This is a genomic window from Pseudomonas sp. LAM2023, from assembly GCF_016620375.1.
GTDB lineage: Bacteria > Pseudomonadota > Gammaproteobacteria > Pseudomonadales > Pseudomonadaceae > Aquipseudomonas > Aquipseudomonas anuradhapurensis.
Genome location: NZ_JAENHV010000026.1, coordinates 513,501 through 624,150 on the forward strand (window position 1 = coordinate 513,501; position 110,650 = coordinate 624,150).

113 protein-coding genes, 2 pseudogenes and 1 riboswitch (2 of these 116 only partly in view) are annotated in these 110,650 nt (G+C 64.0%); of the genes and pseudogenes, 26 read left to right on the top strand and 89 right to left on the bottom strand.

All coding sequences use genetic code 11. The features are described 5' to 3' along the window. The 12 genes and pseudogenes from JKP78_RS17295 to cobO all read right to left on the bottom strand — a co-directional run. Positions 1-62, bottom strand: partial view of a MarR family winged helix-turn-helix transcriptional regulator gene (locus tag JKP78_RS17295; protein WP_170028735.1) — the 5' portion only. It extends 343 nt beyond the left edge of the window; 62 of the gene's 405 nt are visible here — the first part of the coding sequence; the start codon lies at positions 60-62; its stop codon lies beyond the left edge, outside the window. Positions 63-124: 62 nt separating this feature from the next. Further along, positions 125-1,239, bottom strand: a pseudogene (locus JKP78_RS17300) (glycoside hydrolase family 5 protein). Between the two features lie 198 nt (positions 1,240-1,437). Then, positions 1,438-2,160 carry an adenosylcobinamide-GDP ribazoletransferase gene (locus JKP78_RS17305; protein ID WP_186689601.1) on the bottom strand — a complete coding sequence of 241 codons (723 nt, stop codon included), beginning with the start codon at positions 2,158-2,160 and terminating at the stop codon, positions 1,438-1,440. Between the two features lies 1 nt (position 2,161). After that, the gene (gene cobC / locus JKP78_RS17310) at positions 2,162-2,728 is read right to left on the bottom strand and encodes an alpha-ribazole phosphatase family protein (RefSeq protein ID WP_200627064.1); all 567 of its coding nucleotides are present in this window, start codon (positions 2,726-2,728) and stop codon (positions 2,162-2,164) included. Then, complete coding sequence (gene cobT, locus JKP78_RS17315) at positions 2,725-3,780, bottom strand: nicotinate-nucleotide--dimethylbenzimidazole phosphoribosyltransferase (RefSeq protein ID WP_200627065.1); 1,056 nt, start codon at positions 3,778-3,780, stop codon at positions 2,725-2,727. Before cobT ends, cobC begins: the two co-directional genes overlap by 4 nt. Beyond that, positions 3,777-4,298, bottom strand: a complete 522-nt coding sequence (gene cobU / locus JKP78_RS17320) for a bifunctional adenosylcobinamide kinase/adenosylcobinamide-phosphate guanylyltransferase (RefSeq protein WP_186689603.1) — start codon at positions 4,296-4,298, stop codon at positions 3,777-3,779. Before cobU ends, cobT begins: the two co-directional genes overlap by 4 nt. 1 nt (position 4,299) lies before the next feature. After that, positions 4,300-5,754: a cobyric acid synthase gene (locus JKP78_RS17325; protein WP_200627066.1), complete on the bottom strand. Its 1,455-nt coding sequence runs from the start codon at positions 5,752-5,754 to the stop codon at positions 4,300-4,302. Beyond that, on the bottom strand, positions 5,751-6,743 hold the full coding sequence (cobD, locus tag JKP78_RS17330; RefSeq protein WP_200627067.1) for a threonine-phosphate decarboxylase CobD: 993 nt from the start codon (positions 6,741-6,743) through the stop codon (positions 5,751-5,753). Before cobD ends, JKP78_RS17325 begins: the two co-directional genes overlap by 4 nt. After that, positions 6,736-7,644, bottom strand: coding sequence for an adenosylcobinamide-phosphate synthase CbiB (gene cbiB, locus JKP78_RS17335; protein WP_200627068.1), 909 nt, complete (start codon positions 7,642-7,644; stop codon positions 6,736-6,738). The genes cobD and cbiB overlap by 8 nt, the downstream gene beginning before the upstream one ends. Beyond that, on the bottom strand, positions 7,641-8,291 hold the full coding sequence (gene bluB / locus JKP78_RS17340; RefSeq protein WP_186689611.1) for a 5,6-dimethylbenzimidazole synthase: 651 nt from the start codon (positions 8,289-8,291) through the stop codon (positions 7,641-7,643). The genes cbiB and bluB overlap by 4 nt, the downstream gene beginning before the upstream one ends. Continuing rightward, positions 8,288-9,583, bottom strand: coding sequence for a cobyrinate a,c-diamide synthase (locus JKP78_RS17345; RefSeq protein WP_186689613.1), 1,296 nt, complete (start codon positions 9,581-9,583; stop codon positions 8,288-8,290). The genes bluB and JKP78_RS17345 overlap by 4 nt, the downstream gene beginning before the upstream one ends. Continuing rightward, entirely contained in the window at positions 9,580-10,191 is a 612-nt protein-coding gene (gene cobO / locus JKP78_RS17350) for a cob(I)yrinic acid a,c-diamide adenosyltransferase (RefSeq protein ID WP_200627069.1), read from the bottom strand. The genes JKP78_RS17345 and cobO overlap by 4 nt, the downstream gene beginning before the upstream one ends. Before the next feature lie 120 nt (positions 10,192-10,311). Beyond that, positions 10,312-10,531, bottom strand: a riboswitch (cobalamin riboswitch). Positions 10,532-10,698: 167 nt separating this feature from the next. On the opposite strand from cobO, the gene JKP78_RS17355 reads away from it, so the two are divergent. Further along, positions 10,699-11,277 (top strand): hypothetical protein, encoded by a 579-nt coding sequence (locus tag JKP78_RS17355; protein ID WP_170028724.1) that lies wholly within the window; start codon positions 10,699-10,701, stop codon positions 11,275-11,277. A gap of 113 nt (positions 11,278-11,390) precedes the next feature. On the opposite strand, the gene JKP78_RS17360 is transcribed toward JKP78_RS17355, so the two are convergent. Continuing rightward, a complete protein-coding gene (locus JKP78_RS17360; RefSeq protein WP_200627070.1) occupies positions 11,391-11,594 on the bottom strand; it encodes a hypothetical protein in 204 nt (67 codons plus the stop codon). 593 nt (positions 11,595-12,187) lie between these two features. Next, a complete protein-coding gene (locus tag JKP78_RS25145; protein WP_234454638.1) occupies positions 12,188-12,418 on the bottom strand; it encodes a hypothetical protein in 231 nt (76 codons plus the stop codon). Positions 12,419-12,508: 90 nt separating this feature from the next. Between JKP78_RS25145 and JKP78_RS17370 the strand changes: the two genes are divergently transcribed. Further along, positions 12,509-13,816: a PQQ-dependent sugar dehydrogenase gene (locus JKP78_RS17370; protein WP_186689757.1), complete on the top strand. Its 1,308-nt coding sequence runs from the start codon at positions 12,509-12,511 to the stop codon at positions 13,814-13,816. Positions 13,817-13,883: 67 nt separating this feature from the next. Here JKP78_RS17370 and JKP78_RS17375 read toward each other — a convergent pair whose 3' ends face one another. The 5 genes from JKP78_RS17375 to JKP78_RS17395 all read right to left on the bottom strand — a co-directional run bounded on the left by JKP78_RS17375 (position 13,884) and on the right by JKP78_RS17395 (position 18,359). Beyond that, positions 13,884-14,417, bottom strand: a complete 534-nt coding sequence (locus JKP78_RS17375) for a C40 family peptidase (protein ID WP_170028721.1) — start codon at positions 14,415-14,417, stop codon at positions 13,884-13,886. Between the two features lie 139 nt (positions 14,418-14,556). Then, positions 14,557-15,207: a C40 family peptidase gene (locus JKP78_RS17380; RefSeq protein WP_186689759.1), complete on the bottom strand. Its 651-nt coding sequence runs from the start codon at positions 15,205-15,207 to the stop codon at positions 14,557-14,559. Positions 15,208-15,333: 126 nt separating this feature from the next. Beyond that, positions 15,334-16,041, bottom strand: a complete 708-nt coding sequence (gene hda / locus JKP78_RS17385; protein WP_003252443.1) for a DnaA regulatory inactivator Hda — start codon at positions 16,039-16,041, stop codon at positions 15,334-15,336. 161 nt (positions 16,042-16,202) lie between these two features. Then, complete coding sequence (locus JKP78_RS17390; RefSeq protein WP_186689764.1) at positions 16,203-17,276, bottom strand: AI-2E family transporter; 1,074 nt, start codon at positions 17,274-17,276, stop codon at positions 16,203-16,205. 15 nt (positions 17,277-17,291) lie between these two features. Further along, positions 17,292-18,359, bottom strand: coding sequence for a DUF2066 domain-containing protein (locus JKP78_RS17395; RefSeq protein WP_186689766.1), 1,068 nt, complete (start codon positions 18,357-18,359; stop codon positions 17,292-17,294). 321 nt (positions 18,360-18,680) lie between these two features. Here JKP78_RS17395 and purM point away from each other — a divergent pair, with 321 nt between their 5' ends. The 4 genes from purM to JKP78_RS17415 all read left to right on the top strand — a co-directional run bounded on the left by purM (position 18,681) and on the right by JKP78_RS17415 (position 21,603). Then, positions 18,681-19,739, top strand: a complete 1,059-nt coding sequence (gene purM / locus JKP78_RS17400; protein ID WP_186689768.1) for a phosphoribosylformylglycinamidine cyclo-ligase — start codon at positions 18,681-18,683, stop codon at positions 19,737-19,739. Then, positions 19,739-20,392 (top strand): phosphoribosylglycinamide formyltransferase, encoded by a 654-nt coding sequence (gene purN, locus JKP78_RS17405; protein ID WP_200627071.1) that lies wholly within the window; start codon positions 19,739-19,741, stop codon positions 20,390-20,392. Before purM ends, purN begins: the two co-directional genes overlap by 1 nt. Before the next feature lie 8 nt (positions 20,393-20,400). Beyond that, complete coding sequence (locus JKP78_RS17410) at positions 20,401-21,111, top strand: DUF3108 domain-containing protein (protein WP_170028715.1); 711 nt, start codon at positions 20,401-20,403, stop codon at positions 21,109-21,111. A gap of 309 nt (positions 21,112-21,420) precedes the next feature. Next, positions 21,421-21,603: a hypothetical protein gene (locus JKP78_RS17415; protein WP_170028714.1), complete on the top strand. Its 183-nt coding sequence runs from the start codon at positions 21,421-21,423 to the stop codon at positions 21,601-21,603. Positions 21,604-21,648: 45 nt separating this feature from the next. Here JKP78_RS17415 and JKP78_RS17420 read toward each other — a convergent pair whose 3' ends face one another. From JKP78_RS17420 to JKP78_RS17450, 7 genes are all read right to left on the bottom strand, one after another. Then, positions 21,649-22,188: a DUF2058 domain-containing protein gene (locus JKP78_RS17420; RefSeq protein ID WP_170028713.1), complete on the bottom strand. Its 540-nt coding sequence runs from the start codon at positions 22,186-22,188 to the stop codon at positions 21,649-21,651. Between the two features lie 26 nt (positions 22,189-22,214). Then, complete coding sequence (gene mazG, locus JKP78_RS17425) at positions 22,215-23,048, bottom strand: nucleoside triphosphate pyrophosphohydrolase (protein ID WP_186689770.1); 834 nt, start codon at positions 23,046-23,048, stop codon at positions 22,215-22,217. 67 nt (positions 23,049-23,115) lie between these two features. Further along, on the bottom strand, positions 23,116-25,356 hold the full coding sequence (gene relA, locus JKP78_RS17430; protein ID WP_085626475.1) for a GTP diphosphokinase: 2,241 nt from the start codon (positions 25,354-25,356) through the stop codon (positions 23,116-23,118). A 96-nt stretch (positions 25,357-25,452) separates the two neighbouring features. Beyond that, positions 25,453-26,811 carry a 23S rRNA (uracil(1939)-C(5))-methyltransferase RlmD gene (gene rlmD / locus JKP78_RS17435; RefSeq protein ID WP_200627072.1) on the bottom strand — a complete coding sequence of 453 codons (1,359 nt, stop codon included), beginning with the start codon at positions 26,809-26,811 and terminating at the stop codon, positions 25,453-25,455. After that, positions 26,812-27,711, bottom strand: a complete 900-nt coding sequence (gene cysM, locus JKP78_RS17440; protein WP_170028710.1) for a cysteine synthase CysM — start codon at positions 27,709-27,711, stop codon at positions 26,812-26,814. 223 nt (positions 27,712-27,934) lie between these two features. Continuing rightward, complete coding sequence (locus JKP78_RS17445; protein WP_200627073.1) at positions 27,935-29,308, bottom strand: sensor histidine kinase; 1,374 nt, start codon at positions 29,306-29,308, stop codon at positions 27,935-27,937. 3 nt (positions 29,309-29,311) lie between these two features. Then, entirely contained in the window at positions 29,312-30,031 is a 720-nt protein-coding gene (locus JKP78_RS17450; RefSeq protein ID WP_200627074.1) for a response regulator transcription factor, read from the bottom strand. 193 nt (positions 30,032-30,224) lie between these two features. Between JKP78_RS17450 and JKP78_RS17455 the strand changes: the two genes are divergently transcribed. The 4 genes from JKP78_RS17455 to JKP78_RS17470 all read left to right on the top strand — a co-directional run bounded on the left by JKP78_RS17455 (position 30,225) and on the right by JKP78_RS17470 (position 35,158). Beyond that, positions 30,225-32,981, top strand: coding sequence for a response regulator (locus JKP78_RS17455; RefSeq protein ID WP_170028707.1), 2,757 nt, complete (start codon positions 30,225-30,227; stop codon positions 32,979-32,981). A 317-nt stretch (positions 32,982-33,298) separates the two neighbouring features. Next, a complete protein-coding gene (locus tag JKP78_RS17460; RefSeq protein ID WP_170028706.1) occupies positions 33,299-34,288 on the top strand; it encodes a 2-hydroxyacid dehydrogenase in 990 nt (329 codons plus the stop codon). 31 nt (positions 34,289-34,319) lie between these two features. Beyond that, complete coding sequence (locus JKP78_RS17465; protein WP_013971353.1) at positions 34,320-34,757, top strand: hypothetical protein; 438 nt, start codon at positions 34,320-34,322, stop codon at positions 34,755-34,757. After that, positions 34,754-35,158, top strand: a complete 405-nt coding sequence (locus JKP78_RS17470) for an META domain-containing protein (RefSeq protein WP_170028704.1) — start codon at positions 34,754-34,756, stop codon at positions 35,156-35,158. The genes JKP78_RS17465 and JKP78_RS17470 overlap by 4 nt, the downstream gene beginning before the upstream one ends. A gap of 174 nt (positions 35,159-35,332) precedes the next feature. Here JKP78_RS17470 and JKP78_RS17475 read toward each other — a convergent pair whose 3' ends face one another. Together JKP78_RS17475 and JKP78_RS17480 are read right to left on the bottom strand one after the other, a co-directional pair. Continuing rightward, a complete protein-coding gene (locus JKP78_RS17475; RefSeq protein WP_170028703.1) occupies positions 35,333-35,797 on the bottom strand; it encodes a TlpA disulfide reductase family protein in 465 nt (154 codons plus the stop codon). A 157-nt stretch (positions 35,798-35,954) separates the two neighbouring features. Then, a complete protein-coding gene (locus tag JKP78_RS17480) occupies positions 35,955-36,419 on the bottom strand; it encodes a TlpA disulfide reductase family protein (RefSeq protein WP_170028703.1) in 465 nt (154 codons plus the stop codon). A gap of 85 nt (positions 36,420-36,504) precedes the next feature. Here JKP78_RS17480 and arsC point away from each other — a divergent pair, with 85 nt between their 5' ends. The 3 genes from arsC to JKP78_RS17495 are packed head-to-tail and all read left to right on the top strand — an operon-like array spanning position 36,505 to position 37,866. Further along, the gene (gene arsC, locus JKP78_RS17485; protein ID WP_186689783.1) at positions 36,505-36,858 is read left to right on the top strand and encodes an arsenate reductase (glutaredoxin); all 354 of its coding nucleotides are present in this window, start codon (positions 36,505-36,507) and stop codon (positions 36,856-36,858) included. Next, the gene (gene wrbA, locus JKP78_RS17490; protein WP_186689785.1) at positions 36,855-37,460 is read left to right on the top strand and encodes an NAD(P)H:quinone oxidoreductase; all 606 of its coding nucleotides are present in this window, start codon (positions 36,855-36,857) and stop codon (positions 37,458-37,460) included. Before arsC ends, wrbA begins: the two co-directional genes overlap by 4 nt. Then, a complete protein-coding gene (locus tag JKP78_RS17495; RefSeq protein WP_200627075.1) occupies positions 37,453-37,866 on the top strand; it encodes a DUF2069 domain-containing protein in 414 nt (137 codons plus the stop codon). Before wrbA ends, JKP78_RS17495 begins: the two co-directional genes overlap by 8 nt. Positions 37,867-37,979: 113 nt before the next feature. Here the strand turns inward: JKP78_RS17495 and JKP78_RS17500 are convergent, their stop codons facing one another. Continuing rightward, positions 37,980-38,651, bottom strand: coding sequence for a DNA-3-methyladenine glycosylase I (locus JKP78_RS17500; protein ID WP_186689789.1), 672 nt, complete (start codon positions 38,649-38,651; stop codon positions 37,980-37,982). Between the two features lie 4 nt (positions 38,652-38,655). Continuing rightward, positions 38,656-39,480, bottom strand: coding sequence for a tRNA 2-thiocytidine(32) synthetase TtcA (ttcA, locus tag JKP78_RS17505; protein ID WP_170028698.1), 825 nt, complete (start codon positions 39,478-39,480; stop codon positions 38,656-38,658). A 262-nt stretch (positions 39,481-39,742) separates the two neighbouring features. On the opposite strand from ttcA, the gene JKP78_RS17510 reads away from it, so the two are divergent. Both JKP78_RS17510 and JKP78_RS17515 read left to right on the top strand, forming a co-directional pair. After that, positions 39,743-40,342, top strand: a complete 600-nt coding sequence (locus JKP78_RS17510; protein WP_003252385.1) for a Yip1 family protein — start codon at positions 39,743-39,745, stop codon at positions 40,340-40,342. 126 nt (positions 40,343-40,468) lie between these two features. Next, complete coding sequence (locus JKP78_RS17515; protein WP_170028697.1) at positions 40,469-40,963, top strand: SprT family zinc-dependent metalloprotease; 495 nt, start codon at positions 40,469-40,471, stop codon at positions 40,961-40,963. An 87-nt stretch (positions 40,964-41,050) separates the two neighbouring features. On the opposite strand, the gene fpr is transcribed toward JKP78_RS17515, so the two are convergent. After that, complete coding sequence (gene fpr / locus JKP78_RS17520; RefSeq protein ID WP_023381933.1) at positions 41,051-41,830, bottom strand: ferredoxin-NADP reductase; 780 nt, start codon at positions 41,828-41,830, stop codon at positions 41,051-41,053. 120 nt (positions 41,831-41,950) lie between these two features. On the opposite strand from fpr, the gene finR reads away from it, so the two are divergent. Then, positions 41,951-42,877, top strand: a complete 927-nt coding sequence (gene finR / locus JKP78_RS17525; RefSeq protein ID WP_170028696.1) for a LysR family transcriptional regulator FinR — start codon at positions 41,951-41,953, stop codon at positions 42,875-42,877. On the opposite strand, the gene JKP78_RS17530 is transcribed toward finR, so the two are convergent. The 3 genes from JKP78_RS17530 to JKP78_RS17540 form a co-directional block, all read right to left on the bottom strand. Continuing rightward, positions 42,874-43,239 carry a diacylglycerol kinase gene (locus JKP78_RS17530; RefSeq protein ID WP_004375479.1) on the bottom strand — a complete coding sequence of 122 codons (366 nt, stop codon included), beginning with the start codon at positions 43,237-43,239 and terminating at the stop codon, positions 42,874-42,876. The genes finR and JKP78_RS17530 overlap by 4 nt on opposite strands. 73 nt (positions 43,240-43,312) lie before the next feature. Continuing rightward, complete coding sequence (erdR, locus tag JKP78_RS17535; RefSeq protein ID WP_016715442.1) at positions 43,313-43,963, bottom strand: response regulator transcription factor ErdR; 651 nt, start codon at positions 43,961-43,963, stop codon at positions 43,313-43,315. A 77-nt stretch (positions 43,964-44,040) separates the two neighbouring features. Continuing rightward, positions 44,041-44,751: a tRNA-uridine aminocarboxypropyltransferase gene (locus JKP78_RS17540; RefSeq protein ID WP_186689791.1), complete on the bottom strand. Its 711-nt coding sequence runs from the start codon at positions 44,749-44,751 to the stop codon at positions 44,041-44,043. 219 nt (positions 44,752-44,970) lie between these two features. Here JKP78_RS17540 and JKP78_RS17545 point away from each other — a divergent pair, with 219 nt between their 5' ends. Beyond that, on the top strand, positions 44,971-45,390 hold the full coding sequence (locus JKP78_RS17545; RefSeq protein WP_186679130.1) for a quorum-sensing-regulated virulence factor family protein: 420 nt from the start codon (positions 44,971-44,973) through the stop codon (positions 45,388-45,390). A 16-nt stretch (positions 45,391-45,406) separates the two neighbouring features. Here JKP78_RS17545 and JKP78_RS17550 read toward each other — a convergent pair whose 3' ends face one another. Next, positions 45,407-45,616: a hypothetical protein gene (locus tag JKP78_RS17550; protein ID WP_186689793.1), complete on the bottom strand. Its 210-nt coding sequence runs from the start codon at positions 45,614-45,616 to the stop codon at positions 45,407-45,409. A gap of 160 nt (positions 45,617-45,776) precedes the next feature. On the opposite strand from JKP78_RS17550, the gene JKP78_RS17555 reads away from it, so the two are divergent. Then, complete coding sequence (locus tag JKP78_RS17555) at positions 45,777-46,895, top strand: LOG family protein (RefSeq protein ID WP_170028692.1); 1,119 nt, start codon at positions 45,777-45,779, stop codon at positions 46,893-46,895. A gap of 120 nt (positions 46,896-47,015) precedes the next feature. Here JKP78_RS17555 and recX read toward each other — a convergent pair whose 3' ends face one another. From recX to JKP78_RS17660, 22 genes and pseudogenes are all read right to left on the bottom strand, one after another. After that, complete coding sequence (recX, locus tag JKP78_RS17560; RefSeq protein WP_200627076.1) at positions 47,016-47,486, bottom strand: recombination regulator RecX; 471 nt, start codon at positions 47,484-47,486, stop codon at positions 47,016-47,018. An 18-nt stretch (positions 47,487-47,504) separates the two neighbouring features. Continuing rightward, positions 47,505-48,572, bottom strand: a complete 1,068-nt coding sequence (recA, locus tag JKP78_RS17565; protein ID WP_170028690.1) for a recombinase RecA — start codon at positions 48,570-48,572, stop codon at positions 47,505-47,507. Between the two features lie 103 nt (positions 48,573-48,675). Next, positions 48,676-49,158 carry a CinA family protein gene (locus tag JKP78_RS17570; RefSeq protein WP_170028689.1) on the bottom strand — a complete coding sequence of 161 codons (483 nt, stop codon included), beginning with the start codon at positions 49,156-49,158 and terminating at the stop codon, positions 48,676-48,678. A 91-nt stretch (positions 49,159-49,249) separates the two neighbouring features. Continuing rightward, positions 49,250-49,738 (bottom strand): lysis system i-spanin subunit Rz, encoded by a 489-nt coding sequence (locus JKP78_RS17575; RefSeq protein ID WP_325166811.1) that lies wholly within the window; start codon positions 49,736-49,738, stop codon positions 49,250-49,252. Beyond that, positions 49,732-50,280, bottom strand: a complete 549-nt coding sequence (locus tag JKP78_RS17580; protein WP_170028688.1) for a glycoside hydrolase family 19 protein — start codon at positions 50,278-50,280, stop codon at positions 49,732-49,734. Before JKP78_RS17580 ends, JKP78_RS17575 begins: the two co-directional genes overlap by 7 nt. A 27-nt stretch (positions 50,281-50,307) precedes the next feature. Next, complete coding sequence (locus tag JKP78_RS17585) at positions 50,308-51,342, bottom strand: phage late control D family protein (RefSeq protein ID WP_200627077.1); 1,035 nt, start codon at positions 51,340-51,342, stop codon at positions 50,308-50,310. Between the two features lie 4 nt (positions 51,343-51,346). Then, entirely contained in the window at positions 51,347-51,553 is a 207-nt protein-coding gene (locus JKP78_RS17590; RefSeq protein WP_170028686.1) for a tail protein X, read from the bottom strand. Then, entirely contained in the window at positions 51,528-52,373 is an 846-nt protein-coding gene (locus JKP78_RS17595) for a phage tail protein (protein WP_200627078.1), read from the bottom strand. The genes JKP78_RS17590 and JKP78_RS17595 overlap by 26 nt, the downstream gene beginning before the upstream one ends. Positions 52,374-52,382: 9 nt before the next feature. Next, positions 52,383-54,461: a hypothetical protein gene (locus tag JKP78_RS17600; protein ID WP_200627079.1), complete on the bottom strand. Its 2,079-nt coding sequence runs from the start codon at positions 54,459-54,461 to the stop codon at positions 52,383-52,385. Positions 54,462-54,586: 125 nt separating this feature from the next. Then, positions 54,587-54,889 carry a phage tail assembly protein gene (locus tag JKP78_RS17605; protein ID WP_170028683.1) on the bottom strand — a complete coding sequence of 101 codons (303 nt, stop codon included), beginning with the start codon at positions 54,887-54,889 and terminating at the stop codon, positions 54,587-54,589. A gap of 10 nt (positions 54,890-54,899) precedes the next feature. Beyond that, positions 54,900-55,409 (bottom strand): phage major tail tube protein, encoded by a 510-nt coding sequence (locus JKP78_RS17610; RefSeq protein ID WP_200627080.1) that lies wholly within the window; start codon positions 55,407-55,409, stop codon positions 54,900-54,902. 13 nt (positions 55,410-55,422) lie between these two features. Then, on the bottom strand, positions 55,423-56,589 hold the full coding sequence (locus JKP78_RS17615; RefSeq protein WP_200627081.1) for a phage tail sheath subtilisin-like domain-containing protein: 1,167 nt from the start codon (positions 56,587-56,589) through the stop codon (positions 55,423-55,425). Positions 56,590-56,671: 82 nt separating this feature from the next. Beyond that, positions 56,672-57,103 carry a phage tail assembly chaperone gene (locus JKP78_RS17620; RefSeq protein WP_200627082.1) on the bottom strand — a complete coding sequence of 144 codons (432 nt, stop codon included), beginning with the start codon at positions 57,101-57,103 and terminating at the stop codon, positions 56,672-56,674. A 66-nt stretch (positions 57,104-57,169) separates the two neighbouring features. Beyond that, a complete protein-coding gene (locus JKP78_RS25495) occupies positions 57,170-57,778 on the bottom strand; it encodes a gp53-like domain-containing protein (RefSeq protein ID WP_442794008.1) in 609 nt (202 codons plus the stop codon). Between the two features lie 573 nt (positions 57,779-58,351). After that, positions 58,352-59,545: pseudogene (locus tag JKP78_RS25150) on the bottom strand (phage tail protein); the annotation flags it as partial. After that, a complete protein-coding gene (locus tag JKP78_RS17630; RefSeq protein ID WP_186689807.1) occupies positions 59,538-60,146 on the bottom strand; it encodes a phage tail protein I in 609 nt (202 codons plus the stop codon). The pseudogene JKP78_RS25150 and the gene JKP78_RS17630, both read right to left, overlap by 8 nt. A 1-nt stretch (position 60,147) precedes the next feature. Next, on the bottom strand, positions 60,148-61,029 hold the full coding sequence (locus tag JKP78_RS17635; RefSeq protein ID WP_200627083.1) for a baseplate assembly protein: 882 nt from the start codon (positions 61,027-61,029) through the stop codon (positions 60,148-60,150). Beyond that, positions 61,026-61,352 carry a GPW/gp25 family protein gene (locus JKP78_RS17640; protein WP_170028676.1) on the bottom strand — a complete coding sequence of 109 codons (327 nt, stop codon included), beginning with the start codon at positions 61,350-61,352 and terminating at the stop codon, positions 61,026-61,028. The genes JKP78_RS17635 and JKP78_RS17640 overlap by 4 nt, the downstream gene beginning before the upstream one ends. Before the next feature lie 72 nt (positions 61,353-61,424). Beyond that, positions 61,425-61,985 (bottom strand): phage baseplate assembly protein V, encoded by a 561-nt coding sequence (locus JKP78_RS17645; RefSeq protein ID WP_170028675.1) that lies wholly within the window; start codon positions 61,983-61,985, stop codon positions 61,425-61,427. Continuing rightward, positions 61,982-62,479, bottom strand: coding sequence for a hypothetical protein (locus tag JKP78_RS17650; RefSeq protein ID WP_186679167.1), 498 nt, complete (start codon positions 62,477-62,479; stop codon positions 61,982-61,984). The genes JKP78_RS17645 and JKP78_RS17650 overlap by 4 nt, the downstream gene beginning before the upstream one ends. A 12-nt stretch (positions 62,480-62,491) precedes the next feature. After that, complete coding sequence (locus tag JKP78_RS17655; RefSeq protein WP_170028673.1) at positions 62,492-62,830, bottom strand: phage holin family protein; 339 nt, start codon at positions 62,828-62,830, stop codon at positions 62,492-62,494. 475 nt (positions 62,831-63,305) lie between these two features. Then, complete coding sequence (locus tag JKP78_RS17660; protein ID WP_170028672.1) at positions 63,306-64,052, bottom strand: LexA family transcriptional regulator; 747 nt, start codon at positions 64,050-64,052, stop codon at positions 63,306-63,308. A 140-nt stretch (positions 64,053-64,192) separates the two neighbouring features. On the opposite strand from JKP78_RS17660, the gene mutS reads away from it, so the two are divergent. Beyond that, on the top strand, positions 64,193-66,766 hold the full coding sequence (gene mutS, locus JKP78_RS17665) for a DNA mismatch repair protein MutS (protein WP_200627084.1): 2,574 nt from the start codon (positions 64,193-64,195) through the stop codon (positions 66,764-66,766). 140 nt (positions 66,767-66,906) lie between these two features. Beyond that, positions 66,907-67,230: a ferredoxin FdxA gene (gene fdxA / locus JKP78_RS17670; RefSeq protein WP_085626452.1), complete on the top strand. Its 324-nt coding sequence runs from the start codon at positions 66,907-66,909 to the stop codon at positions 67,228-67,230. A gap of 515 nt (positions 67,231-67,745) precedes the next feature. Here the strand turns inward: fdxA and rpoS are convergent. The 8 genes from rpoS to JKP78_RS17710 all read right to left on the bottom strand — a co-directional run bounded on the left by rpoS (position 67,746) and on the right by JKP78_RS17710 (position 75,007). Further along, on the bottom strand, positions 67,746-68,753 hold the full coding sequence (gene rpoS / locus JKP78_RS17675) for an RNA polymerase sigma factor RpoS (protein WP_170028669.1): 1,008 nt from the start codon (positions 68,751-68,753) through the stop codon (positions 67,746-67,748). Between the two features lie 108 nt (positions 68,754-68,861). Beyond that, on the bottom strand, positions 68,862-69,719 hold the full coding sequence (locus JKP78_RS17680) for a peptidoglycan DD-metalloendopeptidase family protein (protein WP_170034072.1): 858 nt from the start codon (positions 69,717-69,719) through the stop codon (positions 68,862-68,864). Between the two features lie 219 nt (positions 69,720-69,938). Then, complete coding sequence (locus JKP78_RS17685) at positions 69,939-70,577, bottom strand: protein-L-isoaspartate(D-aspartate) O-methyltransferase (RefSeq protein ID WP_170034070.1); 639 nt, start codon at positions 70,575-70,577, stop codon at positions 69,939-69,941. A gap of 35 nt (positions 70,578-70,612) precedes the next feature. Continuing rightward, complete coding sequence (gene surE, locus JKP78_RS17690; RefSeq protein ID WP_200627085.1) at positions 70,613-71,362, bottom strand: 5'/3'-nucleotidase SurE; 750 nt, start codon at positions 71,360-71,362, stop codon at positions 70,613-70,615. Beyond that, positions 71,350-72,408 (bottom strand): tRNA pseudouridine(13) synthase TruD, encoded by a 1,059-nt coding sequence (truD, locus tag JKP78_RS17695; RefSeq protein ID WP_200627086.1) that lies wholly within the window; start codon positions 72,406-72,408, stop codon positions 71,350-71,352. The genes surE and truD overlap by 13 nt, the downstream gene beginning before the upstream one ends. Continuing rightward, positions 72,405-72,878 (bottom strand): 2-C-methyl-D-erythritol 2,4-cyclodiphosphate synthase, encoded by a 474-nt coding sequence (gene ispF, locus JKP78_RS17700; RefSeq protein ID WP_170028666.1) that lies wholly within the window; start codon positions 72,876-72,878, stop codon positions 72,405-72,407. The genes truD and ispF overlap by 4 nt, the downstream gene beginning before the upstream one ends. 153 nt (positions 72,879-73,031) lie before the next feature. Beyond that, positions 73,032-73,886 carry an S-formylglutathione hydrolase gene (gene fghA, locus JKP78_RS17705; protein WP_186689819.1) on the bottom strand — a complete coding sequence of 285 codons (855 nt, stop codon included), beginning with the start codon at positions 73,884-73,886 and terminating at the stop codon, positions 73,032-73,034. A gap of 8 nt (positions 73,887-73,894) precedes the next feature. Continuing rightward, positions 73,895-75,007, bottom strand: a complete 1,113-nt coding sequence (locus tag JKP78_RS17710; protein ID WP_016712915.1) for an S-(hydroxymethyl)glutathione dehydrogenase/class III alcohol dehydrogenase — start codon at positions 75,005-75,007, stop codon at positions 73,895-73,897. 107 nt (positions 75,008-75,114) lie between these two features. Between JKP78_RS17710 and JKP78_RS17715 the strand changes: the two genes are divergently transcribed. Further along, the gene (locus JKP78_RS17715; protein ID WP_170028664.1) at positions 75,115-76,011 is read left to right on the top strand and encodes a LysR substrate-binding domain-containing protein; all 897 of its coding nucleotides are present in this window, start codon (positions 75,115-75,117) and stop codon (positions 76,009-76,011) included. A gap of 131 nt (positions 76,012-76,142) precedes the next feature. Here the strand turns inward: JKP78_RS17715 and ispD are convergent, their stop codons facing one another. The 23 genes from ispD to rpsB all read right to left on the bottom strand — a co-directional run bounded on the left by ispD (position 76,143) and on the right by rpsB (position 102,537). After that, complete coding sequence (ispD, locus tag JKP78_RS17720; RefSeq protein WP_200627087.1) at positions 76,143-76,850, bottom strand: 2-C-methyl-D-erythritol 4-phosphate cytidylyltransferase; 708 nt, start codon at positions 76,848-76,850, stop codon at positions 76,143-76,145. Further along, the gene (gene ftsB, locus JKP78_RS17725; RefSeq protein ID WP_004375443.1) at positions 76,847-77,128 is read right to left on the bottom strand and encodes a cell division protein FtsB; all 282 of its coding nucleotides are present in this window, start codon (positions 77,126-77,128) and stop codon (positions 76,847-76,849) included. Before ftsB ends, ispD begins: the two co-directional genes overlap by 4 nt. Positions 77,129-77,296: 168 nt before the next feature. Next, a complete protein-coding gene (gene eno, locus JKP78_RS17730; protein ID WP_200627088.1) occupies positions 77,297-78,586 on the bottom strand; it encodes a phosphopyruvate hydratase in 1,290 nt (429 codons plus the stop codon). 152 nt (positions 78,587-78,738) lie between these two features. Then, positions 78,739-79,584: a 3-deoxy-8-phosphooctulonate synthase gene (kdsA, locus tag JKP78_RS17735; protein ID WP_170028661.1), complete on the bottom strand. Its 846-nt coding sequence runs from the start codon at positions 79,582-79,584 to the stop codon at positions 78,739-78,741. Positions 79,585-79,587: 3 nt separating this feature from the next. Then, complete coding sequence (locus JKP78_RS17740; RefSeq protein WP_170028660.1) at positions 79,588-81,216, bottom strand: CTP synthase; 1,629 nt, start codon at positions 81,214-81,216, stop codon at positions 79,588-79,590. Positions 81,217-81,485: 269 nt separating this feature from the next. Further along, entirely contained in the window at positions 81,486-82,769 is a 1,284-nt protein-coding gene (gene tilS, locus JKP78_RS17745) for a tRNA lysidine(34) synthetase TilS (RefSeq protein WP_200627089.1), read from the bottom strand. A gap of 148 nt (positions 82,770-82,917) precedes the next feature. Further along, entirely contained in the window at positions 82,918-83,865 is a 948-nt protein-coding gene (locus JKP78_RS17750) for an acetyl-CoA carboxylase carboxyl transferase subunit alpha (protein WP_170028658.1), read from the bottom strand. 107 nt (positions 83,866-83,972) lie between these two features. Continuing rightward, a complete protein-coding gene (gene dnaE / locus JKP78_RS17755) occupies positions 83,973-87,497 on the bottom strand; it encodes a DNA polymerase III subunit alpha (RefSeq protein ID WP_200627090.1) in 3,525 nt (1,174 codons plus the stop codon). 454 nt (positions 87,498-87,951) lie between these two features. Then, positions 87,952-88,575, bottom strand: a complete 624-nt coding sequence (rnhB, locus tag JKP78_RS17760; RefSeq protein WP_170028656.1) for a ribonuclease HII — start codon at positions 88,573-88,575, stop codon at positions 87,952-87,954. A gap of 1 nt (position 88,576) precedes the next feature. Next, entirely contained in the window at positions 88,577-89,704 is a 1,128-nt protein-coding gene (gene lpxB, locus JKP78_RS17765; RefSeq protein ID WP_200627091.1) for a lipid-A-disaccharide synthase, read from the bottom strand. A 1-nt stretch (position 89,705) separates the two neighbouring features. Further along, positions 89,706-90,482: an acyl-ACP--UDP-N-acetylglucosamine O-acyltransferase gene (gene lpxA / locus JKP78_RS17770; protein ID WP_170028654.1), complete on the bottom strand. Its 777-nt coding sequence runs from the start codon at positions 90,480-90,482 to the stop codon at positions 89,706-89,708. Beyond that, complete coding sequence (gene fabZ, locus JKP78_RS17775) at positions 90,479-90,919, bottom strand: 3-hydroxyacyl-ACP dehydratase FabZ (protein ID WP_028634990.1); 441 nt, start codon at positions 90,917-90,919, stop codon at positions 90,479-90,481. Before fabZ ends, lpxA begins: the two co-directional genes overlap by 4 nt. 114 nt (positions 90,920-91,033) lie before the next feature. Further along, positions 91,034-92,089, bottom strand: a complete 1,056-nt coding sequence (gene lpxD / locus JKP78_RS17780) for a UDP-3-O-(3-hydroxymyristoyl)glucosamine N-acyltransferase (RefSeq protein WP_200627092.1) — start codon at positions 92,087-92,089, stop codon at positions 91,034-91,036. 1 nt (position 92,090) lies between these two features. Then, complete coding sequence (locus JKP78_RS17785) at positions 92,091-92,594, bottom strand: OmpH family outer membrane protein (protein WP_015269197.1); 504 nt, start codon at positions 92,592-92,594, stop codon at positions 92,091-92,093. Between the two features lie 44 nt (positions 92,595-92,638). Beyond that, the gene (bamA, locus tag JKP78_RS17790) at positions 92,639-94,999 is read right to left on the bottom strand and encodes an outer membrane protein assembly factor BamA (RefSeq protein ID WP_200627093.1); all 2,361 of its coding nucleotides are present in this window, start codon (positions 94,997-94,999) and stop codon (positions 92,639-92,641) included. Between the two features lie 73 nt (positions 95,000-95,072). After that, complete coding sequence (gene rseP, locus JKP78_RS17795) at positions 95,073-96,425, bottom strand: RIP metalloprotease RseP (protein WP_200627094.1); 1,353 nt, start codon at positions 96,423-96,425, stop codon at positions 95,073-95,075. 71 nt (positions 96,426-96,496) lie between these two features. Continuing rightward, positions 96,497-97,687, bottom strand: a complete 1,191-nt coding sequence (ispC, locus tag JKP78_RS17800; protein ID WP_170028650.1) for a 1-deoxy-D-xylulose-5-phosphate reductoisomerase — start codon at positions 97,685-97,687, stop codon at positions 96,497-96,499. Beyond that, positions 97,684-98,499, bottom strand: coding sequence for a phosphatidate cytidylyltransferase (locus JKP78_RS17805; RefSeq protein ID WP_170028649.1), 816 nt, complete (start codon positions 98,497-98,499; stop codon positions 97,684-97,686). Before JKP78_RS17805 ends, ispC begins: the two co-directional genes overlap by 4 nt. Further along, entirely contained in the window at positions 98,499-99,254 is a 756-nt protein-coding gene (uppS, locus tag JKP78_RS17810) for a polyprenyl diphosphate synthase (RefSeq protein WP_170028648.1), read from the bottom strand. The genes JKP78_RS17805 and uppS overlap by 1 nt, the downstream gene beginning before the upstream one ends. A 15-nt stretch (positions 99,255-99,269) precedes the next feature. Further along, entirely contained in the window at positions 99,270-99,827 is a 558-nt protein-coding gene (gene frr / locus JKP78_RS17815; RefSeq protein WP_170028647.1) for a ribosome recycling factor, read from the bottom strand. After that, entirely contained in the window at positions 99,824-100,567 is a 744-nt protein-coding gene (gene pyrH / locus JKP78_RS17820) for a UMP kinase (protein WP_003252294.1), read from the bottom strand. The genes frr and pyrH overlap by 4 nt, the downstream gene beginning before the upstream one ends. A gap of 181 nt (positions 100,568-100,748) precedes the next feature. Continuing rightward, positions 100,749-101,612, bottom strand: a complete 864-nt coding sequence (gene tsf, locus JKP78_RS17825) for a translation elongation factor Ts (protein ID WP_170028646.1) — start codon at positions 101,610-101,612, stop codon at positions 100,749-100,751. 187 nt (positions 101,613-101,799) lie between these two features. Then, entirely contained in the window at positions 101,800-102,537 is a 738-nt protein-coding gene (rpsB, locus tag JKP78_RS17830) for a 30S ribosomal protein S2 (protein WP_046616139.1), read from the bottom strand. 415 nt (positions 102,538-102,952) lie between these two features. On the opposite strand from rpsB, the gene map reads away from it, so the two are divergent. Genes map through dapC form a run of 3 tightly spaced genes read left to right on the top strand, consistent with a single transcriptional unit; the run spans position 102,953 to position 107,708 of the window. Further along, a complete protein-coding gene (gene map / locus JKP78_RS17835; RefSeq protein WP_170028645.1) occupies positions 102,953-103,735 on the top strand; it encodes a type I methionyl aminopeptidase in 783 nt (260 codons plus the stop codon). Between the two features lie 43 nt (positions 103,736-103,778). After that, on the top strand, positions 103,779-106,481 hold the full coding sequence (locus JKP78_RS17840) for a [protein-PII] uridylyltransferase (RefSeq protein ID WP_170028644.1): 2,703 nt from the start codon (positions 103,779-103,781) through the stop codon (positions 106,479-106,481). Between the two features lie 30 nt (positions 106,482-106,511). Continuing rightward, positions 106,512-107,708 (top strand): succinyldiaminopimelate transaminase, encoded by a 1,197-nt coding sequence (gene dapC / locus JKP78_RS17845; protein WP_200627095.1) that lies wholly within the window; start codon positions 106,512-106,514, stop codon positions 107,706-107,708. 150 nt (positions 107,709-107,858) lie between these two features. On the opposite strand, the gene JKP78_RS17850 is transcribed toward dapC, so the two are convergent. Further along, complete coding sequence (locus tag JKP78_RS17850; RefSeq protein ID WP_186689834.1) at positions 107,859-109,505, bottom strand: Na+/H+ antiporter; 1,647 nt, start codon at positions 109,503-109,505, stop codon at positions 107,859-107,861. A gap of 268 nt (positions 109,506-109,773) precedes the next feature. Here JKP78_RS17850 and JKP78_RS17855 point away from each other — a divergent pair, with 268 nt between their 5' ends. After that, on the top strand, positions 109,774-110,121 hold the full coding sequence (locus JKP78_RS17855) for an ArsC family reductase (protein WP_170028639.1): 348 nt from the start codon (positions 109,774-109,776) through the stop codon (positions 110,119-110,121). Between the two features lie 31 nt (positions 110,122-110,152). Next, on the top strand, positions 110,153-110,650 hold the start of the coding sequence (dapD, locus tag JKP78_RS17860; protein ID WP_186689835.1) for a 2,3,4,5-tetrahydropyridine-2,6-dicarboxylate N-succinyltransferase. It continues 537 nt past the right edge of the window; the window shows 498 of its 1,035 coding nt (coding positions 1-498); it begins with the start codon at positions 110,153-110,155; its stop codon lies off the right edge, out of view.

A 110,650-nucleotide genomic window follows, 5' to 3' on the forward strand; every position in this document is an offset into this window, starting at 1 on the left:
TGCCGGCTCACCCCACGGGCGGCACGACGCAGATGGGTACAGATGCATTCACTGGTCAGCATGGATAGGTGTATATACCCGCATAATGAGCGTTGCAAGATATTTCGTAGTTTGCCGATGACCCTCACTCCGGGTTCAAGCGTTTGCGGATCGGTTCGAATTCCGCGCTGGCCTTGCGCGACAACGGGTCCGGAGCCCCCTGTTCGATCGCCTGCCAGTACCGCCATGGGACCTTGCCGAGCCCAGTTCGTAGTCCATGCCATCCCAGCTGTCTTCGCGAAAACTGTAGAACGCCCAGTGCAAGCGGTTGTGCTCCAGCACGCCGAGCACGTCTTCCAGGTATCGCCGGCACCCCGGCAGCCTGCGCATGCAGCCAAACTCAGCCACCACCAGGCGCTCGCGTGGCACCTTCATGGTTTCGGCCCAATCGAGCGGTTGCCCCAGGTACTGGGCCACCCGTTGGCCATCCCACTGCTGTATCTGCCCTGCGAACGGTGCCGGGCCGGGGTAAGCGATGGGGCGCTTGCGCTTCATGTTCGACGCACTGGTGACCGTGTAGGGCTCGTACATGTGCACGCTGTACAGCACCCGCTGGTCGTCCAAGGGGGCTGGCCAGTAATCAAAGGCGTCGGCGGCCGCATACCAACCAGCATCGACCATGACCGGTGTCACGGCATCTTGCTCACGAATGGCCGCTATCAGTTATTGATACAGCGCCGGCAGATCACGCGCGCTACCCCGCGCTTGCGCGTACCACTGCTGCATCTGCCTGGCGTCGGCATGCTCGGCCAGGCCGCCGTGTTTCTCCGGCGCGGGTTCATTGATCAGGTTGTAGGCCGCGATGGCCGGATGAGCCTTTAGCTCACGGGCCATATCGCGCCAGAATGCGGCAGCCTGCACCCAGTAGCGTTTGTCCTGCCACAGGCGGTCGTCGAACCGGCCCTGGTTGTTTTGCGACCAGCGCATGCCGGGCAGCGAGAGCGGTGCGATAACTACCTTGAGCCCCGCCTGGTGGGCTCGGTCGAGTGCGGTACGCAGGGTGGCCAGGTCGGCTGCGGGCAGGCCCTGATAGGCATCGGCATCGCCAAGCAGGAAGTCACGTCCTGCCGGCTGCCATTTGTCGTAGGACAGCCGCACCCAAGTCGCGCCATAACCACGCAAGGCATCGAAGTAGGCTTGATCGGGAGGCAGCCGGTTGAAGCTGTTGCCACCGTGGCGAGGGGTGTCCCAGAACGCAATGAGATCCGCAGCGGCTACAACAGGCCCGACGACCAGCAATACAACCCCAAGAATGACGTGACGCATGCGTCCCCTCCTCGCACGTTAGCGGAAGGTCGAGCATACGCCAGTGAGCGATAGCACCTTCTGCCAAGCTTTTTCAGGAGGTTACCGGCACGTTCAGCTCGGAAAGCGCCTACAGAAACGTCTTGGGCGCTACTACAGGCCCAACGCCAATCCCAGCACAACGCCCAGTTCGAGCAACTCCAGCAACGCGCCAGCGGTATCTCCGGTGGTGCCACCGAGGCGCCGACACATCAGCTGCCGCAGCCAACCGAATATGGCCAGCGCCAGCACCACGATCCACCCGCTCAGGACCAGGCAGAAGAGCGCACAACCCAGCAGCACCCAAGCGGCCGCCGCCCGGGGCAGATGCTCGGCCAGCGCTTGTCCCAGACCGCCCGGGCGCACGTAGGGCGTACTCAGGAACAACCCGAGCATCGCCGCCCGCCCGATCAGCGGTGCCAGCAGCAACTGCACCCCGCTACCCTGCTCGACCAGTACCCACAGGGCACAGAACTTCAGCAATAGCACCAAGACCAGGGTGACCACGGCAATCGGCCCGCTGCGCGGGTCTTTCATGATCTGCAGGGTACGCTCGCGGTCGCCGAAACCGCCCAGCCAGGCATCGGCGCTGTCAGCCAGCCCATCCAGGTGCAAGGCACCGCTGAGCAGCACCCACAATGTCAGCAGCAAAGCTGCATGCAGCGGTGCCGGGGCCGCCTGCAGCAGGTGGCTGGCCAGCCACAGCAACAGGCCGAACAGCAACCCTACCAGCGGGTAGCACAACAACGAACGCCCCACTTCACGCGGTGCCGGCATGCCCGGCAGGCGCACCGGCAAGCTGCTGAGAAACTGCAAGGCAATCCAGAACGGCAACATCTCAGCGCCCTTCGATCCAGTGGCCGTCATCACCCGGCAGCAGCCGCATCAATGCAGCGTGGCCGACCTCTACCTGCAGCAGCTGGGCCCTTGGCAAGCCACGGGCACGGGCCAGCAACAGCCGCATCACGCCGCCATGGGTGATCAGCAACACACGCTTGCCGGCATGCTCATGGCGCAGCCGCTCGACAGCCGCCAATACACGCTCGGCAAACACCGCGACCGGCTCACCATTGGGCGGGGTAAACCCGTATGGGTCTGCCCAGAAGCGCCCCAGTGCATCCGCCTGGTGTTCCATGATCTGCGCCGCGCTGCGGCCTTCCCAGTCACCGAAATGCAGCTCCTGCAGGGCCGGCTCAAGCTGCACCGGCAGGTTCAAGCGGGCACCCAGTTCATCGGCAAAACGCGCACAACGCTGCAGCGGCGAACTGACCAGCACCTGCCACGGGCCAGCTTCAGCCACCGCATTGCGCATCTGCGCCCAACCCTTGTCGGTCAGGACATCGTCAAGGCTGCCACGCAGGCCGCCATGCTCTGTCTCACCATGGCGCAACAGGTCGAGAATCATGCCGGGCGGTCCGCCACTGCTGCTTCGGCAAAGGTCGCCATCTGCCCATGCAGGGCACAGGCCAGGCGCAACAACGGCACAGCCAGGGCAGCACCACTGCCCTCGCCCAGGCGCAGGCCCAAAGCCAGCAACGGTTCGGCCTGCAATGCGGCCAGCACCGTCTTGTGCCCAGGTTCTGCGCCCTGGTGGGCGAACAGCAGCCAGGCCCGGCACTGCGGGTTGAGGCGCACCGCCAGCAGCGCGGCAACGCTGCAGATGAAGCCGTCCACCAGCACCGCGATACCCGCCTGCGCGCAGCCCAGGTAGGCACCCGCCAACGCAGCGATCTCGAAACCACCCACGCAGCCCAGTGCCTGCAATGGCGCTTCGGCGCGCAGGTCATGCAGGCGCAGTGCCCGCTCGATGACCTCCGCCTTGTGCCGCACACCGGCGTCATCCAGGCCGGTGCCCGGGCCGCTCAGCTCGACAGCCGGGCAGCCCAGCAGCACGCTGGCCAGGGCTGCGGCGGCGGTGGTGTTGCCAATGCCCATCTCGCCGCCAATGAACAACTGCGCGCCCTGTTCGGCAGCGCGCAGCGCGCTGTCGCGGCCGGCCTGCAGAGCCGCCTGCAACTGGCCCTCGGTCATCGCGGGCTGGCGGGCGAAGTTGGCCGTGCCGGCGCCCAGGCGCAGATGGCGTACGCCAGGCAGCTGCAGATGCGGGTCGATGGTACCCAGGTCGATCACTTCCAGGCTGGCCTGCAGCTGGCGCGCCAGCACGCTGATTGCCGCGCCGCCGCCGACGAAGTTGCGCAGCATCTGCCCGGTCACCGCTTGCGGATAGGCCGAGATACCCTCTTCGACCACGCCGTGATCACCGGCAAAAAGGCTGATGGCAAGCTGCTCCAGGCTTGGCCGTTCACGCCCTTGCAGGCCCGCCAGCTGAATGGCCAGGCCTTCCAGCTGGCCGAGTGAACCGGCAGGCTTGGTCAGCTGCTGCTGGCGGGCGCGGGCCTGGTCCATGGCGGCGGTGTCGAGGGGTTGGCAGGCGTCACGCCACCAGGCTTGAGTCATAGTGCAGGTCCTTTGAGCATTAGGGGCAGGCCAGCCACGGTGAGCACCACGCGCTGGCAGCGTTCGGCCACGGCCTGGTGCAGCCAGCCGGCCAGGTCGACATAGCGCCGGGTCAGCTCGCCCATGGGCACGACGCCCAGGCCGGTTTCGTTACTGACCAGGATGACAGTGCCCGGCAGTTGCTCCAGGCAGGCCAGTAGCGCATCACGTTCCTCGGCCAGGCGCTGGTCGTCTTCGAGCATCAGCAGGTTGGTCAGCCACAGGGTCAGGCAATCCACCAGCAGGCAGCGCCCTTCGGCCGCTTCGGCGCGCAGCACGGCGGCCAGGGCCAGGGGCTCTTCGATCAGGCCCCAGTCTGCCGGGCGCCGCTGGCGGTGCAACTGCACACGGGTATTCATTTCACCGTCCAGCGGCTGGCTGGTGGCGATGTAGGTCACTGGCTGGCCGCTGCTGTTGGCCAGTTGTTCGGCCAGGCGGCTCTTGCCGGAGCGGGCACCGCCGAGGATCAGGTTACGCATGTCAGGCCACTCCACACAGCTGGCGCAGGCGCGCGGTGTCCAGATGGTTTTCCACCAGGTCGGCCAGGCGCTCGATATCGCGTTCGCGCAGGGCCTGGTAATCGACGCGCTGCACGTCCTCCAGGCCAGCCCAGCGCAGCAGCGCCGCGCACGACTGGCTGCCTTCGAACAGGCCGTGCAGGTAAGTGGCCAGCACCTGGCCATCGGCACTGACAGCACCATCGCAACGGCCATCGGCAAGCTGCACGGCAGGCCGCTCCAGGGCAGGCCCGCGGGTGACGCCAGCGTGAATTTCATAACCGGCAACCGGGGCTGCTTCAAGGCTCAGCGTACCGGCAACGTTGCGCAGTTGCTTGTCGGCTTCGAGCACCGTGGCGTAATCGAACAGGCCAAGCCCGGGGCTCGAGCCGGCAGCGCCTTCGAGGCCGAGCGGGTCATGCACTTCGCGGCCAAGCATCTGCAGGCCACCGCAGATTCCGATCAGCTTGCCGCCATAGCGCAGGTGCCGCTCGATGGCCTTGTCCCAACCGCGTTCGCGCAGTTGCGCCAGGTCGCCGCGCACGCTTTTCGAGCCCGGCAGGATGATCAGGTCGGCAGCCGGGATCGGCTGGCCCGGGCCAATGAACTGCAGGTCCACCTGCGGGTGCAGGCGCAGCGGGTCGAAGTCGGTGTGGTTGCTGATACGTGGCAGCACCGGGACGATTACCTTGAGCACGCGCCCGGCCTTGGCTCCCTGGCGAGCATCGATGCCGTCCTCGGCTTCCAGGTGCAGGTCGCTGACATACGGCAGCACACCCAGCACCGGTTTGCCGGTGCGCTGTTCCAGCCAGTCCAGCCCCGGCTGCAGCAAGCCGATGTCGCCGCGGAAACGGTTGATGACGAAGCCCTTGACCCGCGCCTGTTCGCTGGCTGACAGCAACTCCAGCGTGCCCACCAGGTGGGCGAACACGCCGCCGCGGTTGATGTCGGCGACCAGGATCACCGGGCAGTCCACCGCTTCGGCAAAGCCCATGTTGGCAATGTCGCCGGCACGCAGGTTGATTTCCGCTGGCGAACCCGCACCCTCGACCATGACCACCGGCCAGCCAGCGCTCAGGCGCTGGTGCGAGGCCAGCACCGCCTGCATGGCGATGGCCTTGTAGTCGTGATAGGCCACCGCGTTCATGCTGGCGACGGCACGACCATGAATGATGACCTGGGCGCCGGTGTCGCTGTTGGGTTTGAGCAGCACCGGGTTCATGTCGGTGTGCGGTTCCAGCCGGCAGGCCTGGGCCTGCACTGCCTGGGCCCGGCCGATTTCACCGCCGTCGGCAGTCACTGCGCTGTTCAGCGCCATGTTCTGCGGCTTGAACGGCACCACGCCGACCCCCTGGCGCAACAGCCAGCGGCACAGTGCGGTCACCAGCGTGCTCTTGCCCGCGTCGGAGGTGGTGCCTTGCACCATGAGGGTGGTCATGCCGTTTCCTTCTGATAGGCCGCCAGGGCCTGGGCCAGGCGCAGTTCATCTGCTTCACAGGCAGGCAGCCCCAGGCGTAGTGCCGGCGGCTGTTCGAACAGGCGTACCAGGATGCCACGGCGAGCGAGAAAATCATGCAATTGCGCAGCGTGCTCGCAGCGCACGTACTGGAACAGATCGCAACCGCCGCTGGGCGTCAGGCCGGCGCGGTCCAGCATCACGGCCAGCCGCTGGCTGGCGGCGGCGCAGCGTTCAACCTGCAGGCGCTGGCGGGCGTGGTCAGCCAGGCTGGCCTGGGCCAGTACCCGGGTCGGGCCGTTGACGGTCCACGGGCCGAGCAACTCGGCCAGGCGCAGCAACAGGCTGCGTTCGGCGGCGACAAAGCCCAGGCGCACGCCCGCCAGGCCGAAGAACTTGCCGAATGAGCGCAGCACTATCAGGCCCGGGCGATCGGCATGGCCAATCACGCTGTCGGCCGGGGTGTTGTCCATGAACGCTTCGTCGACCAGCAGCCAGCCATTGCGGGCAGACAGGCGCGCGTGCCATTCCAGCAGACGTTCAGGTGGCACCCGGTGGCCGGTTGGGTTGTTCGGGTTGACCAGCACCAGCACGTCGAGGTTGTCGAGCATCGCCTCGACCTTGGCTTCGTCCAGCTCCAGCAACTGGTGCCCCGCCCGCTGCCAGGCGTACGGGTGCTCGGCATAGCACGGTGCGAGCACGCCCACACGACACGCTGTGCGGAGCAACGGCAGGGCCTGGATCGCGGCCTGCGAACCGGCTACCGGCAGCAATTGGCGGGCGCCGTAGTACGCGCGTGCGGCCTGCTCCAGGCCGTCCTCGGTTTCTGGCAGACGAGCCCAGGCCTCCAGCGGAATCGGCGGGATCGGAAAAGACCACGGCGCAATGCCACTGGACAAGTCCAGCCAGTGTTCCCGGGCGATGCCATATTGCCGCACCGCACGCAGCAGGCGGCCACCATGTTCAAGCATTGATGTAAGCCCCCAGGCAGATAACCAGCAGCCACAGCCACACCCCGCGCTGCACCAGCCCCCAGCCACGCTCGATGGCCTCGGCATCGGCCACTGGCCCGTCACCCAGGCGCGGTCGCTCGTGCAGCTCACCGTGGTACACCGCCGGCCCACCCAGTTCCACGCCCAGCGCGCCCGCACCGGCGGCCATCACCGGCCCGGCGTTGGGGCTGTCCCACAGCGGGCCCTGCTGGCGCCAGCAGGCCAGGGCCAGGCGGGTCTTGCCCAGCAGTGCATAGGTCAGCGCCACCAGCCTGGCGGGGATATAGTTGAGCACGTCGTCGACACGCGCTGCGCACCAGCCGAAGCGTTCGAAACGTTCGTTGCGGTAGCCCCACATGGCGTCGAGCGTGTTGCTCAGGCGATACAGCACCACCCCCGGCGCGCCGGCCACGACGAACCAGAACAGTGCGGCGAACACTGCATCACTGCCGTTTTCCAGCACCGACTCGGTGGCCGCCCGGGCCACGGCGGGCTCGTCCAGCTCGCGGGTTTCGCGGCTGACCAGGAAGCCCACGCGGCGCCGCGCTTCCTCCAGGTCGCCCTGGCGCAAGGCATTGGCGACCGGCAGCACGTGCTCGCCCAGGCTGCGCAGGCCAACGGCGCAGTACAGCGCCAGCATGTCGACCAGCCAGCCGATATACGGCAACCAGGACAGGACCAGGGCCACCAGGGTCAATGGGACCACCGCCAGGAACCACGCGCTCACCCCGTGGCTGCGCCAGCCGCGCCCGCCGGTATTCAGGCGCCGCTCGAGGTTGCTGGCCATGTTGCCAAAAGCCACCAGCGGGTGACGCCGCTGCGGTTCGCCCAGCAAGGCATCCAGGGCCACCCCGGCCACGGTCAGCAAGGCCACGCTCATTGGCGCTCTCCCCATTGGTTCTCGAACAGCATTTCGCTCAAGGGCCGTTCCTCGGCCCAGTTTTCCAGCACCAGCATCGGTGCCGGGTAGAACTCGGTCACCGGGCCCAGGCACAGTACCGCGACCGGCTTGGCTCCGGCCGGCATGCCCAGCAGCGCAGCCAAGGCCTGCGGGTCGAACAGCGACACCCAGCCCATGCCCAGCCCTTCACCACGGGCCGCCAGCCACAGGTTCTGGATAGCGCAGGCCAGCGAGGCCAGGTCCATTTCCGGCAGGGTGCGGCGGCCGAAGATATGGGGTTCGCGGTTGTCCATCAGCGCGGCCACCAGCAATTCGGCGCAGTCGTTGATACCTTCCACCTTCAGTTTCATGAAGGCGTCGGAGCGTTCGCCCAGGGCCTCGGCAGTCCGCACCCGTTCGGCTTCCACCAGCGCCTGGATCTGTGCGCGCAGGTCACGCCGGCTGATACGGATGAATCGCCAGGGTTGCATCAGGCCTACGCTGGGCGCCTGGTGCGCAGCGGCAAGCAGGCGGCCGAGCAGCTCCGGAGCCACCTCGCCAGCGGCGAAGTGGCGCATGTCCCGGCGCTCGCCGATGGCGCGGTAGATCGCGGCACGCTCGGCGTCGCTGTATGCGTGTTCGCTCATGGTCGCAACAGCGCCGCCACCGCATCCGGATTGGAGGGAAAGTAGAAGTGCACGTAGGAAGCCGTCAGCCGCCCCAGGCGGTACACCGCTTCATTGCCACGCCCACCGTTGGGGCTCAGGCCACGGGCGATCGGTTCCAGCGCGGTACGGGTCAGCGAATGGTGATAGGTGTGCCCGCGCAAGGTGCCTTCGGGGAGTTCCACCGCCTGCAGCGCCAGGGCCGCCAGGCGCTTCTGCATGGTCGCTTCGCCGGGCAGCAGGCCGAGCAACTCGGCACGCTCGCCAGCCACATCGGTCAGGGCATCGAGCAGGTACAGCATGCCGCCGCACTCGGCCAGCAACGGTTTGCCCTGGGCGTGATGAGCCCGGATCGCCGCGTTCATCGGCGCATTGGCGGCAAGGGCGTGATGGTGCAGCTCGGGATAACCACCCGGCAGGTACAGGCTGTCCACCGTCGGCAGTTCGCGATCATGCAACGGCGAGAAGAACTCGAGTTGGGCACCGAGTTTGCGCAGCAAATCGAGATTGGCGCCATAGATGAAGGCAAAGGCTTCGTCCCGCGCCACGCCGATACGCACCCCAGCCAGCGAGGCGTTGCAGCTGTATGGTACGGGTTCGGCGAACGCCACCGGCGGTGGCAAGGCAGCGTCGCAGCTAGCGCCGAGCGCTTCGGCAGCGGCGTCCAGACGGGCATCCAGGTCATTCAGTTCACTGGCCTGGACCAGCCCCAGGTGGCGGCTGGGCAGTTCGATGCCGCGCTCGCGGGACAAACCGCCATACCAGCGCAAGCCTTCGGTCAGGCTACCTTCGAGCAATTGTGCGTGGCGCAGGCTGCCCACCCGGTTGGCCAGCACACCCGCGAATGGCAGATCGGCCTGGTAGCGTGCCAGGCCCAGGGCCAGGGCACCGAAGGTCTGGGCCATGGCCGTGCCGTCGATCACCGCCAGCACCGGGACACCGAAGTGACGGGCCAGGTCGGCGCTGGACGGGGTACCGTCGAACAGCCCCATCACCCCTTCGATGAGAATCAGGTCGGCCTCGGCGGCTGCCTCCCACAACAAACGGCGACTTTCCTCGGCACCGATCATCCACAGATCCAGCTGGTAGACCGGCGCACCGCTGGCCCGTTCGAGGATCATCGGGTCGAGGAAATCGGGCCCGCACTTGAACACCCGCACCTTGCGCCCGAGGTTGCGGTGCAGGCGGGCTAGGGCGGCGGTGACGGTGGTCTTGCCCTGGCCGGAGGCCGGTGCCGCGATCAATACGGCGGGGCAATGACGGGGCTGGCTCACAGTTCGACGCCCTTCTGTGCGCGGATACCGGCCTGGAACGCGTGCTTGAGCATGCCCATCTCGGTCACGGTGTCGGCCAGTTCGATCATTTCCGGTTTGGCGGCGCGGCCAGTCACGATCACATGCTGCATCGGCGGGCGCGCCTGGATGTCGGCCAGCACCTGGTCAAGGTCGAGGTAGCCATGCTTGAGGGCGATGTTCAGCTCATCCAGCACCACGAACTGTACGCCCGGGTCCTGCAGCAACTGACGCGACACGGCCCAGGCTGCTTCGGCGGCGGCAATGTCGCGTTGGCGGTCCTGGGTTTCCCAGGTAAAGCCCTCGCCCATCACGTGGTAACGCACCTGCTCCGGAAAGCGCCGGAAGAACAGCTCTTCGCCGGTGCTGTTGCGGCCCTTGATGAACTGCACCACACCGCACTGCATGCCATGGCCCAGGGCGCGCGCGAGCATGCCGAAGGCCGAGCTGCTCTTGCCCTTGCCATTGCCGGTCAGCACCAGCAGCAGGCCGCATTCGTTGGGGGAATTGGCGATACGTTCGTCGATGATCGCTTTCTTGCGCTGCATGCGCGCCAGGTGGCGTTCGTCGCGTCCGGTGGTCTCGCTCATCAGGGTTCTCCGCTGGCTGGCACCCCGGCAACGCGCGGCGACAGGTAATAGGCGGGCAAACGGAGAACGCGCAGGAGCCATGGCCGTCAGCCACGGTGCACCGCGCATCACCCTCCGTGATGCCGTTGGCAGTATCAGGCCGGTCTCCGGGCTTGTGAGCGGGCCTCGGCCCAGGCCAGCGCGCCTTCCCGGATGCTGGCACCCAGTGGCCCTGCGCGGCCGCGTCTCACCTACCGTTGCGGGGGCAGCGCCGGACTCGCACCTTGCTGGCGCCCACCGGCTTCCCAGTTTCACCCTGCCCAGACAGCGCTGGCAGGACACCTGAAACACGCGCGAAGGTTAGTGGGTTGTATCAGGAGCGTCAATCGAAGCGGGCTGCTTTGCAGGCGAACAGGTACCGCCCCGGTAATGGCCAATTCATCGGGTTGTGCTGTACTGCACACAGTGATATCACATAGCCATCATTTGTAGCCAAATGCGATTACAACAACAACAGGAGAGTGCCGCATGCGAGGCCAGATCATCAGAAACCCGCGCCTTGAGTTTCTAAGCCCTGTGCTGGAGCGCTGGGTTGACTGCATTGACCGTTTCAACCAGTTTGCCGGTGATGCCGAAGCGCCGCACTGGCATGGCGCAGCGGCAAATGCCGGGTTGTTGGCCGCGGCGGCTTGGCAGGCCGAGCTGGCGGCGCTGCAGCAGTTTGCGGGGAAGAAGCAGCGTGATGAAGGGGAATTCGAAGGGCGCTGCGACCTGTTGATCCGCGGTGCCGACGAAGCGTTGTACCTCAGTGTCAGCCAGCGCTGGCCAAAAATTGCCCGGCTGGACATGGCGGGGCCCCTGCAGCAGACCGCCGCTGTTGCCCACCAGGTAGCCGGCCCCAGTCAGTTGAGGGCTGGGGCGCTCTTCGTCAGCCCATGGAAGGCTGGCCAGCATGCCAGCCCGGAGGAACTGCAGGACTTGGTCGACGACTTGCAGAAACACACCGCTTGCGCGATTGCCTGGTACTTCCCGTATGCCTTGCGCAAGCTGCATAACGATCTGGGGCAGTATTTTCCGGGTGTAGCGCTGCTGATCAAGCAGGTTTGATCTGTACTGATCTCAGCCGGAAAGCAGCATTCGGCCCAACGCAGGGAGTGGAGCTGCGTCCGGTAACCGAGTTCTGTGGGTACGCCCTGCGCCACGAGGTGCCTGTCAGCCGTTCAGCTCAGAGACATACTCTCGCTCTTGCTCTTGCTCTTGCTCTTGCTCTTGCTCTTGCTCTTGCTCTTGCTCTTGCTCTTGATCTTGATCTTGATCTTGATCTTGATCTTGATCTTGATCTTGCTCTTGCTCTTGATCTTGATCTTGATCTTCGCGACTTCAGGAGGCCGAACGCAGGCCTTGCGGAGGGAGGTGACGGGCATGGATGCCCGTCAAGCGCTGAGGCCCCATGGATGGGGCCTGCAGCGCGTCCTCCCGGGAGCGAGGCCGGAGTGAGGGAACCCCGGAGCGCAGCGTAGGGGCCGGATGATAGGAGCGCAGCGTTTTTTGGTTACTTTTTGCCGCGTTTGGCAAAAAGTGACTCGCCGTAAGGGCGAAAAGGTGAGTCAGCGTCGCCATCGCCAATGGACTTTGCGCGCGATAAAAACCAGCGCTATCCCGCTTTTCGCTTTTCGCTTTTCGCTTTTCGCTTTTCGCTTTTCGCTTTCAGGCGTAGGCTTCAACAACAAGGTCAACATTCATTTTCAAAGGCGGCACTTAGTCACCTTGCCGCCCTTACGGCGGGTTACTTTTTGTCTTGGCAAAAAGTAACCAAAAACCGCCCGCTCCCATCATCCGGCCCCTACGCTGCGCTCCGGGGTCCCCTCGCTACGGGCTTGCTCCCGGGAGGACGCGCTGCAGGCCCCATCCATGGGGCCTCAGCGCTTGACGGGCATCCATGCCCGTCACCTCCCTCCGCAAGCCCTTCGCTCGGCCTCCTGAAGTCGCAATCGGCGGCGCCTGAACTATCGCGCGCTTAAAAGCAACAGCAACAGCCGAGCAACAGCAACAGCAACAGCAACAGCAACAGCAACAGCAACAGCAACAGCAACAGCAACAGCAACAGCAACAGCAACAGCAACAGCAACAGCAACAGCAACAGCAACAGCAACAGCAACAGCAACAGCAACAGCAACAGCAACAGCAACAGCATCAGCAACAGCATCAGCAACAGCAACAGCATCAGCAACAGCAACAGCATCAGCATCAGCATCAACATTAGTTGAATGGTTGCCGGAACCCGAGGCACTTCGCCGATTTCTCAGTTCCATAGGCCTTCTCCGGAGAATTGCCGTCCATGAAACACTTGATGCCTTGGCTGTTCGTCGCCAGCCTGACCGCCTGCGGCGAAACCGCCCTGCTGGATGTACACGATGGCAGTGGCCCTACCCCTCAACTGCCTGCTCCAACCAAAACGATCCTGCCCACCGTAAACATCGCCCCAGCAGTGGGATGGCCCAACGATGTCAAGCCTGAAGCAGCACCAGGCACTCAGGTGAAAGCGTTCGCCAGCGGTTTGGACCACCCCCGCTGGCTTTATCTACTGCCCAACGGCGACGTCCTGGTAGCCGAAACCAACGCTCCTCCCAAACCCGAAGACGCCAAGGGTCTGCGTGGTTGGGTGATGCAGAAGGTGATGAAACGCGCAGGCGCAGGCGTGCCCAGCGCCAACCGCATTACCCTGCTGCGTGATGCCAATCATGACGGTATCGCAGAGATCCGCAGTACTTTCATCGAAGGCCTGAATTCACCGTTCGGCATGGCATTGGTGAACAAGGACTTCTACGTAGCCGATACCGACAAGTTGCTACGTTTCCATTATGAGCCAGGGGCAATGCAGATCACCGGCGAGGGTCATGTGGTGACGGAGTTGCCCGGCGGCCCGCTGAACCATCACTGGACCAAGAATGTGATCGCCAGCCCCGACGGCAAGAAGCTCTATGTCACGGTGGGCTCCAACAGCAACGTAGGTGAAAACGGCCTGGACAAGGAGCAAGACCGTGCCGCGATCTGGGAAGTAGACCCTGCCAGTGGCCAGCACCGCCTGTTCGCCACCGGCCTGCGCAACCCCAACGGGTTGGCCTGGGAGCCACACAGCGGCGTTCTGTGGACGGCGGTCAATGAGCGCGACGAGATCGGCAGCGACCTGGTACCGGACTACATCACTTCGGTGAAGGAAGGTGGCTTCTACGGCTGGCCCTATAGCTATTACGGCCAGCACATTGACGAGCGTGTGCAACCACCTGACCCCGACAAGGTGGCCCAGGCGCTGGTACCAGACTATGCCGTGGGTCCACACACGGCATCGCTGGGGCTGGCGTTCGCCGAGCCAGGTGGGCTACCAGCCCCCTTCGAACAGGGCGCATTCGTTGGTCAGCACGGCTCGTGGAACCGCAAGCCACACAGCGGCTACAAGGTGATTTTCGTGCCGTTCGACGCATCGGGAACACCCTCGGGCCAGCCCGTGGACCTGCTCACCGGGTTTCTCAACGCCCGTGGCGAGGCCATGGGGCGCCCGGTGGGCGTGATCAATGACGGGCGCGGCGGAGTGCTGGTAGCCGATGATGTCGGCAATGTGATCTGGCGGGTGAGCAAGGCCCGATGAGCCCTGCCGGGGGCGAACCAGCGCCGGCACCTGGCGCGCCCCTACAAGGACCGCGCCAGGCTGGCATTCACGGATTCTGCGCCAGGTGGCCCGAAGGGATCACCCGCTTGGCCTGCAGGTAGGCCTTGGCCCAGTAGCTGTTGGACAGGTAGTCCAGGCGCACCGTGCCGCCTGTGGAAGGTGCATGCACGAAGCGCCCCTCCCCGACATAGATGCCGGCATGACTGACCTGCGAACCTCCGCCGGTGGCAAAGAACACCAGGTCACCGGACTGCAGCGACCCGGCATCGACTGTCGGCGCACGCATGACAATCATCTCTCGCGTCGAACGCGGCAAGCTGATGCCAGCCGCATCCCGGTAGACATACTTGATCAAGCCACTGCAGTCGAAGCCGGAATCCGGGGTATTGCCGCCCCAGCGATAAGGCGTGCCCACCAGGCCGATGGCACGTATCAACACGTCGTCGGCGATTGGCGATGGGCTGGGCTGACTGTAGGTGACCTGTGGCTGTACCACAGGGGCCGGCGCAGGCGCGCGGCTGGAGCAGGCAGCCAGCAAGGCCGCCAGGGAGATCAATGCGAAGCGCGCCATTTTTACCATGGCCAGAACATCCTGTCTGAGGTCGCGGGGCCGCAGCCGAAAAGAGTTGAGAATTTAGATTAGACGCTTTCTATAAATGCGCACGGCGGCGAGCTTTTTTCAAAGCATCGCCGCCGCGGCAGGGTACATCATTTTGCTATCAGTTGCGCGCGATATTGGTCGGCGCCATGGCCAAGGCACGCTTGGCTTCGATGAAGGTCTTGCTCCAGTAGCGGTCACCGAGGCTGTCGATGCGCACGCCACCGCTGCGGCGGCTGCTGGAGTGGATGAACTGGTTGTCACCCAGGTAGATGCCGGCATGGCTGACGCGGCCGCGGCCGTTGGTGCTGAAGAACAGCAGGTCGCCTGGCTTGAGCTTGTTGCGCGCCACTTTCGGGGCATCGACGTTGATCATTTCCCGCGTCGAACGCGGCAGGGTCACGCCCGCCTCTTCGCGGAACAGGTAGCCGATGAAACCACTGCAGTCGAAGCCGGATTTCTCCGAGGTGCCGCCGAAGCGGTAGCGGGTGCCGATCAGCGACATGCCACGCTCGAGAATGCTGTCAGCCAAGACTGGCAACTGGTAAGGCTTGCTGCTGGAGAACGCCTCCAGGTCATCTTCGGTGGCCAGCTCTTCCGGCTCGCCGAATACCGACGAGGACGAGGCTTTGGCCTTGAACGCCGATTCTGCGGCGATCGGGGTGTGATCCTGGGGCTGCTGCTCGGAATGAGAAGCCGGGCCATGGGCCGCACAGCCAAAAAGCAGGGTCACGAGTGCGAGTGGCACGAGGGGTGCGAAGCGCTTCAGCATGGGCACGACCGTGTCTGTAATCCTTTAGAAGGGTGAAACTATGCCCTCTATCATGGCCATTTGCAAATTTTATCGAAAAAGATGTGACTTTTTTGTTTTGCCGCTCTGGCCCAGCGTTTTCGGCACTTACCAGCCCAGGGTTTCCTTGAGGAACGGGATGGTCAGCTTGCGTTGCGCCTGCAACGAGGCCTGGTCGAGGCGTTCGAGCAGGTCGAACAGGGCACTCATGCTGCGTGCGCCACGGGTAAGGATGAAGTGGCCGACTTCGTCGGTAAGGTGCAGACCGCGGCGCGAAGCACGCAATTGCAGGGCGCGCAGCTTGTCTTCGTCGGACAGGCCACGCATCTGGAATACCAGGGCCAGGGTCAGCCGCGACTTCAGGTCGGGCAGCTTGATCGGCAGCTCGCGCGGCGACGCCGAGGCCGCCAGCAGCAGCCGTCGACCGCTGTCACGCAGGCGGTTGAACAGGTGGAACATGGCCTCTTCCCAGTCAGCCTTGCCGGCGATTACATGCAAGTCGTCGATGCACACCAGTTCGTACTGGGCCAGGTAGTCGAGCAACTCGACGCCGCGGTCGAGCAATTGTGCCAGGGGCAGGTACACGGCAGGCTCGCCGCGTTGCTGGAAGCGGTGGGTGGCAGCCTGCAGCAGGTGGCTACGGCCAACACCCTGCTTGCCCCACAGGTAGATAAGGCTCTCGGTCCAGCCGGCGTCGGCTTCGCATAGCCGCTCGACGTAACCCAATGCCGCAGCATTGGCGCCCGGATAGTAGTTGATGAAGGTGGCGTCATCGCGCAGGCGCACACCCAGGGGCAACTGGATCGGTGGTTTCATGCTCGCGGGCGGTCGCAGGACCGCAGGGGGCCTTTGGTGAACAATCTGCAAAGTCTATACCCGCAACGCGGGGTGCACAATCGCGGCAACCGATAGCACAAGCTAAATCAAGGAGTTGCGTGCCAAATAGGGTCTGCGCGCCGTGTAGGAGCGGCCTGGCCTCAAAGCTCCGGGTCAACGCCCCCGGCATACATCTCCGATTCCTTGTACAGGTCGTGCACATGCCGCAGCAACACCATGATCACCGCCGCCACCGGCAGCGCCAGCAGCACGCCGGTGAAGCCGAACAGTTCACCGCCGGCCAGGATGGCGAAGATCACCGCCACCGGGTGCAGGCCGATGCGGTCACCCACCAGCAACGGCGTCAGCACCATGCCTTCCAGCGCCTGGCCGACCATGAACACCGCAACGATGCCCAGCATCGGATACAAGTCGCCAGCGAACTGGAACAGTCCCGCCACCAGGGCCGCGCCGATGCCGATGACGAAGCCCATGTACGGCACGATGGCCGCCAGCCCGGCGAGCATGCCGATCAGCAGCCCCAGCTCCAGCCCCACCAGCATCAGCCCGGCCGAATAGATGACCCCCAGGGCCAGCATCACCATCAATTGCCCACGCACGAACGCCCCCAGCACTTCATGGCATTCGCCCGCCAGGCCCATCACTTGCGGCTCGCGCTGGCGCGGTAGCAGGCCACGCAGCTTGGCCATCATCCGGTCCCAGTCGCGCAGCAAATAGAAGCCCACTACCGGGATCAGCACCATGTTGGCCAGCCAGGCCATCAGCGCCAGGCCTGAAGCTGTGGCATGCGACAGCAGCATGCCGACCATGTCGGTAGTCTGGCCCATGTGGCTGCCGATGGCAGCCTTGATCCGGTCGAATTTCCAAAAACCGTCAGCCAGGCCCAGGCGGCTCTGCACCCAGGGCAGGGCCACGTGTTCGAGCCAGTCGAGCATCTGTGGCGCCAGCTCGTAGAGGCGCACCAGCTGCTTGGCCAGCAGCGGCACCAGCACCAGCAGCAAGGCCAGCAACAGTAGTGTGAACAAGCCGAACACCACGATCACGCCCCAGGTGCGCGACAGCCCCAGGCGTTCAAGGCGGTCGACCAGAGGGTCGGCCAGGTAAGCCAGCAGGATACCGATCAGGAATGGGGTGAGGATGTTGTGCAGGCTATAAAGCAGCACGGCAACCAGCAAGGCAACGCCCAGCCAGATCCAACGGCGTACGTCGGTCATGGTATGTGCATCCCCTTACCAGCGAAAACGCAGGCCGTCGAACGGCGCCAGCGCAGGCTGGGCCGGCGCGGCGGGTGGCACGCCCGCCCCAGCAGCCGCAGCTGGCGGGGTTGGCAACGCCGGTGCCTGTTCGGCCGGTAGCTCCTGCAGCCTGGCCAGGCCAAGCTGGGCCCGCAGCTGTTCGCGGTTGGCCGTCACCGCATAGGTCAGGGTGCTGCCCTCGGCCATCTGCAGGCGTGGGCCGTAGGGTTCGAGCACACGTGCCAGCTCGGCGTAGCGCTGCAAATTCATCCCCTGCACCTGCACCTGCAACTGGCTGCTGGCGCCGGGGCGCGTGACGTAGCGCGGCGCCAGGCGGACGCTGACCGCCTGCATCACGGCGTCGGCCAAGGCTGCCGGGTCGGCGCCCTCGGCGGTGCCTTGCTCGCGTTGGTCGCCCAACCATAACTGCCATTTGCCTTGCCACTTGCCGTCGGCTTCGCGAGCATGCACCGCCAGCAGGGCATCGGCGCCGTAGCGCTCGGATGCTTCGCGCAGCGGTGCCGGGTCGCCGCCCTCGATATGCTCGGCGTTGGCCACCAGTTGCTCCTGCAGGTCGGCCAGCGGCAGGCGCAGCGGCAAGCCACGGTGCTGGGCGGCGCGGCGCAGCGGTTCGGCGCTGGCCTGGCCGTCGCCAACCAGGCTGCTGCCTTCGGCACTGTCGTTCAGCCACCAGCCAAGGATCGATGGCCGGTTGCTGCCCCACAAGGCCAGGCCGGCCTTGCGCAGGGCCCGCTCGGTACTGCCGGGGTCGAACTCGACCAGCACCGACTCGGGTGGCCCGGCTTCGCTGGCGACCTGGTTGATGATTTGCTGCGGGTCCTTGCGCAGCTCGGCCAGTGCCGGGTTCTGTGCCGCCTTGGGGTCGCCGGTCAGGCGCAGCACCAGGGTGTCGAGCGCCTTGGCGGTAGCCGCTGCGCGGGCTTCGGCGCCCGGCCCGGTGACCGGTTCGCGTACCTGGTAAAGGCCAGCGACATTTTCAGCCTGGACGGTGGCCGAGATCAGGGCCAGGCAACCGGCTGCCAGAATATTGAACAAACGCATGGAGGATTCCTGTCCAGTCGAGCATCAGGCCGCAAGCCTGACGCTGCAAGAAAAAGCAGGCCGAGCGCCAGGCTGGCGTGTCGCGCAGCGTGAAGCCCGTTGCTTGCAGCTTATACATATGCAACCGCATCAACCACCCTCAGGCTTTTTTCAACAATTACCGCCCTGCCCGTCGGCCTGAGGATGGCCGCTGCCCGGCAACCCTGATAAAATCGCGCGCCTTCACAGACCACTGACGTTTCAGGCAGCCGCCGCCTACCAGCCGGCCTTGGCCGTCATGGTCGTTTTTTTAGAATCCCTCCCTCCTAAAGGCCTGGATCAATGAGCAAGCAACCCTCCCTGAGCTACAAGGACGCCGGTGTAGACATCGACGCCGGCGAAGCACTGGTCGAACGCATCAAGGGCGTGGCAAAACGCACCGCACGCCCTGAAGTCATGGGTGGCCTGGGCGGCTTCGGCGCCCTCTGCGAGATCCCGGCCGGCTACAAGCAACCGGTGCTGGTCTCCGGCACCGATGGTGTCGGCACCAAGCTGCGCCTGGCGCTGAACCTGAACAAGCACGACAGCATCGGCCAGGACCTGGTCGCCATGTGCGTCAACGACCTGGTGGTGTGCGGTGCCGAGCCGCTGTTCTTCCTCGACTACTATGCCACCGGCAAGCTCAACGTCGATGTGGCCGCCACCGTGGTCACCGGCATTGGCGCCGGTTGCGAACTGGCTGGCTGCTCGCTGGTCGGCGGTGAAACCGCCGAGATGCCGGGCATGTACGAAGGCGAAGACTACGACCTGGCCGGCTTCTGCGTCGGCGTGGTGGAAAAGGCCGAGATCATCGACGGTTCCAAGGTCGCCACCGGCGACGCGCTGATCGCCCTGCCCTCCTCGGGCCCGCACTCCAACGGCTATTCGCTGATCCGCAAGATCCTTGAAGTGTCCGCCACCGACATCGAGAACACCCAGCTGGACGGCAAGCCGCTGGCCGACCTGCTGATGGCGCCGACCCGCATCTACGTCAAGCCGCTGCTGCAGCTGATCAAGAACACCGGCGCGGTCAAGGCCATGGCCCACATCACCGGTGGTGGCCTGCTGGACAACATCCCGCGCGTACTGCCGGCCAACGCCCAGGCGGTCATCGACGTGGCCAGCTGGCAGCGCCCGGCGGTGTTCGACTTCCTGCAGGAAAAAGGCAACGTCGACGAGCATGAAATGCACCGCGTGCTGAACTGCGGCGTCGGCATGGTCATCTGTGTCGCCCAGGACCAGGTAGAAGCTGCACTGAACGAACTGCGCGCCGCCGGTGAGCAGCCATGGGTGATCGGCCACATCGCCGAAGCCGCCGAGGGCGCTGCCCAGGTCGAGCTGCAGAACCTCAAGGCACACTGATGCCAAGCAAGACCTGCAATGTAGTGGTACTGCTGTCGGGCTCCGGCAGCAACCTGCAAGCGTTGATCGACAGCTGCCAAGGCCAGGACAGCCCGGTATGCATCCGCGCGGTGGTTTCCAACCGCGCCGACGCCTACGGCCTGCAACGCGCCGCGGCAGCCGGCATCGACAGTGTCGTGCTCGAGCACACCCAGTTCGACAGCCGTGAAGCCTTCGATGCCGCGCTGATGGCGCGCATCGACGGTTTTGCCCCGGACCTGGTGGTGCTGGCCGGTTTCATGCGCATCCTCAGTGGTGACTTCGTGCGTCACTACCAAGGCCGCCTGCTCAATATCCACCCGTCGTTGCTGCCCAAGTACAAGGGCCTGCATACCCATCGGCGGGCGCTGGAGGCAGGCGACGCCGAACACGGCTGCAGCGTACACTTCGTGACTGAGGAACTCGATGGCGGCCCATTGGTCGTACAGGCTGTAGTACCGGTGGTGCCTGACGACACCGCCGAAAGCCTGGCCCAGCGGGTACACCGCCAGGAACATCTGATCTACCCGCTGGCGGTGCGCTGGTACGCTGAAGGGCGCTTGCGTCTTGGCGAACACGGCGCATTACTGGATGGCCAACCCCTGGCGGCCAGCGGTCACCTGATTCGATCCTAGGAGAATTTATGCGTCGCGCCCTGCTCTTGGCTCTCGCCGTGCTCGCCCTGCCCCTCCAGGCAGCTGATCTGAAGCCTTTCTCGGCCAGCTACACCGCCGACTGGAAGCAACTGCCCATGAGCGGCACCGCCGAACGCAGCCTGGTCAAGAATGCCAACGGTACCTGGGACCTTAACTTCAAGGCTTCCATGATGATCGCCAGCCTGACCGAGCAAAGCACCCTGCGCATGGACAACGATACCCTGCTGCCGCAGCAGTATCACTTCGAGCGCGGCGGCCTGGGCAAGGCCAAGAAGGTCGACTTGAACTTCGACTGGAACGCCAAGAAGGTCACCGGCAGCGATCGTGGCGACGCCATCAACCTGCCGCTGAACCGTGGTGTGCTGGACAAGTCGTCCTACCAGCTGGCCCTGCAGCATGACGTGGCCGCTGGCAAGAAAAGCATGACCTACCAGGTGGTTGACGGTGACGAGATCGACACCTACGACTTCCGCGTCCTGGGCACCGAAAAGGTCACCACCAAGACCGGCCAGGTCGATGCGGTCAAGGTCGAGCGTGTACGTGACCCGAGCCAGAGCAAGCGCATCACCGAGCTGTGGTTCGCCAAGAACTGGGATTACCTGCTGGTGCAGCTGCGCCAGGTGGAAACCGATGGCAAGGAGTACGTGATCGTGCTGCAGGATGGCACGGTCGATGGCAAACCGGTCAAGGGCAACTGAGCCGCACTGCCTTAAGCACCCGAAGCCCTGCCTTGAGCGGGGCTTTTTTCTGCCTGCCTTGCACCGACGGCCTTGTGCCGCGATGGGCCGCAGAGCGGCCCCGGCAATCTTGCGTCAAGGCAAAGATCCTGGGGCCGCTGCGCGCCCCATCGCGACACAAGGCCGCTCCTACAAAAGCGCACCAACAGGCCCAGGGGCTGTTGATGAAACTTGTTTCATGGCTGTTTTATTTACTTAGCCTGCTAACAAACTCTATAAAGAGGACGTGCGACAGCTTGTCGCAGCCAACTCAAGCAGTGGAGTTTACCGATGACAGTCCAAGTAACCGAACGCGACGAATCGAAAATGTCCCACGAAGGCCTGGCCGCAGGTGTGCGGATCTGGGATGTGCACCAACAAGGCCAACTGGTGGGCATGTTCCACAACGAGCACGAAGCGCACCAGTACCGGGCCGAGCTGGAAAACCTGGAAAACCAGCGCACCACGCAGTGACCCCGCTACCCATGAAAAACCCCGCCAAGGCGGGGTTTTTGCTGTTTACCACATCAGGTCGTCCGGGATCTTGTAGGCCGCATACGGGTCGTCCTCGTCCGCTTCCTCGACATGGGTGTTGAGCAGCAGGATACGGCTGGGGTCACGCTCCTGGATCTTCACCGCCGCTTCGCGGGGAATGACCTCGTAACCACCGCCAAACGACACCACGGCCAGCGCACCGTTGCTCAGCTTGGTGCGCATCAGGGCGTTGACGGCAATACGCTTGACCTTCTTGTCGTCGACGAAGTTGTAGTAGTCCTCGGTGTTCAGTTTGGGCAGGCGGGTGGCTTCGATCAGTTGCTTGATCTGCGCCGCCCGGGCCTTCTGCTCGGCTTTTTCCTGCTGCTGGCGGTTCAGCTCCTGGTCCCGCTTGGCCTTCTCGGCCATGGCTTCCTTGGCCAAGCGCTGCTGGCTGTCGTCCACCTCGACCTGGCCTTTATGCTCCAGGCGTTTCTGTTTCTTCTCGGCCTTGTTGGCCTGGGAAACCTGTTTCTGGTTGACCAGACCGGCTTTGAGCAATTGGTCGCGAAGGGAAAGGCTCATGAATGTTCACTCACTTATGCAACAGCTCAGCCGCAGCTGGGCAGGTTCTTTTCCTGACGCTTGGCTTCACCCCAGAGGGTGTCCAGCTCGTCAAGGCTACAATCTTCGATGGGGCGCCCACTGTCGCGCAACACCTGTTCGATGAAGCGAAAACGCCGTTCGAACTTGCGGTTGGCGCGGCGCAGGGCATGTTCAGGGTCGTGCTTGAGGTGGCGGGCCAGGTTGACGCTGGCGAACAGCAGGTCGCCGATTTCATCTTCGAGCGCATCGGCGTCGCCGTCGGCCATGGCCTGCAGCACTTCGTCCAGTTCCTCGCGGACCTTGTCCAGCACCGGCAATGCCTCAGGCCAGTCGAAACCGACGGTGGCCGCGCGCTTTTGCAGTTTGGCGGCACGCGACAACGCCGGCAATGCCGCGGGTACATCGTCGAGCAGCGACAACTGTTCGGGCTGGCTCTTTTCCGCACGCTCTTCGGCCTTGATTTCTTCCCAGCGTGACTTGACCTGGGCCTCGCTCAAGCTGGGGGTGTCCACCGGCGCATACAGCTCACCGGTGGGGAACACATGCGGGTGGCGGCGGATGAGCTTGCGGGTGATGCTGTCGACCACGCCAGCGAACTCGAAGCGCCCTTCTTCGCGGGCCAGCTGGCTGTAGTACACCACCTGGAACAGCAGGTCACCCAGTTCACCTTGCAGGTGCTCGAAATCGCCGCGCTCGATGGTGTCGGCGACCTCGTAGGCCTCTTCGATGGTGTGCGCGACGATACTCGCGTAGTTCTGCTGCAGGTCCCATGGGCAGCCGTACTGCGGGTCGCGCAGGCGGGCCATGAGGTGCAGCAGGTCGTCAAGGGTGTAGGTCATCTAAGCAGGTCCTTCGGTGGTGGCTGCTTCGCGGATCAACCCGCCCCGCGAAGCAGGCGCCGCAGTCTCAAGGCGTACGATTACGCCGCGTCTCGATGATGTTCGGCAACTGCGAGATCCGCCCCAACAGGCGCCCCAGCGCGTCCAGGCCGGGAATCTCGATGGTCAGCGACATCAATGCGGTGTTATCTTCCTTGTTCGAGCGGGTATTCACCGCCAGCACGTTGATCTTCTCGTTCAGCAGCACTTGCGACACGTCGCGCAGCAGGCCCGGGCGGTCGTAGGCTCGTATCACGATATCCACCGGGTAGGTCTGCACCGGGATCGGCCCCCAGCTGACCTGGATCATGCGCTCGGGCTCCTTGCCCGCCAGCTGCAGCACCGAGGCGCAGTCCTGGCGGTGGATGCTCACGCCACGGCCCTGGGTAATGTAGCCGACGATGGCGTCGCCCGGCAGCGGCTGGCAGCAGCCGGCCATCTGCGTCAACAGGTTGCCGACCCCCTGGATCTGGATGTCGCCACGCTTGCCGGTGCGCGGCCCGGTAGGCTTGCGCGGCACCAGTTCGATCTGCTCGATGCGCTCAGGCTCAAGCAACTGCTGGGCCGCGTTGACCAGGTGGGCCAGGCGCAGGTCGCCGGCGCCGAGCGAGGCGAACATGTCTTCGGCGGTCTTGACGTTGGTCTTCTCGGCCAGGCGCTCGAAGTCCACTTGCGGCAGGCCCAGGCGGCTGAGTTCACGCTCGAGCAGGGTCTTGCCGGCAGCAACGTTCTGGTCGCGTGCCTGCAGCTTGAACCAGTGCACGATCTTGGCCCGCGCACGCGAGGTGGTGACGTAGCCCAGGTTGGAGTTCAACCAGTCACGGCTGGGGTTGCCGTGCTTGCTGGTGATGATCTCGACCTGTTCGCCGGTCTGCAAGCTGTAGTTGAGCGGCACGATGCGCCCGTTGATCTTGGCGCCGCGGCAGTTGTGACCGATTTCGGTGTGCACGCGGTAGGCGAAGTCCAGCGGGGTGGCGCCCTTGGGCAGGTCGATGGCATGGCCGTCAGGGGTAAACACGTAGACCCGGTCCGGCTCGATATCGACCCGCAACTGCTCGGCCAGGCCACCGATGTCGCCCAGTTCTTCGTGCCATTCCAGCACCTGGCGCAGCCAGGAGATCTTCTCTTCGTAATGGTTGGAGCTGGACTTGACGTCGGTACCCTTGTAGCGCCAGTGGGCGCAAACCCCGAGCTCGGCTTCCTCGTGCATGCCGTGGGTACGGATCTGCACTTCCAGCACCTTGCCCTCGGGGCCGATCACCGCGGTGTGCAGCGAGCGGTAGCCGTTTTCCTTGGGGTTGGCGATGTAGTCGTCGAACTCCTTGGGAATGTGCCGCCACAGCGTGTGCACGATACCCAGTGCGGTGTAGCAATCGCGGATTTCCGGCACCAGCACGCGCACTGCGCGCACGTCGTAGATCTGGCTGAACTCCAGGCCCTTGCGCTGCATCTTGCGCCAGATCGAATAGATATGTTTTGCCCGCCCGCTGATGTCGGCCTTCACGCCGGTGGCCAACAGCTCGTTCTGCAGCTGGTTCATCACGTCGCTGATGAAACGCTCGCGGTCCAGCCGCCGCTCGTGCAGCAGCTTGGCAATCTGCTTGTACTGGTCGGGCTCGAGGTAGCGGAAGGACAGGTCTTCCAGCTCCCACTTGATGTGGCCGATGCCCAGGCGGTGCGCCAGCGGTGCATAAATGTCGAACACCTCGCGAGCAACACGCAGGCGTTTCTCGTCGTCGGCGGCCTTGACCGCACGGATCGCGCAGGTGCGCTCGGCCAGCTTGATCAGCGCCACGCGCACATCATCGACCATGGCCACGAGCATCTTGCGCAGGTTCTCGACCTGCGCCTGCGAACCCAGCACCAGCGACTGCCGCGGGCTGAGGCTGGCGCTGATGGCCGCCATGCGCAGCACGCCGTCGATCAGCTTGGACACTACCGGGCCGAAACGCTGGCTGACCTCGGCCAGGGTCACCTTGCCCTCGCGCACCGAGCGGTAGATGACCGCCGCTACCAGGGAATCCTGGTCGAGCTTGAGGTCGGCGAGGATTTCGGCGATTTCCAGGCCTGCCTGGAAGCTGGACGTCCCGTCCGCCCAGGAATGCTTGGCCGGATTGCCTTTTTTCTCGACTTCATGGGCGAACTCGCAGGCCTCTTTCAGCGCTGCGCGATCCAGTGCCGAATCGACGCTCACCACATGGTCCAACCATGCTTCGAGATTGATACTGCCGTCAGTGTTGACCGGCTGGTGCACTCTCACCTGTACCATCTTTGTTTTACCTTTCCATACAGCGCACCACGCGGGCGCGCTGGCGATCACCGTGCGGCTGCCATTCCCTGAAAGCCGCACCAAGGGGCCAGTCAGCTAGCCCGCTTCGAATAACGCCATGGCCTCGACATGCGCCGTTTGAGGAAACATGTCGAGAATCCCGGCCCTTTTTAACCGGTACCCCTGGCCGACCAGCACCTGGGCGTCTCGCGCCAGCGTGGCCGGATTGCACGATACGTAGACCAGCCTTCTGGCCTTGAGGCGGGCGATGCCTTGCACCACCTCGAAAGCACCGTCGCGCGGTGGATCCAAGAGTACCGCAGAAAAGCCCTCGGCGGCCCATCCGGTGCCTGCCAAAGGCTGCGATAAATCGGCCTGAAAAAACCGTGCGTTATGCACATTGTTGTTCCGGGCATTGGCTGCGGCCCGATCGACCATGGCCTGCACGCCTTCCACTGCCACCACCTCGCGCGCCTGGCGCGCCAGCGGCAAGGCGAAGTTGCCCAGGCCGCAGAACAGGTCCAGCACACGCTCGTCGGCCTGCGGTGCAAGCCAGGCCAGGGCCTGCTCGATCATTGCCGTGTTGACCTGGGCATTCACCTGCACGAAGTCACCCGGGCGCCAGGCCAGTTCCAGCTGCCATGGTGCCAGGGCGAAGCCCAGTTGCGCAGCCGGCTGCAGCGGTGCCGGCTCACCTTCGCCTTGCAGCCACAGTTGCGCCTTGGCCTGCTCGCAGAACGCTTGCAGCCTGGCCAGGTCTTCTGCTGGCAACGGCGCGACATGGCGCACCAGCAGCGCCTCGGCAGTGCCGCTGAACAATTCGACATGGCCCAGCGCCTGCGGCTTGCTCAAGGAACGCAGCACAGTCGGCAAATGGCGCAGAATCGACTGCAAGGGCTGTACCAGCACCGCGCAATCGTCGATGGCAATGATGTCCTGGCTGGCTTCGGCGCGAAAGCCCACCTGCAGTTGGCGTGCCTTGGCATCCCAGCGCACCGCCACGCGGGCGCGGCGACGGTAGCCGAATTCCGGCCCGCTCAGCGGCGGCGCCCACTCTTCGGGTTGCACGCCGGCGACCCGCTGCAGTTGCTCGGCCAGGGTGCGCTGCTTGAGCGCCAGTTGCGCCTCGTGCGGCAGGTGCTGCAGGTTGCAGCCACCACAACGATCGTAATACCGGCAAGGCGACTCACGGCGCTCCGGGCTGGCCTGCAGCAGCCGCTCCAGGCGGGCCTCGACCACTTTGCCGCGGGCATTGAGCACCCGCGCCTCCACGGCTTCGCCGGCCAGGGCGCCGCTGACGAACCAGATGCGCCCCTCGAAGAAGGCGATACCCCGGCCGTCACCGGCCAGGCGCTCGATGTCCAGCCGCTGCTTCTTGCCCACGGGTACCTGGGGGGTACGGTTGCCGCCGGCCGGCTGGAAGCGCAGGCCGCTGTTGCTTTTTTTCTTGGACATTTAGCTCAGGTCGAACAGGCCGGTGGACAGGTAACGGTCGCCACGGTCGCAGATGATCGCGACCATCGTGGCGTTTTCCACCTCGCGGGACAGGCGCAGCATGGCCGCGACCGCACCACCGGAAGACACGCCGCAGAAAATGCCCTCTTCACGGGCAAGGCGGCGGGTGGTGTCTTCGGCTTCCTGCTGCGACATGTCGACCACACGGTCGACGCGGGTGGCGTCGAAGATCTTCGGCAGGTACTCCTCGGGCCAGCGGCGGATACCCGGGATGGCCGAACCTTCCATCGGCTGCAGGCCGATGATCTGCACCGCCGGGTTCTGTTCCTTGAGGTACTGCGAGCAGCCCATGATGGTCCCGGTGGTGCCCATGGAGCTGATGAAATGGGTGATGCTGCCCTGGGTCTGCTGCCAGATCTCCGGGCCGGTGCTGGTGTAGTGGGCGATCGGGTTGTCGCCGTTGGCGAACTGGTCCAGCACCAGGCCACGGCCTTCGGCCTGCAGCTTCTCGGCCAGGTCACGGGCGCCTTCCATGCCCTCTTCCTTGGTCACCAGGATCAGCTCGGCGCCGTAGGCGGTCATGGCGGCCTTGCGCTCGGCGGTGGAGTTGTCAGGCATGATCAGGATCATCTTGTAGCCCTTGATCGCCGCCGCCATCGCCAGGGCGATGCCGGTGTTGCCGGAGGTGGCTTCGATCAGGGTGTCGCCGGGCTTGATCTGGCCGCGCAGTTCGGCGCGGGTGATCATCGACAGTGCCGGGCGGTCCTTCACCGAGCCGGCAGGATTGTTACCTTCGAGCTTGAGCAGGAGGGTATTGCTGGTTTCGCCAGCGATGCGCTGCAGGCGAACCAGAGGCGTATTGCCGACGCAATCGGCGATGGTTGGGTACTGCAAGGTCATGGCGTATTTCACAATCCGGACGGCAGGGGCGCCTATCATACCGGCAAACCCTTCGCGGCCATATCACGCAATCTGTGATGAATATAGCTACAGGCTATATGCGCCTGTTGTGCCGCCTGCAGCAGCGGCCTTGTGTCGCGATGGGGCGCAAGGCCCAAGGTTGCCGCTTCGCCGCTTGAATTGCCGGCGCCGCTGCGCGCCCCATCGCGACGCAAGGCCGCTCCTACAGGGAACGCGCTGGCTGTTGGGCCACCGCTGCATGTAACGGCAAGCGCATCCACAACCGCAGCCCACGTTTGCCATTCTCCGCCCACAAGGTCCCGCCCTGGCGCTGAATGGCACTGCGGGCGATGCTCAACCCCAGGCCGAAGCCCCCATCCCCAGGCCGTGAGCCGTCCAGCCGAGAGAACGGCGCAAAGATTCGCTCCAGGTCGTCTTCACCTACGCCGCCACCTTCATCCTCCAGCCACAGCCGCCAATGGCTGCCGTCACGCTGCCCGCCCAAGCGCACCACACCCTCGGTCGGTGAATGCCGAATGGCATTGCGCAACAGGTTCTCCAGCGCCTGGGCCAGATGATTGAGGTTGCCCAGCACCCAGCAGCCGGCCGGCACCTCGCAGCGCAACCGCGCGAGCGACCAGCCGCTCTCGTAACTGGCGTTCTCGGCCAGCAACTCCCACAAGGCGTGGACCTCGATCGGCTCCAGGTTCATCGGCGCGCGCTCGGCATCCTGCCAGGCCAGTTGCAGGGTATCTTCGACCAGCTGCTGCATGCAGCCCAGCTCCCGTGACAAGCGTTCACGCAGGCGTGGCAGGTCGGTTTCGCTCTCGCAGGCCACGCGCAGCCGGCTGAGCGGCGTACGCATTTCGTGGGACAGGTCGCGTAGCAACTGCTGTTGCATCGCCACCGTCCCCTGCAAACGCTCGGCCATCTGGTCGAAGGCGCGGGCCAGCTCGCCCAGTTCGTCGTGGCGGGCGATGGTACGTGAGTCGAGGCGCGCCGACAGCTGGTCGGCGCGCCAGGCGTTGGCCTGCTCGCGCAACTGGTTCAACGGCACGATCAGCATGCGGTAAAGCCCCACGCACAGCAGCAGGGTGAACAGGCCAGGGATGATGCCGTTGGTGACGACCCGCCATAACAGCCGGTGCTGGCCGGGGTTGAAGCGCTGCGGCAGTTCGATCACCAGCAGGCCCTGCTCCGCTGCCCCCGGAAACGGTATGCGCAGCCACGGCTGCCCCACGGTGCGCTGACTCATCGGCCAGTCGACACCGCGCAGGCGGGTCAAGCGTTGCATGGTCTGCGGGTCGAGGCTGGCGCTGTCGAGTGGCCGCAGGTTGAGGTCGAACACGCCAACCCAACCGTGTTCGCGCTGGCGCATCGCCGCCAGCCAGCGGTCCAGCCCTGCCCGCCCGCCGCTGCGCCAGGCCTGCTCGGCCTCGCTGGCATAGCCCTGCAACACCTGCCGCGCCGGCACCGAAAGAAAGGCGTCCTGGGTTTCCATGTGCCGGCCCCAGGTGTAGCTGAGGCCGATCATCAGCAGGCAGAAGCCCACCAGCAGGATGGCCAGCTTCCAGAACAACGAGTGACGGTCGAGCATGGGTCACTCCAGCTCGCTGGCGCTGAGCACGTAGCCCTTGCCCCACACGGTACGCACCTGCCGGGCGTGATAACCGATGGCCTTGAGCTTGCGACGGATCTGGCTGACATGCATGTCCAGGCTGCGATCATGCCGTGAATAGCCCCGTTGCAATACCTGCTGGTACAGGAACGGCTTGCTCAGCACCTCGTCTGGGTTGCGGTTGAGGATATCGAGCAGACGATATTCGCTGGGGGTGAGGCCGGCCAGGCGGCCGTCCAGGCGTACATCGCACAGGCCCTCGTCGTAGTGCAATCCACCGCTGACGGGCTGCGCCTGCGGGGCGCGGTGGCGACGTTCGAGGGCGACCCGGCGCAGGATCGCCTCGATGCGCACGCGCAGTTCGGCGATGCTGAACGGCTTGGGCAGGTAATCATCGGCACCACGCTGGAAACCGTTGATGCGGTCGGCCTCGGCACCCAGTGCCGACATCAGGATCACCGGCGTGGTGCTGCGTTGGCGCAACTGCGCCAGGGCATCCAGGCCGTTGAGCCCGGGTAGCAGGATGTCCATCAGCACCACATCGAAGGCGCGGCGCCCTGCTGTTTCCAGGCCCTCCAGGCCATTGCGGCACCAGGTCACCTGGTAGCCGCCGCGCTGCAGCTGTTCGTGCAGATAGGCACCCAGGACCGGGTCATCCTCGATGGCGAGGATATTGGAGTTGTGAACAACTTCAGGATTCATTGGCAACTGTCATGCATTCTCAATTGCGCAATTATTGGGCATCCTGCGCCTGCCGGGCAACCGCCCCGCCCGCAATACGCCGCCACGGGTGCAAAACACGTACTAAACAGGTGCAATAGCACGGCGGGCGGAGTAACTTCCCGCCTTGGCCGTCCTCGCTTGACGGCGTCCAGGCACATGACAGGAGGCGAGTGTGCTCGATCGCTTGGGAATTCGCAGCCGGGTCCTGCTGCTGGCGTTGTTGCCGGCCGGCCTGATGGCCCTGGTGCTGGGCAGTTATTTCACCTGGCTGCAGCAAAATGACCTGCGCACCCAGTTGCTGCAACGCGGCAAGATGATTGCCGAGCAGCTGGCGCCACTGGCCGCGCCCGCCATGGCCAAGCTGGCACCGGCGCAACTGGAGCGCATTGCCGCGCAAACCCTGGAGCAGGCCGATGTGCGCGCCGTCACCTTCCTCGCCCCGGACCGCACACGCCTGGCCCACGCTGGCCCGAGCATGCTCAACCAGCCGCCAAGCGGCGGTACCGGCATGCAGCTGCTGCAGCGCAGCGGCAATGACGCCACGCGCTACCTGATGCCGGTGTTTGGCCACCACCGCGACCTGGCCACCGAAGCCGTGCCGGCCGAAGCCGAACGCCTGCTGGGCTGGGTCGAGATCGAGCTGTCCCACGACGGCACGCTACTGCGCGGCTACCGCAACCTGTTCACCAGCCTGTTGCTGATCCTCGCCTGCCTGGTGCTCAGCGGCTTGCTGGCCTTGCGCATGAGCCGCACCATCAACGACCCCATCGAACGGATCAAGCACGCGGTCAACCAGCTCAAGGACGGCCACCTGGAAGAGCGCCTGCCGGCCCTCGGCAGCCATGAGCTGGACGAACTGGCGCGCGGTATCAACCGCATGGCCGAAACCCTGCACAACGCCCACGAAGAACTGCAGCACAGCATCGACCAGGCGACCGAGGACGTGCGCCAGAACCTGGAAACCATCGAGATCCAGAACATCGAGCTGGACATGGCGCGCAAGGAGGCCCTGGAGGCCAGCCGCATCAAGTCGGAATTCCTGGCCAACATGAGCCATGAAATCCGCACCCCGCTCAACGGCATCCTTGGTTTTACCCACCTGCTGCAGAAAAGCGAAATGACGCCGCGCCAGCTGGACTACCTCAGCACCATCGAGAAGTCCGCCGACAACCTGCTGGGGATCATCAACGAGATCCTCGACTTCTCGAAGATCGAGGCGGGCAAGCTGGTGCTCGACAGCATCCCGTTCAACCTGCGGGACCTGATCCAGGATACCCTGACCATCCTCGCCCCGGCCGCCCACGCCAAGCAGCTGGAGCTGCTCAGCCTGATCTACCGCGACACGCCGTCGTCGCTGATCGGCGACCCGCTGCGGCTCAAGCAGATCCTCACCAACCTGGTCAGCAACGCCATCAAGTTCACCCGCGAAGGCACCATCGTCGTGCGCGCCATGCTCGATGACGAGCATGAAGACAGCGCGCAGTTGCGCATCAGTGTGCAGGACACCGGTATCGGCCTGTCGCCGCAGGATGTGCGCACGCTGTTCCAGGCGTTCAGCCAGGCCGACAACTCGCTGGCGCGCCAGCCCGGCGGCACCGGCCTGGGCCTGGTGATTTCCAAGCGCCTGATCGAGCAGATGGGCGGCGAAATCGGCGTTGACAGTACCCCGGGCGAGGGTTCGCAATTCTGGATCAGCCTCAACCTGCCCAAGGCCCACGACGACCTCCAGGAGCAACCACTGCAACCACTGCTGGGCCGCCGCGCGGCGATTGTCGATGGCCACGAACTGGCCCGCCAGGCGCTGGAGCATCAGCTGGAAGACTGCGGCCTCAGCGTCAGCCTGTTCACCTCCTACGACCAGTTGCTGCAGGCTGTGCAGGCCGCCAGCCAGGCCGGCCAGCCGTTCGAGTTCGCCGTGCTCGGGGCCAACCTGGGCAACCTGTCGCCCGAACAACTGGGCCATTACCACCAGCAGCTGGAACGTTACCATTGCCAGTGCGTGGTGCTGTGCCCGACTACCGAGCAGGCGCTGTATCATCCCTACCTGCCCAATGGTCATGGCCAGCTGCTGTCCAAGCCGACCTGCACCCGCAAGCTGCGGCGCCTGTTGCTGGAGCTGGTGCAACCGCGCCGCACGCACGGCGAGGCAACCAGCGTCAACGGCCAGCGCCAGCCGAAGATCCTGTGTGTCGACGACAATCCGGCCAACCTGCTTCTGGTGCAGACCCTGCTCGAAGACCTGGGAGCCGAGGTGCTGGCCGTCGACAACGGCTATGCCGCGCTGCAGGCAGTGCAGAGCGAGCCCTTCGACCTGGTGCTGATGGACGTGCAGATGCCCGGCATGGACGGCCGCGCCTGCACCGAACAGATCCGCCTGTGGGAAAACACCCAGAGTGGCAACCCGCTACCGATCGTCGCCCTCACCGCCCACGCCATGGCCAACGAGAAACGCGCGCTGCTGCACGGTGGGATGGACGACTACCTGACCAAACCGATCAGCGAACGACAGCTGGCCCAGGTGGTGATGAAATGGACCGGGCTGAGCCTGGGCGTGCCTCAGCAGGAGCGCCTGGTCGAACAACTGGCCGGCGGTGACGAACTGCAAGTGCTCGACCCCGAGGAAGGCCTGCGCCTGGCGGCCGGCAAGGCAGACCTGGCGGCGGACATGCTGAGCATGCTGCTGGCCTCGCTGGACACCGACCGCGAAGCCATACGTGCCGCCCGCGAGGCCGACGACCGCACCACGCTGATAGAGCAGGTGCACCGCTTGAACGGCGCCTCACGCTATTGCGGTGTACCGCAGCTGCGTGCCGCCTGCCAGCGCAGCGAGACCCTGCTCAAGCAGGAGCACCCGCAGGCGCAGCAGGCACTGGACGAGCTGGATGCGGCCATCAACCGTCTGGCCGCTCAAGCCCGGTTGAGCGCCTGAGCGCCTGAGCGCCTCCGGGCTGGGTTGAGATAGGCGATGTGGGTGAGATCGAGCGCCGCCCGCGCGGCGCATCGCGAGCTGCGCTCGCTCCTACGTTTGTTTCGGGCCAATCATGCCTGTGGGATTGGCGCGCGAACGCTTTGGCGCATGACGAGATGTCGTGTCGCATGAACCAGGCGGTCGCGCGCGCCTGTCACAGGCGTTACTGGCCCGAAGCAAACGTAGGAGCGAGCGCAGCTCGCGATGCGCCGCGCGGGCGGCGCTCGATCTCAAATGCAGCCGCTAGCCCAAGACATTCACCAAAAAGGAAGCCCACCATGCGCGCCCTGTTGTTCAGCAGCCAGCACTACGACCAGGAAAGCTTCACCCGGGCCGCCAACGGCACCACCCTGGACCTGCATTTCCAGCCCGCCCGCCTGACCCTCGACACTGCTGCGCTGGCCGATGGCTACGAGGTGGTCTGCGCCTTCATCAACGACGAACTCGACGCCCCGGTGCTGCAGCGCCTGGCCACCGGCGGCACGCGCCTGATCGCCTTGCGCTCGGCCGGCTACAACCATGTCGACCTGGCCAGCGCCCAGCGCCTGGGCCTGACCGTGGTGCGGGTGCCGGCCTATTCGCCGCATGCCGTGGCGGAACACGCCGTCGCGCTGATCCTGGCGCTCAACCGGCGCCTGCACCGGGCCTACAACCGCACCCGCGAAGGTGATTTCACCTTGCACGGGCTGACCGGCTTCGACCTGCACGGCAAGACCGTCGGCGTGGTCGGTACCGGCCAGATCGGCGCTGCGTTCGCCCGCATCATGGCCGGTTTCGGCTGCCAGCTGCTGGCCTACGATCCCCACCCCAACCCGGAGCTGCTGGCCCTGGGCGCCCGCTACCTGCCGTTGCCCGAGTTGCTGCGCGAAGCCCGTATCATCAGCCTGCACTGCCCGCTGAACGAGCACACCCGGCACCTGATCAATGCGCATAGCCTGGCCCAGCTGCAACCCGGTGCCATGCTGATCAACACCGGCCGCGGCGCGCTGGTCGACACCCCGGCGCTGATCGACGCGCTCAAGAGCGGCCAGCTCGGCTACCTGGGCCTGGATGTTTATGAAGAAGAGGCCCAGCTGTTCTTCGAGGACCGTTCCGACCTGCCGCTGCAGGACGACGTGCTGGCCCGCCTGCTGACCTTCCCCAACGTGATCGTCACCGCCCACCAGGCCTTCCTCACCCGTGAGGCACTGGACGCCATCGCTGCCACCACGCTGGACAACATCAACCGCTGGGCGGCAGGCAAACCCCAGAATCTGGTCATGGGTTAGTGCTAGGATACGCGGCATTTCTGGAGGACCCATGGTCGAGCACGATTTCCGCTACACCCTTTTCAACCCGCAACACACCTTGATCGAGTGCCGCGCGCTGGTGCCGGGCCGCTACCAGGTCACCGGCAACGGCGGCTCGATGCACAAAGGCGATACCCTGCTGGTCACCCTCAAGGGCAGCAAGGACCTGTCGATGCGCCTGACCGTGGAGAGCGTGCGCCACCTGATCAACCCTCGCGGTCAGTGGGTTGCCGTCGCCAGTGGCCCGGTATTCAACGAGCTGGAAATCCTCACCTGGCAGGTCGCCTGCGACAGCTGCGACGCCGTGCTCGACTTCGAGTTTGCAGTGGATGCCAAGCTGGGCAAGAAAGCCCGCCAACCTGCCGCCAGTGCACGTATCGCCGAGCTGGGTTGGGCCAGCCGTGGCGAGAAACACCTGTGCCCGCGTTGCCAGGAGAGCGCCGAGTGAAGAATCTGCTGACCGGCGTGCTGATTGCCTCCGGCCTGCTGGGCTGCGCCGCTGAACCTGCCAGGCTGCAGCAGGAGCGCAGCTACGTACTGGAGTGGATTGGCGAACGGCCGCTGATCGATTACAGCCACTTGACCCTGACCCTGGCCAGCGATGGCCGGGCCTACGGCAATGGCGGTTGCAACCATTGGTTTGCGCCGTACACGCTGGAAGGCCAGCAGCTGAGCTTCGGCAAGGTCGGCAAGACCCGCAAGCTGTGCGCGCCGGCCTTGATGGAGCAGGAAAAACGCTACTTGCAGGCGCTGGAAACCGTGCAACGCTGGGACGTGTCGCCGATCGAGCAGATACGCTTCTGGCCAGCCGAGGGCAAGCCATTGCGCTTCTGGCCTGAAGAAGGCTGAGAATTGCTGGGGCCGCTTTGCGGCCCATCGCGACACAAGGCCGCTCCTACAGGGGATGCGATCTGAGCTGCCCCTACCTAATGGTGGCAGGTGCCCAACATCTTGGGGCGCAGCTCAATCTCCTGTAGGAGCGGCCTTGTGTCGCGATGGGCTGCAACGCAGCCGCAAAATGCATCAGGCGCCCTTCAGGGCCTTGATCCTGGCCTGCAGCCCTTCAAGGGTCTGCTCGCCCATCAACTGCTCACGCACCTTGCCCTTGTCATCGATGATGTAGGTCACCGGCAGTGCCTCGCTGCGCGGCAGGTCATAGCGCTCGGCCGGGTCCTGGGCCAACACGGTGAAATCGATGCCCAGGGTTTCGCTCGCCTGCTTCAGGTCCTGCCCCTGCAAGCCATCGAAATTCACCCCCACCACCTTGATGCCGTCGCCCGCCCATTGCTTGGCTGCCGCATTCAGTTGAGGGATCTCGGTACGGCACGGCCCGCACCACTCGGCCCAGTAGTTGAGCACCAGCCAGTGCCCGTCGAGCTGTTCGGCCTTAACCGTATTACCGTGTTGGTCCACGCCATAATCGGCACCGCAACCACCGAGCAACAGGCTCGCGGTGATGGCCAGTACTGCTGCCAGACGCCTTGCCATGGGTCAATCCTTCTCGAGTAAGGCCGCTCCTACAGGGGATGCGATCTGAGCTGCCCCTACCTAATGGTGGCAGGTGCCCAACATCTTGGGGCGCAGCTCAATCTCCTGTAGGAGCGGCCTTGTGTCGCGATGGGCTGCAACGCAGCCGCAAAATGCATCAGGCGCCCTTCAGGGCCTTGATCCTGGCCTGCAGCCCTTCAAGGGTCTGCTCGCCCATCAACTGCTCACGCACCTTGCCCTTGTCATCGATGATGTAGGTCACCGGCAGTGCCTCGCTGCGCGGCAGGTCATAGCGCTCGGCCGGGTCCTGGGCCAACACGGTGAAATCGATGCCCAGGGTTTCGCTCGCCTGCTTCAGGTCCTGCCCCTGCAAGCCATCGAAATTCACCCCCACCACCTTGATGCCGTCGCCCGCCCATTGCTTGGCTGCCGCATTCAGTTGAGGGATCTCGGTACGGCACGGCCCGCACCACTCGGCCCAGTAGTTGAGCACCAGCCAGTGCCCGTCGAGCTGTTCGGCCTTAACCGTATTACCGTGTTGGTCCACGCCATAATCGGCACCGCAACCACCGAGCAACAGGCTCGCGGTGATGGCCAGTACTGCTGCCAGACGCCTTGCCATGGGTCAATCCTTCTCGAGTTTTCAAGCAAATGTGTCAGTCGCTGCGGTTAGAATAGCCGTCACACCCTGCTGGATGCGACCCGACATGACCGACCTGACGCTCTATCATAACCCGCGCTGCTCGAAATCCCGCGGCGCGCTGGAACTGCTCGAAGCCCGCGGCCTGGCACCGACCATCGTGCGCTACCTCGAGACCCCGCCTGACGCGGCCACCCTCGCGGCCTTGCTCGGCAAGCTGGGCATCGGCCCGCGCCAGTTGCTGCGTACCGGCGAAGACGAATACAAGGAGCTGAACCTGGCCGACCCGGGGCTGACCGATGCGCAACTGATCGAGGCCATGGCCCGCCATCCCAAGCTGATCGAGCGGCCGATCCTGGTCGCCGGTGACAAGGCCGTGGTCGGCCGCCCGCCGGAGAAAGTGCTGGAGATCCTGCCGTGACCACGCCCTATATCCTGGTGCTGTATTACAGCCGCCACGGCTCGACCAGCGAGATGGCCAGGCACATCGCCCGCGGCATCGAGCTGGCCGGCCTGGAGGCTCGCCTGCGCACGGTGCCGGCGATTTCCACCGAATGCGAAGCGGTAGCCCCGGACATTCCGCCCAGTGGCGCGCTGTACGCCACCCTGGACGACCTGCGCCACTGCGCCGGGCTGGTACTGGGTAGCCCGACCCGCTTCGGCAACATGGCGGCGCCGCTCAAGTACTTCCTGGATGGCACCAGCAGCCTGTGGCTGGGCGGTGAGCTGGTCGGCAAGCCGGCGGGCGTGTTCACCTCCACCGCCAGCCTGCATGGTGGCCAGGAAACCACCCTGCTGTCGATGATGCTGCCGCTGATGCACCACGGCATGCTAGTCATGGGCCTGCCATACAGCGAGTCGGCATTGCTCGAGACCCGCGGTGGCGGCACGCCGTATGGCGCCAGCCACCATGCCGGGGCCGATGGCAAGCGCGAACTGGACGCCCACGAGATCGCCCTGTGCCGCGCCCTTGGCCAACGCCTGGCGAGCACCGCCAAGGCCCTGGAGGCCACACGTGGCTAGAAAGCCCAAGGTATTGCCAGCGCTGGAGTGGCTGGCCCCGCGCCTGCGCCTGACGCGGGCATTGAGCCTGGCGTTCTTCTTCGGCCTGATCGCCCTGCTGCTGGTGAACAACCTGGGGTTCGCCAACCTGCATGGGGCCCGGGTCGAGGTCATTCTGGCGATTGAACTGGTGCCGCTGCTGCTGTTGCTGCCGGGCATGCTGGCAGGCAGAGCCCGGGCGCATGCCTGGACCTGCTTCGTGGTGAACATCTACTTCATCAAGGGCGTGCTGGCGGCGTTCGACCCGGCGCGGGCGGTGTTTGGCTGGCTCGAGCTGCTGGTGAGCCTGGGGCTGTTCATCGCCGCGTTGCTGTATGTGCGCTGGAAGTTCCAGCATGAGCGGCGCCTGGCGGGCGAAGGCGGCTGATTTCAGGGCTGCTTTGCGGCCCTTTGGCGACACAATGCCGCCCCTACAGGGGATCGCCTGTTCCTGTAGCAGCGGCCGTGTGTCGCGAAGGGCTGCATAGCAGCCCCGGGATCTCAATGATTGACGGTATGCGCCAGCATCACCGACAACTGACACAGCGGCCGGCCACTCTCGGCATGCCACTGGTTGAACGCCTGCTGCACCAGGGCCAGGTCACGCTGGCTGGTCGGCGGCTTGTCGATCACCTTCTGCGCAATCAACGCCGCCGCCATGTCATCGGTAGGGATGAAGGTATCCTTGCCGACCATGCGCAGGAAGCGCGGCGCCGATAACCCGCCCAGCTGGTTGCCGTGCTTGGCCAGGTACTTCCACAGCCCGACGATATCGGTCACCGGCCAGTCGGCGATGAACGCGCCAAAGCTGCCGTGCGCCTTGGCGATATCCAGCACCAGCTGTGCATTGCGCGGCACACTCTTGAGCTTGCCCAGGTGGCGAATGATGCGCTCGTCCTGCATCAGCCGCTCCAGGTGTTCGGCGCCCATCAGCACCACCTTCTCCGGGTCGAAGCCGAAGAACACCTGTTCGAATGCCGGCCACTTGGCATCCACCAGGCTGTGCTTGAGCCCGGCGCGGAACACGCGCAGGGCCAGGGTCGACAGGTAGCGGTCATCGCTGATGTCGCGCAGTTGCGCCGGCGTGCGCGGCTGCGGCAGGAAGGCCTCCAGGGCCTGGGCCGAGCCGAAGCGGTTCAGGCAGTACGCGTGCAGCCACTGGTAATCGCGCATGGGCTCAGATGTTCAGCACGTCAAGGAAACGCGGCGTGGCGTTTTCGTCGATCTTCAGGCTGGTGAAGTCGAACAGGTTGCGGTCGGCCAGCTGCGACGGTGCCACGTTCTGCAGGGCGCGGAAGATGCTCTCGGTACGGCCCGGGTGCTTGCGCTCCCACTCCACCAGCATGTCCTTGACCACCTGGCGTTGCAGGTTTTCCTGCGAGCCGCACAGGTTGCACGGGATGATCGGGAATTCCTTCATGTCCGAATAGGCCTGGATGTCCTTCTCGCTGCAGTAGGCCAGCGGGCGGATCACCACGTTGCGGCCATCGTCGGCACGCAGCTTCGGCGGCATGCCCTTGAGCGCGCCGTTGAAGAACATGTTGAGGAAGAAGGTCTCGACGATGTCGTCGCGATGGTGCCCCAGCGCCATCTTGGTCGCGCCGATTTCGTCGGCGAAGGTGTACAGGGTGCCACGGCGCAGGCGCGAGCACAGCGAACAGGTGGTCTTGCCCTCGGGTACCAGCTCCTTGACCACCGAGTAGGTGTCCTTCTCGACGATGTGGTACTCGACGCCCAGCGCCTTGAGGTAGGCCGGCAGCACATGCTCGGGGAAGCCCGGCTGCTTCTGGTCCATGTTCACCGCGACGATCTCGAACTTGATCGGTGCCACCTTCTGCAGGTGCAACAGAACGTCGAGCATGGTGTAGCTGTCCTTGCCGCCGGACAGGCAGACCATGACCTTGTCGCCATCCTCGATCATGTTGTAGTCGGTGATGGCTTCGCCGGCGAGACGACGCAGGCGTTTTTGCAGTTTGTTCTGGTTGACCGAGAGGGTGCCCATAGCGCTTGGATCCGCGAGGTGTGACAAAAGCCGGCTATTTTACGCACAAACGCGACCGGGCTGTAGGCATTCCCGATAAAGACTTCAAGGTAATCAGCAGCCACCGCTACAGCGCGATTTGCTCTAAAAAGCACGATTTATGTGGGTAACGGCTTCCTATACTGCGAAATAGGGCCACATTACCGCTTGCTTCGGTGTTCGGGCCTGGGGCCGCTGCGCTCCATCTGGGGGGCGTCTGGCAACATTGAGAGGAGTGATCGGCATGATTCATCACGTTGTGGGGCTGTTTACCCATCCCGACCAGGAATGGCGGGAGATTCGTGGCGAAGAAGAAACCATCAGCCACATGTACCTGACGCACACCCTGATCCTGGCTGCGATCCCCGCCGTTTCGGCGTTCATCGGTACCACCCAGGTCGGCTGGGTGATCGGTGATCGACCGGCGGTGATGCTGACCATGGAAAGCGCCATCTGGATGAGCATCATGTCGTACCTGGCAATGCTCGCCGGGGTGGCGGTAATGGGTGCATTCATCCACTGGATGGCCCGCACCTACGATGCCAACCCATCCATGGCACAGTGCATCGCCTTTGCCACCTACACCGCCACGCCGTTGTTCATCGGTGGCCTGGCGGCGCTGTATCCGCACCTGTGGCTGGGCATGCTGATCGGCACCGCAGCCATCTGCTACACGGTATATCTGTTGTATGTGGGTTTGCCCACGTTCATGAACATACCGTCCGACGAGGGCTTCCTGTTCTCCAGTTCGGTGCTGGCGGTGGGCCTTGTGGTGCTGGTGGCCATCATGGCGGCCACGGTCATCATCTGGGGCCTGGGCGTGGGGCCCGTGTACACCAACTAGAACTTGACCAACACTGGGGCATCGCCAGGGGCCGCCGCAAGGCGGCCTCTGGCTGTGCGCTGACCGGTGGCTCGGCAGGCGGCCCGGGGTTGCGGCATAATGCTCGGCCAGGAGAACCATCCCGCCATGCCCGAGCTGCTCAAACAACGCGTCGAAACCTGTTACCAGCAAGCCGAAACCTTCTTCAAACGTACCTTCCCGCGCCCGGAAGTCAGCTTCAAGCTGCGCGGGCAAAAAGCCGGGGTCGCCCACCTGCACGAAAACCTGCTGCGCTTCAACCTGCAACTGTATCGGGAGAACCAGGAAGACTTCCTGCGCCAGACCGTGGCCCATGAAGTGGCACACCTGGTGGCCCACCAGCTGTTCGGTGACCGCATCCAGGCCCATGGCGAGGAGTGGCAGCTGATCATGCGTGGCGTGTATGAATTGCCGCCCAACCGTTGCCACAACTATGAAGTGCAGCGCCGCGTGGCTACCCGCTATATCTACCGCTGCCCGTGCCCGCAAAGCGATTTCCCGTTCACCGCGCAGCGGCACAAGCTGGTGCGCCAGGGGCGACGCTACCTGTGCAAGCAGTGTCGGGGAATACTGGTGTACAGCGGCGAGACGCGCGTCGAATAGGGTGGATAGCGCCGGAGCAGCACGCACAGGAATTCCAGGCATAAGAAAGGCGACCCATCGGTCGCCTTCTTTATACCTGGCTACGCCTTACTTCTCGACGAAGGCACGCTCGATCAGGTAATCACCCGGCTCGCGCATGCGCGGGGAGATCTTCAGGCCGAAGCTGTCCAGCACTTCGCTGGTCTCGTCGAGCATGCTCGGGCTGCCGCAGATCATCGCGCGGTCGTCCTGCGGGTTGATCGGAGGCAGGCCGATGTCGCTGAACAGCTTGCCGCTGCGCATCAGGTCGGTCAGACGGCCCTGGTTCTCGAACGGTTCACGGGTCACGGTCGGGTAGTAGATCAGCTTGTCGCGTACCGCCTCACCGAAGAACTCATTCTGCGGCAGGTGCTCGGTGATGAATTCGCGGTAGGCCACTTCGTTCACGTAGCGCACGCCGTGCACCAGGATCACTTTCTCGAAGCGCTCGTAGGTTTCCGGGTCCTGGATGACGCTCATGAACGGCGCCAGGCCAGTGCCGGTGCTCAGCAGGTACAGGTGCTTGCCGGGGTTCAGGTCGTCGAGGACCAGGGTGCCGGTGGGCTTCTTGCTGATGATGATCTCGTCGCCTTCCTTCAGGTGCTGCAACTGCGAGGTCAGCGGGCCATCCGGCACCTTGATGCTGAAGAACTCCAGGTGCTCTTCCCAGTTCGGCGAAGCGATGGAATAGGCGCGCATGAGCGGACGACCGTTGTCCTGCTGCAGGCCAATCATCACGAACTGACCGTTCTCGAAGCGCAGGCCCGGGTCGCGGGTGCACTTGAAGCTGAACAGGGTGTCGTTCCAGTGGTGCACACTGAGGACACGTTCGTGGTTCATGTTGCTCATCGAATGGGGCTCCTGAAGAAAGACGCGGCGCGCGCATACGCGCAGTTGCGCGATAGTTTAGGGGCAGCGACAATATCTGTTAACTGGATTATCAAGATATGTGTTATCGGTTATATCGATATGCGATTCACACTTCGTCAACTGCAGGTCTTCGTTGCCGTGGCGCAGCACCAGAGCGTCTCCCGGGCCGCCAGCGTGCTGGCGTTGTCGCAATCGGCCGCGAGCACCTCGATCACCGAACTTGAGCGCCAGTCCAGCTGCCAGCTGTTCGACCGCGCCGGCAAGCGCCTGAGCCTCAATGCCCTGGGCCAGCAACTATTGCCGCAGGCCGTCGCCCTGCTCGACCAGGCCAAGGAAATCGAAGACCTGCTCAATGGCAAGTCCGGTTTCGGCTCGCTGGCGGTCGGCGCCACGCTGACCATCGGCAACTACCTGGCCACCCTGCTGATCGGCAGCTTCATGCAGGTACACCCGGAAAGCCAGGTAAAGCTGCATGTGCAGAACACCGCACATATCGTGCAACAGGTTGCGCACTACGAAATTGATCTAGGTCTGATCGAAGGCGACTGCAACCACCCCGACCTGGAGGTTCAACCCTGGGTCGAGGACGAACTGGTGGTGTTCTGCGCGCCACAGCATCCTCTGGCCAAACTGGGCCGCGCCGATGTGCAGACATTGTCCCAGGAGGCCTGGATCCTTCGCGAACAAGGCTCCGGCACGCGCCTGACCTTCGACCAGGCGATGCGCCACCAGCGCACCAGCCTCAACATCCGCCTGGAACTGGAGCACACCGAAGCCATCAAGCGCGCGGTGGAGTCAGGCCTGGGTATCGGCTGCATTTCCCGCCTGGCCCTGCGTGACGCCTTCCGCCGCGGCAGCCTGGTTGCGGTGGAGACCCCAGAGCTGGACCTGAGCCGCCAGTTCTACTTCATCTGGCACAAACAGAAGTACCAGACTTCGGCCATGCGCGAATTTCTCCAACTGTGCCGCAACTTCACCGCGGGCTTTACCCGCAGTGACGAAATCGTGCTGCCGCCGATCGCTTAAAGCAGGATCACGCCCCACACCAGCGCCACCATGGTCAGTGCCACCAGTTGTGCGGCGCTGCCCATGTCCTTGGCGTTTTTCGACAGCGGGTGGCGCTCCAGCGAAATGCGGTCGATGGCCGCCTCGACTGCCGAGTTGAACAACTCGACGATCAAGCCCAACAGGCATACGGCAATCATGATCGCCCGCTCCGCACGGCTGACCGGCAGCCAGAAGGCTATCGGCACCAGCAGCACGTTGAGCAGCACCAGCTGACGGAACGCGGCCTCGCCCTTGAAGGCGGCGCGCAGGCCGTCCAGCGAGTAGCCAGCGGCGTTGAAGATGCGTTTGAGGCCGGTCTGGCCCTTGAATGGCGATGTCATGTGAGTCACTTCACAACCGAAAGGCCAGCAGCCTAGAGCGGCAAGGGTCAAAAAAGCGTGAATCGATGCGCAGTCAGTTGCTGGCAACCGATTCAAGTTGTTGCAGCAACAACGCGGCCTGGGTGCGGGTGCGCACGCCAAGCTTACGGAAGATTGCGGTCACGTGGGCCTTGATGGTTGCTTCCGACACATTCAGCTCATAGGCGATCTGCTTGTTCAGCAAGCCTTCGCAGACCATGGTCAGCACGCGGAACTGCTGCGGCGTGAGGCTGGCCAGGCCTTCGCTGGCGGCCTTGGCCTCGGCCGAGACGTCGACCTTTTCGAACGCCTGCGGCGGCCACCAGACTTCGCCGTCGAGCACCTTGCGTACCGCATCCTGGATCACTTCCAGGGTGCTCGACTTGGGGATGAAGCCGCTGGCACCGAACTCGCGGGACTTGACCACCACGGCGGCCTCTTCCTGCGCCGAAACCATCACCACCGGGATCTGCGGGTATTGCCCACGCAGCAGCACCAGCCCGGAAAAACCGTAGGCACCCGGCATGTTCAGGTCCAGCAGCACCAGGTCCCAGTCGGCTTTTTCGCTCAGGCGGGTTTCCAGTTCGGCGATGCTGGCAACCTCCACCAGGCGCACATCCGGGCCCAGGCCGAGGGTAACGGCCTGGCGCAGGGCACCACGGAACAGCGGGTGGTCATCGGCAATCAGGATTTCATAAGTGGCCATCGATCTAGGGATCCTGTTCTGTGTCGGGCACTCGGGTAGGCTCATTATGAACCAAAGCAGGGGTTGTGCCCCTTGGACTATAGGAAGGTATGCAAACGCTGATGGGTGTCGTCCTGCTCGTCCAGCGGCAGGCGCCGCTTGCCACTGAGGTAATGCAGGCTGAACACGTCCAGGTAGGCGTCCAGCGCCTGCGAGGCCTGGCTATCGCCGGCCAGGTCGAGGCACATGGCAGCCACTTCCGCCGTGCAGAAGTGATCATCGCGCCGCGAGCGGCGCAGGCGGTAGCGGGACATCTGCTCGGCGGCCAGGCTCAACACCGGGAAGCGATCAAGATACGGGCTTTTGCGGAACATCTTGCGGGCTTCGGTCCAGGTGGCATCCAGCAGGATGAACAACGGGCGCTTGCCCGGCTCACGCACTACCTCGCTGACTACCCGCTCCTGGGCAACGAATTCGCCAGGAAAGACGATATAGGGTTGCCAGCGCGGGTCGTCCAACAGGGCCAGCAAGCGTTCGTCGACCGAAGTGCGCAGCCAGCCGAAGGCGGAGGTGTCTTCGATCAGGTCGGCGATCAGCCATCCGGTATTGGTGGGTTTCAGCGGTTCGGTGTCATGCATCAGCAGGCACACGCCGGATTCGGCCTGCACCCGTGGCTTCCAGGCGCACAGGCAATGGCTGGCGATGACCCGGCAATCCGGGCAACGTTCGGCACGCGAGCCACGGGCGATGAAGGGCTTGTTGCTGCGCGCCAGGCGTTCGGCGCGCAGACGCGCTACCGCATGGCTCATGCCGGCAGGCCTCTGGACAGGTTGGGAATGGACACAAGGGTTGCTCGGTGAAAACAAGGCCGCCAGTCTACCAGAACAGGGGGCAATTGCTGTGCAGCTGGCAAGGCGGTCCTTATAATCGGCGTTTTACCGTGCCCTGACCTCGCACCTTCGCGATATTCACGGAACGCCGTCGACCCGCGCATGTCAAAGCGCCAGTCATCGAACCAGGAGAGATTCATGCTGCGCCGTATCGCCCCCGTCCTGAGCCTGATGCTCGCCCTGCCCCTGGCCGCCCACGCTGCCTCCAAGCAGGATTACGACTTGAACAACATGCTGCAGAAGGTGGCCAAGGAGAGCAGTGTCGGTACCCCGCGGGCCATCAACGAGGATATCCTCGACCAGGGTTACACCGTGGAAGGCAAGGCGCTGATCAACCACCTGAGCGTGCGCCAGAGCCACGCCGAGCGCATGCAGGCCAACCCGGAACAGGTTCGTAGCCAGCTGGGTGACAGCGTGTGCCGCAACACCGGTTTCCGCAATTTGATGTCCAAAGGCGCGGTCATGGTCTACCGCTTCACGGTCTACAAGACCAACCAGCCGATCATGGACCAGGCCTTCGACAATGCCAGCTGTGTGGCTGGCAACAAGAAGAAGTAGCGATTAGCTGCAATCGCTACGCCTTTTCGTCTTCACGGGCGCGCCAATGGCCTTCAGCGGCGTCGGCGCGCATTTCTGCCAGCAGCGCCTGCAAATACTGCGACTGGCACTCCAGCCCCGACAGCCTGCGTCGGCACTCGGCCTCCAGGCTCAGGTGGTGTACCTGGGCCGCCTTTTCCAGCCGCTGATACAGCTGCCGGTCCACCTCGATGATCAAGCGATGCATACCGCCACCTCCTGCATCGACACGTTTCGCTTTACCAGTTAACCAAACCCGCATCGCCAGTGGCTGCGTGCCGACGGGCGGGCGCATCAAACACCCCGGCACGATCGATCGCAAGGGTCTAGATTGAGGTCAGAGGTATTGGTGCAGAAGGAGACGTTGCATGCCTTACCAATCGAATGAACTGCTGTTCAGTCACTTCCGCGACAACAACATCGACCTGAGCAATATCGACGCACAATTGCAACTGGTGGCACCAGACAGCCCCAACCTACCGCTGTACCGCGACATGATGCTGACCATCCTGCGCATGGCCCATGACGACACCGACCGCTGGAGTGCCAAGATCACCCTGCAGGCCCTGCGGGAACTGGACCACTCGTTTCGCGCCCTGGAACGCTACAAGGACCGGCGCAAGGTAACCGTGTTCGGCTCGGCACGCACCCCACTGGAACACCCGATGTACGCCCTGGCCCGCGAACTGGGCGCGACGTTGGCGCGCTCCGACCTGATGGTCATCACTGGCGCCGGCGGCGGCATCATGGCGGCAGCCCACGAAGGCGCTGGCAGCGATCACAGCCTTGGCTTCAATATCACCCTGCCCTTCGAGCAACACGCCAACCCCACGGTGGACGGCACCGACAAGTTGTTGCCGTTCCACTTTTTCTTCATCCGCAAACTGTTCTTCGTCAAGGAAGCCGATGCCCTGGTGCTGTGCCCAGGCGGTTTCGGCACCCTGGATGAAGCGCTGGAAGTGCTGACCCTGATCCAGACCGGCAAAAGCCCGCTGGTGCCAGTGGTACTGCTGGACTCACCGGGTGGCAGCTTCTGGCGCGACTGCCTGGACTTCGTCAGCCGCCAGCTGGAAGAAAACCGCTATATCCTGCCCAGCGACCTGAAGCTGTTACGCCTGGTGCACAGCGCCGACGAGGCGGTGGAGGAAATCAACCAGTTCTACAGCAACTACCACTCCAGCCGCTGGTTGAAGAGCCAGTTCGTGATCCGCATGCACCACCCGCTCAGCGAAGCCGCGCTGTATGACATCCAGGAAGGCTTCGCCGACTTGCGCCTGAGCGGCAAATACCACCAGCAGCCTGACAGCAGTGCCGAGCACGAAGTGGGCAACTTCAGCCACCTGACCCGTTTGTCATTTGCCTTCAATGGCCGCGATCAGGGTCGCCTGCGCGAACTGGTGGACTTTATCAACCTGCCGGAGAACTGGGCCAAGCCGCAACCCATGCATACCACACAGCGGGCCCGGGAGGCGTTGAAAGCCAGTTGATACCGTGTTGCTAGCCTTGGGGGCGCCCTGCCCCCCTGTCGCAACACAAGGCCGCTCCTACAGGAACGGCGCAAGCCCTATGGCTGGCGCCATTCCTGCAGGAGCGGCCTGGTGTTGCATTTAGTAGTCGTCGAGATCACGCCCACTGAGCAGGCGGCCGATCATGTCCATCGGGAAACCCCGGTAAGCCAGAAACCGGGTCTGCTGGGCACGGCTACGCGGGTCGTGGGGGCGCTGGCCGGCAAACTTGCGCTGCCACACCTCACGCATGCGCTCGCTCCACTCTACCCCGCTGTCGCGCAGCGCCTGCTCGATGTCCGCCCGCGCCAAACCGCGCTGGCTCAGCTCCTCGCGAATTCGCGCAGGGCCATAGCCGGAGCCGGAACGATAACGGATGAAGCTTTCGAGGTAGCGGGCTTCGCTGAGCAGCCCTTCTGCGGCAAGCCGATCAAGCTCGGGCTCGATCAGCTCATCCGAAGCGCCGCGCTGACGCAATTTGCGCGTCAGCTCGACGCGACCGTGCTCACGTCGCGCGAGCAAGTCCATGGCTGTCCGCCGGATAGCGACGGGGGTGTCGAGTTCGGCGGACATGTTCGGCTATCCGTGCAATCAATAACCGGCGTCAGCGTCGGCCATGTCATCGGCATCAGCTTCGGCCGCAGCAGCCTTGCCGGCAGCCGCAACAGCACCAGCGGTCAGCAGCTTCTCGCGGATCTGCTTCTCGATCTCGGCGCCGATGGCCGGGTTCTCAGCCAGGTACTTGGCAGCGTTTGCCTTACCTTGACCGATTTTGTTGCCCTGGTAGGCATACCAGGCACCGGACTTCTCGACCAGCCCTTGGGCCACACCCAGGTCGATGATCTCGCCATTCCGGTAGATGCCCTTGCCGTAGAGGATCTGGAACTCGGCCTGACGGAACGGTGGCGACACCTTGTTCTTGACGATCTTGACGCGGGTTTCGCTGCCGACCACCTCGTCGCCTTCCTTGACTGCACCGGTACGACGGATGTCCAGACGCACCGAGGCGTAGAACTTCAGGGCGTTACCACCGGTGGTGGTTTCCGGGCTGCCGAACATCACGCCGATCTTCATACGGATCTGGTTGATGAAGATGACCAGGCAGTTGGCGTTCTTGATGTTACCGGTGATCTTGCGCAGCGCCTGGGACATCAGGCGAGCCTGCAGGCCCACGTGCATGTCACCCATCTCGCCTTCGATCTCGGCCTTGGGTACCAGGGCGGCCACGGAGTCGACGATGATCACGTCAACGGCATTGGAGCGCACCAGCATGTCGGTGATTTCCAGCGCCTGTTCGCCGGTGTCCGGCTGGGAAACCAGCAGGTCATCGACATTGACACCCAGCTTGCCGGCATATTCCGGGTCGAGCGCGTGTTCGGCGTCGACGAAGGCACAGGTGGCGCCGTTCTTCTGGGCTTCGGCGATGACCGACAGGGTCAGCGTGGTCTTACCCGACGACTCCGGGCCGTAGATTTCGACGATACGGCCTTTCGGCAGGCCGCCGATGCCGAGGGCGATGTCCAGGCCCAGGGAGCCGGTGGAGATGGCAGGGATCGCCTGGCGCTCATGGTCGCCCATGCGCATGACCGCACCCTTGCCGAATTGGCGTTCGATTTGACCCAGGGCCGCAGCCAAGGCGCGCTTCTTGTTGTCGTCCATTGAAATCCTCACGTGTTCGACTTGGCCCTGACGGCCGGAATACCTGTATAAGTAGCCAGTATTATTCCACAGGCAAGCGCGCGAGCAAACCCCTGTTGTCGATTTACTCGGCACCAAGCTGTAACAAGCCGTCTAACGCGGCGATCACCGTCTGTCGGCGCACGGCTTCGCGGTCGCCCTCGAAGTGCCGGCGTTCGCTGGTTACATGGTTGCCATCGGCCCAGGCCAGCCACACGGTGCCCACCGGTTTGGCCGGCGACCCGCCGTCGGGCCCGGCCACGCCACTGACTGCCACGGCGAAGCGCGCACCACTGGCGGCCTGGGCTCCACGGGCCATGGCCTCGACCACCTCCTGGCTGACTGCGCCAACCTCGGCGAACAACGCCGCCGGCACGTTCAACTGGCGGGTTTTCTGGGCATTGGAATAGGTCACGTAGCCGGCCTCGAACCAGGCAGAGCTGCCTGGAACACGGGTGATGGCTTCGGCGATACCACCGCCGGTGCACGATTCAGCAGTGCTGACCTGGGCGTTGAAGCGGCGCAGATGTTCGCCGAGACGGCTGGCGAGGACGGTGATCGGGTCCATGTCGGGTTCCTTGAAGGGCATGCAGACAACGTAACATTTTTGCGCCTGTCGCGTGCATGGCTCGCAGGCGCCAGATGCGTCCGGGCCTGCCTCAAGGCCCGCCGCGCACCTCCCGCACGTAAGCCTGGCAAGCCCGTAGCGCAATCAACCCCCGGTCGCCTTCATCGGTGATGGCGACAATTCGTCGAGCATGCGCCGGCTCAAGTCCGGCACGTACGGTTGCATGATCCAGGCGGGTGGCGCTGGTGGTGGTGGCGGGCACTGCGCCATGGAGGGTGTCGCGTTCGACCAGGACCGACAGGCGCAGATCGGCAGTAGCAAGACGATCACGCAGGCGAGCCTGAGACTGCTGGACATCGGCAAGTTCCTTGAAATGACGGGTTTCACTTTCTTCCAGGCGTCGTTCGAGCAGCTGACGCCGTTCACGTTCGGCCAGCAGCCGGGCAGCCTCGGCTTGCGCCTGGGCTTGCGCCAGTTGCGCCAGCTGCCGGCCATAGCGCCAGCCCTGAACCTGCCAGGCCAGGGCCATGGACAGCATCAGCAGGCAGCCAGCGAGCGCCAGCTGCCACCGGCTCAACACAACACCTCGCGCGCCCGCGCCCAGAGCTTGAGCCGGTCCTCCAGGCCATTGAGCCCACCATTGATATGACGCGTGATGCGGTTGAACTCGCCGCGGTCTGCCAGGGCATTGAGCCCACGCGAATGCCAGAACCACGCCGCCGACTCACAGGCCCAGCGTGGCTGTTCGAGCAGTTGCGGCTGCGCCAGCAAGCGCTCGTCGCCGAACAACGCGCGGCTGCAGGCCTGGTAATTGTTGCGCCCGGTCACCTGGATCAGGCCGCGCCCACAGTACCGCTGGCCATCGCCATCGGCCTGTGGCGTATTGCCCAGGCGCAAGGCCAGGCTGCCAGTGTCGTAGCGCGCCAGGTATTGGTCGTTGCCGAGTTCCTTCACATACCGGAACTGCCCGGACTCATGGCCAACCTGGGCGATGAACGCCGCCACGCGCTTGGGGTTGTCGATTTCCCAGCGCGGCAGGCTGAGGTTCAGTGCCGAAAGAAAAACGCCCGCTACCGGGCGGGCGTTCGGCAAGATCTGTAGCAATTGTGTTTCAGTGAGCATGGATGACTTTTCTCCCTGTATCGCTGCTCAAGCCTTGATCGCGGCCTGACGACGCGGTGCCGCGCCCTTGGCCTGTACTTTGCCCGCCTTGCCAGCATTGCCCTGCACGGTGGTGCGCCAGCCCGAGCTGGTGAACACCTGCTCCACCGAGTCGATCTGGTATTGCCCGTCGAGGCCATCGACAAAACCATGCAGGTCGATGCTGCGTTCGGCGAACAGGTCGGTACGCCCCGGCATGTCCAGGCGCACCTGGGCGGTAGCGCGGTTGAAGCTGGCCAGGCGGGCCCTGGCTGCCTCCTCGGCGGCAGCGCGGTTGGGGTAGAGATGGCGGTCGGTATGCACCGGCCGCTGCCCCCCGGCGGCGTCATCGTTGCCCAGCTCGATGGTCCTGGCCTCGCCACTGGCTGCGTCGAAATGGCGGGTGCGCACGGCCTTGCGCGCGGCCTTGTCGTCAAGGCGAAAGTGCCACTGGCTGACCTCGCCACGGGTAATGCCGACCACGCCCAGGGGCGTGCCGCTGGCGCTCTGCCCGCCCTGGCGCGGCAATACCAGCAGTTGGCCATTGGCAAGTTTTGCAGTGCTGTCGTATTGGCGAGCCAGGCGGGTGATGAAGTTGAAGTCCGATTCGTTGACCTGGTCGACCCGAGGTACCTGTGTGAGCACCGGGCAGATTGCCTGCCAGCCATTGCGCGCGCCGATTTCGGCGACGATGCGCTGCAACGGCACGGCCTCCCAGCTGCCGCTGCGGACGCTCCGGCCACTGCCGCGCAGGTCGCTGGCCTTGCCGCGAATCACCAAGGTACCGGGCGGGCCGGACACCTCGACTTCATCGACGGTGTAGCGCCCCAGCCGGGTCAGCGGTTGGCCGGCGTAACCCAGTTGCAGCTCGATCAGTGCACCGCGAGCCGGCACGGCCACGGTCCCGTCCCGGGCATCGATGCGCAGCTCGAAGTCATCCGCTTCCATGCCCGGTTTGTCGGTGGTGCGCAGCAGCAACAGGCGATCGTTGATCAGTGCGGTAATGTCCTTGCCATCGGCCTGGATGCGAAATTGTGGCTGCATGGCATCAGCTCCACAGCTGCACGACGTCAGCCGCTGCCAGCGCCAGTGCCGGCAAGCGGAACGTCACGCCGCTGCGAAATGGCTGCGCCTCATCGGCCAAGCCCTGGTTGGCTTGCAACACCGCTTCGACGCTGCCATCGAGATGCCCGTAATACTGCTGGCAGAGGGTGTCGAGCAGGTCGCCCTCAGACGTTTTGCAGGTCTTGTCCATAACTGACGAACTCCAGTGAGAAACCTTGTTTGCGTGGAATGCCGCCAGCAAGCAAGGTGCCCTGCTCTTCCTCGATGCGGGTCAGGCACCAGGTGCCGAGCACTTCGCCATAGCCGGTGGTCAACGACAGCGGCAGCAGCTGGCGGCCGATGCCACGCAGGGCCTGCAGCTGGCCCAGCCCGCCCTTGAAGCCCGGGTAGATCGCGCCACGGATGGTGATGCTCTCTTCACCCTGGCTCACCGCCTGCTGGGCATGCTCGCGGCCCAGGCGCTCCTGCCCGGCCCAGCGAAAGCGCGTTTGCCGGCGCAGTTGGTCGAAGGCGGCGGTGTCGAGGTTGAAGTAATACGGCGCGCTGTTGGCCTGCAGCGGCTGCAGTACCAGCAGGTGCGGGAACGGCTTGATCGCTTGCGCCGTCGGCGTTGCATCCGGGGCGAAGCCGAAGGTCGACAACACGCCGTTGGCGACCGAGCGCACATCCCCGATCACCCGCCGCACAGCCGCGCCGGCCTTGCCCAGGTGCTCGGTGAAGGCCTCGACGCGGGCGCGCACCTTGCGCACCACATCGAGGGCCTGGTCGTACTTGGCAATCACCTTGTCGACGCGCTGCCTGGCCGAGTCGATGGCGCGCAGGGTGCGCTGCAGGCGTTTGCCGATTTGCGGGCCGATCCATGGCAGGGCTTCGAGCTCGGCGGCTGCCTCCCTGGCATGGCCGACCGCCTGGTTCATCGGGTCGAGCATGGCGTCGGCACGCCGACGCCCCGCCTCGCCCGCCTTGACTAGTGCATGCAAGCCGCCTTGCAACTGTTCCAGGTAGGTCATGGGTGCTCCTCATGGCTGTGGTTGATCGACCATCTGCACCGCGCGCGCCTGACGCATCAGGTCGTCGAGCACGCGGCGAGCGATGGTTTCCAGTTGTTGCAGGGTGGTCGGGTCATCGAAGCTGTTGTGCAAGGTCACCGGCATATTGGCGGTGAAGGTGAATTGCTGGTTGATGGCGGGTGGAGCCATAGCCGGGGACGGCGGTATCGAAACAGCAGGCGACGGCGTGGGCGGGCCGACGTTTTTCGGCAATCGGGTCGCCTGCTCGAGGAAACCGGCAACCTCCTGGTTCGCCTGCGGCATAGCCGAGCCGGCGACAGCTTGCCCGGCCTTGCCCGACGCGTCGCCAATGAGCTTGGCGCCCATGCCACCCAGGTAACTGCCACCCAGGCTGCCTAGCAGGCCACCGATCGCGGCGCCGATCACGGTTCCGATACCCGGTACCACCGAGCCGATCATCGCGCCGGCTGCCGCACCACCGAGCCCACCGGCCGATGAACCGGCCAGGCTGCCAACCAACTGCGCTGTCGCAGTGGCAGGCAACGGTGCAGGTGTGCTGACGCCTTTCTGCAAGCGGCTTGGTTGTTCCGGGGAAGCGGCAATATCCTGGCTCGCCGCTGGCGCATCGGAGCCGACGACGGCTGCCACGGCCTTGCCCAACGCGCCCCCGACCCATTCACCGCCGATGCCGCCCAGATAACCGCCACCCAGGCTGCCCAGCAGGCCGCCGACCGCGCCGCCGATCACGGTTCCTACACCCGGTACCACCGAGCCAAGCATGGCACCTGCTGCCGCGCCACCGAGCCACCCGGCCGAGGTGCCGGCCAGGTTGCCACCCAAGCCGCCGAAAACCTCGCCATAGCCTTGCAGCTTTTCCGCGGCAGTGCCGTCACTCTGGTAGATGTCGGCCACCTGCAGCGAGGTATCCAGCACTGCCGTCAGTGGCACGCGCTTAAACAGTGTTCCTGCCAATGGCAGCTGTTTGCCTGTGCCGAGCGAAGGTAGGGAAGAGACGCCCTGGGCAATGGCTTGCGCCTCCTCCAGCACAGGCGCCTCGCTGCTTTGCGGCGCTGGCTTTTCCTCCTGCGTGATCCAGTTGAACAGCGCACCGCCGGCCTCCCCTCCCGCAGCCTCGCCCACCTGGCCGCCGAATTTGGCCCATTGCTCCTGCGCGGCCTCCTCCTGCGTTTTCTCAGCTGCGTTTCCAGCCGCCTGCTTGTGGGCCGGGTCTTTTTGCGCCTTGAGTTCAGCTTTGCGCTTGCTCTGACGCCTGCGCTGGCGACTCCCCCTGCTCATGCTGCTGCTCGAGGCTTTGCCCAGCGCTTTGCCTTTACCTTTGAACAGCAGCGGTGCCATGGCGCCCAGCATGCGACCGCCGATTTCACCGACGGCAGCGCCGACGCCACGTGCCCTTTCTTCGCCATCCTCGGCGGTGATGACCGCCTTGGCGACCTTGCCGAGGGTTTCGACACGGTTGTCCTGCCACTCCTTGGCAACACGCTGGCGTATCGCGCGCTGTCTTTCCGGGGGCAGTTTGCGCACGACGCCAGCGATAGCAGCCCCGCTACCGCCAGCGACCAACGCCAGGCCCGCGGCGAGGTTGCTCGTGCCGTCATCGGCATGCACGCCGGGAGCCTGCCTGGAAGCCTTCGCGGGACCTTGCGCAGGCGCTTGCACCTTGCCTGGTGCGGCTGCGCCTTGCCCCTGCACCACCGAGTGCCATTGTTGAAAGACATTGACCGTCATCTGCCCCGGCAGCGGCTTGAGCTGCGCCAGCCCGGCAATCACCCGGTCCAGCATCAGGTAATGCCGGCGCAAACGCTCAACGGCATCGGCTTCATCTCCCAGCCCGGTGATCGGCTGTTCGTCCTGCTGTGCCTGGTCCAACGCCAACTGGCGCTCAACCTGGCGTAGCTTGCCGAGCTCCAACCCCAGCCGGATCACTTCGCCGACGAGCCGGCCAAGCCGGGTGCCGTCAGCCTGCCTGCGCAGGCGTTCGACATCCCGGCGCAGCAGCTCGATGGCCTGGCCCAAGGGGTTGATGGCGGTGACGCCGAGCCCGAGCGAGAACAGCTGTGTGTTCGCCATAGGTTCCTCCTTGTCACGGGGCGAGCCACCAGACCATGTCGCTGTACGACATGGTCATGATTTCGCTCGCGGAAAAATTCAGCTCCTTGGCCAGCCGTCGGGCGGCGGCCTTTTGCCGGGCCGGGTCAAAGTTCGTCGTCCTGCACCAGGCGAAAATAACCGCTCTGCAGGCGGCTATAGTCCTTCAGGGTGAGGCCTTCGAGGTCCTTGATGCCGACCTCGGCCAGCGACGCGAACAGGTTCAGTTCACGCTGCTCGTCATCGTCCACGCCGCCGGCCTGGGCATTGCGGATATCGCGCACGGTCGGCGCCCGCAGCGACAGGCTGTCGACCTGGACGCCATTGGCTTCGCTGGGGCGTGACAGGCGCACGGTGACGCGGTCGGCGCTCAGGGTCAGCCATTGGGGCTGCTTGTTCACGTGAGCCATGGTCATCTCCTTACAAGCCAAGCGCGGCGCGCTGGGCGGCCAGTTGGTCAACGCCATCGATCACACGCTTCATGCCCAGCGCGTCGATCTCGTAGACCAGGCGGCCATCGACTTCGAGTTTGTAGTAGGTCAGGCCGACGCTGTGCTTGATCTCGGCCTTGTCACCGGACTTCCAGTCGCCCATGTCGATTTCCTTGAGCGTGCCACGCAGGGTGACCACTACCGGGTTGATCTTGCCCTTGAGGCCCTTGAAGGCGCCGCGGAACGTGCCGTTGAAGCCGCTGCCGCCGGCCAGGCCGAAGAACTTCAGCGCTTCGCGGCGCACGCCGGTGGTGGTGAAGGCCGCCTCCTGCTTCTCCATGCCCAGGTCCATCTCGACCGGCATGTCCATGCCGCCAGGGCGGTGCTCTTCCATCTTCAGGGTGAGTTTGGGCAGGGTCAGGCTGGGTACATCGCCCTGGAAGCTGACGCCATCGACGAACAGGTTCAGGTTGGCCAGGGTTTCGGGAATCATTGCCATGTGGATGCGCTCCTTAAGCGGCGGAATCGAGGACTTCGGTCAGCCACTGGTTGGTGACTTCGACGCGGAAATTGGGGTTTTCGGCAGGTGGCACATCGGTGAAGCGGATGTTCCAGTACACCTTGCCCTGCTCGAGCTGGCTGGCGGTGTTCAGCTCCGGGTCGGCGAAGACCTCGAAGTTGATGATCGCGCCCTGGTTCTTCAGGTCGCGCATGAAGGCCTGCAGGCCCTCGGTGACGTCCTTGACGTAGGTGGCGGTGATGGCGCGGTCGACAGCCCACTTGTGGCCGTAGAGGATCGCGTCCATGACGATGTCCATGGTCCGTACGCGGGTGACGAACGCCCATTTCGGGTCGCTCGACAGGGTACGGTTGCCCCACAGGCGGAAGCCGTCGTCGCGGATGATGGTGGCGATGTTGGCGTTGTTCAGCAGGTTGGCGCGGCAGCTGTCATCACCATCGAGGAACTCCACCGGGCGGGTGGTACCGGTGATGCCGACGAACTCCTTGTTCGAGGGCGAGGCCCAGAACCCGTATTCGCGGTCGGTCCAGGCGAACAGGCCGGCGACCCAGGCCGAACCGGGCGCATCGACGGTGGCTTGCTCGCCGTTATCCCAGTACTGCACGCCCGGGTCGACCAGGAAGGCGCGTTTGGCGCCGAAGTTCTTCGCGTAGTCGATGGCCGCCTGGTCGGTGCTGTTGGGGCCGTCGATGATGGCGATGCCGCGCAGCTTGTCGGCCAGGGCCACCAGTGCCGTGCCCACCGCCTGGGTGGCGCTGTGGCGCGGCGCTGCCAGCAGGCGTGGCTGGGCGTTGAAACGGCTCTTGCCGTCCAGCAGCGCCTGCAGGCCGGTGCGTTTGCCGTCGGCCTGCACCGCGCCGATGATCGCGGCGGTCTGCTCCGCTGCATCGTCCAGCTTGGCCACGCCGCAGGCGACGATGACCGCCTTGGCGCGGGTGTAGATGGCGCGGCAGGCCTTGGTGATGGCGGCGTTTTCGCCGAAGGCGGCGACCGCTTCACGCTCGCTGGTGATCAGCACCAGGTCGTTGGCCTTGGCCGTGGCGCCGGCGCCCTCGGTGAAGGTGTCGACCAGGCCGATGATCGAGGAAGAAGGCAGCGCGATGCTGCGGGCACCGGTGTCGATGTTTGTTACGGTGACGCCGTGGAAGAATCCAGCCATGTTTACTCCAGATATGAAAAGGCCCCGCAAAGCAGGGCCAAGTGGGACAGCGGAAAAGAAAACGCCCCGTCGGTGCGGGGCGTTATTCGACTAATTCAGCGAGCCAGGACGGCGCCACAGGGCGCTGACCGTCACTGGGGAACGACTCAACCTGGGGCCACTCGCGAAGCCACTTGCGATACTGCTGGAGTTGAGAATATTGCTCACTGGTCAGCGTGGTTTCGCCGTCAGCCTCTTGCTCATCACGATGGCGAGCAACAAGCGGGTCAGTAACCAGCAATTGTCCGTCACGCCATACGCGCGCCTGTTCCTCCAGCTCAGCCTTGGTTGGCTTGGGCGGATACGCCAGATATGGCATGCCGTCGGCCCCCCAACAGATAACCTTGCCGGCGCTTTTGCCGGCGAATAACTCAGCGTGTTGCTCCCGGGTTATCTCAAGCGCGTCTTCGGGAATAGCGTCATGAATCGCACTATCAAAGAAAGTCTTGCTCGATTTACTAGTGAAAATGGCCATAAGCAATCAATACCCTTTAATTAAGAATTCCACTGACTGCAACTTGCATAAGAGTCATCACGCTCCCTAATTGCCCGTGGCTTCCCAGTACACAACCCGCATGCTCTGTACGTTGTTATCAATAAACACCTGTGCGTCAACCCCGTTCTTCAATGGCATGCCTATGCTAAGCGCCTGTCGACAGGATCGATGAATCGCCACAGCGTCATAATCCGAGGTCCATATTCCGATTGACCCCACGACATTAAGGCATGCGTTGGGAAACTGGACCGGGAAAACAATATCGATAGCTGCACTTGAGCCACCGGTGGGCGCTAGAATGCAGCCCCACTGCCTGATTAAGCCGCTCGGCAACTTCTGGTAGCCGTTTACCCCCAGGTTTGCCAGGAACTGCCCGCTGTGCTTGTTCATCTGAGAGCCGCCGACCATACGCCACCCAGTCCCTACGTTAACCAGCACTACCGAATCCAGCGATGCCATTTCAAAGGAATTGACGGTATAACCTGCACCTGCTCCCGGGGCGATCAGTTCAGCTCCGTACGCTTTGATAGTTAAGGGCGAAGGATTGGCGCCAGAAGAGAAGTGAATCAAGGCACCAACGCCAACGCTCGCAATCGGTGGAAGCGTGATAGTTTTACCCGCCAGTTCGGCGGCTCCCACAAGCTGTGCCCCCATATGAGCAGCCGTCAGGGAGAGACTGTCTGTGATATTTATGACGCCCCTCAGGTTACCCAATGCTCGTTGTACGAACTCAGTGGTAGCCAGCGCCTTAGAGCTATCAAACTGTAATTGAGTTGTCCAAACTGCGGCCTTTAGCGCGCCAGAATAACGAATCGCCGCACTACCGTGCAGCGCGTACCACACACCATCACCAGGGATGCGCACAAGCGTCACGGTATCGCCGGGCAGCACCTCCAGCGTGGCTAGGTTGCCGTTACCCGCACGAATCGAGCCGCCCCCAGTTGCTGGCGCAATGGTCGTCGTACCGGCCCCTTGATTGTAAATGTGAAAAGCCCCGCCACCAGCAATATCGGCCACGTTAGGCAGCGTCAAGGTAATATTTGACGCAGTGTTCGTCGCCAGGGTGCTCCCGAGATCGTCAGCCGTCAGCACGCGGTTAGCGCTGATGTTGAATACAGAGAAACGGTAGTTCCCGAGGGCGCGCTGCACAAACTCGGTCGTGGCCAAGGATGTGTCAGCATAGAACTGGGCTGGTGTCGGACCTCTTGGGGCGCCGGTAAACACCGGACTGGCCAAAGGCGCCTTGAGCGCCAGGGCGTTGGTCACTGTCGTGGCGAAGTTCGGATCGTTGCCCAACGCCGCCGCCAACTCGTTGAGAGTGTCCAGAGCGCCCGGCGACGATGCCACCAACGCTGCAATTGCAGCCTGCACAAACGCGGTGTTCGCTAGCTGAGCCGTATTGGTCCCTGCCACCGCTGTGGGCGCCGTCGGCACGCCCGTCAGCGCGGGGCTGGCCAAGGGCGCTTTAAGCGCAAGTGCCTGGTCGACCTGCGTCTTTGTGTAGACATCGGTCAAGCCATACCCCGCCACCGTAGTCGGGTTGGTCGCAGCGATGACGCGGCCGTAAGTATCCACCGTGACGCTGCGGTAAGTGCCGCTAGCCACACCGGTGCGTCCAAACACCATTTCATACGCCAGGGCAGTAACCCCCAGGGTAATCGGCGCATCGGTCACCAGCTGCCAGACGCTTTCCGCGTTGACCGTGCCGCGTTCGACCAGCACCAGCATGCCAGGGGTTACCTTGGCGCTACTGTCCGCATCGGAACAGCGGGTCCAAGCGCCGCCGGCCACCAGATACAGGCCATTATCCTTGGCTGCGGTCTGGTTCTTCACCAACACCCGCGCCCCGGCAGTCAGCGCCACGCCATCAACCGTCTGCAACCCGGTCAAGGCAATGTTCGCCGTAGTCGCCGCCACCACCGAATGCTTGAAATCCTGCCTGGCCAGTTCCTCGGTAACCCACTCCCGAGTCGCCAGCACCACCGCCGGATCGATCTTCAGCTGCACATTGCTGGCGCTGCTGACCACCAGGTTCATCCGCACTACCTGGGTCCGTCCCGAGCCCTGGCTCAACAGCGGCTTGTAGGTGGGCGCGCAGTTGGCCACGGCAACCATGTCGCCATCGGCATCGTAAAGCGCGATCTCGCGAATCCACTTGCCGCCGACGTCAGCCGGGATGACCTGTTCGGCAATGATGATCGCGCTGTTCTTGTCATCCACCTTCAGCTGGTTCAACGGCGCGCGGCGCCATTCGTTGATCAGGCTGGTCTGGGTGGCATTCGGGGTAGGGTCGCTGCCGTTGGCATCGCCGACACCCATCTGGGTGATTTTCCAGGCAATGCCCAAGGCATCGGCATTGGCCTGTTTCGCCGCGCCCACGTTGGTGAGGATGGCGTAGAACTGAGAAGTCTGGTCAACCATGTGCAATGTCCAAGGTATCGATTGTGTGTTCACGGCCGCCACGCCCCACCACGCCGCTGACTTCGATGTCACGGGGCGCCAGCGGGTAGATGTCCAGTTCGTCGCCGTCCTGGATCGCGCAGCCGAAATGAAGGGCGCCACGGCTTTCGAGGCTGATCACCAGGCCGGTCAGGTGGCGGCTGACCGGGCGGGCGTCGTCGATCAGCGCAGACAGCTCCTGGTAGGTGCCTTCGCTGATGCCGGCATCGGAAACGCCGATCTTCAGCGCAAAGGTGCCCGCCGGGGCCGGCGGTGTGGTTTGCCACCATTCCTCTACCTCGATCAGGTAGCCGAACGGCTCCACTACCCGCCGCAGTGCACCCAAGGTGCCTTTGTGGGCATGGACGAAGAACGCCGAGCGGATCACCGAGCGTTTGATTTCATCGCTCCAGCTGTCCTCCCAACGGTCCACCGACCAGGCCCAGGCCAGTTGGTACAGAAGGTGCGCCGGGCAGGTAGCGGGGTTGTAGAGTTGGCGCAGGCTGACCTTGAGGTCCTCGTCGGCAGCCACTTCGATGGCCCGCTCCAGCGCAGTGCGGTTGAGCGGCAACAGGCTGTGCATGTCAGTTCCCCCGCTTCAGGGTGAAGCCGCTGCACCAGGCCGCCTGCGCCTTGCTCGGGCGGATGTCGGCCCAGCCATTCAACTCGACCCGGCTGACCCCATCGATGTGCAGTTGCGCATCGATGCCAGAGCGTGCCACTTCTACCCCCAGGCGTCGGCGCGGGTTGATCCAGGCCTGCAGGCGGCGTTGGCACTCGGCGAGAATCGCTTCGTACTCGGGGCCGTTGTCGGCCAGATACAGCACGGCATCGATGCGGTATGGCAGCACCTCGGCGCTACGTACGTTGACCCGGTCGGCCACCGGCCGGACATCGTCGTCATTGAGGTAAGCCGCTACCTGCGCCAGCAGCTCGGCACTGGCTTCGCCGTTACCTTCCAGGCTCAGCACGGTGACATCCACCACGGCCGGCGACGGGCTTTCGGCGGTGGCGTCAGCCACCTGGCCCGAAGCGTTGCGGGCATGCAGGATGTAACTGTTGCGCGGGCCGGCCGTGGTCAGGCCTTCATAAACCAGTTGCACCCGCTCACGCAGGGCATCGTCCGCCTCCAGCAGCGCCTCGACCGGCGGGACGCTGGCCAGGTCCTCGGCCTGGATCACCAGGCGCTGCAGGCCGACATTGGCCGCCAGCTGGTCAAGGTCGCTGCCCTGGGCATAGGCCAGCAGCAACGCCTTGGCGGCATCGTTGATGCGCGCCCGGTTGAGCAGCTTGCGGTAGGCGCCGACCTCGAGCAGCTTGGTGACCGGGTCGCTTTCCAGGTTGGCGGTCCAGGCGTCGCCCAGGTAATCCCGGAAGGTGTCCAGATCGGCCTGGTAGAGCGCTTCGTAGTCCAGGTCCTCCAGCAGCTGCGGGGTGGGCAGTTTCGACAGATCGACCTGGCTCATACGTTCACCTCCAGCAGCGCTTCGTCGCCCAGGTAGCGGCCGCTGAGCGCCAGGCTGACCTGGCCGTCGAGCACCGCGACCACCCGGACCCGCTGCAGCTGCAGGCGCGGCTCCCAGCGGCCCAGCGCGCGCGCCACTTCGGCCTGCACGGCACTCTTCCAGCCCTCGTTGACCGGCAGGTCGACGAAACGCCGCAGCTGGCTGCCGTATTCTGGGCGCATGCGCCGGCTGCCCAGCGGTGTGCCGAGGATGTCTTCGATGGACTGGCGCAGATGATCGATGCCGGCCAGTGGCTGGCCGGTGCGGCGGTCCATGCCGATCATGGTGCACCGCCCTGTTCATGGGTATGCATGGCATTCTCCTGGTATGAAAAAGCCCGCATCGGCGGGCTTGATTCAGTGTTTGTGGTTGGCCGTGTTGCCGGCGGTGTCGATGATCCGCCCGCCGCCGTTGATATCGCCGCTGACCTGCAGCGGGCCATCGACCGTGACGTTGCCGGAAAGGTTGATCGCGGCGGCTTGCAGGCTGATCGCACCGTCACTGACCTGCAGCGTGGCGGCGCCAACCTTGATGGTCGCGCTGCCTGCCGGTAGCTGGATGTCGTAGTGGCTGGCCTGCCAGTCGTAGCTGAGCGAACCGCCGTCGGCGAAACGCCAGACCTCGGTGTGCCCGCGGTTGTCCGCTGCGCCACCGGCATTGCCATACAGGCCGGGCAGGAAGGTGCCCTGGGCCGGCTCGCCACTGGGGCTGAGCAGCACGCCCTGCTCGCCCAGGCTGGGTGCCCGCCAGTGCCTGGCCTGGCCGGCCGCCTGGGCGTGCCAGCGCAGCCAGGCGCTGGTCCAGCCGCTGCCGTCGGACACCCGCACCCGCGCCGCGGCAAGGTCCAGGGCGACCACCCGGCAGGGAATCACCATGCACGCCAGCATGCGGTCATGCATGGCGCTGACGTAGCTCATGACAGGTCCTCCGGGGCCACATAGTGCGCTTCGTTACCCAGGCCGATATCGGGTGCGAAGCCCAATGCCAGGCTCCCGGGCGGCTGGTCCGGCCAGTTCCAGCGCGGCTCGCCGAGCAGCACCGGCTGGTCCCAGCGCACGGTCCAGGCGTTGCCCTGGAACTGCGCCTGCAGGTTGCGGCTGGCTTCGACGAAATCCAGCGCCCAATGCTGCTGGCGCAGCAGGTCCATCAGTTGCGCGGCCAGCAGGCTGCCCTGCAGCCGCGCTTCTGGGTTGGCGCTGTCGGCGGTGATATCCGCCTCGAAGGTGGCAATCAACACCGAGCGGCCGTCCCGCGGGGCGGCATCCGCCGTCATGCGGACGATGCCGTGACGCAGAGAAGGCCGTTCGGGGACATTTCCTACGGCGGTATAGGCATCTACCGATGCCAACTCCGGCATTGCCTCACGGATGGTTGCCGTCACTGCGCCATGTAAAGTGGCCAGTTCGCTCATGCGTATTCCTCCTTAACGCTCGTCGCGCTGTGTGCTGTCGCGCAGGCCCAGACGCCGGGTCGCCCAGCGTTCATAAAGGCGCATGGCAACATCGGCGCCGCCTACCGCTGTCATGCAGCCCAATGCACTGGCCGCCCAGATCGACAGGCCGCCGGCATACAACAGCATCACCGTCGACACACCGCAGGCCATGCAGGCCCCGGAGCGCAACAGCAGCCGTCGCAGCAGCGACCAACCCGTGGCGCCGGCCTTGTCGGCCCGCCACATTTCGCCGCTCAGACCGCCCAGCAATGCCAGGACGATTACCAGCCAGAGCGGCATCTCGAGTAACGCCTGTTGCTCGTTCGTCACTGTCCTGTCTCCTGTGTAATGCCTGTTGGCGCAGGCCAACAGGTCGGTTATGGATGCTTTGCCTTGAACACCTCGGCATTCCAAAAAGCCCGGCTCGCCAGGCTTTTCAGTAATGCGTTGGCGAACCGCCGGCCACGACTGGTGACGCCGCGCGGTTCCGCTGCTGATTGATGACTCCGACCGCGGCCACCTGCCCGCCGGATAACTGATCGTGGTGCTTTACGCTGCACACCCGGGCCAGTTGCCAACCCTCTGGACAGTTGAGGCCTGTCCATCGCTGCCTGTGTAACAACCGGTTTACATCCGGCTTGAGACACAGGCTATGCATTTGTGCATATGCAGTCAATGCATTTCTGAAAATTTCTATGCGTAAGTTTTGCTGAAATGCATGCAGGCCGTGCACCTCCTGGCTTGTAGGACTTTTCCAAAGGCGAAAAAAAAACCCGCCGAAGCGGGTTTTGCCAACGCGGGGTTGTCAGCGAGCGTACATGCCCCACCAGAATACATGCCCGAGCAAGCTGATCTGCTCGTCCTGCATCTGCTGGAAGCTGTAGTCCTCGTCCGGGTGTTCGTCGCGGTTGAAACTGCGCAGGCGGATACCGGTAGGCAGGCGATAGACCTGCTTCACCCGCAACTGGCCGTTGTGATTGATGGCATAGAGGTCGCCATCGATGATGTCGCCAATCGAGCACTTGCCGGTATTCACCCCGACCGTCGCGCCGTCACGCAGCACCGGCAACATGCTGTTGCCGCGCACGGTCACGCACTTGGCCTGGTCGAACTGCACGCCGTTGTGGCGCAGGCTGCGCTTGCCGAAGCGCAGGCGCGCGTGCTCGCTTTCTTCAATGACGAATCTTCCTGATCCTGCTGCCAATTCGACCTCGCGAAGGAAAGGTACCGACACCTCGTCATCCTCGACGGGGGTTTCATCGTCCCACAGGCTGATGTCGCTGAGGTCGACATGGCCGTGGGCCGGCAGCGCGGCCTCGCGAGACTCGCCAAGCGCAGCGCGGCCACGCAATTGCTCGGTGCTCACGCCGAAGTACTCGGCGATCTTCGACACATGTTTGTCGGAGGGGTCGACGATCTTGCCGCCGAGAATCCGCGACAAGGTGGATTGAGGAACCCCCGTGCGCCGGTACAGCTCCGTCGGGGACAGGCCGTGGCGGTCGAGGAGTTCTCTGAGTACGGAGGCTACGTTGCGTTTTTGCATAGCATGCATAATGCAGGCATGCGCCAGGAAATGCAATGCGCGCCGCGGCGCGATGATGCATGCAGCGGCGCGCCTGCATCTGCTCGAAAAAGCCTGTACCATTGCCGGTTTCACCAACGCCAACCAGATCACCCGCTGTAAGGCCCTGAATGTCCGATCTTTCCGCACACACCCCGATGATGCAGCAGTACTGGAAGCTGAAGAACCAGCACCCGGACCAGCTGATGTTCTACCGCATGGGCGACTTCTACGAAATCTTCTACGAAGACGCGAAAAAGGCTGCGAAACTGCTGGACATCACCCTGACCGCGCGCGGTCAGTCGGCCGGCCAGTCGATCCCCATGTGCGGGATTCCGTTCCATTCGCTGGAGGGCTACCTGGCCAAGCTGGTCAAGCTCGGCGAATCGGTGGTGATCTGCGAGCAGATTGGCGACCCGGCCACCAGCAAGGGCCCGGTGGAGCGCCAGGTGGTGCGTATCATCACCCCCGGTACGGTCAGCGACGAGGCTCTGCTCGACGAGCGCCGCGACAACCTGATTGCCGCGCTGCTAGGCGACGAACGCCTGTTCGGCCTGGCGGTGCTGGACATCACCAGCGGCAACTTCAGCGTGCAGGAGATCAAGGGCTGGGAAAACCTGCTGGCCGAGCTCGAGCGCCTCAACCCGGTCGAGCTGCTGATCCCCGACGACTGGCCACGCGACCTGCCGGCCGAAAAGCGCCCAGGCGCCCGTCGCCGCGCGCCGTGGGACTTCGACCGCGACTCGGCGCGCAAAGCCCTGTGCCAACAATTCGCGACCAAGGACCTCAAGGGCTTTGGCTGCGACAAGCTGACCCTGGCCATCGGCGCCGCCGGCTGCCTGTTGATCTACGCCAAGGAAACCCAGCGCACTGCCCTGCCGCACCTGCGCAGCCTGCGCCACGAACGGCTGGACGACACGGTCATCCTCGACGGCGCCAGCCGCCGCAACCTGGAGCTGGACATCAACCTCGCTGGCGGGCGTGACAACACCCTGCAGTCGGTCATCGACCGCTGCCAGACCGCCATGGCCAGCCGCCTGCTGAGCCGCTGGCTGAACCGCCCGTTGCGCGACCTCAAGGTGCTGCAGGCCCGCCAGGACTCGATCCGTTGCCTGCTCGACGGCTACCGCTTCGAGAAGCTGCAGCCGCAACTCAAGGAAATTGGCGATATCGAGCGGATCCTCGCCCGTATCGGCCTGCGCAACGCCCGCCCACGCGACCTGGCACGCCTGCGCGATGCGCTGGGTGCGCTGCCCGAGCTGCAGAACGCCATGGCCGAGCTGGAGGCGCCGCACCTGGCGCGCCTGGCCGCCATTACCGGTACCTACCCGGAGCTGGCCAGCCTGCTGGAGCGGGCGATCATCGACAACCCACCGGCGGTAATCCGCGATGGCGGCGTGCTCAAGCCCGGCTATGACAACGAGCTGGACGAGTTGCTGGCGATCAGCGAGAACGCCGGCCAGTTCCTGATCGACCTGGAAGCCCGGGAAAAGGCCCGCACCGGCCTGGCCAACCTCAAGGTCGGCTACAACCGCGTGCACGGCTATTTCATCGAGCTGCCGACCAAACAGGCGGAGCAGGCGCCAGGCGACTATATCCGCCGCCAGACCCTCAAGGGTGCCGAGCGCTTCATCACCCCGGAGCTGAAGGCGTTCGAGGACAAGGCGCTGTCGGCCAAAAGCCGCGCGCTGGCCCGCGAGAAGATGCTCTACGACGGCTTGCTGGAAACCCTGATCAGCCACCTGGCGCCGCTGCAGGACAGCGCCGCCGCACTGGCTGAACTGGACGTGCTCAGCAACCTGGCCGAACGTGCGCTGAACCTCGACCTGAACTGCCCGCGCTTCGTCGACGAGCCGTGCCTGCGCATCGAGCAAGGCCGCCACCCGGTGGTGGAACAGGTACTGACCACGCCGTTCGTGGCCAACGACCTGGGCCTGGACGACAACACGCGCATGCTGATCATCACCGGCCCGAACATGGGCGGTAAGTCCACCTACATGCGCCAGACCGCCCTGATCGTGCTGCTGGCGCATATTGGCAGCTTCGTGCCGGCGGCCAGTTGCGAACTGTCGCTGGTCGACCGCATCTTCACCCGTATCGGTTCCAGCGACGACCTGGCCGGTGGGCGCTCGACCTTCATGGTCGAAATGAGCGAAACCGCCAACATCCTGCACAACGCGACCGACCGCAGCCTGGTGCTGATGGACGAAGTGGGCCGCGGCACCAGTACCTTCGACGGCCTGTCGCTGGCCTGGGCTGCCGCCGAGCGGCTGGCCCAGCTGCGCGCCTACACGCTGTTCGCCACGCACTACTTCGAGCTCACCGTGCTGCCCGAAAGCGAGCCGCTGGTGGCCAACGTGCACCTGAACGCCACCGAGCACAATGAACGCATCGTGTTCCTGCACCATGTGCTGCCCGGCCCGGCCAGCCAAAGCTACGGCCTGGCCGTGGCCCAGTTGGCAGGCGTACCGACGGCGGTCATCCAGCGTGCCCGCGAACACTTGGCACGCCTGGAAACCACCAGCCTGCCGCATGAACAACCGCCGGCCCAAAAGGCCAAGGATGTGCCACAGGTACCGCACCAGAGCGACCTGTTCGCCAGCCTGCCACACCCGGCCATCGAGAAGCTGGGCAAGCTGCAACTGGACGACATGACCCCGCGTCAAGCTATCGAAACGCTATATCAACTAAAGAACCTGTTATAACGGCGCCCACTACAAGCTGGTAGAATCCGCCGCGGTTTGCTGGTGCTGCAGGTTATTAGCCTGGCCTGCAGCCACATGCCTGTAAACCGCGCGGCCCTGAGAGGAAGGGCCGCCGCCGTCGCCTGAGGAGAGAACTAGAAATGACCTTCGTCGTCACCGACAACTGCATCAAATGCAAATACACCGACTGCGTGGAAGTCTGTCCGGTGGACTGCTTCTACGAAGGCCCGAACTTCCTGGTCATTCACCCGGACGAGTGCATCGACTGCGCCCTGTGCGAACCGGAATGCCCGGCACAAGCCATTTTCTCGGAAGACGAAGTGCCAGCGGGCATGGAAAACTTCATCGAGCTGAACGCCGAACTGGCGGAAATCTGGCCGAACATCACCGAGCGCAAGGACGCTCTGCCAGACGCTGAAGAGTGGGACGGCAAGACCGGCAAGATCGAACACCTGGAGCGCTGATAGCGCCGACACGAAAAAGGCCCCTCGGGGCCTTTTTTGCTTTTCCGCAGGCAAAAAAAGGGGCGGTTTGACCCGCCCACATTTTTTTCCGTAGTCCCTGCTTGTCCCTGACATCATCCTGATGAAATCGCTTCTTGCGATGTCCTTGGCCTTCATCCTGAAAACCTGTGCATGTCCCTGTGCACAGTTCGAATACTAGCGGCTTGAGCCGGGCCGGCAACTGCGAAATCTCACAGAGTGTTGCCAGTGACACAATTCCTAACGCCTAAATAAACCAGCTATTTCAATGAGTTGGGAATTTACGTTTTTTGGGTGCGACAATGATTTACCTACAGCTACGTAGAAGGCTTACAAAAGAAGTAAGCAAAGGCTTACACGCACTGTTAACAGGGTAGCGCTGTACATAATGTTACGGGCCTCGAACCCGTGCGGCCTGTCGACGCCTGGCGCCACGGCGCAAACAAACAAAAACGCCCCGAGGTCATCGAGGCGTTTCATGCTGCAGGCATTCGCTACTATTGGAATAGCGACTCACTGGACAGCCCGTTCTTCTCAAGGATCTCGCGCAGGCGCTTGAGCCCTTCTACCTGGATCTGCCGCACCCGTTCACGGGTCAGGCCGATTTCCAGGCCGACATCCTCGAGCGTGCTGCTTTCATGCCCACGCAGGCCAAAGCGCCGCACTACCACCTCACGCTGCTTGTCAGTCAGCTCGCCCAGCCACTGGTCGATGCTCTGCGACAGGTCGTCATCCTGCAACAGCTCGCACGGGTCGGTCGGGCGGTCGTCGGTCAGGGTATCGAGCAGGGTCTTGTCCGAGTCCGGGCCAAGCGACACATCCACCGAAGACACCCGCTCGTTCAGGCCCAGCATGCGCTTGACCTCGCCGACCGGCTTTTCCAGCAGCGTGGCGATTTCTTCCGGCGACGGCTCGTGGTCAAGCTTCTGCGTCAGTTCGCGGGCAGCGCGCAGGTAAACGTTCAGTTCCTTGACCACGTGGATCGGCAGGCGAATGGTGCGGGTCTGGTTCATGATCGCCCGTTCGATGGTCTGGCGAATCCACCAGGTCGCATAGGTCGAGAAACGGAAACCGCGTTCCGGGTCGAACTTCTCGACCGCACGAATCAGACCAAGGTTGCCCTCCTCGATCAGGTCGAGCAGCGACAGGCCACGGTTCACGTAACGACGGGCGATTTTGACAACCAGGCGCAGGTTGCTTTCGATCATGCGCTTGCGGCCGGCAGGGTCGCCCTTTTGCGACAGGCGCGCAAAGTGCACTTCCTCTTCCGGCGAAAGCAGAGGTGAGAATCCGATCTCGTTGAGATACAGCTGGGTGGCATCGAGCGCCCGACTGTAATCGATGTACTTGTGTTGCTTGAGCGAAGAGCCCGATTTGGCCCTCGTCCGAACCGAAGATACAGCAGGTTCGTCTGACACCACATCCGTTTCCAAAACGATACCCGTCTCCATCAGGAGGACGTCATCGTCGATGTCAAACTCCGGCACTTCTTTACTGAGAGCCATTGTTATAGTCCTTTGCTGAGTTCGAACTCAGACTCGAGCGGCACCTTTCTCCCTGGCAGCGCTGGAGCCTGTCCCCTCTACATCAGCGGAACAGGCCAGGTACAACAGTCAACGACGTGGCAGGAACTGGAGCGGATCGACGGGTTTGCCCTGGCGGCGAATCTCGAAATGCAGCTTCACCCGATCTGTGCCCGTGGACCCCATTTCAGCAATCGACTGCCCTGCCTTGACCTGCTGCCCCTCCCGAACCAACAGCCTGCGGTTATGACCGTAGGCACTGACGTAGGTGTCGCTGTGCTTGATGATGATCAGCTCGCCGTAGCCCCGCAGCCCACTCCCGGCGTAGACCACTGCACCATCAGACGCAGCAAAAACAGGCTGTCCCAAATCACCGGCGATATCAATGCCTTTATTCAAACTACCGTTTGAAGCGAATTTTCCAATCAGCACGCCATTGGCTGGCCAGGTCCAACCGCCCACCGCGCGCTCCGCGGCGGGCACGCTGGCGACCACCGGGGCGCTGCTGGAGGCTGCCGGCGCGGCCGGTTTGCCAGGGCTGGCAGGTGCCGTGGCGGTGCTGCCGGCAGGCCGCCGGATGACCGTGGTCTTGCTTGACGACGAGGGGCTGGATACCACCGTGGTACTGCCGGACGCACCGCTGCTGAAACGAATCGCTTGCCCCGGGCGAATGGTGTAAGGCGCCGCGATGCCGTTACGTGCGGCCAGCTCCTTGTAGTCCCAGCCATAGCGGAAGGCGATGGAGAACAGCGTATCGCCCGGCTTGACGATGTACTGCCCGGAAGTAACCGCTGGGCGCTTGGGTACGGTGTTGTTGCGGTCGACCACCCGCGCGCTGTTGCTGCTGGTGCTCGAACAACCCACCAGTAGCGTACTCATGGCCAGTGCAATCACCAGAAGCGTGAAACCCGACCCGTCCTTGCGCTGCCGAATGACTGTGTGACCCACCCGCGCTCCCCTCATGGTGCCGAAAACGATATGAAGACAAGAAATGCAATAATGTTGCAATTATAACCAAGCCGGCCGCTCTTGGCAGGCAGGTTGTATGACTGCTGCAACGCTACGGCGCAAACTGTGCGCCAGCGCTTCACCCCGCCAGATAGACAGGGCGAAGCAACAGGAATTCGCCAGCAGCGCAAAAATACCGCTGGCGCGTGCCCGCAGCGCTCAGGCCAGCGGGCCGTTGAGCAGCGGCACGAAGCGCACGGCCCCCAGCACGCGGCGGGAGAAGCCATGCTCCTCGCGCACGATCAGCATCAGTTGCTGCGTTTCGCCGGCCGGCCCCACCGGGATGACCATGCGCCCGCCCGGCGCCAGCTGGTCGAGCAGTGCCTGCGGGACTTCTGGCGCCACGGCAGTGACGATGATGCCGTTGTACGGCGCCAGCGCCGGCCAGCCCTCGCAACCGTCGCCCCAGCGAAAAACCACGTTGCGCAGGTTCAGTTCCACCAGGCGCTCCTTGGCCCGGTCCTGCAAGACCTTGATGCGCTCCACCGAGAACACCCGCTCGACCAGCTGGGCCAGGATCGCCGTCTGGTAGCCCGAGCCAGTGCCGATCTCCAGCACCTTGTCCAGTGGCCCGGCCTCGAGCAGCAGCTCACTCATGTGGGCGACCATGAACGGCTGGGAAATGGTCTGGTTATGGCCGATCGGCAGAGCGGTGTCTTCGTAGGCCCGATGCGCCAGTGCCTCGTCGACGAACAGGTGGCGCGGGGTGCGACGGATCACGTCGAGCACCTTGCTGTTGGAGACGCCCTCTTCGCACAGGCGCTGGATCAAGCGCTCCCGGGTCCGCTGGGAAGTCATGCCGATGCCACGCCGCAGCATATCGTCCTCGCGCATCAGAGCAGGCCCTCCAGCCAACCATCGAGCTGCTCGAAGGCATCACTGAAGGTGCGGTCGAGCTGCAGCGGGGTGATCGACACGTAGCCTTGCATCACGGCGTGGAAATCGGTGCCCGGGCCACCGTCCTCGGCATCCCCGGCCACGGCGATCCAGTAGCCTTCCTTGCCGCGCGGGTTGACCACCTTGGTCGGCGCCGCCGCCCGCGCCCGGTGACCGAGGCGGGTGAGCTGGATGCCACGAATGTGTTCCAGCGGCAGGTTGGGGATGTTGACGTTGAGCACGGTGCGCGGCGGCAAGGCCAGGCGCGACTGCGCCTCGACCAGGCGGCGGGCGATATGGGCGGCGGTCGGCAGGTTGTCCGGCTGGCGCGACAGCAGCGAGAATGCCAGCGAGGTGCCGCCGAGGAAGCGGCCTTCCAGGGCGGCGGCAACCGTGCCTGAATAGAGCACGTCGTCGCCCAGGTTGGCCCCCAGGTTGATCCCCGACACGACCATGTCCGGCGCCTGCGACAACAGCCCATTGAGCCCCAGGTGCACGCAGTCGGTCGGCGTGCCGTTGAGGCTGATGAAGCCATTGGCCAGGGTCTGCGGGTGCAGTGGCCGGTCCAGCGTCAGCGAACTGCTGGCGCCGCTCTTGTCTTGATCCGGGGCGATCACCACGCACTCGGCGTAATCCGCCAGCGCAGCGTGCAGCGCGGCGATGCCGGGTGCGGTAACACCGTCGTCGTTCGAAATCAGAATACGCATGGGCTGTCCGTCTGCCCTGCCGACACCAGATCCACGACTTCGCGCACCACCACGGTGGCGAAGCATCCGGCCGGAAGGACGAATTCCAGTTGCAGGATATCAGGCTCGGGATAATGCCACGTCAGGCCGCCAATAGGGAGCCGCAGAATGCGCCGTTCGTGATCCATGCCCGCCTGGGCCAGCCACTGGCACAGTGCCGGCTGGCGCGCGCCGATGGCGTTTTCCAGCTGCCCGGTGGCTGCGCCGGCTGGCGAATCGCCCGCGCCCCACAGCGGGCCGGTCGGGTGCAGGTCCAGGATCGCCAGGCGCGGGTCGGCACATTCGGCCTCCCCCGCCGGGAAGAAACTGCGGCTGTCGGTGAACGCCAGCAGGTCGCCCACCTGCGCCCGTGCCCAGCTGCCATCGGCGACACGGGCGGCCAACAGCTGGTTGAACAGGTAGCTGCGCCCGGCCGACAGTAGCCGCGAACGTACGCTGCGCTGTTCGGGCAGGGCCTTGCGCGCGGCCCAGTCGAGGGCGTCGTGGACATTGCCGCCGGCGTGGCCAAAGCGCTGGCTGCCGAAATAATTGGGCACCCCGTGCTGCTTGAGCTGTTCCAGGCGCGCGTTCACCGCCTGGTGATCGGCAGCAAGGGCGGTCAGGCGCAGGGTGAAGCCGTTGGCCGAATGCGCGCCACGCTGCAGCTTGCGCTGGTGGCGCACCTGCTTGAGCACTCGCAGGCTGGCATCCTCGGCACGCGACAGGTCCGGGTCGGCCTTGCCCGGCAGGTGCAGGCTGAACCACTGGCGGGTCAGCGCCTGGCGGTCCTTGAGCCCGGCATAGCTGATGCTGCGCACCGGCACGCCGGCAGCGCGCGCCAGGCGGCGGGCGGCTTCTTCGGTGTTCAGGTCACGCTTTTCGACCCACAACCACAAGTGCTCGCCCTGCCCCGACAACGGAATGTCCAGCACTTCGTCGACCTGGAAATCTTCGGCCACCGCCTTGAGTACAGCGCTGCCCAAGGGTTCGCCCGATGCGCGCGGGCCCAGCAGTTGCAGTTCGGTCATGCTGGCAGCAGCAGGGCAACCGCATGCACGGCGATACCCTCCTCGCGGCCGGTGAAGCCCAGTTTTTCCGTGGTGGTGGCCTTGACGTTGACCTGGTCGAGTTCGACCTGCAGGTCTTCGGCGATGCGCTGGCGCATGGTCTCGATGTGTGGGGCCATCTTTGGCGCCTGGGCGACGATGGTGGCGTCGATATTGCCGACCTTCCAGCCTTTGGCCAGGACGATGCCGACCACATGGCGCAGCAGCGCGCGGCTATCGGCGCCCTTGTACTGCGGGTCGGTGTCGGGGAAGTGTTTGCCGATGTCACCCAGCGCTGCCGCGCCCAGCAAGGCATCGCTCAGGGCGTGCAGCAGCACGTCGCCATCGGAGTGGGCCAGGAGGCCGTATTTGTGGGGGATACGCACCCCGCCCAGGGTAATGAAATCACCGTCGCAGAAACGGTGCACATCGAAGCCGTGGCCAATACGCATAGAAAAACGCCCTGAATGAGTCAGGGCGTGATTCTACCTGCTTTTGAGGGATTGGGGCTGGGGTGATCGGCACAGCATGGTCTGCGCCGGTGAGATCGAGCGCCGCGCGGGCGGCGCTCGATTTCACAGGCGCTGAAAAAGCTACGTCAGTCCCTATACCCGCCCCAAGGCCACCGCATGATGACGCAGGTGCTCCTCGATGAAGCTGGCAATGAAGTAGTAGCTATGGTCATAACCCGGCTGCAGGCGCAGGGTCAGTTCATGCCCGCCTTTGCGTGCCGCCTGCTCCAGTGCCTCGGGCTTGAGCTGCTTGTCGAGGAAGTCGTCCCGGTCCCCCTGGTCGACCAGCAGCGGCGGGCACTCGCCCGCCGGGGTCTCGGCCAGCAGCACGCTGGCGTCCCATTCGCGCCAGCGCGCGCGGTCTTCACCCAGGTAACGGCTGAAGGCTTTCTCGCCCCATGGGCAATCCATCGGGTTGCTGATTGGCGAGAACGCCGACACCGAGCGGTACCGCCCCGGGTTGCGCAAGGCGCACACCAGCGCGCCATGCCCGCCCATGGAATGGCCGCTGATGCTGCGCTCGGCCGATGCCGGGAAGTGCGCCTCGATCAGTGCCGGCAGTTCCTCTACTACGTAGTCGTGCATGCGGTAGTGCTGCGCCCAGGGTTGCTGGGTGGCGTTGAGGTAGAAGCCGGCCCCCAGGCCGAAATCCCAGGCACCGTCAGGATCGCCCGGCACCTGCTCGCCACGCGGGCTGGTATCCGGCGCGACGATGATCAACCCCAGCTCGGCGGCCAGGCGCTGGGCGCCGGCCTTCTGCATGAAGTTCTCGTCGGTGCAGGTGAGGCCGCTGAGCCAGTACAGCACCGGCAGCTTCTCGCCCTGCTCGGCCTGCGGTGGCAGGTACACGGCGAACACCATGTCACAGCCCAGCACCCTGGAGTGATGCCGGTAACGCTTGTGCCAGCCGCCGAAGCTCTTCTGGCAGGAGATGTTATCCAGGCTCATGGCGCACCTCAGAAGTGGATGACGCTGCGGATGCTCTTGCCTTCGTGCATCAGGTCGAAGGCCTTGTTGATGTCTTCCAGGCCCATGGTGTGGGTGATGAAGGTGTCCAGCGGGATTTCGCCCTTCTCGGACATCTCCACGTAGCTTGGCAGTTCGCTGCGGCCACGCACGCCACCGAACGCCGAACCGCGCCAGACGCGACCGGTGACCAGCTGGAACGGACGGGTGGCGATTTCCTGGCCGGCACCGGCCACACCGATGATCACCGACTCGCCCCAACCCTTGTGGCAGCATTCCAGCGCCGCACGCATGAGCTGCACGTTGCCGATGCACTCGAAGGAGAAGTCCACGCCGCCGTCGGTGAGGTCGACAATCACTTCCTGGATCGGGCGGTCGTAGTCTTTCGGGTTGATGCAGTCGGTGGCCCCCAGCTGGCGGGCGATCTCGAACTTGGCCGGGTTGATGTCGATGGCGATGATCCGCGAGGCCTTGGCCTTCACCGCGCCGATCACGGCCGACAGGCCGATACCGCCCAGGCCGAAGATGGCCACGGTGTCACCCGGCTTGACCTTGGCGGTATTGAGCACCGCGCCGATACCGGTGGTGACGCCGCAACCAAGCAGGCAGACCTTTTCCAGTGGCGCTTCTTTCTGGATCTTGGCCACGGAAATTTCCGGCAGCACGGTGTATTCGGAGAAGGTCGAGGTACCCATGTAGTGGAACAGCTGCTGGCCTTTGTAGGAGAAGCGCGTGGTGCCATCCGGCATCAGGCCCTTGCCCTGGGTGGCGCGAATGGCCTGGCACAGGTTGGTCTTGCCCGAGAGGCAGAATTTGCACTTGCCGCACTCCGGGGTGTACAGCGGGATGACGTGGTCACCAACGGCGACCGAAGTCACGCCTTCGCCTACCGCCTCGACGATCGCGCCACCTTCGTGGCCCAGGATCGACGGGAAGATACCCTCTGGGTCAGCGCCGGACAGGGTGTAGGCATCGGTGTGGCAGACACCGCTGGCGACTACCCGCAGCAGCACTTCGCCGGCCTTGGGCATGGCCACGTCGACTTCGACGATTTCCAGGGGTTTCTTGGCTTCGAAGGCTACGGCAGCACGGGACTTGATCATCAAAGGTCTCCAGACAGAGGGTCGATTCAGTCTGGCAGTGTAATTCACAGCCATTTGAGGAATAATCCGGGCCAAGACAAAACATTATTGCCGTACAGGGATAATCCATGAGCAGCCGCTGGGAAGGCATCGACGAATTCGTCGCCGTGGCAGAAACCGGCCAGTTCACTGCGGCCGCCGAACGCCTGGGGGTTTCTTCGTCGCATGTCAGCCGGCAGATTGCCCGGCTGGAAGAACGCCTGCAGACCCGCTTGCTGTACCGCAGTACCCGGCGGGTGACCCTGAGCGAAGCCGGGCAGACCTTTCTGCAGCACTGCCAGCGCCTGCAGGATGGCCGCGAGGAAGCCCTGCGCGCCATGGGTGACCTGGCCAGCGAGCCCAAGGGCTTGTTGCGCATGACCTGCGCGGTGGCCTATGGCGAGCGCTTCATCGTGCCGCTGGTGACCCGGTTCATGGCGCAGTACCCGCAATTGCGGGTGGACGTGGAACTGAGCAACCACACCCTCGACCTGGTCCACGAAGGCATGGACCTGGCCATCCGCCTGGGCCGGCTGGCCGACTCACGGCTGGTGGCTACCCGCCTGGCGCCACGGCGCATGTACCTGTGCGCCTCGCCGGCCTACCTGGAACGTTATGGGCGGCCCCACAGCCTGTCGGAGCTGGCGCGGCACAACTGCCTGGTGGGCAGTTCGGACCTGTGGGCGCTGCAGCAGGATGGCCGCGAAATCAGCCAGCGGGTGCAGGGCAACTGGCGCTGCAACAGCGGGCAGGCCGTGCTGGATGCGGCGTTGCAGGGCATGGGCTTGTGCCAGCTGCCGGATTACTACGTGCTGGAGCACCTGAACAGCGGTGCCCTGGTGTCATTGCTGGAAGCGCACCAGCCGCCGAACACGGCAGTGTGGGCGCTGTATCCGCAGCAGCGGCACCTGTCGCCGAAGGTGCGGCGGTTGGTGGACTACCTGAAGGAAGGGTTGGCGGGGTTGCCGGAGTATCGTCTCGGCTGAAGGAATGCGCTGCCTGTACTGGCCGCTTCGCGGGCTTGCCCGCTCCCACAGGTACTGCGCATACCTTCAGGCTGGCGCTGTACCTGTGGGAGCGGGCAAGCCCGCGAAGAGGCCGGTGCTGGATTAAAGCTTCAGCGCCGCCCGGCCCAGCGCTGGCGCAACCACTCGAGGTCTTCCGGGCGGGTCACCTTGATGTTGTCACTGCGCCCTTCCACCAGCCTTGGCGCCTGGCCGGACCATTCGATGGCCGAGGCCTCGTCGGTCACCAGCACATCCGACACCAGGCACTCGGCCAGCGCCCGGTGCAGCGCGCCCAGGCGGAACATCTGTGGCGTGTAGGCCTGCCAGATGGTGCTGCGGTCAACCGTGGCGCTGACCCGTCCGTTGGCATCGGCCCGCTTGAGGGTATCGCGCGCCGGCACCGCCAGCAGCCCCCCCACCGGGTCGTCCGCCAGCTCCGCCAGCAGCTTGTCCAGGTCACTGCGCGCCAGGTTTGGCCGAGCGGCATCGTGCACCAGTACCCAGTCGCTGTCCGCAGCCCCTTCGGCATGCAGCATCAGCAAGGCATTGAGTACCGAGTCGGCACGCTCACGGCCACCCGCCGCGCGACGGATACGCGGGTCGCTGGCGCAGCGCAGGGTCGGCCAGTAGGGGTCGTGTGCGGCAATACTGACCACCACGCCGGTGAGCGTCGGGTGGCCAAGAAAACAGTCGAGGCTGTGCTCGAGGATGGTCTGCCCGGCCAGCTCCAGATACTGCTTGGGGCGGTCGGCAGCCATGCGGGCACCGACGCCCGCAGCAGGAATAACGGCCCAGAAGGCCGGTAACGTATCGATCATTTCTGTGGCAACTGGAAGAGGGTTTCGCCCTCTTTGACCATTCCCAATTCGTGGCGAGCCCGTTCTTCAACGGTCTCCATGCCTTTTTTCAGCTCCAGCACTTCGGCGTCGAGCACGCGGTTTCGCTCAAGCAGGCGCTCGTTCTCGGCATGCTGCTCGGCGATCTGCTGCTTCAGCTCGGTCACTTGCGCCAGGCTGCCATTACCCACCCACAGGCGGTACTGCAGGCCACCCAGCAGCAGGAGCAGGACAAGAAACAACCAATAAGGACTGCGCATCTAGGTATCCAGGTTAAAAAAGACCGTCGCAGAATGTTCAACTCGGGGTCTCGAATAGCACGAAGCCTGGCCGAGGCCAGGCTTCGTCGACAGAAACCCGTTGGAACGTAGGAATTTCACTATGAAAGCCCCTACAACTCCGGCTGCTGTCTTTTTACCATCTCTTGCTTAGCCGCGAAACTCGGCACGACCACGGTAAACCGCCTTGGCACCCAGTTGCTCTTCGATACGCAGCAGCTGGTTGTACTTGGAAACGCGGTCGGAACGGCACAGCGAGCCGGTCTTGATCTGGCCAGCAGCAGTACCTACCGCCAGGTCGGCGATGGTCGAGTCTTCGGTTTCACCGGAACGGTGCGAAATCACCGCGGTGTAGCCAGCAGCCTTGGCCATCTGGATGGCTTCCAGGGTTTCGGTCAGCGAGCCGATCTGGTTGAACTTGATCAGGATCGAGTTACCGATGCCCTTCTCGATGCCTTCCTTGAGGATCTTGGTGTTGGTCACGAACAGGTCGTCGCCCACCAGCTGCACCTTGGCGCCGATCTTCTCGGTGAGGATCTTCCAGCCAGCCCAGTCGGACTCGTCCAGGCCGTCTTCGATCGAGATGATCGGGAAGCGCTCGGTCAGGCCTTTCAGGTACTCGGCGAAGCCTTCGGCGTCGAACGACTTGCCTTCACCGGACAGGTTGTACTTGCCGTCTTCGTAGAATTCCGAAGCCGCGCAGTCCAGGGCCAGGGTCACGTCGGTGCCAAGCTTGTAGCCGGCTTTCTCGACCGCTTCGGCGATGGCGCCCAGGGCGTCTTCGTTGGAAGCCAGGTTAGGGGCGAAACCACCTTCGTCACCCACGGCGGTGTTCAGGCCACGGGCCTTCAGCACGGCTTTGAGGTGGTGGAAGATTTCGGTACCCATGCGCAGGCCGTCGGAGAAGGTCTTGGCGCCAACCGGCTGCACCATGAACTCCTGGATGTCGACGTTGTTGTCGGCGTGCTCGCCGCCGTTGATGATGTTCATCATCGGCACCGGCATCGAGTACTGGCCCGGGGTGCCGTTCAGGTTGGCGATGTGCGCGTACAGCGGCAGGTCCAGGTCCTGGGCAGCAGCCTTGGCGGCAGCCAGGGAAACGGCCAGGATGGCGTTGGCGCCCAGCTTGGCCTTGTTCTCGGTACCGTCCAGGTCGATCATGGCGCGGTCCAGGGCCTTCTGGTCGGCAGGGTCCTTGCCCAGCAGCAGGTCACGGATCGGGCCGTTGATGTTGGCGACAGCCTTCAGCACGCCCTTGCCCAGGTAACGGCTCTTGTCGCCATCACGCAGCTCCAGCGCTTCGCGCGAGCCAGTGGAAGCACCGGACGGCGCGCAAGCGCTACCGATGATGCCGTTGTCGAGCAGTACATCGGCTTCTACGGTGGGGTTGCCACGCGAATCGAGAACTTCACGACCTTTGATGTCGACGATTTTTGCCATTGTTGTAAGCACTCCAGAATTGACGAAAACAACTTAGCTTGGGAAATCTTGCCGTTCACCGGGCGGACTTGCAGTGGGCAGGCCCCGTGAAGGGAACCCCTGACCGAGTGGTCAGGGGTGGATCGGACGGTACTTTACCCGAGAATCGAGCTTTACGCGGTTTCTACCGTCGGAAAACTTTTCACCAGGTCATCCAGTTGCTTGAGCTGGGCCAGGAACGGCTCCAGTTTGTCCAGGCGCAGGGCGCAAGGACCATCGCACTTGGCGTTGTCCGGATCGGGGTGGGCTTCGAGGAACAGGCCGGCCAGGCCCTGGCTCATGCCAGCCTTGGCCAGGTCGGTGACCTGGGCGCGACGGCCGCCGGCGGAGTCGGCACGACCACCGGGCATCTGCAGGGCGTGGGTCACATCGAAGAACACCGGGTACTCGAACTGCTTCATGATGCCGAAGCCGAGCATGTCCACCACCAGGTTGTTGTAGCCGAAGCTCGAACCACGCTCGCAGAGGATCAGCTGGTCGTTACCGGCTTCTTCGCACTTGGTCAGGATGTGTTTCATTTCCTGGGGTGCGAGGAACTGCGCCTTCTTGATGTTGATGACCGCGCCGGTGCGGGCCATGGCCACAACCAGGTCGGTCTGCCGCGACAGGAAGGCCGGCAGCTGGATGATGTCGCACACCTTGGCCACCGGCTCGGCCTGGTAGGGCTCGTGCACGTCGGTGATGACCGGCACGTTGAAGGTGCGCTTGATCTCTTCGAAGATCTTCAAGCCTTCTTCCATGCCCGGGCCGCGGTAGGAGGTTACCGACGAACGGTTGGCCTTGTCGAAGCTGGCCTTGAACACGTAGGGGATACCGAGCTTCTCGGTAACCCGCACGTACTCTTCGCAGACCTTCATTGCCAGGTCACGGGACTCCAGGACGTTCATGCCGCCGAACAGGACGAACGGCTTGTCGTTGGCGATCTCGATGTTACCGACGCGAATGATCTTCTGGGTCATTGATCAGGCCTTGTTCTTCTGAGCCAGGGCTGCCTTGACGAAACCGCTGAACAGCGGGTGGCCGTCACGCGGGGTCGAGGTGAATTCCGGGTGGAACTGGCAGGCGACGAACCATGGGTGATCCTTGGACTCGACCACTTCCACCAGCGCACCGTCTTCGGAACGGCCGGACACCACCAGGCCGGCGTCGACCAGTTGCGGCAGCAGGTTGTTGTTCACTTCGTAGCGGTGACGGTGACGCTCGGTGATCACGTCCTTGCCGTAGCAATCGTGCACCTTGGAACCGGCAACCAGCTGGCAGTCCTGTGCGCCCAGGCGCATGGTGCCGCCCAGGTCGGAGGCTTCGCTGCGGGTCTCGACGGCACCGGTGGCGTCGGCCCACTCGGTGATCAGGCCGACCACCGGGTGGCCGCTGTTGCGGTCGAACTCGGTGGAGTTGGCGTCTTTCCAGCCCATCACGTTGCGGGCGAATTCGATCACGGCGACCTGCATGCCCAGGCAGATACCCAGGTACGGCACCTTGTTCTCACGGGCGTACTGCACCGCGGTGATCTTGCCTTCCACGCCGCGCAGGCCGAAACCGCCCGGCACCAGGATGGCATCGGCACCCTCGAGCAGGCTGGTGCCCTGGTTCTCGATGTCTTCCGAGTCGATGTAGCGCAGGTTGACCTTGGTGCGGTTGGTGATGCCGGCGTGGCTCATCGCTTCGATCAGCGACTTGTAGGCATCCAGCAGCTCCATGTACTTGCCGACCATGGCGATGGTCACTTCGTGCTCGGGGTTGAGCTTGGCATCGACCACCTTGTCCCACTCGGACAGGTCGGCGCCGTTGCACTGCAGGCCGAAGCGCTCGACGACGAAGTCGTCCAGGCCCTGTGCATGCAGTACGCCCGGGATCTTGTAGATGGTGTCGACGTCTTCCAGCGAAATCACCGCACGCTCTTCAACGTTGGTGAACAGCGCGATCTTGCGACGCGACGAGGCATCGACCGGGTGGTCGGAACGGCAGATCAGCACGTCAGGCTGCAGGCCGATGGAGCGCAGCTCCTTGACCGAGTGCTGGGTCGGCTTGGTCTTGGTCTCGCCAGCGGTGGCGATGTACGGGACCAGGGTCAGGTGCATCAGCATGGCGCGCTTGGAGCCCACTTCGACGCGCAGCTGGCGGATGGCCTCGAGGAATGGTTGCGACTCGATGTCGCCCACGGTACCGCCGATCTCCACCAGGGCCACGTCGGCATCGCCGGCGCCCTTGATGATGCGACGCTTGATTTCGTCGGTGATGTGCGGGATGACCTGGATGGTCGCGCCCAGGTAGTCACCACGACGTTCCTTGCGCAGCACGTGCTCGTAGATGCGGCCGGTGGTGAAGTTGTTGTTCTGGGTCATGGTGGTGCGGATGAACCGCTCGTAGTGGCCCAGGTCGAGGTCGGTCTCGGCGCCATCGTGGGTGACGAACACTTCACCATGCTGGAACGGGCTCATGGTGCCCGGATCGACGTTGATGTACGGATCCAGCTTGAGCATGGTGACCTTCAGGCCCCGCGCTTCCAGGATGGCCGCCAGGGAAGCCGAGGCAATGCCTTTCCCCAATGAAGAAACAACACCGCCCGTGACGAATATGTAGCGCGTCATGAAAAACCCTAGAAGTCTGCGTTAAGGCGGCCAGCGCCGCCGGAGAAAGCGAAGGAAGGCCGAAGCCCCCGATCACCTGCGTCAATCACAGTGCATCTCGAAAAACTGCCGCGTCTGTACAGACCAGGGGTATCCCCGGCATGGAGCTCGCTCGTCATTTTCAGAATCAGCCCAGCAAAAAACTGCTTGGTAATCGGCAACTCCTGTGTTTTCGCGGAACCCACAGAAGCTGTATCAAGAAGGGAGGGTAGTCTACCCGAATGTACCCTTCAGCTCAAACCTTGCGCGTTCGTCGGCAACTGCCAATCCAGCTGGCAATCCGCCTGTACCAGCCCGGGCAGGTTGGCCAGCGCCAACAGGCGCTCGCCGTGGTACAGCAATGGCAGCCGCGGGCGCAGGAAGTGCGGCACCTGCAGCTCGTTGAGCAGGCGCTTGAGCTCGCGTCGGCCGCGGCCGGGGATATCCAGCACTTCGCCGCCCTGGCGGTAGGCAATGCGCAAGCCCGTCGCGGGTGCTGCGCCAAGCAGCCGCACACTGCCGTTACCGGGTAGCCGCAGGGGCTCGCTGGGGTCGGGCCACGCCGCCCCTGCGCCAGGCAGTCGCAGCCAGTCGCCGCTCAACCACCAGATGCGCCCATGGCTGCGCAGCAGTTGTCCATCGGCCAGCCGCCACACCGGCTGGGCATCGGCGGCGGCATCGCGCAGGTCGGCCCAACCGGCCCAGTGTCGGCTGTCGGGCAAACGGGTACGCCGGCTCAGCCAGTACTGCAAGGCATTGCGTTGGCGGGCTGGCGACAGCGCAGCCAGGGCGGCCAGGTCGAGGGAGTCGAGCCCGGGCCAGGCCAGCGGTGCGCCCTCCTGCGCAAGCGCCAGGTCGCCCTGAGCCAGCTCGTCCAGCAGGCCCAGCGCTTCGCCCAGGTGCTCGGCGGCGCGGGCGAGGTTCTGGCTGGCCTGCGGCCAGCGTTGCTGCAAGTGCGGGAACACCTCGCCGCGCAGGTAGTTACGGGCGAATCGCGTATCGGCGTTGGAGGGGTCTTCGATCCAGGCCAACTGATGAGCCTGGGCGTAATCGTGCAACTGTTGCCGGGAGCGCCCGAGCAAAGGCCTGGCCAGGCTGCCCTGCCCTAGTCCGCGCTGCCCCGGCATCGCCGCCAGGCCACGCAGGCCGGCACCGCGCAACAGGCGGAACAGCAAGGTTTCCGCCTGGTCGTCGCGGTGCTGGCCGGTGAACAGGATGTCGCCTGGGCCGAGGGCTTGCCTGAAGGCGGCATAGCGGGCGTCGCGGGCGGCCTGTTCGAGGCTGGCGCCGGGGGGGACCTGGACATGGATGACCTGGAGTTCGATACCCAGGCTGTCGCAGACGGTTTGGCAGTGGGCGGGCCAGGCGTCGGCGGCGGGCTGTAGGCCATGGTGGACGTGGATGGCGCGCAATGGAGGGGATGCGTGATTGCGGGCGTGGTCGGCCAGCAGGTGCAGGAGGACGGTGGAGTCGAGGCCGCCGGAGAAGGCGATGTACCAGGTTGGGGCGTTGAGCCAGGGGGTGAGGTTGATCATTGGGGCCTCACATGGCTTGGGAAAACCGAGAACCCTGTGGGAGCGGGTTTACCCGCGAACACCGGCGCAGCCGGTGCCAAGCACCGCGTCGCCTTCTTCGCGGGTGAACCCGCTCCCACAAGGGCCGCAGAGCGGCCCCGGGGATCTATCAGACGCCGTAGCTCATCAGGCGCTCGTAACGACGGGCCAGCAGCGCGTCGTGGTCGAGCTTGCCGAGCATGTCCAGCTGCTGCACCAGGTCGGCACGGATGCTTTCCGACATCTTGGCCGGGTCACGGTGGGCGCCGCCCAGCGGCTCCTGGATGACCTTGTCGACGATGTTCAGGCTCTTCAGGCGCTCGGCGGTGATGCCCATGGCCTCGGCCGCGTCAGCTGCCTTGTCGGCGGTCTTCCACAGGATCGAGGCACAGCCTTCCGGCGAAATCACCGAGTAGGTGGAGTACTGCAGCATGTTCAGCTGGTCGCACACGCCGATGGCCAGCGCACCGCCGGAACCACCCTCACCGATCACGGTGGCGATGATTGGCGTCTTCAGGCGTGCCATCACGCGCAGGTTCCAGGCGATGGCCTCGCTCTGGTTGCGCTCCTCGGCATCGATGCCCGGGTAGGCGCCCGGGGTGTCGATGAAGGTCAGGATCGGCATCTTGAAGCGCTCGGCCATTTCCATCAGGCGGCAGGCCTTGCGATAGCCTTCAGGGCGTGGCATGCCGAAGTTGCGGCGCACCTTCTCGCGGACTTCACGGCCTTTCTGGTGACCGATGACCATGACCGGCTTGCCGTCCAGGCGGGCGGTACCACCAACGATGGCGGCGTCGTCGGAGAAGTGGCGGTCGCCGTGCAGTTCTTCGAACTCGGTGAAGATGTGCTCCAGGTAGTCCAGGGTGTAAGGACGACGTGGATGACGGGCCAGGCGGGCGATCTGCCAGCTGGTCAGGTTGCCGAAGATGCTTTCGGTCAGGGTGTTGCTCTTGTCTTGCAGACGGGCAATTTCATCGCTGATGTTCAGCGAGTTGTCGTTGCCTACCAGGCGCAGGCCTTCGATCTTGGCTTGCAGGTCGGCAATCGGCTGTTCGAAATCGAGAAAATTCGGGTTCATAGTCATCCGTCTTGGGTCTACGGCCAGGCGGCCGGCCGGTTGATCCGTTTGGCGCCCTACCTTAAGGGATCAGGCGCATTCAGGTCGAGATTAAATTTTTTGTCGGTTCAACGATATTGCAGGAAGACGTTCTCACGTCCGAACTGGTCACGCAGCGCCTGAATCAGCCCATCGGCCGGGTCGATCGCCCACTGCTCGCCGAACTGCAGCATGGCCTTGGCGTCGCTGCCGGTGTATTCCAGGGTGATCGGGCACGCGCCGCGATGACGGGTAATCAGCTCGCCCAGCCATTTCAGCCGGTCGCCCTTGAGCGCTTCGTGCGCCACCTTCAGGCGCAGGCTCTCGGCCAGCTTGGTGCGCGCATCCTCCATGGTCATCACCTGCTTCACCCGCAGGCGCAGGCCACCGGAAAAGTCGTCGTTGCTGACCTCGCCTTCGACCACCACCATGGCGTCGGTCTGCAGCAAGGACTGTGCCGCCATGAAGGCATCGGCAAACAGCGATGCCTCGATGCGGCCGGAGCGGTCATCCAGGGTGACGAAGCCCATCTTGTCGCCTTTCTTGTTCTTCATCACCCGCAGGGCGATAATCATGCCGGCGATGGTCTGGGTGTCGCGCGACGGCTTGAGGTCGATGATGCGCTGGCGGGCGAAGCGGCGGATCTCGGCCTCGTACTCGTCGATCGGGTGGCCGGTGAGGTACAGGCCAAGGGTGTCCTTCTCGCCCTTCAGGCGTTCCTTGAGGGTCAGCTCGCGCACCTTGCGGTGGTTGGCGTAGACGTCGGCGTCAGCGGCGTCGAACATGCCGCCGAACAGGTCGACGTGGCCACTGTCCGCGGTATGGGCAGCCTGCTCGGCGGCCTTGATGGCCTCGCCCAGCGCCGAGAGCAGGGTGGCACGGTTGATGTCGATGTGGGCGTGGTAGGCCTTGATCTCGTCATGGAAGTGCGGCCCGAGGCGGTCCAGCGCGCCACTGCGGATCAGCGCATCGAGGGTGCGCTTGTTGACCCGCTTGAGGTCGATACGCTGGCAGAAATCGAACAGGTCCTTGAACGGGCCGCCCTGCGCACGCGCCTCGACGATCGCCTCCACCGGGCCCTCGCCCACGCCCTTGATGGCACCCAGGCCATAGACGATGCGCCCGTCATCGTTGACGGTGAACTTGAAGTCGGAGAAGTTCACGTCCGGGGCGTCGAGGCGCAGCTTCATGCTGCGCACTTCTTCTACCAGCACCACCACCTTGTCGGTGTTGTGCATATCCGCCGACAGCACCGCCGCCATGAACGGCGCCGGGTAGTGGGTCTTCAGCCAGGCGGTCTGGTAGGACACCAGGCCATAGGCGGCGGAGTGGGATTTGTTGAAGCCGTAACCGGCAAATTTCTCTACCAGGTCGAAGATGTTACCGGCAAGGTCCGCATCGATATTGTTGTTGGCACAACCTTCGATGAAGCCGCCGCGCTGCTTGGCCATTTCCTCGGGCTTTTTCTTACCCATGGCCCGGCGCAGCATGTCGGCGCCGCCAAGGGTGTAGCCGGCCATTACCTGGGCGATCTGCATCACCTGTTCCTGGTACAGGATGATGCCGTAGGTTGGCGCCAGTACCGGCTGCAGGCCTTCGTACTGGTAGTCCGGGTGCGGATAGGCCAGCTCGGCGCGGCCGTGCTTGCGGTTGATGAAGTCGTCCACCATGCCCGACTGCAGCGGGCCGGGACGGAACAGTGCCACCAGTGCGATGAGGTCTTCCAGGCAGTCGGGCTTGAGCTTCTTGATCAGCTCCTTCATGCCACGCGATTCAAGCTGGAACACCGCCGTGGTTTCGGCTTTCTGCAACAGCTCGTAGGTCTTGCGGTCGTCCAGCGGGATGAAGTCGATGTTGACCTCGGGCAGGTTCTTCTTGGCCTGCTCGCGGTTGATGATCTCCATGGCCCACTTGATGATGGTCAAGGTACGCAGGCCGAGGAAGTCGAACTTCACCAGGCCCGCGGCCTCGACGTCGTCCTTGTCGAACTGGGTTACCAGGCCGCCGCCCTCTTCGTCACAGGCGATCGGCGAGAAGTCGGTGAGCTTGGTCGGCGCGATCACCACGCCACCGGCGTGCTTGCCGGTGCCCCGCGTCACACCCTCGAGTTTCAGGGCCATGTCCCAGATCTCGCGGGCGTCTTCGTCGCCCTTGAGGAAGTCGCGCAGGATTTCTTCCTGCTCGTAGGCCTTTTCCAGGGTCATGCCGACTTCGAACGGGATCATCTTCGACAGCCGGTCGGCCAGCCCGTACGACTTGCCTTGCACCCGCGCCACGTCGCGCACCACCGCCTTGGCGGCCATGGTGCCGAAGGTGATGATCTGGCTGACCGCGTTGCGGCCATAGGTTTCGGCCACGTAGTCGATCACCCGGTCGCGGCCATCCATGCAGAAGTCGACGTCGAAGTCGGGCATGGAAATACGTTCAGGGTTGAGGAAGCGCTCGAACAGCAGGTCGTAGGCCAGCGGGTCGAGGTCGGTAATCTTCAGCACGTAGGCCACCAGCGAGCCGGCACCCGAACCACGGCCCGGGCCGACCGGCACGCCGTTGTTCTTGGCCCACTTGATGAAGTCCATCACGATCAGGAAGTAACCGGGGAAACCCATCTGGATGATGATGTCCAGCTCGAATTTCAGGCGGTCCAGATAGACCTGGCGCTTTTCTTCGTAGTTGGGCGTGGTTTCCTTCGGCCACAGTACCGCCAGGCGCTCTTCCAGGCCTTCGTGGGAGACGTGACGCAGGTAGTCGTCGATACCCATGCCATTGGGCGTGGGGAAGTCGGGCAGGAAGTACTTGCCCAGCTGTACCTGGATATTGCAGCGCTTGGCGATCTCGACGGTGTTGGCGATGGCGTCGGGCAGGTCGCTGAACAGCTCGGCCATTTCCTCGGCCGATTTCAGGTACTGCTGGTCGCTGTACATCCTTGGGCGGCGTGGGTCGTCGAGGGTCCAGCCCTCGCCGATGCATACCCGCGTTTCATGGGCGTCGAAGTCCGACTGCTTGATGAAGCGCACGTCGTTGGTTGCCACCAGCGGGGCCCCGAACTTGTCGGCCAGGGCCACGGCAGCATGCACGTACTCTTCGTCGCGGGCGCGGTTGGTGCGCTGTACTTCAACGTAGAAGCGCTCGGGGAACATGCCCATCCAGCCCTGCAGCAGGGCCGCGGCTTCTTCGTCCCTGCCCGCCAGCAGGGCCATGCCGATGTCGCCTTCCTTGCCTGCGGACAGGGCGATCAGGCCCTCGCTGGCCGGGGCGATCCAGTCACGCTGGAGGACTACCAGGCCATTGCGCTGGCCGTCGGTCCAGCCGCGCGAAATGAGTTCGGTGAGGTTGCGATAGCCCTTGGGGTTCATGGCCAGGAAGCAGATACGCGACAGCGGTGCTTCCGGGTCGTCCCCGGCCAGCCACAGGTCGGCGCCGCAGATCGGCTTGATGCCGGCGCCCATGGCGGTCTTGTAGAACTTCACCAGCGAGCACATGTTGCTCTGGTCGGTGATTGCCACCGCCGGCATGTTCATCCCGGCCAGTGCCTTGGCCAGCGGCTTGATCCGCACCAGGCCGTCGACCAGCGAGAATTCGGAGTGGACGCGCAGGTGAACGAAGGGAACCGACATGGAAGATCCTGTAGCAGTGCTGAACGACAAGGGCGGGATTGTAGCGTAAATGAGCCGAGATTTTCGGTTGCTTTGCAGCCTATCGCGACACAAGGCGCTGCAGCGCTGGCGTTGTATCTGTGGGAGCGGATATACCTGCGGAGCAGGCTACGCGATGGCTGGCACCGGCTGTGCCGGTGATCGCGGCTGAAGCCGCTCCTACAGGTACAGCGCCGACTGTAGGAGCGGATTTATCCGCGAAGCAGGCTACGCGGTGGCTGGCACCGGCTGTGCCGGTGATCGCGGCTGAAGCCGCTCCTACAGGTACGGCGCCGACTGTAGGGGCGGATTTATCCGCGAAGCAGGCTACGCGGTGGCTGGCACCGGCTGTGCCGGTGATCACGGCTGAAGCCGATCCGGCGAGCCAGCGCACTACTTCTGGCAACAACCTTGGGCCACAAAGCGGGCCCCGGGGTCAGATCAGCGAAGCCGTGACGCCTTCGCGCGCATCCCAGGCCGCCCGCACCGGGGCAAAGGAACGCCGGTGAATCGGCGTAGGCCCCAGCCGCGCCAGGGCCTCGAGGTGCACCGGTGTCGGATAGCCCTTGTGCCCGCCAATGCCGTAACCCGGATAGATCAGCTCGAATGCGCTCATTTCGCGGTCGCGGGTGACCTTGGCCAGGATCGAGGCTGCAGCGATGGCGGGCACCTTGGCATCACCTTGTACGACCGGCGCCGAAGGCACCGCCAGTTTCGGGCAGCGATTGCCATCGATAAGCGCCAGTTTAGGCGTCACGTGCAACCCTTCGACTGCGCGCTGCATGGCCAGCATGGTGGCGTGGAGGATGTTCAGCCGGTCGATCTCCTCGACCTCGGCGCGGGCGATGCAGAAGCTCAGGGCCTTTTCGCAGATCTCATCGAACAGCGCCTCGCGCCTGGCTTCGGTGAGTTTCTTCGAATCGTTCAGGCCGAGGATCGGGCGCGCCGGGTCGAGGATCACCGCCGCCGTCACCACCGCGCCGCATAGCGGGCCACGGCCCACCTCGTCGACGCCGGCGACAAGGTCTTCGACCAGGTTGAAGTCCAGTCCAATCTGCATGTCAACGGTCCTTGAGCAGGGCCAGTACCGCCTCGGCCGCCTGGTTGGAGGCGTCGCGGCGCAAGGTGCGGTGAATTTCGTCGAAGCGCTCGGTCTGCTGGCTGCCATCGGCTACCAGTGGCGCCAGGGTATTGGCCAGCGCTTCGCTGGTGGCGTCGTCCTGCAACAGCTCGGGCACCAGCGCACGCTGGGCGAGCAGGTTTGGCAGCGACACATAAGGGCTTTTTACCAGCCGCTTGAGAATCCAGTAGGTCAACGGCGCCAGGCGGTAGGCCACCACCATCGGGCGCTTGTACAACAACGCTTCGAGTGTAGCGGTACCCGAAGCGATCAGCACCGCGTCGCAGGCGGCCAGGGCCTGGTGCGACTGGCCATCGAGCAGGGTCAACGGTAGCTGGCGCCCCTCAAGCATCTGCTCGATCTGGGCGCGTCGTGCGGCATTGGCACAGGGCAACACGAAATGCACGCCCGGAACCTGCTGGCGCAGCCGTTCGGCCGCATCGAGGAACAATGCCCCCAGGCGCACGACTTCGCCGCCGCGGCTGCCGGGCATCAGTGCCACCAGCGGCCCCTCGCCCACGCCCAGCTCGGCGCGCGCCGCCGGGCGGTCGGCCTCAAGCGGGATGGTGTCGGCCAAGGGGTGGCCAACGAAGCGCACCGGCACACCCTTTTCCTCATAGAAGCGCGCCTCGAACGGCAACAGCGTGAGCATCAGGTCGCAGCCTTGGCGAATCTTCAGCACACGCTTCTGCCGCCAGGCCCACACCGAAGGGCTGACGTAATGCACGGTCTTGATACCGGCCTGGCGCAGTTTCAACTCGATGTTGAGGGTGAAGTCGGGGGCATCGATGCCGATGAACACATCGGGTCTTTCGCCAATCAGGGTCTCGATCAGCAGCTTGCGGCGCTTGAGCAGCTCACGCAGGCGCCCCAGCACTTCGACCAGGCCCATGACCGCCAGGCGCTCCATGGGAAAATAGGATTGCAGCCCTTCGGCTTCCATCAGCGGGCCGCCAACGCCGATGAACCGCACGTCAGGGTGGCGTGCCTTGAGGGCACGCATCAAGCCTGAACCAAGGATGTCGCCGCTGGCCTCACCTGCGACCAAGGCTACGCAAAGCTGGGCCATGTCAGCGGGTGATGCCGCGGGCAGAGGTCACGATCGACTGACGGAACAGCTCGACCTCAGGGTGCTGGGCAGCCAGTTCGTGCAGTTCCTTGAGCGCGTCTTCGACGGTCAGGCCCTGGCGATAGACGATCTTGTAGCAACGGCGCAGCACATGGATCACCTCGTCGCTGAAACCGCGCCGGCGCATGCCCTCGAAGTTCATGCTGCGCGCTTCCGCCGGGCTGCCGAACACGGTGACGAAGGCCGGTACATCCTTGCCGATCGCCGTGCCCATGCCGGAAAACGCGTGGGCACCGATATGGCAGTACTGGTGCACCAGGGTGTAGCCGGACAGAATCGCCCAGTCGCCCACGTGCACATGGCCGGCCAGCGCCGTGTTGTTGACCAGGATGCAATGGTTGCCGATGACGCTGTCGTGGCCGATGTGGGCATAGGCCATGATCAGGTTGTGGTCACCCACGGTGGTTTCCGCGCGGTCCTGGATGGTGCCGCGGTGGATGGTCACCCCTTCGCGGATGACGTTGTGGTCACCGATCACCAGGCGCGTCGGCTCACCCTTGTACTTGAGGTCGGGTGTGTCTTCGCCGATCGAGGAAAACTGAAAGATACGGTTGTGCTTGCCGATGCGGGTCGGCCCTTTGAGCACAACATGCGGGCCGATAACGGTGCCCTCCCCGATTTCCACATCGGGGCCAACGATCGACCAGGGGCCGACCTCGACGCCATCGGCCAGCTTGGCCGAGGGATCGATAATGGCCCGAGGATCAATCGAATTCATAGGGAGCGTTCCGCGCAGGTGATCTCGGCCGAGCAAACCGGCTTGCCGTCGACCAGCGCACGGCACTCGAACTTCCAGATCATGCTCTTGCGGCTGAGGAACTTCGCCTCCAGCACAAGCTGGTCACCCGGCAGTACCGGTTGACGGAAACGCAGTTTGTCGGAACCGACGAAGTAGTACAGGGTACCGTCGGCAGGCTTGGCATCCAGCATCTTGAAGCCGAGGATGCCGGCGGCCTGGGCCATGGCTTCGATGATCAGGACGCCCGGCATGATCGGGTGCGCCGGGAAATGGCCATTGAAGAACGGCTCGTTGATGCTGACATTCTTGTAGGCACGAATGCTCTGGGCCTCGTAGTCCAGATCCGTCACGCGGTCCACCAGCAGGAACGGGTAACGGTGAGGCAGGTATTCGCGAATCTCGTTGATGTCCATCATTTCGGGGGGGAAGCCTGTAATAAGAATAGGGAGCGCAGGTGCTGACCACACGCTCCTTTTGCAATCCAAAGAGGAGCCAGCTAGCGACTGTTCACTCTTGCTCAGGGAATGGTATCAGCCTTCTGATGTCGGCTGGCCACCTGAGGTCACGGTATCGACGCGTTTTTCCAGCTGCTGGAGACGCTTGGCCATGTCGTCCAGGTGGCGGATACGCGCGGCGCTCTTGCGCCATTCAGCCAATGGCTGCATGGCAGTGCCGGAAGAATAGGCACCCGGTTCGGTGATTGAACGGGTCACCATGGTCATTCCAGACACGAAAACGTTATCACAGACATCGATATGCCCCACCATGCCGACACCGCCGGCAATGGTGCAATGCTTGCCGATGCGGGTACTGCCGGAAATGCCGACGCAGGCGGCCATGGCCGTATGCTCACCGATCTGCACGTTGTGGGCGATCTGGATCTGGTTGTCGAGCTTGACCCCGTCAGCGATGCGCGTGTCCGACAACGCACCACGGTCGACCGCAGTGTTGACGCCGATTTCCACGTCGTCACCGATGGTCACGCCGCCAATCTGGGCGATCTTGCGCCACACGCCCTTCTCGTTGGCAAAGCCGAAGCCTTCGCCGCCGATCACCGCACCCGACTGGATGACCACGCGCTTGCCGATGGTCACGTCATGGTACAAGGTCACCCGTGGCGCCAGCCATCCACCTTCGCCGATCACGCAACGGGCACCGACCACGCAGTGCGCGCCCACGCTGACATTGGCGCCGATGCGCGCGCCGCTCTCGATGACCGCGAACGGCCCGATGCTGGCGCTGGCATCCACCTGCGCGTCCTCAGCCACCACGGCGCTGGGATGAATACCCGCCACAGCCTTGGGTTTGGGGTCGAACAGGTGGGAAATGCGCGCGTAGGCGAGGTACGGATCGGCGACGATCAGAGCATTGCCGGCAAAGCCTTCGGCGTCCGCCGCCTTGAGCAGCACCGCGGCCGCCTGGCTGTGGTCCAGGTATTTGCGGTACTGCGGGTTGGCGAGGAAGCTCAACTGACCGGGGCCAGCCTCCTGCAAGGTGGCCAGCCCGGTAATCTGCAGCGCCTCGGGCCCCTTGAGGGTAGCGCCGAGGGCCTCGGCCAGCTGGCCTAGCGTCATGGTCACGGTCATATCAACGGGCTTGGTTCATGCGCTCGATGACTTGGCGGGTGATGTCGTACTGAGGTTTGACATCGATGACCGCACCGCGCTCGAGGACCAGGTCGTAACCACCTTTCTTGATCACTTCCTCGACAGCGCCATCCAGCTTCGGCTTCAGCTGCTTGAGCATGTCGCGGTCGGCAACGGCCTTGGCTTCGTTCAGTTCCTTGGACTGGAACTGGAAGTCACGGGCCTTCTGCTTGAATTCGAGCTCCAGGCGCTCACGCTCCTGCTGCTGCATCTTGTCGCCACCTTTGATCAGGCGATCCTGGATGCCCTTGGCGCTGCTTTCCAGGCTTTTCAGCTTGGTCAGTTGCGGGCCGAACTTCTTCTCGGCATCCACCGCGTATTTCTTGGCGGCGTCCGATTCCAGCAGGGCCATCTGATAGTTCAGGACGGCAACCTTCATTTCGGCGAAAGCCGGGGTGGCGACCAGCGCCGCGGCCACTACGGCCAGTTGAGTCAACTTACGCACGATGCACTCCTGGATAAACCGTTGTCATTAAGCGAGGGCCGACCTCAGAAGGTCTGGCCCAGAGAGAATTGGAACACCTGCGTGTCGGCATCGTCCGGCTTCTTGACCGGCATCGCCAGGCTGAAGCTCAACGGGCCCAGTGCAGTAATCCAGGTCACGCCCAGGCCGACCGAACTGGCCATGCCCGAGAACCCGACCTTCTCGCAATCAGGCTGGTTGCCGCAATTGGTGTCGAACACGTTACCCACGTCCCAGAACACGGAGGTGCGCAGCGAACGCTGGTCCTTGACGAACGGCAGCGGGAACAGCAGCTCGACACCGCCTTGCACCAGCACGTTACCACCGAACGGCAACGGATCCTGGTCCGGGTCGGCGATGGTACCAGGCTTGCCACCGTTGGCCTCGCCACGGCTTGGTGTACTGCGCGGGCCCAGGCTGCTGTCCTTGAAGCCACGCACGGAGTTGAAGCCACCGGCGAAGTAGTTCTCGTAGAACGGCAGGCCCGAGGTGCTGCCATAACCGTCACCGTAGCCCAGCTCGGTGTGCAGGCGCAGGGTGTAGTCGTTGGTGATCGGCTTGAACAGCTGGCCACGGTAGTCGAGCTTGAAGAACGACAGGTCGCTGCCCGGCACGGTGGACTCAAGGGTCAGGCTTTGCGAGTGACCACGGGTCGCCAGCACGCCTTTGTTCAGGGTCGATTCCGACCAGCCGATCGAGGCCTTGAAGTTGAGGAAGCTGTCGCCTTCCTGTTCGAGGAAGTCGAAGATCTCGTCAACGGTGTACTTGCCGGTCTTGATCTTGTCCTGCTGCACGCTCAGGCCATAGGTCAGGCGCGAAGTTTCGCTGATCGGGTAGCCCAGGCTGACGCCGGCACCGTAGCTGTCCACCGCATAGCTGGCCACGTCGACGTCGAGGTCATCGTAGTCGGTGCTGCGGTAGAAGGCGTTGTAGCCCAGGCTCACGCCATCGGCAGTGAAGTAGGGGTCGACGAAGCCGAAGTTGTAGCGGGTCTGGTATTCCGAACGGGTCAGGCCGATCGACACCTTGTTACCGGTACCGAGGAAGTTGCTCTGGCTGATCGAACCACCGAGGATCAGGCCGGCGCTCTGGGCGAAACCGACGCTGGCGGTGATCGAGCCGGAAGCCTGCTCTTCCACGCTGTAGTTGACGTCGACCTGGTCATCGGTGCCCGGCACCGGCGGCGTCTCGACGTTGACTTCCTTGAAGAAGCCCAGGCGCTCCAGGCGGGTCTTGGACTGGTCGATCAGGTAGGTCGAGGCCCAGCCACCTTCCATCTGGCGCATTTCGCGGCGCAGCACTTCGTCTTCGGTCTTGGTGTTGCCGCGATAGTTGATGCGGTTGACGTAGGCACGCTTGCCCGGGTCGACCACGAACATGATGTCGACGGTGTGGTCTTCATCGTTCGGCTTCGGCACGCCGTTGACGTTGGCGAAGGTATAGCCTTCGTTACCCAGGCGACGGGTAATCAGGTCGGAAGTGGTGGTCATCACCTTGCGCGAGAATACCTGGCCTGGCTGCACCAGCAGCAGCGACTTGACCTGGTCTTCCGGCACCTTCAGGTCACCCGACAGCTTCACGTCGCGGACGGTGTACTTCTCGCCCTCGTTGATGTTGACGGTGATGTAGACGTGCTTCTTGTCCGGCGTGATGGACACCTGGGTGGAGGCGATGTCCATGTTGATGTAGCCGCGGTCCAGATAGTAGGAACGCAGGCGCTCCAGGTCACCGGAGAGTTTTTCGCGGGCATACTTGTCGTCGTTCTTGAAGAACGACAGCCAGTTGGTGGTCTTCAGCTCGAACAGCTGCGCCAGGGTCTCGTCGTCGAACACGTTGTTGCCAACGATGTTGATGTGCTGGATGGCGGCGACGGTACCTTCGTTGATCTTGATCTTCAGCGCCACACGGTTGCGCGGCTGCGGCACCACCTCGGCGTCGACTTCGGCCGAGTAGCGGCCCTGCGCCACGTACTGACGCTGCAGCTCGTTACGCACGCCTTCGAGGGTGGCGCGCTGGAAGATCTCGCCTTCGGCCAGGCCGGACTGCTTCAGGCCCTTCATCAGGTCTTCGGTGCTGATCGCCTTGTTGCCTTCGATCTCGATGCTCGATACCGATGGGCGCTCAACCACGTTGATGATCAGGACATTGCCATCGCGGTTCAGCTGGATGTCCTGGAAGAAGCCGGTCTTGAACAGGGAACGGGTCGATTCCACCAGGCGGCGGTCATCGGCCTGGTCACCGACGTTCAGCGGCAGCGCACCGAACACACTGCCGGCGGAAACCCGCTGCAGGCCGTTGACGCGGATATCGGAGATGGTGAAGGACTCGGCGTGAACTTCAGCGATCATCAGTGCGGACATGACCGCAGTTAGCAGCAGACGTTTCATGAAGTCCTTTTATTCCAACTGGCAATAAACAACCCGCCGCGACAAAACGGCGGGTTCGCAATTGAGCGAAGCTTTATAGTCGACCCAGATCGTTGATCAGGGCGAGCAACATCACCCCTATGACCAAACTGATACCGATCTGGACCCCCCAACCTTGCACCCGATCCGACAGCGGACGACCGCGCGCCCACTCGACCAGGTAAAACAGCAAATGCCCCCCATCCAGAACCGGGATGGGCAGCAGGTTAAGAACCCCCAGGCTTATGCTCAGGTAGGCCAGGAAATTCAGGAAATCCCCCACGCCGGACTGGGCTGAAGCGCCCGCCACTTTAGCAATGGTTATCGGTCCACTCAAGTTTTTTACCGAGAGCTCCCCGAACAGCATTTTCTTCAGCGATTCAAGGGTCAGGACGCTCATGTTCCAGGTCCGCGACAAGCCCTCACCCACCGCGTCCAGCGGGCCGTAGCTGACTTCGCGGAGCATGTTGGCAGGCCACTCGCCAGCTTTTACCCCGGCACCAAGATAGCCGCCAGCAGCCTTGCCCTCGCCCTTGCGCGCCAGGGTCACCGGCAGCTCCAGGGCAGCGCCGTCACGCTCGACACGCACCACGACCTTGGCTTGCGGCCGGGCGCGCACGGCATCGACCACCTGCTGCCACTCGCTCACGGCAATACCGTCGAGGGCCAGCAGCTTGTCACCGGTTTTCAGGCCGGCAGCGGCAGCCGGCCCCTTCGGATCGATTTCGGCCAGCACCGGCACGATCGCCGGGCGCCAGGGCTGCAGGCCGAGGGACTGGATCGGGTCCGGTTCGTCGGCCCCCTTGAGCCAGCTGTCCAGTTTCACCTGCAGCTGGCGCTCGGCAGTGGCGCCCTCGTCACGTACGCCTACCTGCAGGGTGCCGCTCTCGCCCAGGCGCCGGACCAGCTGCAGGTTGACCGCCGACCAGCCATTGGTCGGCTTGCCATCGATGGAGACGATTTCCTGACCTGCGGTCAGGCCTGCCGATGCTGCCAGGCTGCCCGCTTCGACGGCACCGATCACCGGACGGACCTGCTGGGTACCGAGCATCGCCAGCACCCAGAAGAACAGGATGGCCAGCAGGAAGTTGGCCACCGGGCCGGCTGCGACGATGGCGATGCGCTGGCGCACGGACTTGCGGTTGAACGCCTGGTCGAGCAGCGCCGGCGGCACCTCGCCCTCGCGTTCGTCGAGCATCTTGACGTAGCCACCCAGCGGAATCGCCGCGACCACGAACTCGGTGCCATGGCGATCATGCCAGCGCAGCAACGGCGTGCCGAAGCCTACCGAGAAGCGCAGCACCTTGACCCCGCAGCGACGTGCCACCCAGAAGTGGCCGAATTCATGGAAGGTGACCAGCACCCCCAAGGCCACGAGGGTGCCGATAATCATGTAGAGCGCTGTCATATCCATCTCCGAATGATGTTCAGCGGGCCGGCGTCATGCCCGGCCCCCTCATGAACCGTGGTGGGCCTGCATCAGCGAGCGTGGCGCCTCAGCCATTCACGGGAAAGCTCCCGGGCACGCTGGTCGGCGGCGAACACCGCGTCCAGCGACGGCAGCGGCACGACGGGCTCCTGATCGAGCACCTGTTCGATCATACGCGCGATCTCCGGGAAGCGGATACGCCGTTGGAGAAATGCCTCGACCGCGACCTCGTTGGCGGCATTGAGCACGGCTGGCGCGCTGTTGCCGGCCTCGGCAGCCTGCCGCGCCAGGCGCAGGCAAGGGAAGCGCTGTTCGTCGGGCGCCTGGAAATCCAGACGGGCGATGGCGAACAGGTCCAGCGGGGCCACCCCGGAGTCGATCCGCTCGGGCCAGGCCAGGGCGTTGGCAATCGGCGTGCGCATGTCCGGGTTACCCAGCTGCGCCAGTACCGAGCCGTCCACGTAGTCCACCAGGGAGTGGATCACGCTTTGCGGATGCACCACCACCTCGACCTTGGCCGGCGCCGCATCGAACAGCCAGCAGGCCTCGATCAGCTCCAGGCCCTTGTTCATCATGCTGGCGGAATCCACCGAAATCTTGCGCCCCATGGACCAGTTGGGGTGCGCGCAGGCCTGCTCCGGGGTGACATCCAGCAGCGCCTCGACGGGCGTTTCGCGGAACGGGCCACCCGAGGCGGTCAGCAGGATCCGGCGCACGCCGACGGCATTCAGGCCACGCGCGTAGTCACCCGGCATGCACTGGAAGATCGCGTTGTGCTCGCTGTCGATCGGCAGCAGCACAGCGCCACTGCGGCGCACCGCGTCCATGAACAGCGCGCCGGACATCACCAGCGCCTCCTTGTTGGCCAGCAGCACCTTCTTGCCCGCCTCGACCGCGGCCAGGGTGGGACGCAAGCCGGCAGCACCGACGATGGCCGCCATCACGGCGTCGACTTCCGCCGCGCAAGCCACCTGGCACAGCCCGGCCTCGCCTTCCAGCACCTCGGTGGCGCAACCCGCCGCAGCCAGGCCTTCGCGCAGACGCACGGCCGCCTCGGCCACCGGCACCACGGCAAACGCCGGGCGATGGCGCAAACACAGGGCCAGCAACTCGTCGATACGCGAATAGCCGCTCAGGGCGAACACCTGATAGCGGTCGGGATGGCGCGCGATGACATCCAGCGTGCTCAGGCCGATGGAGCCAGTGGCGCCGAGCACGGTAATGCGCTGCGGACGGCTCACATCACACCCCATTCCGCAGCCCACAACAGCACGGCGAAAATCGGGATGGCAGCCGTCAGGCTGTCGATGCGGTCCAGCACCCCGCCATGGCCGGGCAGCAGGTTGCTGCTGTCCTTGATGCCGGAACGGCGCTTGAACATGCTTTCGGTCAGGTCACCGACCACCGACGACATGACCACCAGCGCGGCACCCAGCAGGCCCAGCAGGATCTGCCCGACGCTCCAGTCGCGGCTGATGCCGACCACCGCCGTGATCGCCAGGCTGACCGCCAGGCCGCCATACACGCCTTCCCAGCTCTTGCCCGGGCTGACCTGCGGGGCCAGCTTGCGCTTGCCAAAGGCACGACCGGAGAAATACGCACCAATATCGGCGGCCCATACCAGCACCATGACCGACAGGATCAGCCAGTTACCCAGCGACCAGTGCTTGAGCAGCACCAGGCCCTGCCAGGCCGGCAGCAGCACCAGCAGGCCGATCAGCAGCCGGCAGGCGGCACTGGCCCACAGCTCGCTGCTGCGCGGGTAGGTCAGCACCAGCCATGTGGCCAGCCCCCACCAGATCACCGCAGCGCCGAGCACCCAGGGCGCCAGCTCGGGGAGGATATACAGCAGCATCAGCGCCCCGGCGACCACCACGGCATAGGCGATGCGCAGCGGCTGCGCCATCAGCCCGGCCAGGCGTGCCCACTCCCAGGCGCCGAGGGTTACCACAAAGCCGATGAACAGGGCGAAATCCCCGCCATTGAGCAGGAAGAAGCCACCCAGCGCGATCGGCAGCAGGATCAGCGCGGTAATGATGCGTTGTTTAAGCATTAAGCACGAGCTCCAGCCTCGACCTGCTCGCTGGTCTTACCGAAGCGGCGCTGGCGCGAAGCGAAATCGGCCAGGGCGTTGCGCATGGCCTCGTGTTTGAAGTCCGGCCAGTACAGGTCGGAGAAATACAACTCGGCGTAGGCCAGCTGCCACAGCAGGAAGTTGCTGATGCGGTGCTCACCACCGGTGCGGATGCACAGGTCCGGCAGCGGCAGCTCGCCGGTTGCCAGGCACGCCTGCAGCAGGCCCGGGGTGATGTCTTCCGGGCGCAGGTGCCCGGCTTGCACTTCCCGCGCCAGCCGCTGGGCGGCCTGGGCGATGTCCCACTGGCCACCGTAATTGGCCGCGATCTGCAGGATGAAACGGTTGTTGCCGGCGGTCAGTGCCTCGGCCTCGCGCATGGCAGCCTGCAGCTCCGGGTGGAAACGCGAACGGTCACCGATGATACGCAGGCTGATGTTGTTCTCGTTCAGCCGCCTGGCCTCGCGACGCAGGGCCGAGAAGAACAGCTCCATCAGCGCACCGACCTCTTCGGCGGGGCGCTGCCAGTTCTCGCTGGAGAACGCGAACAGGGTCAGCACCTCGACCCCGGATTCGGCACACACTTCGATGACCGCGCGAACGGCGTCGACACCCGCCTTGTGCCCGGCAACGCCGGGCAGCAGGCGTTTTTTCGCCCAGCGGTTGTTGCCATCCATGATGATCGCGACATGACGCGGCACCGTGGACGGCACCGCTGGCTTGGTCTTTTCCATTAAAAAACCCCGGCCTTAGACGGCCATCAGGTCCTTTTCCTTGGCTTTGAAGGCAGCATCGACTTCGGCAACGAACTTGTCGGTCAGCTTCTGGATCTCGTCAGCGGCGCGACGCTCTTCGTCTTCGCTGATTTCCTTGTCCTTGGTCAGCTTTTTCAGGTCGGCCAGGGCATCGCGGCGCACGTTGCGCACAGCGACCTTGGCATCCTCGGCAACGCCGCTGGCCTGCTTGGTGTAGCCCTTGCGGGTTTCCTCGGTCAGGGCCGGCATCGGCACACGAATGGTGGTACCGGCGCTGGACGGGTTCAGGCCCAGGTCGGAGGTGAGGATGGCCTTCTCGATGGCAGCGCTGAGGTTCTTGTCGTGGGCGACGATCTTCAGGGTGCGGGCATCTTCGACGGTGATCGCGGCCACCTGGTTCAGCGGCATCTCGCTGCCCCAGGCCGGGACCTTGACGCTATCCAGGATGCTTGGGTGAGCGCGACCGGTGCGGATTGCCGCCAGGTTGCGACCCAGGGCCTCGAGGGACTTGGTCATGCGCTCCTGCGCGTCTTTCTTGATGTCGTTGATCATGCTTGGCCTTCCTCGATCAGAGTACCTTCAGCGCCACCCACCACGATGTTCAGCAGGGCGCCAGGCTTGTTCATGTTGAATACCCGCAATGGCATCTTGTGGTCACGGCACAGGCAGATTGCGGTCAGGTCCATTACACCCAGCTTGCGATCCAGCACCTCGTCGTAGGTCAGGTGATCGAATTTCTCGGCGTGCGGGTCCTTGAATGGATCGGCAGTGTACACACCATCGACCTTGGTCGCCTTCAGCACCACGTCGGCATCGATTTCGATGGCGCGCAGGCAGGCCGCGGAGTCGGTGGTGAAGAACGGGTTGCCGGTACCGGCGGAGAAAATTACCACATCCCCGGAGTTGAGGTGGCGAATAGCTTTGCGACGATCGTAATGATCGGTGACACCGACCATGGAAATGGCCGACATGACCAGGGCCGGGATGTTCGAGCGCTCCAGCGCGTCGCGCATGGCCAGGCCGTTCATCACGGTGGCCAGCATGCCCATGTGGTCACCGGTGACACGGTCCATGCCGGCTGCGCTGAGCGCGGCACCGCGGAACAGGTTGCCACCGCCGATCACCAGGCCGACCTGGACACCGATGCCTACCAGCTGGCCAACTTCGAGGGCCATGCGATCCAGCACCTTCGGGTCGATCCCGAAGTCTTCCGAGCCCATCAGGGCCTCGCCGCTAAGTTTGAGCAAAATGCGTTTATAGCGAGGTTGGCGACCACTCACCTGCTGAGCCATTGCGAGTCTCTCCTGCGGCGTACTTTTAGAAAATTCGTGCGGGCTGTTTTCAGCCTGCTAACTGTAGCGTGGCACCGCTTCGGTGCCAGCGAAGAGGGAGTCGGATAAACCCCTCTCCGTTTTGACAAAGAGGCTGCGCGCGTGAGCGGGCAGCCTCTTTGGGGCGACAGACGGGGCTGTCTTACTGCTTGGCAGCAGCAACCTGAGCGGCAACTTCTTCAGCGAAGTTGTCGACTGGCTTCTCGATGCCTTCGCCGACCTTGAAGTAGGTGAAGGAAACGATTTCAGCACCGGCTTTCTTGGCCAGATCGCCAACCTTGACTTCCGGGTTCATGACGAAGGCCTGCTCGACCAGCGAGGCTTCGGCCAGGAACTTCGAGATACGACCTTTGATCATGTTCTCGACGATGTTTTCCGGCTTGCCGGCGATCTTGTCAGCGTTCAGCTGCAGGAATACGCCCTTCTCGCGCTCGATGGCTTCGGCCGAAACTTCCGACGGCAGCAGGAACTCAGGGTTCGAAGCTGCAACGTGCATGGCGATGTTCTTGGCCAGCTCGACGTCGCCGCCTTTCAGGACAACGGCAGCGCCGATCTTGTTGCCGTGCAGGTAGGCACCGACCACGTCACCTTCAACGCGCACCAGGCGACGGATGTTGACGTTTTCGCCGCACTTGGCGACCAGCGCTTCACGCGCAGCTTCACGCGAAGCGATCAGCGGAGCGGCGTCGGTCAGCTTCTGGGCGAAGGCTTCTTCGAGGCTGTCGGCTACGAAAGCCTTGAAGTCGTCTTGCAGGGCCAGGAAGTCGGTCTGCGAGTTCACTTCCAGCAGGACGGCGGATTTACCGTCGGTCTTGACGGCGATAGCGCCTTCAGCAGCGACGTTGCCAGCCTTCTTGGCGGCCTTGATGGCGCCCGAGGCACGCATGTCGTCAATGGCTTTCTCGATGTCGCCGCCGGCCTTTTCCAGGGCCTTCTTGCAATCCATCATGCCTTCGCCGGTACGCTCGCGCAGTTCTTTGACCAGCGCTGCAGTAATTGCTGCCATTTCAAAATCCTCTTGGAAAGTTTTTCAACCATTCCACCCGTTGCTCACGGGCGTTCAATTCTGCAAATCCACTGTGTCTATCTCAGCAGGGCCCATGATGCGGGGCCGATGCTGACAGCAGGATTTCAAGGTGGCAAAAAGGGGGCAGAGCCCCCTTTTTGCGTGCCAAGTCGACGCTAGCGTCTAATTACTCGGCAGCAGGTGCAGCCGCTTCTTCAGCGTAAACTTCGGTGCCGCCGGCAACGTTGTTGCGGCCACGGATGACTGCGTCAGCCATCGAAGTCATGTACAGCTCGATAGCGCGGATGGCGTCATCGTTACCTGGGATGATGTAGTCAACACCTTCCGGGCTGCTGTTGGTATCGACAACGCCGATAACCGGGATGCCCAGTTTGTTGGCTTCGGTGATCGCGATGCGCTCGTGATCAACGTCGATAACGAACAGAGCGTCAGGCAGACCGCCCATGTCCTTGATACCGCCCAGGCTGCGATCCAGTTTTTCCAGGTCGCGGGAGCGCATCAGGGCTTCTTTCTTGGTCAGCTTGGCGAAAGTGCCGTCTTCGGCCTGGGTTTCCAGGTCGCGCAGACGCTTGATCGAAGCGCGGATGGTCTTGTAGTTGGTCAGCATGCCGCCCAACCAACGGTGGTCAACGTATGGCGAACCGCAACGAGCAGCTTGCTCGGCGACGATCTTGCCAGCGGAACGCTTGGTGCCGACGAACAGGATCTTGTTCTTGCCCTGGGCCAGGCGCTCTACGAACGCCAGGGCGTCGTTGAACATCGGCAGGGTTTTTTCCAGGTTGACGATGTGGATCTTGTTGCGCGCGCCGAAAATGTACTTGCCCATTTTCGGGTTCCAGTAACGGGTCTGGTGGCCGAAGTGCACACCGGCCTTCAGCATATCGCGCATGTTGACTTGGGACATGATAGTTCCTTGATAAGTCGGGTTGGGCCTCCACGTATCCCAATGACCAACCCGCGAATTCTGCAACTCGGGGCACCCAGGTCATCGTGTCGACACGTGTGTGGGTTAAGTACTGACGGGGTCGTCCCCGAAAGCGGCGCATTTTATACCACAGACAGCGGCCGAACGGAACCCGGATACTGTTGCGTCCGTCAGCGGCTTTTGCAGCCCCTCGCCAAACAGGCAAGAATGGCCCCATGGAGAGATGGCAGCGTCCACCAGGGTAACGCAGTTCCCCTGGGCGCTGGGTTGCCGGCGATGGGCTGCACGGCAGCCCAATTCTCCGATGTTATCCCGACCGATCGGCGCCCTGCTCTGCTAGAATCCGGCCTTTCCCGTTTGTTCGCGCCGCATGCGGCGCTGTAGAGAGCCTGTAATGACCGTCACCATCAAGACCGCAGAAGACATCGAGAAGATGCGCATCGCCGGCCGCCTGGCCGCCGAAGTGCTGGAAATGATCGAAGAACACGTCAAGCCCGGTGTCACCACCGAAGAGCTGGACCGCCTGTGCCACGACTACATCGTCAACGTCCAGCAGGCCATCCCGGCGCCGCTCAACTACAAGGGCTACCCGAAGTCGATCTGCACCTCGATCAACCATGTGGTCTGCCACGGCATCCCCAACGACAAGCCGCTCAAGGACGGTGACACGCTGAACATCGACGTCACCGTGATCAAGGACGGCTACCACGGCGACACCAGCCGCATGTTCCATGTCGGCACCGTGCCGGTATGGGCCGAGCGCCTGTCCAAGGTCACCCAGGAGTGCATGTACAAGGCCATCGAGCTGGTCAAGCCGGGCTGCCGCCTGGGCGACATCGGTGAAGTGATCCAGAAGCACGCGGAAAAGAACGGTTTCTCGGTGGTACGCGAGTTCTGCGGGCACGGTATCGGCAAGGTGTTCCACGAAGAGCCGCAGATCCTGCACTACGGCCGCGCCGGCACCGGCATGGAGCTGAAGGAAGGCATGACCTTCACCATCGAGCCGATGATCAACCAGGGCAAGGCCGACACCAAGGTGCTGGGCGACGGCTGGACCGCCATCACCAAGGACCGCAAGCTCTCGGCCCAGTGGGAACATACCCTGCTGGTGACCGCGACCGGCTACGAGATCTTCACCCTGCGCAAGGACGACACCATCCCGCGCACCTCGGCCTGAGCGTACTCAGCCAACGGCCACCCCTCGACAGGAACCTGACGCGATGCCCCAGGTGGATCCCGAGCTGTTCGACCGCGGCCAGTTCCAGGCGGAACTGGCCCTCAAGGCGAGCCCCATCGCCGCCTTCAAGAAGGCCATCCGCCAGGCCGGCGAGGTGCTCGACAGGCGTTTTCGCAGCGGCGGCGAAATCCGCCCGCTGATCGAGGCCCGCGCCTGGCTCGTCGACAATATCCTGCAACAGGCATGGAACCAGTTCGACTGGGGCGACCACAGCGGCATCGCACTGGTCGCGGTCGGCGGCTACGGGCGCGGCGAGCTGCACCCGCATTCGGACATCGACCTGCTGATCCTGCTGGGCGCCGCCGAACACGAGCAATACCGCGACGCCATCGAACGCTTTCTCACCCTGCTGTGGGACATCGGCCTGGAAGTGGGCCAGAGCGTGCGCACCGTCGACGAGTGTGCCGAGCAGGCCCGCGCCGACCTGACGGTCATCACCAACCTGATGGAAAGCCGCACCATCGCCGGCCCCGAGGCCTTGCGCCAGCGCATGCTGGAGGTGACCGACACCACGCACATGTGGCCGAGCAAGGACTTCTTCCTGGCCAAGCGCGCCGAGCTCAAGGCCCGCCACCACAAGTACAACGACACCGAGTACAACCTCGAACCCAACGTGAAAGGTTCGCCCGGTGGCCTGCGCGACATCCAGACCGTGCTCTGGGTGGCCCGCCGCCAGTACGGCACCCTCAACCTGCATGCGCTGGCCGGCGAAGGCTTTTTGCTGGAAAGCGAGAACGAGCTGCTGGCCTCTTCCCAGGACTTCCTGTGGAAGGTGCGCTACGCCTTGCACATGCTGGCCGGGCGCGCCGAGGACCGCCTGCTGTTCGACCACCAGCGCAGCATCGCCGCGCTGCTGGGCTACAGCGACGACAACCCCAAGCGGGCGATCGAGCAGTTCATGCAGCAGTACTACCGGGTGGTGATGAGCATCAGCCAGTTGTGCGACCTGATCATCCAGCACTTTGAAGAAGTGATCCTCGCCGATGACGACAGCGGTACCACCCAGCCGCTGAATGCACGCTTCCGCCTGCATGATGGCTATATAGAAGCCACCCGGCCGAACGTGTTCAAGCGCACCCCGTTCGCCATGCTGGAAATCTTCGTGCTGATGGCCCAGCACCCCGAGATCAAGGGCGTGCGCGCCGATACCGTGCGCCTGCTGCGCGAACACCGGCACCTGATCGACGACACCTTCCGCACCGATATCCGCAATACCAGCCTGTTCATCGAGCTGTTCAAGTGCGAAATCGGCATCCACCGCAACCTGCGGCGGATGAACCGCTATGGCATCCTCGGCCGCTACCTGCCGGAATTCGGCCTGATCGTCGGGCAGATGCAACACGACCTGTTCCACATCTACACGGTCGACGCGCACACCCTCAACCTCATCAAGCACCTGCGCAAGCTGCAGTACACGCCGGTGTCCGAGAAATTCCCGCTGGCCAGCAAGCTCATGGGGCGCCTGCCCAAGCCCGAGCTGATCTATCTTGCCGGGCTGTACCACGACATCGGCAAGGGCCGCCAGGGCGACCATTCCGAGCTGGGCGCGGTGGATGCGCAGAAGTTCTGCGAACGTCACCAGTTGCCGGCCTGGGACAGCCGCCTGATCGTCTGGCTGGTACAGAACCACCTGGTAATGTCGACCACCGCCCAGCGCAAGGACCTGTCCGACCCACAGGTGATCAACGACTTTGCCCTGCACGTGGGCGATGAAACGCGCCTGGACTACCTCTACGTGCTGACCGTGGCCGACATCAACGCCACCAACCCCAGCCTGTGGAACTCGTGGCGTGCCAGCCTGCTGCGCCAGCTGTACACCGAGACCAAGCGCGCGCTGCGCCGCGGCCTGGAAAACCCGCTGGACCGCGAGGAGCAGATCCGCCAGACCCAGTCCGCGGCGCTGGACATCCTGGTGCGCGAGGGCACCGACCCGGACGACGTCGAGCAATTGTGGGCACAGCTGGGCGATGACTACTTCCTCAAGCACACCGCCGCCGACGTGGCCTGGCACAGCGACGCGATCCTGCAGCAGCCGGCCGACGGCGGGCCACTGGTGCTGATCAAGGAAACCACCCAGCGCGAATTCGAAGGCGGCACGCAGATCTTCATCTACGCCCCCGACCAGCACGATTTCTTTGCCGTGACGGTGGCCGCCATGTCGCAGCTGAACCTGAACATCCACGACGCGCGGATCATCACCTCGAGCAGCCAGTTCACCCTCGACACCTACATCGTGCTGGACAACGATGGCGGCTCGATCGGCGACAACCCGCAGCGGGTCAAGCAGATTCGCGACGGCCTGACCGAAGCGCTGCGCAACCCCGAGGACTACCCGACCATCATCCAGCGCCGGGTGCCACGCCAGCTCAAGCACTTCGACTTCCCGCCGCAGGTGACCATCCTCAACGATGCCCAGCGGCCAGTGACCATCCTCGAGATCACCGCGCCCGACCGCCCAGGCCTGCTGGCCCGGCTCGGGCGGATCTTCCTGGAATTCGACCTGTCGCTGCAGAATGCCAAGATCGCCACCCTTGGCGAGCGGGTGGAGGACGTGTTCTTCATCACCGACGCCGACAACCAGCCGCTGTCCGACCCACAGCTGTGCAGCCGCCTGCAGGAGGCCATCGTCCAGCAGCTGCAGGCCGGCCAGGCCAGCGATACCAGCCCGACCCGCGTGACTTTTTAACGACTAGACGATTGACGAGACCTTGCGCCGATGAACCATGCCCTGACCCAGCTTCAGCCCTACCCGTTCGAGAAACTCCGCGCCCTGCTGGGCAGCGTGAAGCCGGCGGCGGACAAACGCGCCATCGCCCTGTCGATCGGTGAGCCGAAGCACGAATCGCCGGCGTTCGTCGCCCAGGCCATGGCCGACAACCTCGACAAGCTGGCGGTCTACCCCAGCACCATCGGCCTGCCCGCCTTGCGCCAGGCGATCGGCCACTGGTGCGAGCGTCGCTTCGGCGTGCCGGCCGGCTGGCTGGACGCCGAGCGCCACATCCTGCCGGTCAACGGCACCCGCGAGGCGTTGTTCGCCTTCACCCAGGCCGTGGTCAACCGCGCCGATGACGGCCTGGTGGTCAGCCCCAACCCGTTCTACCAGATCTACGAAGGTGCAGCACTGCTGGCTGGTGCCACCCCGCACTACCTGCCGTGCCTGGAGAGCAACGGTTTCAACCCCGATTTCGACGCCGTGCCGGCCGAGGTGTGGCAGCGTTGCCAGGTCCTGTTCCTGTGCTCGCCGGGCAACCCCACCGGCGCGCTGGTGCCGATGGCCACCCTGAAGAAGCTGATTGCCCTGGCCGACCAGCACGACTTCGTGATCGCCGCCGACGAGTGTTACAGCGAGCTGTATTTCGACGAAGACGCCCCGCCACCGGGCCTGCTGACTGCCTGTGCGGAACTCGGCCGCAGCGATTTCAAGCGCTGCGTGGTGTTCCACAGCCTGTCCAAGCGCTCCAACCTGCCGGGCCTGCGTTCGGGCTTCGTCGCCGGGGATGCCGAGATCATCAAGCCGTTCCTGCTGTACCGCACCTACCATGGCTGCGCCATGCCGGTACAAACCCAGCTGGCCAGCATTGCCGCCTGGCAGGACGAGGCGCATGTGCGCGAGAACCGCGACCAGTACCGCGCCAAGTACGATGCCGTGCTGGATATCCTGCAGCCGGTGCTGGACGTGCAGCGCCCGGATGGCAGCTTCTACCTGTGGGCCAAGGTACCGGGTGGCGATGCCGAATTCACCCGTGACCTGTTCGAGGCGCAGCATGTAACGGTGGTGCCGGGGTCGTACCTGTCGCGCGAAGTGGATGGGGTGAACCCGGGCGCCGGGCGCGTGCGCATGGCGCTGGTCGCGCCGCTGGCCGAGTGCATCGAGGCGGCGGAGCGGATTCGCGAGTTCCTGCAGAACCGCTGATTCGACAGGGCCCGTACAGTTCTTGAGTGTTGTGCAGTAGCGGTGGGAGCGGGTTTACCCGCGAACACCGGCACAGCCGGTGCCATTCACCGCGTCGCCTGATTCGCGGGTAAACCCGCTCCCACAGGGCCGCAAAGCGGCCCCTGCGGTCTACTTGACCGATCCCAGGTTCGCCTCGCTCAAGTCCAGCTCGCCCAGCACCTGGCGCACCACCTCGTCACCCACCAGGTGCTGACGATGCAGGTTGTACAGCTCCAGCCGCTGCGCCCGCAGCGCGCGCAGGCGCAGACGTCGCTCCAGCAGGTCCATCTGTTGCGCCAGGGCCTTGGCTTCGGCGCTGTCGTTGTAGCTGTCCAGCTCATCCCGGTATTCCGCCATCAGGCGCGCCTTGAGTTCGGTCGCCAAGGTCGCCTGGGCGGCATCCTGCGGCGCGGTACTGTCGATCACCTCCTCTGCCTCCAGGGCGTGGATCGCCGCCTCGGCAGTACGCCGCCAGGCCTCCTGCACTTCCTGGTGCAAGCGCTCGTCCGGGCTCTTGGTCACCCCGCGCAGCAGCAGCGGCAGGCTGATACAGGCGGTGATCAGCGACAGCAGGATCACCCCGGCCGCGATGAAGATCAGCAGGTCACGCTCGGGGAACGCCTTGCCCGCTTCTATCAGCAGCGGGATCGACATCACACCGGCCAGGGTGACCGCACCGCGTACGCCGCCCAAGGTCAACAGCCAGCAGGAGCGCGCCGTGGGCATCAGTACCAGCGCTGGCTTGCCGCGCCAGCGCCGGACCACGCCGATCGAGCGCCAGATGCTCTGCACCCAGATGAAGCGCAGCAGGATCAACGCGGCGAAGATGGCCACCACATCCAGGCAACGCCAGGCCAGGGTCGGCCATACGGTGGCCTCATGGCTGACCACGGCCTTGATGATGTCGGGCAATTGCAGGCCCAGCAGGAGGAAGATCAGGCCATTGAACGCAAACTCCAGCAACGACCAGACACTGCGGTTGAGCAGGCGCGTACTGGTCTGCCGGGGCAGCAGGTCGAGCCAGCTCTGCATCATGCCGGCCGCCACCGCCGAGAGGATGCCCGACACGCCGAGGCGCTCGGCCAGCACGTAGGCGGCGAACGGCAGCAGCAACATGAACACCACGTGGGTGGCCGGGTCGTCCCAGCCGCGGGCGATCATCCACGCCCGCAGGCGGCCGATCAGCCAGCTCAGGGCGACACCCACGGCAAGGCCGCCGAGGGCGACCAGGACGAAGCTGAAGCTGGCATCGGTCAACGAGAACACCCCGGTGATCGCTGCCGCCAGGGCGAACTTGAAGGTCACCAGGCCGGACGCATCGTTCATCAGGGCCTCGCCTTGCAGCATGTGCATCAGCGGGGTGGGCAGGCGGTCCTGGGCAATGGCCGACACTGCCACGGCGTCGGTCGGCGACAAGACTGCCGCCAGGGCGAAAGCCACTGGCAACGGAATGCCAGGCAGCAACCAGTGGATGAAATAGCCGGCCCCGACCACAGTGAACAACACCAGCCCCACGGCCAGTGCCACCACCGGCCCGCGGATGCGCCACAGCTCGCGCTTGGGAATGCGCCAACCGTCGGCGAACAGCAAAGGTGGCAGGAACAGGAACAGGAACAGTTCGGGGTCCAGGGCCACATGCAGGCCCAGCGTCGGCCAGGCCAGCAAGGCACCAGCGGCAATCTGCACCAGCGGCAGGGGCAGCGGAATCATGCGACCGACCAGCTTCGACACGCTGACCAGCGTCAGCAGGATGAGGACGGTATAGGCGGACTGCATCCGGGAAGGCTTCCTTTGTGAATCAAGATCGACAGCAGGGCGAGAGAGCGCCATTGAAACAACATGTTAGCGGGGTAACGGGAAACGAGACCGCTGCACGATAGTCGCAGGTGAGGGATGAATATGTAACATGATGAGACGTGGGGCGCATGCGCTACAGCCCCAAGGCATGTTCCCCCGTGGCGCTCAAAGGATGGTTCCCGCATAATCCCGCGACTGATATTCGAAAATGGAGAGATTGGGGCAGCCTGTGGCCTCAATGTACACAATGACCTACACGCTCTACGGCATCAAAGCCTGCGACACCATGAAAAAAGCGCGTACCTGGCTCGACGAAAAAGCCATCGCCTACGAATTTCACGATTACAAGACCCAAGGCATCGACCGTGACAGCCTGAACCGCTGGTGCAACGAACACGGCTGGGAAATCATCCTCAACCGTGCCGGCACCACGTTCCGCAAGCTGGACGACGCCAGCAAGGCCGACCTCGACCAGGCCAAGGCCGTCGAATTGATGCTGGCCCAGCCGTCAATGATCAAGCGCCCGGTGCTCGACCTTGGCACGCGCACCCTGGTCGGCTTCAAGCCAGACCTTTACGCCACTGCCCTGGCCTGAGCCCCTACCCTATTTCGCACGAGGTAATCACATGTCCAATACCCTGTTCAGCCTGGCCTTCGGTGTCGGCTCCCAGAACCGCCAGGGCGCCTGGCTGGAAGTATTCTACGCACAACCACTGCTCAACCCGAGCGCAGAGCTGGTTGCAGCGGTAGCGCCGATCCTCGGCTACCAAGGCGGCAATCAGGCCATCGCCTTCAGCACTGCCCAGGCTGCACAACTGGCCGAAGCCGTGAAAGGCGTCGACGCCGCCCAGGCAGCCCTGCTGACCCGCCTGGCCGAAAGCCACAAGCCACTGGTCGCCACCCTGCTGGCCGAAGACGCCGCACTGAGCTCGACCCCAGAGGCCTACCTCAAGCTGCACCTGCTGTCGCACCGCCTGGTCAAGCCGCACGGTGTGAGCCTGGCCGGCATCTTCCCGCTGCTGCCGAACGTTGCCTGGACCAACCAGGGCGCAGTCGACCTGGCCGAACTGGCCGAGCTGCAACTGGAAGCGCGCCTGAAGGGCGAGCTGCTGGAAGTGTTCTCG

What these genes read in the sequence shown, in the direction of transcription:
- JKP78_RS25495 (WP_442794008.1), bottom strand. Translation starts at nt 57,778, where the DNA reads ATGGGGGCACAGCTTGTGGGAGCCGCCGAACTGGCGGGTAAAACTATC.
- JKP78_RS17360 (WP_200627070.1), bottom strand. Translation starts at nt 11,594, where the DNA reads ATGCCCGTCACCTCCCTCCGCAAGGCCTGCGTTCGGCCTCCTGAAGTC.
- hda (WP_003252443.1), bottom strand. Translation starts at nt 16,041, where the DNA reads ATGAAACCACCGATCCAGTTGCCCCTGGGTGTGCGCCTGCGCGATGAC.
- JKP78_RS17395 (WP_186689766.1), bottom strand. Translation starts at nt 18,359, where the DNA reads ATGCGTTTGTTCAATATTCTGGCAGCCGGTTGCCTGGCCCTGATCTCG.
- cobU (WP_186689603.1), bottom strand. Translation starts at nt 4,298, where the DNA reads ATGCGTAACCTGATCCTCGGCGGTGCCCGCTCCGGCAAGAGCCGCCTG.
- JKP78_RS17500 (WP_186689789.1), bottom strand. Translation starts at nt 38,651, where the DNA reads ATGCGCGATTACCAGTGGCTGCACGCGTACTGCCTGAACCGCTTCGGC.
- JKP78_RS17585 (WP_200627077.1), bottom strand. Translation starts at nt 51,342, where the DNA reads ATGCAGCCACAATTTCGCATCCAGGCCGATGGCAAGGACATTACCGCA.
- JKP78_RS17590 (WP_170028686.1), bottom strand. Translation starts at nt 51,553, where the DNA reads ATGGACAAGACCTGCAAAACGTCTGAGGGCGACCTGCTCGACACCCTC.
- JKP78_RS17410 (WP_170028715.1), top strand. Translation starts at nt 20,401, where the DNA reads ATGCGTCGCGCCCTGCTCTTGGCTCTCGCCGTGCTCGCCCTGCCCCTC.
- JKP78_RS17610 (WP_200627080.1), bottom strand. Translation starts at nt 55,409, where the DNA reads ATGGCAATGATTCCCGAAACCCTGGCCAACCTGAACCTGTTCGTCGAT.
- JKP78_RS17390 (WP_186689764.1), bottom strand. Translation starts at nt 17,276, where the DNA reads ATGACCGACGTACGCCGTTGGATCTGGCTGGGCGTTGCCTTGCTGGTT.
- JKP78_RS17570 (WP_170028689.1), bottom strand. Translation starts at nt 49,158, where the DNA reads ATGGACCCGATCACCGTCCTCGCCAGCCGTCTCGGCGAACATCTGCGC.
- JKP78_RS17750 (WP_170028658.1), bottom strand. Translation starts at nt 83,865, where the DNA reads ATGAACCCGAATTTTCTCGATTTCGAACAGCCGATTGCCGACCTGCAA.
- JKP78_RS17450 (WP_200627074.1), bottom strand. Translation starts at nt 30,031, where the DNA reads ATGAATCCTGAAGTTGTTCACAACTCCAATATCCTCGCCATCGAGGAT.
- cobT (WP_200627065.1), bottom strand. Translation starts at nt 3,780, where the DNA reads ATGACTCAAGCCTGGTGGCGTGACGCCTGCCAACCCCTCGACACCGCC.
- tilS (WP_200627089.1), bottom strand. Translation starts at nt 82,769, where the DNA reads ATGATCAACCTCACCCCCTGGCTCAACGCCCCAACCTGGTACATCGCC.
- JKP78_RS17805 (WP_170028649.1), bottom strand. Translation starts at nt 98,499, where the DNA reads ATGCTTAAACAACGCATCATTACCGCGCTGATCCTGCTGCCGATCGCG.
- rpsB (WP_046616139.1), bottom strand. Translation starts at nt 102,537, where the DNA reads ATGTCCCAAGTCAACATGCGCGATATGCTGAAGGCCGGTGTGCACTTC.
- JKP78_RS25145 (WP_234454638.1), bottom strand. Translation starts at nt 12,418, where the DNA reads ATGCTGATGCTGTTGCTGTTGCTGATGCTGTTGCTGTTGCTGATGCTG.
- JKP78_RS17555 (WP_170028692.1), top strand. Translation starts at nt 45,777, where the DNA reads ATGCCTTACCAATCGAATGAACTGCTGTTCAGTCACTTCCGCGACAAC.
- JKP78_RS17355 (WP_170028724.1), top strand. Translation starts at nt 10,699, where the DNA reads ATGCGAGGCCAGATCATCAGAAACCCGCGCCTTGAGTTTCTAAGCCCT.
- purM (WP_186689768.1), top strand. Translation starts at nt 18,681, where the DNA reads ATGAGCAAGCAACCCTCCCTGAGCTACAAGGACGCCGGTGTAGACATC.
- JKP78_RS17640 (WP_170028676.1), bottom strand. Translation starts at nt 61,352, where the DNA reads ATGATCGGCATGGACCGCCGCACCGGCCAGCCACTGGCCGGCATCGAT.
- JKP78_RS17615 (WP_200627081.1), bottom strand. Translation starts at nt 56,589, where the DNA reads ATGGCTGGATTCTTCCACGGCGTCACCGTAACAAACATCGACACCGGT.
- JKP78_RS17850 (WP_186689834.1), bottom strand. Translation starts at nt 109,505, where the DNA reads ATGCAGTCCGCCTATACCGTCCTCATCCTGCTGACGCTGGTCAGCGTG.
- ttcA (WP_170028698.1), bottom strand. Translation starts at nt 39,480, where the DNA reads ATGGGCACCCTCTCGGTCAACCAGAACAAACTGCAAAAACGCCTGCGT.
- relA (WP_085626475.1), bottom strand. Translation starts at nt 25,356, where the DNA reads ATGGTACAGGTGAGAGTGCACCAGCCGGTCAACACTGACGGCAGTATC.
- pyrH (WP_003252294.1), bottom strand. Translation starts at nt 100,567, where the DNA reads ATGGCTCAGCAGGTGAGTGGTCGCCAACCTCGCTATAAACGCATTTTG.
- JKP78_RS17715 (WP_170028664.1), top strand. Translation starts at nt 75,115, where the DNA reads ATGAGCAGCCGCTGGGAAGGCATCGACGAATTCGTCGCCGTGGCAGAA.
- map (WP_170028645.1), top strand. Translation starts at nt 102,953, where the DNA reads ATGACCGTCACCATCAAGACCGCAGAAGACATCGAGAAGATGCGCATC.
- truD (WP_200627086.1), bottom strand. Translation starts at nt 72,408, where the DNA reads ATGACCGAACTGCAACTGCTGGGCCCGCGCGCATCGGGCGAACCCTTG.
- JKP78_RS17530 (WP_004375479.1), bottom strand. Translation starts at nt 43,239, where the DNA reads ATGACATCGCCATTCAAGGGCCAGACCGGCCTCAAACGCATCTTCAAC.
- recX (WP_200627076.1), bottom strand. Translation starts at nt 47,486, where the DNA reads ATGTCCGCCGAACTCGACACCCCCGTCGCTATCCGGCGGACAGCCATG.
- rseP (WP_200627094.1), bottom strand. Translation starts at nt 96,425, where the DNA reads ATGACAGCGCTCTACATGATTATCGGCACCCTCGTGGCCTTGGGGGTG.
- JKP78_RS17305 (WP_186689601.1), bottom strand. Translation starts at nt 2,160, where the DNA reads ATGTTGCCGTTCTGGATTGCCTTGCAGTTTCTCAGCAGCTTGCCGGTG.
- JKP78_RS17650 (WP_186679167.1), bottom strand. Translation starts at nt 62,479, where the DNA reads ATGAGCGAACTGGCCACTTTACATGGCGCAGTGACGGCAACCATCCGT.
- cobC (WP_200627064.1), bottom strand. Translation starts at nt 2,728, where the DNA reads ATGATTCTCGACCTGTTGCGCCATGGTGAGACAGAGCATGGCGGCCTG.
- ftsB (WP_004375443.1), bottom strand. Translation starts at nt 77,128, where the DNA reads ATGCGCAGTCCTTATTGGTTGTTTCTTGTCCTGCTCCTGCTGCTGGGT.
- fdxA (WP_085626452.1), top strand. Translation starts at nt 66,907, where the DNA reads ATGACCTTCGTCGTCACCGACAACTGCATCAAATGCAAATACACCGAC.
- JKP78_RS17465 (WP_013971353.1), top strand. Translation starts at nt 34,320, where the DNA reads ATGGTCGAGCACGATTTCCGCTACACCCTTTTCAACCCGCAACACACC.
- bamA (WP_200627093.1), bottom strand. Translation starts at nt 94,999, where the DNA reads ATGAAACGTCTGCTGCTAACTGCGGTCATGTCCGCACTGATGATCGCT.
- cobD (WP_200627067.1), bottom strand. Translation starts at nt 6,743, where the DNA reads ATGCTTGAACATGGTGGCCGCCTGCTGCGTGCGGTGCGGCAATATGGC.
- JKP78_RS17380 (WP_186689759.1), bottom strand. Translation starts at nt 15,207, where the DNA reads ATGCTGAAGCGCTTCGCACCCCTCGTGCCACTCGCACTCGTGACCCTG.
- dnaE (WP_200627090.1), bottom strand. Translation starts at nt 87,497, where the DNA reads ATGTCGGTTCCCTTCGTTCACCTGCGCGTCCACTCCGAATTCTCGCTG.
- purN (WP_200627071.1), top strand. Translation starts at nt 19,739, where the DNA reads ATGCCAAGCAAGACCTGCAATGTAGTGGTACTGCTGTCGGGCTCCGGC.
- rlmD (WP_200627072.1), bottom strand. Translation starts at nt 26,811, where the DNA reads ATGTCCAAGAAAAAAAGCAACAGCGGCCTGCGCTTCCAGCCGGCCGGC.
- kdsA (WP_170028661.1), bottom strand. Translation starts at nt 79,584, where the DNA reads ATGACCCAGAAGATCATTCGCGTCGGTAACATCGAGATCGCCAACGAC.
- JKP78_RS17460 (WP_170028706.1), top strand. Translation starts at nt 33,299, where the DNA reads ATGCGCGCCCTGTTGTTCAGCAGCCAGCACTACGACCAGGAAAGCTTC.
- finR (WP_170028696.1), top strand. Translation starts at nt 41,951, where the DNA reads ATGCGATTCACACTTCGTCAACTGCAGGTCTTCGTTGCCGTGGCGCAG.
- fghA (WP_186689819.1), bottom strand. Translation starts at nt 73,886, where the DNA reads ATGAGCCTGGATAACATCTCCTGCCAGAAGAGCTTCGGCGGCTGGCAC.
- JKP78_RS17545 (WP_186679130.1), top strand. Translation starts at nt 44,971, where the DNA reads ATGCTGCGCCGTATCGCCCCCGTCCTGAGCCTGATGCTCGCCCTGCCC.
- JKP78_RS17660 (WP_170028672.1), bottom strand. Translation starts at nt 64,052, where the DNA reads ATGCATGCTATGCAAAAACGCAACGTAGCCTCCGTACTCAGAGAACTC.
- JKP78_RS17370 (WP_186689757.1), top strand. Translation starts at nt 12,509, where the DNA reads ATGAAACACTTGATGCCTTGGCTGTTCGTCGCCAGCCTGACCGCCTGC.
- erdR (WP_016715442.1), bottom strand. Translation starts at nt 43,963, where the DNA reads ATGGCCACTTATGAAATCCTGATTGCCGATGACCACCCGCTGTTCCGT.
- JKP78_RS17740 (WP_170028660.1), bottom strand. Translation starts at nt 81,216, where the DNA reads ATGACGCGCTACATATTCGTCACGGGCGGTGTTGTTTCTTCATTGGGG.
- JKP78_RS17855 (WP_170028639.1), top strand. Translation starts at nt 109,774, where the DNA reads ATGACCTACACGCTCTACGGCATCAAAGCCTGCGACACCATGAAAAAA.
- JKP78_RS17515 (WP_170028697.1), top strand. Translation starts at nt 40,469, where the DNA reads ATGCCCGAGCTGCTCAAACAACGCGTCGAAACCTGTTACCAGCAAGCC.
- JKP78_RS17635 (WP_200627083.1), bottom strand. Translation starts at nt 61,029, where the DNA reads ATGAGCCAGGTCGATCTGTCGAAACTGCCCACCCCGCAGCTGCTGGAG.
- JKP78_RS17840 (WP_170028644.1), top strand. Translation starts at nt 103,779, where the DNA reads ATGCCCCAGGTGGATCCCGAGCTGTTCGACCGCGGCCAGTTCCAGGCG.
- JKP78_RS17580 (WP_170028688.1), bottom strand. Translation starts at nt 50,280, where the DNA reads ATGCTCACTGAAACACAATTGCTACAGATCTTGCCGAACGCCCGCCCG.
- JKP78_RS17620 (WP_200627082.1), bottom strand. Translation starts at nt 57,103, where the DNA reads ATGGCCATTTTCACTAGTAAATCGAGCAAGACTTTCTTTGATAGTGCG.
- ispF (WP_170028666.1), bottom strand. Translation starts at nt 72,878, where the DNA reads ATGCGTATTGGCCACGGCTTCGATGTGCACCGTTTCTGCGACGGTGAT.
- fpr (WP_023381933.1), bottom strand. Translation starts at nt 41,830, where the DNA reads ATGAGCAACATGAACCACGAACGTGTCCTCAGTGTGCACCACTGGAAC.
- JKP78_RS17605 (WP_170028683.1), bottom strand. Translation starts at nt 54,889, where the DNA reads ATGGCTCACGTGAACAAGCAGCCCCAATGGCTGACCCTGAGCGCCGAC.
- JKP78_RS17445 (WP_200627073.1), bottom strand. Translation starts at nt 29,308, where the DNA reads ATGCTCGACCGTCACTCGTTGTTCTGGAAGCTGGCCATCCTGCTGGTG.
- surE (WP_200627085.1), bottom strand. Translation starts at nt 71,362, where the DNA reads ATGCGTATTCTGATTTCGAACGACGACGGTGTTACCGCACCCGGCATC.
- recA (WP_170028690.1), bottom strand. Translation starts at nt 48,572, where the DNA reads ATGGACGACAACAAGAAGCGCGCCTTGGCTGCGGCCCTGGGTCAAATC.
- lpxD (WP_200627092.1), bottom strand. Translation starts at nt 92,089, where the DNA reads ATGACCGTGACCATGACGCTAGGCCAGCTGGCCGAGGCCCTCGGCGCT.
- JKP78_RS17600 (WP_200627079.1), bottom strand. Translation starts at nt 54,461, where the DNA reads ATGGCGAACACACAGCTGTTCTCGCTCGGGCTCGGCGTCACCGCCATC.
- JKP78_RS17325 (WP_200627066.1), bottom strand. Translation starts at nt 5,754, where the DNA reads ATGACCACCCTCATGGTGCAAGGCACCACCTCCGACGCGGGCAAGAGC.
- JKP78_RS17645 (WP_170028675.1), bottom strand. Translation starts at nt 61,985, where the DNA reads ATGAGCTACGTCAGCGCCATGCATGACCGCATGCTGGCGTGCATGGTG.
- cbiB (WP_200627068.1), bottom strand. Translation starts at nt 7,644, where the DNA reads ATGAGCGTGGCCTTGCTGACCGTGGCCGGGGTGGCCCTGGATGCCTTG.
- JKP78_RS17595 (WP_200627078.1), bottom strand. Translation starts at nt 52,373, where the DNA reads ATGACCTACCTGGAACAGTTGCAAGGCGGCTTGCATGCACTAGTCAAG.
- rnhB (WP_170028656.1), bottom strand. Translation starts at nt 88,575, where the DNA reads ATGCAGATTGGACTGGACTTCAACCTGGTCGAAGACCTTGTCGCCGGC.
- lpxA (WP_170028654.1), bottom strand. Translation starts at nt 90,482, where the DNA reads ATGAATTCGATTGATCCTCGGGCCATTATCGATCCCTCGGCCAAGCTG.
- rpoS (WP_170028669.1), bottom strand. Translation starts at nt 68,753, where the DNA reads ATGGCTCTCAGTAAAGAAGTGCCGGAGTTTGACATCGACGATGACGTC.
- mutS (WP_200627084.1), top strand. Translation starts at nt 64,193, where the DNA reads ATGTCCGATCTTTCCGCACACACCCCGATGATGCAGCAGTACTGGAAG.
- frr (WP_170028647.1), bottom strand. Translation starts at nt 99,827, where the DNA reads ATGATCAACGACATCAAGAAAGACGCGCAGGAGCGCATGACCAAGTCC.
- fabZ (WP_028634990.1), bottom strand. Translation starts at nt 90,919, where the DNA reads ATGATGGACATCAACGAGATTCGCGAATACCTGCCTCACCGTTACCCG.
- JKP78_RS17685 (WP_170034070.1), bottom strand. Translation starts at nt 70,577, where the DNA reads ATGACTTCCCAGCGGACCCGGGAGCGCTTGATCCAGCGCCTGTGCGAA.
- dapC (WP_200627095.1), top strand. Translation starts at nt 106,512, where the DNA reads ATGAACCATGCCCTGACCCAGCTTCAGCCCTACCCGTTCGAGAAACTC.
- lpxB (WP_200627091.1), bottom strand. Translation starts at nt 89,704, where the DNA reads ATGGCCCAGCTTTGCGTAGCCTTGGTCGCAGGTGAGGCCAGCGGCGAC.
- cysM (WP_170028710.1), bottom strand. Translation starts at nt 27,711, where the DNA reads ATGACCTTGCAGTACCCAACCATCGCCGATTGCGTCGGCAATACGCCT.
- bluB (WP_186689611.1), bottom strand. Translation starts at nt 8,291, where the DNA reads ATGAGCGAACACGCATACAGCGACGCCGAGCGTGCCGCGATCTACCGC.
- JKP78_RS17540 (WP_186689791.1), bottom strand. Translation starts at nt 44,751, where the DNA reads ATGAGCCATGCGGTAGCGCGTCTGCGCGCCGAACGCCTGGCGCGCAGC.
- JKP78_RS17420 (WP_170028713.1), bottom strand. Translation starts at nt 22,188, where the DNA reads ATGAGCCTTTCCCTTCGCGACCAATTGCTCAAAGCCGGTCTGGTCAAC.
- arsC (WP_186689783.1), top strand. Translation starts at nt 36,505, where the DNA reads ATGACCGACCTGACGCTCTATCATAACCCGCGCTGCTCGAAATCCCGC.
- JKP78_RS17550 (WP_186689793.1), bottom strand. Translation starts at nt 45,616, where the DNA reads ATGCATCGCTTGATCATCGAGGTGGACCGGCAGCTGTATCAGCGGCTG.
- JKP78_RS17480 (WP_170028703.1), bottom strand. Translation starts at nt 36,419, where the DNA reads ATGGCAAGGCGTCTGGCAGCAGTACTGGCCATCACCGCGAGCCTGTTG.
- JKP78_RS17415 (WP_170028714.1), top strand. Translation starts at nt 21,421, where the DNA reads ATGACAGTCCAAGTAACCGAACGCGACGAATCGAAAATGTCCCACGAA.
- tsf (WP_170028646.1), bottom strand. Translation starts at nt 101,612, where the DNA reads ATGGCAGCAATTACTGCAGCGCTGGTCAAAGAACTGCGCGAGCGTACC.
- cobO (WP_200627069.1), bottom strand. Translation starts at nt 10,191, where the DNA reads ATGAGCGAGACCACCGGACGCGACGAACGCCACCTGGCGCGCATGCAG.
- JKP78_RS17710 (WP_016712915.1), bottom strand. Translation starts at nt 75,007, where the DNA reads ATGATCAAGTCCCGTGCTGCCGTAGCCTTCGAAGCCAAGAAACCCCTG.
- JKP78_RS17510 (WP_003252385.1), top strand. Translation starts at nt 39,743, where the DNA reads ATGATTCATCACGTTGTGGGGCTGTTTACCCATCCCGACCAGGAATGG.
- JKP78_RS17375 (WP_170028721.1), bottom strand. Translation starts at nt 14,417, where the DNA reads ATGGTAAAAATGGCGCGCTTCGCATTGATCTCCCTGGCGGCCTTGCTG.
- eno (WP_200627088.1), bottom strand. Translation starts at nt 78,586, where the DNA reads ATGGCAAAAATCGTCGACATCAAAGGTCGTGAAGTTCTCGATTCGCGT.
- ispD (WP_200627087.1), bottom strand. Translation starts at nt 76,850, where the DNA reads ATGATCGATACGTTACCGGCCTTCTGGGCCGTTATTCCTGCTGCGGGC.
- JKP78_RS17630 (WP_186689807.1), bottom strand. Translation starts at nt 60,146, where the DNA reads ATGCACAGCCTGTTGCCGCTCAACCGCACTGCGCTGGAGCGGGCCATC.
- JKP78_RS17475 (WP_170028703.1), bottom strand. Translation starts at nt 35,797, where the DNA reads ATGGCAAGGCGTCTGGCAGCAGTACTGGCCATCACCGCGAGCCTGTTG.
- uppS (WP_170028648.1), bottom strand. Translation starts at nt 99,254, where the DNA reads ATGGAAAAGACCAAGCCAGCGGTGCCGTCCACGGTGCCGCGTCATGTC.
- mazG (WP_186689770.1), bottom strand. Translation starts at nt 23,048, where the DNA reads ATGACCTACACCCTTGACGACCTGCTGCACCTCATGGCCCGCCTGCGC.